General features: G+C 68.1%; 94 protein-coding genes and 2 tRNA genes. 49 read left to right on the top strand and 47 right to left on the bottom strand.

From position 1 onward, the window contains the following. The 4 genes from G7B71_RS03505 to G7B71_RS03520 form a co-directional block, all read right to left on the bottom strand. Positions 1 to 829: AAA family ATPase (locus G7B71_RS03505; protein ID WP_166037936.1), on the bottom strand; the 829-nt coding region annotated here is incomplete at its 3' end. 83 nt (positions 830 to 912) lie between these two features. After that, complete coding sequence (locus G7B71_RS03510) at positions 913 to 1,632, bottom strand: thioredoxin domain-containing protein (RefSeq protein WP_166037937.1); 720 nt, start codon at positions 1,630 to 1,632, stop codon at positions 913 to 915. A gap of 1 nt (position 1,633) precedes the next feature. Then, positions 1,634 to 2,407, bottom strand: coding sequence for a thioredoxin domain-containing protein (locus G7B71_RS03515; RefSeq protein ID WP_166037938.1), 774 nt, complete (start codon positions 2,405 to 2,407; stop codon positions 1,634 to 1,636). Continuing rightward, positions 2,404 to 2,964 (bottom strand): DciA family protein, encoded by a 561-nt coding sequence (locus G7B71_RS03520; RefSeq protein ID WP_166037939.1) that lies wholly within the window; start codon positions 2,962 to 2,964, stop codon positions 2,404 to 2,406. Before G7B71_RS03520 ends, G7B71_RS03515 begins: the two co-directional genes overlap by 4 nt. A gap of 53 nt (positions 2,965 to 3,017) precedes the next feature. Between G7B71_RS03520 and mutY the strand changes: the two genes are divergently transcribed. Together mutY and nudC are read left to right on the top strand one after the other, a co-directional pair. Further along, entirely contained in the window at positions 3,018 to 4,001 is a 984-nt protein-coding gene (mutY, locus tag G7B71_RS03525; protein ID WP_166037940.1) for an A/G-specific adenine glycosylase, read from the top strand. Next, positions 3,968 to 4,867: an NAD(+) diphosphatase gene (gene nudC / locus G7B71_RS03530; protein WP_243406081.1), complete on the top strand. Its 900-nt coding sequence runs from the start codon at positions 3,968 to 3,970 to the stop codon at positions 4,865 to 4,867. The genes mutY and nudC overlap by 34 nt, the downstream gene beginning before the upstream one ends. On the opposite strand, the gene G7B71_RS03535 is transcribed toward nudC, so the two are convergent. The 4 genes from G7B71_RS03535 to G7B71_RS03550 form a co-directional block, all read right to left on the bottom strand. Next, positions 4,864 to 5,295, bottom strand: coding sequence for a cupredoxin domain-containing protein (locus tag G7B71_RS03535; protein ID WP_166037941.1), 432 nt, complete (start codon positions 5,293 to 5,295; stop codon positions 4,864 to 4,866). The two genes, nudC and G7B71_RS03535, sit on opposite strands and share 4 nt — an antisense overlap. A gap of 89 nt (positions 5,296 to 5,384) precedes the next feature. Continuing rightward, entirely contained in the window at positions 5,385 to 6,962 is a 1,578-nt protein-coding gene (gene serA, locus G7B71_RS03540) for a phosphoglycerate dehydrogenase (protein ID WP_166037942.1), read from the bottom strand. Beyond that, positions 6,962 to 7,375, bottom strand: a complete 414-nt coding sequence (locus G7B71_RS03545; RefSeq protein WP_166037943.1) for a DUF559 domain-containing protein — start codon at positions 7,373 to 7,375, stop codon at positions 6,962 to 6,964. The genes serA and G7B71_RS03545 overlap by 1 nt, the downstream gene beginning before the upstream one ends. A 63-nt stretch (positions 7,376 to 7,438) precedes the next feature. Beyond that, positions 7,439 to 8,629: a phosphoserine transaminase gene (locus G7B71_RS03550; protein ID WP_166037944.1), complete on the bottom strand. Its 1,191-nt coding sequence runs from the start codon at positions 8,627 to 8,629 to the stop codon at positions 7,439 to 7,441. A gap of 114 nt (positions 8,630 to 8,743) precedes the next feature. On the opposite strand from G7B71_RS03550, the gene G7B71_RS03555 reads away from it, so the two are divergent. Beyond that, complete coding sequence (locus G7B71_RS03555; protein ID WP_243406082.1) at positions 8,744 to 9,418, top strand: extensin family protein; 675 nt, start codon at positions 8,744 to 8,746, stop codon at positions 9,416 to 9,418. Between the two features lie 10 nt (positions 9,419 to 9,428). Further along, a complete protein-coding gene (locus G7B71_RS03560; RefSeq protein WP_166037945.1) occupies positions 9,429 to 10,307 on the top strand; it encodes an LOG family protein in 879 nt (292 codons plus the stop codon). Positions 10,308 to 10,349: 42 nt separating this feature from the next. Here the strand turns inward: G7B71_RS03560 and G7B71_RS03565 are convergent, their stop codons facing one another. Further along, complete coding sequence (locus tag G7B71_RS03565; protein ID WP_166037946.1) at positions 10,350 to 11,027, bottom strand: cytochrome c family protein; 678 nt, start codon at positions 11,025 to 11,027, stop codon at positions 10,350 to 10,352. A 1,614-nt stretch (positions 11,028 to 12,641) separates the two neighbouring features. Here G7B71_RS03565 and G7B71_RS03570 point away from each other — a divergent pair. The 5 genes from G7B71_RS03570 (at position 12,642) to G7B71_RS03590 (ending at position 17,297) form a co-directional block, all read left to right on the top strand. Then, a complete protein-coding gene (locus G7B71_RS03570) occupies positions 12,642 to 13,130 on the top strand; it encodes a polymer-forming cytoskeletal protein (RefSeq protein WP_166037947.1) in 489 nt (162 codons plus the stop codon). Positions 13,131 to 13,137: 7 nt separating this feature from the next. Continuing rightward, complete coding sequence (locus tag G7B71_RS03575; protein ID WP_166037948.1) at positions 13,138 to 13,608, top strand: OsmC family protein; 471 nt, start codon at positions 13,138 to 13,140, stop codon at positions 13,606 to 13,608. Positions 13,609 to 13,646: 38 nt separating this feature from the next. Continuing rightward, positions 13,647 to 14,462, top strand: a complete 816-nt coding sequence (locus G7B71_RS03580) for a hypothetical protein (RefSeq protein ID WP_166037949.1) — start codon at positions 13,647 to 13,649, stop codon at positions 14,460 to 14,462. A gap of 102 nt (positions 14,463 to 14,564) precedes the next feature. Continuing rightward, a complete protein-coding gene (locus G7B71_RS03585; protein ID WP_166037950.1) occupies positions 14,565 to 15,974 on the top strand; it encodes a peptide MFS transporter in 1,410 nt (469 codons plus the stop codon). Positions 15,975 to 16,052: 78 nt separating this feature from the next. Continuing rightward, positions 16,053 to 17,297 carry a putative DNA modification/repair radical SAM protein gene (locus G7B71_RS03590; protein ID WP_166037952.1) on the top strand — a complete coding sequence of 415 codons (1,245 nt, stop codon included), beginning with the start codon at positions 16,053 to 16,055 and terminating at the stop codon, positions 17,295 to 17,297. Positions 17,298 to 17,303: 6 nt separating this feature from the next. Here G7B71_RS03590 and G7B71_RS03595 read toward each other — a convergent pair whose 3' ends face one another. Then, on the bottom strand, positions 17,304 to 17,996 hold the full coding sequence (locus tag G7B71_RS03595; RefSeq protein ID WP_166037954.1) for a glutathione S-transferase family protein: 693 nt from the start codon (positions 17,994 to 17,996) through the stop codon (positions 17,304 to 17,306). Positions 17,997 to 18,074: 78 nt separating this feature from the next. Here G7B71_RS03595 and G7B71_RS03600 point away from each other — a divergent pair, with 78 nt between their 5' ends. Beyond that, entirely contained in the window at positions 18,075 to 19,553 is a 1,479-nt protein-coding gene (locus tag G7B71_RS03600; RefSeq protein WP_166037956.1) for a UdgX family uracil-DNA binding protein, read from the top strand. Between the two features lie 3 nt (positions 19,554 to 19,556). Here G7B71_RS03600 and G7B71_RS03605 read toward each other — a convergent pair whose 3' ends face one another. The 3 genes from G7B71_RS03605 to G7B71_RS03615 form a co-directional block, all read right to left on the bottom strand. Further along, complete coding sequence (locus tag G7B71_RS03605; RefSeq protein WP_166037958.1) at positions 19,557 to 20,180, bottom strand: NAD(P)H-dependent oxidoreductase; 624 nt, start codon at positions 20,178 to 20,180, stop codon at positions 19,557 to 19,559. A 60-nt stretch (positions 20,181 to 20,240) separates the two neighbouring features. Further along, entirely contained in the window at positions 20,241 to 21,245 is a 1,005-nt protein-coding gene (locus G7B71_RS03610; protein ID WP_166037960.1) for an NADP-dependent oxidoreductase, read from the bottom strand. Positions 21,246 to 21,384: 139 nt separating this feature from the next. Then, on the bottom strand, positions 21,385 to 22,434 hold the full coding sequence (locus G7B71_RS03615) for a DUF2171 domain-containing protein (protein WP_166037962.1): 1,050 nt from the start codon (positions 22,432 to 22,434) through the stop codon (positions 21,385 to 21,387). Between the two features lie 288 nt (positions 22,435 to 22,722). On the opposite strand from G7B71_RS03615, the gene G7B71_RS03620 reads away from it, so the two are divergent. Next, a tRNA-Ala gene (locus G7B71_RS03620) sits at positions 22,723 to 22,798 on the top strand. Between the two features lie 633 nt (positions 22,799 to 23,431). Further along, positions 23,432 to 23,671, top strand: a complete 240-nt coding sequence (locus tag G7B71_RS03625; RefSeq protein WP_166037965.1) for a hypothetical protein — start codon at positions 23,432 to 23,434, stop codon at positions 23,669 to 23,671. Here the strand turns inward: G7B71_RS03625 and G7B71_RS03630 are convergent. Further along, entirely contained in the window at positions 23,668 to 24,108 is a 441-nt protein-coding gene (locus G7B71_RS03630) for a hypothetical protein (protein WP_166037967.1), read from the bottom strand. The genes G7B71_RS03625 and G7B71_RS03630 overlap by 4 nt on opposite strands. Positions 24,109 to 24,320: 212 nt before the next feature. Here G7B71_RS03630 and G7B71_RS03635 point away from each other — a divergent pair, with 212 nt between their 5' ends. Continuing rightward, the gene (locus G7B71_RS03635) at positions 24,321 to 24,716 is read left to right on the top strand and encodes a hypothetical protein (RefSeq protein ID WP_166037969.1); all 396 of its coding nucleotides are present in this window, start codon (positions 24,321 to 24,323) and stop codon (positions 24,714 to 24,716) included. Between the two features lie 215 nt (positions 24,717 to 24,931). Here G7B71_RS03635 and G7B71_RS03640 read toward each other — a convergent pair whose 3' ends face one another. The 5 genes from G7B71_RS03640 to G7B71_RS03665 form a co-directional block, all read right to left on the bottom strand. Next, on the bottom strand, positions 24,932 to 25,387 hold the full coding sequence (locus tag G7B71_RS03640) for a DUF1622 domain-containing protein (protein WP_347708439.1): 456 nt from the start codon (positions 25,385 to 25,387) through the stop codon (positions 24,932 to 24,934). Between the two features lie 50 nt (positions 25,388 to 25,437). Beyond that, a complete protein-coding gene (locus G7B71_RS03645) occupies positions 25,438 to 27,456 on the bottom strand; it encodes an outer membrane beta-barrel family protein (RefSeq protein WP_166037971.1) in 2,019 nt (672 codons plus the stop codon). A 767-nt stretch (positions 27,457 to 28,223) separates the two neighbouring features. Then, positions 28,224 to 30,413: a copper-translocating P-type ATPase gene (locus tag G7B71_RS03655; RefSeq protein ID WP_166038097.1), complete on the bottom strand. Its 2,190-nt coding sequence runs from the start codon at positions 30,411 to 30,413 to the stop codon at positions 28,224 to 28,226. Beyond that, entirely contained in the window at positions 30,410 to 31,732 is a 1,323-nt protein-coding gene (locus G7B71_RS03660) for a divalent metal cation transporter (protein WP_166037975.1), read from the bottom strand. The genes G7B71_RS03655 and G7B71_RS03660 overlap by 4 nt, the downstream gene beginning before the upstream one ends. 92 nt (positions 31,733 to 31,824) lie before the next feature. After that, positions 31,825 to 32,310 carry an Hsp20/alpha crystallin family protein gene (locus G7B71_RS03665; RefSeq protein ID WP_166037977.1) on the bottom strand — a complete coding sequence of 162 codons (486 nt, stop codon included), beginning with the start codon at positions 32,308 to 32,310 and terminating at the stop codon, positions 31,825 to 31,827. 225 nt (positions 32,311 to 32,535) lie between these two features. On the opposite strand from G7B71_RS03665, the gene G7B71_RS03670 reads away from it, so the two are divergent. Both G7B71_RS03670 and G7B71_RS03675 read left to right on the top strand, forming a co-directional pair. Then, complete coding sequence (locus G7B71_RS03670; protein ID WP_279338390.1) at positions 32,536 to 34,059, top strand: thymidine phosphorylase family protein; 1,524 nt, start codon at positions 32,536 to 32,538, stop codon at positions 34,057 to 34,059. Beyond that, positions 34,056 to 34,988 carry a ribose-phosphate pyrophosphokinase gene (locus G7B71_RS03675; RefSeq protein WP_243406083.1) on the top strand — a complete coding sequence of 311 codons (933 nt, stop codon included), beginning with the start codon at positions 34,056 to 34,058 and terminating at the stop codon, positions 34,986 to 34,988. The genes G7B71_RS03670 and G7B71_RS03675 overlap by 4 nt, the downstream gene beginning before the upstream one ends. Positions 34,989 to 35,045: 57 nt before the next feature. On the opposite strand, the gene G7B71_RS03680 is transcribed toward G7B71_RS03675, so the two are convergent. Next, entirely contained in the window at positions 35,046 to 35,483 is a 438-nt protein-coding gene (locus tag G7B71_RS03680; protein WP_166037979.1) for a redoxin domain-containing protein, read from the bottom strand. 426 nt (positions 35,484 to 35,909) lie between these two features. On the opposite strand from G7B71_RS03680, the gene G7B71_RS03685 reads away from it, so the two are divergent. Further along, complete coding sequence (locus G7B71_RS03685; protein WP_243406084.1) at positions 35,910 to 36,296, top strand: cytochrome c; 387 nt, start codon at positions 35,910 to 35,912, stop codon at positions 36,294 to 36,296. Positions 36,297 to 36,335: 39 nt separating this feature from the next. On the opposite strand, the gene G7B71_RS03690 is transcribed toward G7B71_RS03685, so the two are convergent. Continuing rightward, entirely contained in the window at positions 36,336 to 37,100 is a 765-nt protein-coding gene (locus tag G7B71_RS03690; protein ID WP_166037981.1) for a VIT1/CCC1 transporter family protein, read from the bottom strand. Continuing rightward, on the bottom strand, positions 37,097 to 37,543 hold the full coding sequence (locus G7B71_RS03695; protein WP_166037983.1) for a universal stress protein: 447 nt from the start codon (positions 37,541 to 37,543) through the stop codon (positions 37,097 to 37,099). The genes G7B71_RS03690 and G7B71_RS03695 overlap by 4 nt, the downstream gene beginning before the upstream one ends. A 138-nt stretch (positions 37,544 to 37,681) precedes the next feature. Between G7B71_RS03695 and G7B71_RS03700 the strand changes: the two genes are divergently transcribed. Next, a complete protein-coding gene (locus G7B71_RS03700) occupies positions 37,682 to 38,047 on the top strand; it encodes a hypothetical protein (RefSeq protein ID WP_166037985.1) in 366 nt (121 codons plus the stop codon). Here G7B71_RS03700 and G7B71_RS03705 read toward each other — a convergent pair. Then, entirely contained in the window at positions 38,022 to 40,631 is a 2,610-nt protein-coding gene (locus G7B71_RS03705; RefSeq protein WP_166037987.1) for an HAD-IC family P-type ATPase, read from the bottom strand. The two genes, G7B71_RS03700 and G7B71_RS03705, sit on opposite strands and share 26 nt — an antisense overlap. 157 nt (positions 40,632 to 40,788) lie before the next feature. On the opposite strand from G7B71_RS03705, the gene G7B71_RS03710 reads away from it, so the two are divergent. Continuing rightward, positions 40,789 to 41,865, top strand: coding sequence for an NAD(P)-dependent alcohol dehydrogenase (locus G7B71_RS03710; protein ID WP_166037989.1), 1,077 nt, complete (start codon positions 40,789 to 40,791; stop codon positions 41,863 to 41,865). Between the two features lie 32 nt (positions 41,866 to 41,897). Here G7B71_RS03710 and G7B71_RS03715 read toward each other — a convergent pair whose 3' ends face one another. Further along, complete coding sequence (locus G7B71_RS03715; RefSeq protein WP_166037991.1) at positions 41,898 to 42,323, bottom strand: ion channel; 426 nt, start codon at positions 42,321 to 42,323, stop codon at positions 41,898 to 41,900. A 438-nt stretch (positions 42,324 to 42,761) separates the two neighbouring features. Here G7B71_RS03715 and G7B71_RS03725 point away from each other — a divergent pair, with 438 nt between their 5' ends. Genes G7B71_RS03725 through G7B71_RS03770 form a run of 10 tightly spaced genes read left to right on the top strand, consistent with a single transcriptional unit; the run spans position 42,762 to position 51,047 of the window. Then, positions 42,762 to 43,088, top strand: coding sequence for a YerC/YecD family TrpR-related protein (locus tag G7B71_RS03725; RefSeq protein WP_166037994.1), 327 nt, complete (start codon positions 42,762 to 42,764; stop codon positions 43,086 to 43,088). Then, a complete protein-coding gene (hisG, locus tag G7B71_RS03730) occupies positions 43,078 to 43,968 on the top strand; it encodes an ATP phosphoribosyltransferase (RefSeq protein WP_166037997.1) in 891 nt (296 codons plus the stop codon). The genes G7B71_RS03725 and hisG overlap by 11 nt, the downstream gene beginning before the upstream one ends. Then, complete coding sequence (gene hisD / locus G7B71_RS03735; RefSeq protein WP_166037999.1) at positions 43,965 to 45,263, top strand: histidinol dehydrogenase; 1,299 nt, start codon at positions 43,965 to 43,967, stop codon at positions 45,261 to 45,263. Before hisG ends, hisD begins: the two co-directional genes overlap by 4 nt. Continuing rightward, the gene (gene hisC, locus G7B71_RS03740; RefSeq protein ID WP_166038001.1) at positions 45,260 to 46,915 is read left to right on the top strand and encodes a histidinol-phosphate transaminase; all 1,656 of its coding nucleotides are present in this window, start codon (positions 45,260 to 45,262) and stop codon (positions 46,913 to 46,915) included. The genes hisD and hisC overlap by 4 nt, the downstream gene beginning before the upstream one ends. Then, entirely contained in the window at positions 46,912 to 47,493 is a 582-nt protein-coding gene (hisH, locus tag G7B71_RS03745; RefSeq protein ID WP_166038003.1) for an imidazole glycerol phosphate synthase subunit HisH, read from the top strand. The genes hisC and hisH overlap by 4 nt, the downstream gene beginning before the upstream one ends. Continuing rightward, positions 47,490 to 48,206: a 1-(5-phosphoribosyl)-5-[(5-phosphoribosylamino)methylideneamino] imidazole-4-carboxamide isomerase gene (locus G7B71_RS03750; protein WP_166038005.1), complete on the top strand. Its 717-nt coding sequence runs from the start codon at positions 47,490 to 47,492 to the stop codon at positions 48,204 to 48,206. The genes hisH and G7B71_RS03750 overlap by 4 nt, the downstream gene beginning before the upstream one ends. After that, complete coding sequence (hisF, locus tag G7B71_RS03755) at positions 48,193 to 48,960, top strand: imidazole glycerol phosphate synthase subunit HisF (protein WP_166038007.1); 768 nt, start codon at positions 48,193 to 48,195, stop codon at positions 48,958 to 48,960. The genes G7B71_RS03750 and hisF overlap by 14 nt, the downstream gene beginning before the upstream one ends. Continuing rightward, positions 48,936 to 49,589 carry a bifunctional phosphoribosyl-AMP cyclohydrolase/phosphoribosyl-ATP diphosphatase HisIE gene (gene hisIE, locus G7B71_RS03760; protein ID WP_166038010.1) on the top strand — a complete coding sequence of 218 codons (654 nt, stop codon included), beginning with the start codon at positions 48,936 to 48,938 and terminating at the stop codon, positions 49,587 to 49,589. The genes hisF and hisIE overlap by 25 nt, the downstream gene beginning before the upstream one ends. Further along, entirely contained in the window at positions 49,582 to 50,373 is a 792-nt protein-coding gene (locus tag G7B71_RS03765) for an inositol monophosphatase family protein (RefSeq protein WP_207774703.1), read from the top strand. Before hisIE ends, G7B71_RS03765 begins: the two co-directional genes overlap by 8 nt. Positions 50,374 to 50,420: 47 nt before the next feature. Then, positions 50,421 to 51,047, top strand: coding sequence for a PAS domain-containing protein (locus G7B71_RS03770; protein WP_207774704.1), 627 nt, complete (start codon positions 50,421 to 50,423; stop codon positions 51,045 to 51,047). On the opposite strand, the gene G7B71_RS03775 is transcribed toward G7B71_RS03770, so the two are convergent. The 3 genes from G7B71_RS03775 to G7B71_RS03785 all read right to left on the bottom strand — a co-directional run bounded on the left by G7B71_RS03775 (position 51,031) and on the right by G7B71_RS03785 (position 53,407). Then, positions 51,031 to 51,933 carry a farnesyl diphosphate synthase gene (locus G7B71_RS03775; protein WP_166038012.1) on the bottom strand — a complete coding sequence of 301 codons (903 nt, stop codon included), beginning with the start codon at positions 51,931 to 51,933 and terminating at the stop codon, positions 51,031 to 51,033. The genes G7B71_RS03770 and G7B71_RS03775 overlap by 17 nt on opposite strands. Then, the gene (gene ispH, locus G7B71_RS03780; RefSeq protein WP_166038014.1) at positions 51,930 to 52,916 is read right to left on the bottom strand and encodes a 4-hydroxy-3-methylbut-2-enyl diphosphate reductase; all 987 of its coding nucleotides are present in this window, start codon (positions 52,914 to 52,916) and stop codon (positions 51,930 to 51,932) included. Before ispH ends, G7B71_RS03775 begins: the two co-directional genes overlap by 4 nt. Before the next feature lie 65 nt (positions 52,917 to 52,981). After that, entirely contained in the window at positions 52,982 to 53,407 is a 426-nt protein-coding gene (locus G7B71_RS03785) for a DUF2141 domain-containing protein (RefSeq protein ID WP_166038016.1), read from the bottom strand. 62 nt (positions 53,408 to 53,469) lie between these two features. On the opposite strand from G7B71_RS03785, the gene crtY reads away from it, so the two are divergent. The 3 genes from crtY to G7B71_RS03800 are packed head-to-tail and all read left to right on the top strand — an operon-like array spanning position 53,470 to position 57,067. Then, on the top strand, positions 53,470 to 54,615 hold the full coding sequence (gene crtY / locus G7B71_RS03790) for a lycopene beta-cyclase CrtY (RefSeq protein ID WP_166038018.1): 1,146 nt from the start codon (positions 53,470 to 53,472) through the stop codon (positions 54,613 to 54,615). Next, positions 54,612 to 56,090: a phytoene desaturase gene (locus G7B71_RS03795; protein WP_166038020.1), complete on the top strand. Its 1,479-nt coding sequence runs from the start codon at positions 54,612 to 54,614 to the stop codon at positions 56,088 to 56,090. Before crtY ends, G7B71_RS03795 begins: the two co-directional genes overlap by 4 nt. Continuing rightward, the gene (locus G7B71_RS03800; protein ID WP_166038022.1) at positions 56,090 to 57,067 is read left to right on the top strand and encodes a phytoene/squalene synthase family protein; all 978 of its coding nucleotides are present in this window, start codon (positions 56,090 to 56,092) and stop codon (positions 57,065 to 57,067) included. Before G7B71_RS03795 ends, G7B71_RS03800 begins: the two co-directional genes overlap by 1 nt. Here G7B71_RS03800 and G7B71_RS03805 read toward each other — a convergent pair. From G7B71_RS03805 to G7B71_RS03825, 5 genes are all read right to left on the bottom strand, one after another. Continuing rightward, on the bottom strand, positions 56,998 to 57,726 hold the full coding sequence (locus G7B71_RS03805; protein ID WP_166038024.1) for a fatty acid desaturase: 729 nt from the start codon (positions 57,724 to 57,726) through the stop codon (positions 56,998 to 57,000). The two genes, G7B71_RS03800 and G7B71_RS03805, sit on opposite strands and share 70 nt — an antisense overlap. Next, positions 57,723 to 58,199 (bottom strand): sterol desaturase family protein, encoded by a 477-nt coding sequence (locus tag G7B71_RS03810; protein ID WP_166038026.1) that lies wholly within the window; start codon positions 58,197 to 58,199, stop codon positions 57,723 to 57,725. The genes G7B71_RS03805 and G7B71_RS03810 overlap by 4 nt, the downstream gene beginning before the upstream one ends. Positions 58,200 to 58,248: 49 nt before the next feature. Beyond that, positions 58,249 to 59,331, bottom strand: coding sequence for a sulfotransferase (locus tag G7B71_RS03815; protein ID WP_166038028.1), 1,083 nt, complete (start codon positions 59,329 to 59,331; stop codon positions 58,249 to 58,251). 644 nt (positions 59,332 to 59,975) lie between these two features. Beyond that, a complete protein-coding gene (locus tag G7B71_RS03820; RefSeq protein WP_243406089.1) occupies positions 59,976 to 61,313 on the bottom strand; it encodes a DUF4010 domain-containing protein in 1,338 nt (445 codons plus the stop codon). Then, complete coding sequence (locus G7B71_RS03825; RefSeq protein ID WP_166038030.1) at positions 61,271 to 62,197, bottom strand: L,D-transpeptidase family protein; 927 nt, start codon at positions 62,195 to 62,197, stop codon at positions 61,271 to 61,273. The genes G7B71_RS03820 and G7B71_RS03825 overlap by 43 nt, the downstream gene beginning before the upstream one ends. 246 nt (positions 62,198 to 62,443) lie before the next feature. On the opposite strand from G7B71_RS03825, the gene G7B71_RS03830 reads away from it, so the two are divergent. From G7B71_RS03830 to G7B71_RS03845, 4 genes are read left to right on the top strand one after another with little or no spacing between them, the layout of a single operon-like run. After that, complete coding sequence (locus G7B71_RS03830) at positions 62,444 to 63,973, top strand: NAD(P)/FAD-dependent oxidoreductase (RefSeq protein WP_166038033.1); 1,530 nt, start codon at positions 62,444 to 62,446, stop codon at positions 63,971 to 63,973. 9 nt (positions 63,974 to 63,982) lie between these two features. Beyond that, positions 63,983 to 64,732 carry an ABC transporter ATP-binding protein gene (locus G7B71_RS03835; RefSeq protein ID WP_166038035.1) on the top strand — a complete coding sequence of 250 codons (750 nt, stop codon included), beginning with the start codon at positions 63,983 to 63,985 and terminating at the stop codon, positions 64,730 to 64,732. Then, positions 64,729 to 67,107 (top strand): FtsX-like permease family protein, encoded by a 2,379-nt coding sequence (locus G7B71_RS03840; RefSeq protein WP_166038037.1) that lies wholly within the window; start codon positions 64,729 to 64,731, stop codon positions 67,105 to 67,107. The genes G7B71_RS03835 and G7B71_RS03840 overlap by 4 nt, the downstream gene beginning before the upstream one ends. Beyond that, positions 67,107 to 68,318 (top strand): efflux RND transporter periplasmic adaptor subunit, encoded by a 1,212-nt coding sequence (locus G7B71_RS03845; RefSeq protein ID WP_166038039.1) that lies wholly within the window; start codon positions 67,107 to 67,109, stop codon positions 68,316 to 68,318. Before G7B71_RS03840 ends, G7B71_RS03845 begins: the two co-directional genes overlap by 1 nt. Positions 68,319 to 68,321: 3 nt before the next feature. Here G7B71_RS03845 and G7B71_RS03850 read toward each other — a convergent pair whose 3' ends face one another. Then, on the bottom strand, positions 68,322 to 68,903 hold the full coding sequence (locus G7B71_RS03850; RefSeq protein WP_166038041.1) for a GNAT family N-acetyltransferase: 582 nt from the start codon (positions 68,901 to 68,903) through the stop codon (positions 68,322 to 68,324). Between G7B71_RS03850 and G7B71_RS03855 the strand changes: the two genes are divergently transcribed. Then, positions 68,883 to 70,769, top strand: coding sequence for a PAS domain S-box protein (locus tag G7B71_RS03855; protein ID WP_243406087.1), 1,887 nt, complete (start codon positions 68,883 to 68,885; stop codon positions 70,767 to 70,769). The genes G7B71_RS03850 and G7B71_RS03855 overlap by 21 nt on opposite strands. After that, positions 70,756 to 71,382 carry a response regulator gene (locus G7B71_RS03860; protein ID WP_166038043.1) on the top strand — a complete coding sequence of 209 codons (627 nt, stop codon included), beginning with the start codon at positions 70,756 to 70,758 and terminating at the stop codon, positions 71,380 to 71,382. Before G7B71_RS03855 ends, G7B71_RS03860 begins: the two co-directional genes overlap by 14 nt. Here G7B71_RS03860 and G7B71_RS03865 read toward each other — a convergent pair. Then, complete coding sequence (locus tag G7B71_RS03865) at positions 71,379 to 71,759, bottom strand: hypothetical protein (RefSeq protein WP_166038045.1); 381 nt, start codon at positions 71,757 to 71,759, stop codon at positions 71,379 to 71,381. The two genes, G7B71_RS03860 and G7B71_RS03865, sit on opposite strands and share 4 nt — an antisense overlap. A 133-nt stretch (positions 71,760 to 71,892) precedes the next feature. On the opposite strand from G7B71_RS03865, the gene G7B71_RS03870 reads away from it, so the two are divergent. Then, on the top strand, positions 71,893 to 72,705 hold the full coding sequence (locus G7B71_RS03870) for a universal stress protein (RefSeq protein WP_166038047.1): 813 nt from the start codon (positions 71,893 to 71,895) through the stop codon (positions 72,703 to 72,705). Here the strand turns inward: G7B71_RS03870 and G7B71_RS03875 are convergent. Beyond that, positions 72,662 to 74,296, bottom strand: coding sequence for an MBL fold metallo-hydrolase (locus G7B71_RS03875; protein ID WP_166038048.1), 1,635 nt, complete (start codon positions 74,294 to 74,296; stop codon positions 72,662 to 72,664). The genes G7B71_RS03870 and G7B71_RS03875 overlap by 44 nt on opposite strands. Continuing rightward, positions 74,293 to 75,147 carry a universal stress protein gene (locus G7B71_RS03880; RefSeq protein ID WP_166038050.1) on the bottom strand — a complete coding sequence of 285 codons (855 nt, stop codon included), beginning with the start codon at positions 75,145 to 75,147 and terminating at the stop codon, positions 74,293 to 74,295. Before G7B71_RS03880 ends, G7B71_RS03875 begins: the two co-directional genes overlap by 4 nt. Before the next feature lie 168 nt (positions 75,148 to 75,315). On the opposite strand from G7B71_RS03880, the gene G7B71_RS03885 reads away from it, so the two are divergent. After that, complete coding sequence (locus G7B71_RS03885; RefSeq protein WP_166038053.1) at positions 75,316 to 76,206, top strand: universal stress protein; 891 nt, start codon at positions 75,316 to 75,318, stop codon at positions 76,204 to 76,206. Between the two features lie 106 nt (positions 76,207 to 76,312). Then, positions 76,313 to 76,750 carry a CBS domain-containing protein gene (locus tag G7B71_RS03890; protein WP_166038055.1) on the top strand — a complete coding sequence of 146 codons (438 nt, stop codon included), beginning with the start codon at positions 76,313 to 76,315 and terminating at the stop codon, positions 76,748 to 76,750. 18 nt (positions 76,751 to 76,768) lie between these two features. On the opposite strand, the gene G7B71_RS03895 is transcribed toward G7B71_RS03890, so the two are convergent. Further along, complete coding sequence (locus G7B71_RS03895) at positions 76,769 to 77,353, bottom strand: hypothetical protein (protein WP_166038057.1); 585 nt, start codon at positions 77,351 to 77,353, stop codon at positions 76,769 to 76,771. Between the two features lie 193 nt (positions 77,354 to 77,546). Between G7B71_RS03895 and G7B71_RS03900 the strand changes: the two genes are divergently transcribed. Beyond that, positions 77,547 to 78,548, top strand: a complete 1,002-nt coding sequence (locus G7B71_RS03900; protein ID WP_166038059.1) for an alpha/beta hydrolase — start codon at positions 77,547 to 77,549, stop codon at positions 78,546 to 78,548. Between the two features lie 42 nt (positions 78,549 to 78,590). On the opposite strand, the gene G7B71_RS03905 is transcribed toward G7B71_RS03900, so the two are convergent. The 3 genes from G7B71_RS03905 to G7B71_RS03915 all read right to left on the bottom strand — a co-directional run bounded on the left by G7B71_RS03905 (position 78,591) and on the right by G7B71_RS03915 (position 81,519). Beyond that, on the bottom strand, positions 78,591 to 78,815 hold the full coding sequence (locus G7B71_RS03905; RefSeq protein ID WP_166038061.1) for a hypothetical protein: 225 nt from the start codon (positions 78,813 to 78,815) through the stop codon (positions 78,591 to 78,593). Then, complete coding sequence (gene ftsZ, locus G7B71_RS03910) at positions 78,812 to 80,092, bottom strand: cell division protein FtsZ (RefSeq protein ID WP_166038063.1); 1,281 nt, start codon at positions 80,090 to 80,092, stop codon at positions 78,812 to 78,814. The genes G7B71_RS03905 and ftsZ overlap by 4 nt, the downstream gene beginning before the upstream one ends. A gap of 101 nt (positions 80,093 to 80,193) precedes the next feature. Next, the gene (locus tag G7B71_RS03915) at positions 80,194 to 81,519 is read right to left on the bottom strand and encodes an FAD/NAD(P)-binding protein (RefSeq protein WP_166038065.1); all 1,326 of its coding nucleotides are present in this window, start codon (positions 81,517 to 81,519) and stop codon (positions 80,194 to 80,196) included. 101 nt (positions 81,520 to 81,620) lie between these two features. On the opposite strand from G7B71_RS03915, the gene G7B71_RS03920 reads away from it, so the two are divergent. The 4 genes from G7B71_RS03920 (at position 81,621) to G7B71_RS03935 (ending at position 84,700) form a co-directional block, all read left to right on the top strand. Further along, positions 81,621 to 81,878 carry a DUF6356 family protein gene (locus G7B71_RS03920; RefSeq protein WP_279338391.1) on the top strand — a complete coding sequence of 86 codons (258 nt, stop codon included), beginning with the start codon at positions 81,621 to 81,623 and terminating at the stop codon, positions 81,876 to 81,878. 99 nt (positions 81,879 to 81,977) lie between these two features. Beyond that, positions 81,978 to 82,718, top strand: coding sequence for an NUDIX domain-containing protein (locus G7B71_RS03925; RefSeq protein ID WP_166038068.1), 741 nt, complete (start codon positions 81,978 to 81,980; stop codon positions 82,716 to 82,718). 84 nt (positions 82,719 to 82,802) lie between these two features. Beyond that, a complete protein-coding gene (recJ, locus tag G7B71_RS03930; RefSeq protein WP_166038113.1) occupies positions 82,803 to 84,572 on the top strand; it encodes a single-stranded-DNA-specific exonuclease RecJ in 1,770 nt (589 codons plus the stop codon). 53 nt (positions 84,573 to 84,625) lie between these two features. Next, positions 84,626 to 84,700, top strand: a tRNA-Glu gene (locus G7B71_RS03935). A 52-nt stretch (positions 84,701 to 84,752) separates the two neighbouring features. Here G7B71_RS03935 and G7B71_RS03940 read toward each other — a convergent pair. Continuing rightward, positions 84,753 to 85,187 (bottom strand): hypothetical protein, encoded by a 435-nt coding sequence (locus G7B71_RS03940; RefSeq protein WP_166038070.1) that lies wholly within the window; start codon positions 85,185 to 85,187, stop codon positions 84,753 to 84,755. A 227-nt stretch (positions 85,188 to 85,414) separates the two neighbouring features. On the opposite strand from G7B71_RS03940, the gene G7B71_RS03945 reads away from it, so the two are divergent. Beyond that, positions 85,415 to 86,350, top strand: coding sequence for an isopenicillin N synthase family oxygenase (locus G7B71_RS03945; RefSeq protein ID WP_166038072.1), 936 nt, complete (start codon positions 85,415 to 85,417; stop codon positions 86,348 to 86,350). A gap of 174 nt (positions 86,351 to 86,524) precedes the next feature. Here G7B71_RS03945 and G7B71_RS03950 read toward each other — a convergent pair whose 3' ends face one another. Beyond that, on the bottom strand, positions 86,525 to 86,974 hold the full coding sequence (locus G7B71_RS03950) for a cytidine deaminase (protein ID WP_166038074.1): 450 nt from the start codon (positions 86,972 to 86,974) through the stop codon (positions 86,525 to 86,527). Continuing rightward, positions 86,971 to 89,514, bottom strand: coding sequence for a PAS domain S-box protein (locus tag G7B71_RS03955; RefSeq protein WP_166038076.1), 2,544 nt, complete (start codon positions 89,512 to 89,514; stop codon positions 86,971 to 86,973). The genes G7B71_RS03950 and G7B71_RS03955 overlap by 4 nt, the downstream gene beginning before the upstream one ends. 228 nt (positions 89,515 to 89,742) lie before the next feature. Between G7B71_RS03955 and G7B71_RS03960 the strand changes: the two genes are divergently transcribed. Next, a complete protein-coding gene (locus tag G7B71_RS03960; RefSeq protein WP_207774705.1) occupies positions 89,743 to 90,717 on the top strand; it encodes a hypothetical protein in 975 nt (324 codons plus the stop codon). A gap of 104 nt (positions 90,718 to 90,821) precedes the next feature. Here G7B71_RS03960 and G7B71_RS03965 read toward each other — a convergent pair whose 3' ends face one another. The 3 genes from G7B71_RS03965 to guaA all read right to left on the bottom strand — a co-directional run bounded on the left by G7B71_RS03965 (position 90,822) and on the right by guaA (position 93,169). Continuing rightward, a complete protein-coding gene (locus G7B71_RS03965; RefSeq protein WP_166038079.1) occupies positions 90,822 to 91,169 on the bottom strand; it encodes an ArsC family reductase in 348 nt (115 codons plus the stop codon). Then, positions 91,166 to 91,438, bottom strand: a complete 273-nt coding sequence (locus G7B71_RS15545; protein WP_207774706.1) for a VOC family protein — start codon at positions 91,436 to 91,438, stop codon at positions 91,166 to 91,168. The genes G7B71_RS03965 and G7B71_RS15545 overlap by 4 nt, the downstream gene beginning before the upstream one ends. Before the next feature lie 159 nt (positions 91,439 to 91,597). After that, a complete protein-coding gene (gene guaA / locus G7B71_RS03975) occupies positions 91,598 to 93,169 on the bottom strand; it encodes a glutamine-hydrolyzing GMP synthase (RefSeq protein ID WP_166038081.1) in 1,572 nt (523 codons plus the stop codon). Between the two features lie 115 nt (positions 93,170 to 93,284). Here guaA and G7B71_RS03980 point away from each other — a divergent pair, with 115 nt between their 5' ends. Both G7B71_RS03980 and G7B71_RS03985 read left to right on the top strand, forming a co-directional pair. Next, entirely contained in the window at positions 93,285 to 93,632 is a 348-nt protein-coding gene (locus G7B71_RS03980; protein WP_166038083.1) for a metalloregulator ArsR/SmtB family transcription factor, read from the top strand. Then, on the top strand, positions 93,625 to 94,113 hold the full coding sequence (locus G7B71_RS03985; RefSeq protein ID WP_166038085.1) for an SRPBCC family protein: 489 nt from the start codon (positions 93,625 to 93,627) through the stop codon (positions 94,111 to 94,113). Before G7B71_RS03980 ends, G7B71_RS03985 begins: the two co-directional genes overlap by 8 nt. Here the strand turns inward: G7B71_RS03985 and G7B71_RS03990 are convergent. Next, on the bottom strand, positions 94,110 to 95,341 hold a 1,232-nt coding region (locus tag G7B71_RS03990; protein ID WP_166038088.1), incomplete at its 5' end, for an FAD-dependent oxidoreductase. The genes G7B71_RS03985 and G7B71_RS03990 overlap by 4 nt on opposite strands.

The raw sequence follows: 95,341 nt of genomic DNA on the forward strand, positions 1-95,341 counted from the left end.
GCTGGGCGGCGGCGGCCTCGCCATGGGCCTGGCCGGCGGCGTCGACCGCGGCGACGGCGATCTCGGCTTCCTTGCGCGCGGCCGCGGCGGCGTCGGCCGCTTCCTTCCAGCGCGAGAAGACCAGGCGCGCCTCGGCGACGCGAATTTCGTCGCTCAATTTGCGGTAGCGCTCGGCGGCGCGGGCCTGGCGCTTCAGCGCGGCGGCGCGCTGCTCCATGTCGCCGAGCAGATCGTCGAGGCGCGCGAGATTGGTCTCGGCCGCGCGCAGCTTCTGCTCGGCGTCGCGGCGGCGGACGTGGAGGCCGGCGATTCCCGCCGCTTCCTCCAGCATCAGCCGGCGCTCGGCGGGCTTGGCGGCGATGATCGCGCTGATCCTCCCCTGGCTGACCAAGGCGGGGGAGTGGGCGCCGGTGGCGGCGTCGGCGAACAGCAGGCCGACGTCGCGGGCGCGCACGTCGCGGCCGTTGATCCGGTAGGCGGAGCCGGCGCCGCGCTCGATGCGCCGGGTGACCTCGACGTCTCCGGACGCGAGCAGGCGGACGCCCTCCGGGTCGCCGATGTCGTCGGGATGGCGCTCGATCGACAAAGTGACTTCGGCGAAGTCGCGCGACGGGCGGGTCGCGGTGCCGGCGAAGATCACGTCGTCCATGCCGTGGCCGCGCATCGACTTGGCCGAGCTTTCGCCCATCACCCAGCGGATCGCCTCGAGGACGTTGGACTTGCCGCAGCCATTGGGGCCGACGATTCCGGTGAGGCCCGGCTCGATGCGCAGGTCGGCGGGCTCGACGAAGCTCTTGAAGCCGGACAGGCGCAGCCGCTTTATCTGCACGGGCGCATCGCCTTGGCGGACTCGCGGCTAGCGTGGCAGGGTGAGGGATCCGCTCGGCAAGGACGCAAACCCCTCATGCCCGGTCACCTGCCCCTTTCGCCCGCCCCCGCAGCGGGGGTTTGCGCGAGCAGCGGCTGGATCATCGCCCAATTGGCCCCGCCGATCATCCGCCCGTTGAGCATGAAGGTCGGCGTGCCGTCGACTCCGAGCCGGTCGGCGGCGTCGCGCATCGCCATCACCTGGTTCAGCCCGTCGGCGCTGGCGAGGCAGCGAGTCGCCTGCGCCGGCGTGATGCCATGGTCGGCGGCGATCTGCTTGAGCCCGATCAGCTCGGCGGTGCGCGCCACCGACTGCGGGGTCGGCCGCACCTCGATCTCGGCGCGCTGCGCCGGCGTCAGCGCGTCGGCGCGTCCTGCCCACACGTCCTGCCGCGCGAACAGATGGGTGGTCATCGCGAAATATTCGTTCGGCGCGGCGCAGCGGCTGAGCACCGCGGCGGCGAGGTCGTAATGATTGAGGACGTAGTTGCGATATTCGACGCTGACCCGGCCCGAACGGATGTGCTCGAGCAATTCCGGCATCGCCTCGGCCGAGAAGGTCGCGCAGTGCGAGCAGGTCAGCGACAGGAACTCGACCAGCTTCAGCGGCGCGTCGGGATTGCCGAGCCGGAAGCCGCCCTCCGGAGTCGCCGCCGCCTGGCGCGTCCAGTCGACCGGGATCGCGGACATGTCGGGCGCCTGCGCCGCGGCCGGAGCCGCGGCGAGGAGCCCGATGGCGACGAAGGCGGACGCGAGCCGCTTCATGTTACGACCCGATCGCCGCCCGCAGGCGGTTCTCGAGCGACAGGCCGGGGGTCTGCGGGTGGTTCCAATAACCGACATTCTCCTGGACCTGGCCGTTGATGAAGAAGGTCGGCGTGCCGGTGACTCCATCCTCCTGCACCTTGCGCTGGGTCTCGGCGAGGCTGTTCAGATTCTCCGGATTGTTCAGGCACTGATCGACCTGCGCCTGCGGCATGCCGCGCTGGCGGAAGAACTGGTCCATGCCGAGCGCTCGGGCGAGCGCCGGCGCCTGCTGCTGCGGCGGCATCGCCTGGAGCGCCGCGAGCTGCGATTCCGGGATCGTGCCGGTGCGGGCCGACCATTCCGAATGGGTCGCGTAAAGCTGCTCGGTCAGCGCGAAGAAGGATTGCGGGCCCTGGCAGCGCAGCAGCATCGTGATGCCCGGATCGGTCGGGAACAGCAGCACCGGCCGATATTCCCAGCTCACCTGGCCGCTGCGGACATAGGTGTTCTTCAGCTCTTCCGACGCTTCCTGGGAGAATTGGGCGCAGTGGCCGCAGCTGATCGAGGCATATTCGAGGAGCTTCACCGGCGCGTCCGGATTGCCCATGCGGAAGCCGCCTTCGGGCGTGGCTTGGACCGTCTGGGTCCAGTCGCCGTTATTGGGCGCGGCGATCTGCGGCAGCGCCGCGTTGAGGTCGATGGTGGCGGCGGCCTGGTTGAGGTCGCCCTCGCCGCCGCATCCGGCCACGGCCAGAGCCAAAGCCGAAGCAATGCCGACAAAAACTGGCTTCATCTTTTCCTGTCTCCAATGGTGCCGATCACGGGGATCGCCGTCACGATGGGCGCTCCTTCGCTTGCGGCGAGCCCCTGCGCAAGGGATTCGAGGACGGCGCGAAGCTCCGGATCGGCGACTTCGCGCAGCGATTCGCCGAGCTCGGCGGGGACGGGCTGCGGCGGCGCGGCCGGCACGGGGCGCTTGCGCGCGACCGCGACCCGGCCCTGACGGAACGACACGCGCTCGATCGCGGGATAGCCGAAGAAGCGGTTGACCCGCTCGACGATCACCGGCGCGACATGCTGAAGCATCGGCGCATGCGCGCCTTCGACGACCAGGGTGAGGACTCCGCCGCTCTTGCGGCCCGGCGGGAAGCGGATCGATTCGGGCGAGGACACATTGGCGTAGCGCTCGCCGACGATCTCGGACCAACGCGTGACGATGCTGTGCTGGATGAATCCGAAGCGGCGGAAGGCTGCGGCGCCGACTCCGCCGATCAGGTCCGACACCGATCGCACGCCGTTGACCCGACGTGCCGGCTCCTTCGATTTCGTCGTCCCGCCCACTTTGCCCATCGCAAAGATAGTGGCACAGCCCGCCGGTGCCCGTCGATGCGACAAATGCCCTGATGCGCTGGTATGCTGTGGATAAGCGACGGCTGCCGTGGCGCGCGGAAGCGGGCGAGACCGCCGACCCTTATCGGGTGTGGCTGTCGGAGATCATGCTCCAGCAGACCACGGTCGCGGCGGTGAAACCCTATTTCGAGACTTTCACGGCACGCTGGCCGAACGTGGCGGCATTGGCGGCCGCGGACGAGACCGAAGTGATGCGCGCCTGGGCGGGCCTCGGCTATTATGCGCGGGCGCGAAATCTCATCGCCTGCGCGCGCGAAATTGCAGCGCGGGGCGGCGCGTTTCCGGATGACGAGACGGCCTTGCTCAAGCTGCCCGGCATCGGCGGCTATACCGCCGCGGCGGTGGCCGCGATTGCCTTCGGCAAGCGCGCGGTCGTGGTCGACGGCAATGTCGAGCGCGTGGTGTCGCGCCTGTTCGCGCTGTCCGAGCCGCTTCCGGGCGCGAAGTCGCGTCTGCGGCAGCTTGCCGACAGCCTGACACCCGACCAGGGCGCTGGCGATTTCGCGCAGGCGATGATGGACCTGGGCGCGACCATCTGCACGCCGCGCTCGCCCGATTGCGGCCGCTGTCCGGTCGCCGAATGGTGCGCAGCGCGGGTGGAGGGGCGTCCGGAGGCCTATCCGGTCAAGGCAAAGAAGGCCGCCAAGCCGCGGCGGGAATGGACGGCCTATTGGCTCGAGCGCGACGGCGAGGTGCTGCTGGTTCGGCGGCCGGCGCGCGGGCTGCTCGGCGGCATGCTGGCGATGCCCGTCGAGGCTCCGGCGGAGACCGTCTGGGAGGAGGCCGGGGCGGTCGAGCATGTCTTCACCCATTTCGCGCTGACCATGTCGGTGGTCTGCGGCGAGGGCGCCTCGCAGGTCGAAGGCGAATGGTGGCCGGTGGCGCGGATCGAGCAAGCCGGCTTGCCGACCGTTTTCGCCAAGGCGGCGCGGCGGGCGCTGGCATGGCGGAAGCCGCCGCGGGCGGAAGCGGCATGATCCCGCCCGGCTTTACCGGCGCAGGGCTCGACCGCGCCGACCAGCTGCGTGTCGACGCCGCGCGGCTCGCCGAGGCGCTCGCGCATGCCGAGGCGGGGGTGCTGGCGATGCAGGGGCTGGAGCCCGAGCTGGACTCGGCGGGACGGCTGGTCTGGTCGTCGGTCACCGGCCACTCGGTCGAGCGCCTGATCCTCCTCGGCTTCGACGGTGAGGCGCCGCGCTTCGCCCCGCTCGGCGACGTCGCGCCGCACGGCCAGGCGGCGATGCACCTGTTCAAGCTGATCAGCGAGCTCGACGCCCGCGAGGCGGCGATCTGGGGCGCCGCGCGCAGCCTCAACGAATGGCATGCGCGCCACCGCTTCTGCGGAACTTGCGCCGCGCCGACCGAGCCGTTCCGCGCGGGCTGGGGCCGCCGCTGCGACGGCTGCGGCGCCGAAGCCTTTCCGCGCGTCGATCCGGTGGTGATCATGCTCGCCGAGCATGACGGGCGGGTGCTGGTCGGGCGCCAGCACCGCTATCCGCCAGGCCGCTATTCGGCGCTCGCCGGCTTCGTCGAGCCCGGCGAGTCGATCGAGGAGGCGGTGGCGCGCGAGCTGTTCGAGGAAGCGGGGCTTCGCGTCGAAGCGGTGCGCTACGTCACCAGCCAGCCCTGGCCCTTCCCCTATTCGCTGATGATGGCCTGCGTCGCGCACGCGGAGGACGGCGCGCTGACCCTCGACGAAACGGAGATCGAGGACGCCATCTGGGTCGATCGCGCCGGAGTGCGGGCGGCGCTCGACGCGGACCCCGACGCCCCGTTCCAGGCGCCGCCGCCCTACGCGATCGCGCACAGCCTGCTGCGCTGGTGGGTCGGACAGGGCGGCTAGCGCGAGGTGAGCTGTCCCTCGGTCTGGCCCTGCGGCTCGACCAGGATCAGCGCGCTCATTCCGACGAGGCGGCGCACCCAGCTGCGGCTGCGCATGCGGTAGCGGCCGACGGCCGGCACCAGATTGATCGCGCGGGTCTCGCCCGGGGCGAGAGTCATCCCGCCATTGGCGACGAGATCGGCATCACCCGCGCGGACCCGGGCGCGGGCGAAGAAGCTGCCGGCCTGAAGGCTGAGCGGCGATCGGCTGCTGTTGTAGAAGACGAGACGCACCGGTTCGCCAGCTGGCAGCCTGATCACCTCGGGCTCGAACGCATTCACCCGCAGCAGCACGGGATGCTCGATGCCCTGGCGCCATTCCGGCTCCCGCGGCTGCGCGGACGCCGCCGTCGCGGCGAGCAGAAGCACGGGCAGAAGCAGGCGACGCATAGGAACCTCCCGCTACAACAATGGCTTGCGGGTATAGCAGTTCCGTCGCGATCCACCCAGCCCGCTCGCTCAGCCCGAACGGTGTGGCTTTAGAATCGCAGCGGCATCACCGTCTTCACGCTCGGCAGCTCGGACAGCTTGGCGATCAGCCGGCCGCCGACCTGGCCGTCGACCGCGATCAAGGCGATCGCCTCGCCGCCCGCGGCGCGGCGGCCGAGATGGAAGGTCGCGATGTTGACTCCAGCGTCGCCCAGCGCCGAGCCGACTCGGCCGATGAAGCCCGGTTTGTCCTCGTTGACGAAGTAGATCATGTCGCCGTCGAGCTCGGCCTCGACCGCAACCCCGAACAGGTCGACGAGGCGCGGCGCGGAATTGCCGAACAGGGTGCCGGCGACGCTCTTCTCGCCGTCCTGGGTCATCACCGAGACGCGCAGGAGCGTGTGATAGTCGCCTTCGCGGTCGTGGCGGATCTCGCGCACGTCGATGCCGCGCTCCTTGGCGAGGAACGGCGCGTTGACCATGTTCACCGTGTCGGAATGGACTCGCATGAACCCGGCGAGAACCGCGCTCGAGATCGGCTTCTGGTTCAATTCGGCGGCGGCGCCCTCGGTCTCGATGCTGATCTGGCTGAGGCCGCCATGGGCGAGCTGGCCGACGAGGCTGCCGAGACGCTCGGCGAGCGCCATGTAGGGCCTGAGGCGCGGTGCTTCCTCGGCGCTGAGGCTCGGCATGTTGAGCGCGTTGGTGACCCCGCCGCGGACCAGGAAGTCGCTCATCTGCTCGGCGACCTGGATGGCGACGTTGACCTGCGCCTCGTTGGTCGACGCGCCGAGATGCGGCGTCGCGACGAGGCCGGGCGTGCCGAACAGGGGATTGGCCTGCGCCGGCTCCTCGACGAACACGTCCAGGGCGGCGCCGCCGATATGGCCGCTCTCGAGGCCCTCCTTGAGCGCCGCCTCGTCGATCAGGCCGCCGCGGGCGCAGTTGATGATGCGCACGCCCTTCTTGGTTTTCGCCAAATTGGCGGCGGACAGGATGTTGCGGGTCTGGTCGGTGAGCGGCGTGTGGAGGGTGATGAAGTCGGCGCGGCGCAGAAGCTCGTCGAGCTCGACCTTCTCGACGCCCAGCTCGAGCGCCCGTTCGGGGGTCAGGAACGGGTCGAAGGCGATGACGCGCATCCTGAGGCCGAGCGCGCGGTCGGCGACGATCGAACCGATATTGCCGCAGCCGATCAGGCCCAAGGTCTTGGCGGTCAGCTCGACCCCCATGAAGCGGTTCTTCTCCCACTTGCCGGCCTGGGTGGAGGCGTCGGCCTGGGGCAGCTCGCGGGCGAGCGCGAACATCAGTGCGATGGCGTGCTCGGCGGTGGTGATCGAGTTGCCGAACGGGGTGTTCATGACGACGATCCCGCGCGCGGTCGCGGCGGGGATGTCGACATTGTCGACGCCGATCCCGGCGCGGCCGATCACCTTGAGGTTGGGCGCGGCCTCCAGAAGGTCGGCGGTGACCTTGGTCGCGGAGCGGATGGCGAGGCCGTCATAGTCGCCGATGATTGCCTTCAATTCGTCCTTGGTCAGGCCGGGCTTCTCGTCGACCTCGACTCCGCTGGCGCGGAAGATCTGTGCGGCGTTCGGGTCCATTTTGTCGGAGATGAGGACGCGGGGCATTATGATCCTTTCTGTCCCCTCTCCCCTTCAGGGGAGAGGGTGGTTGAGCGGAGCGAAACCGGGAGAGGGGGAGAGGCGAGGGCCTCTGCGATGCTGGTGACGACGCCGCCGAGGTTGGTCATCATCTCGGCATTGGTGAAGCGAAGGACGCGGTAGCCGCGGGCCTCAAGCTCTTTGGTGCGCCCCGCATCGTATTCCTGCTGGAAATCGTGAGAGTCGCCGTCGATCTCGATGATCAGCTTGGTCGGGATGCGGCAGGCGAAGTCGACGACGTAGCTTCCGATTACGACCTGGCGGCGAAACTTGGCCGGGTCGAGGCGGCGGGCACGAAGGGCGCTCCAGAGCAGTCTCTCCGGTTCGGTGGGCTGGCGCCGCATCTGTTTTGCGCGCTGGATGAGCAGCTGATCCCGCATCACTCCCCCTCTCCCGCCGCCTTCGGCGGCACCCTCTCCCCTGAAGGGGAGAGGGTGCCAAGTTCAGGCGGATCGCGCCATGTGAAAGGCCCAGGCGAGCCAGGGGGTGAGGCGCTCGACGTCCTCGGTGTCGACGGTGGCGCCGCACCAGATGCGGATGTGGGGCGGGGCGTCGCGGTGGCCGGCGATGTCGAAGGCGGCGCCTTCCAGGTCGAGAAGGGCCTCGATCTGCTTGACCAAAGCGCGCTGGCCGTCGGAGTCGAGACCCGGAACCGCGGCGTCGGCGAGCTTGAGGCAGACGCTGGTGTTCGAGCGGGTGGCCGGGTCGACGGCGAGATGTTCGATCCAGGGCGTTTTCTCGACCCAGGCGTCGAGCGTCGCGGCATTGGCCTCGGCGCGGTTCATCAGGGCGGGGAGGCCGCCCTGAAGCTCGGCCCATTCCAGAGCGTAGATGTAATCCTCGACCGCGAGCATCGACGGCGTGTTGATGGTCTCGCCCTTGAAGATGCCCTCGATGAGCTTGCCGCTCTTGGTCAGGCGGAAGATCTTGGGCAGCGGCCAGGGCGGCGTGTAGCTCTCCAGCCGCTCGACCGCGCGCGGGGACAGGATGAGGATGCCGTGGGCGCCCTCGCCGCCGAGCACCTTCTGCCAGGAGAAGGTGACGACATCGAGCTTGTCGAAGGGCAGCGCCTGAGCGAACGCCGCCGAGGTCGCGTCGCAGATGGTGAGGCCGTCGCGGTCGTCTCTGATCCAGTCGCCGTCCGGCACGCGCACGCCCGAGGTCGTGCCGTTCCAGGTGAACACCACGTCGCTTGCCGGGTCGACCGCGGCGAGGTCGGGAAGCGCGCCATAGGGCGCGGTTAGTATGGTCGCGTCGAGCTTGAGCTGCTTGGCGACGTCGGTGACCCAGCCCTGCCCGAAGCTCTCCCAGGCGAGCATCGTCACCGGGCGGGCGCCGAGCAGGCTCCACAACGCCATCTCGACCGCGCCGGTGTCGGAGGCGGGGACGATTCCGATGCGGTGGCTTGCCGGCACGCGCAGGACGTGGCGGGTCAGCTCGATGGCGTGCTGCAGGCGCGCCTTGCCGATCTTCGAGCGATGCGAGCGGCCGAGCGAGCCGAGCGCGAGCTTCTCGGGGCTCCAGCCGGGCGGCTTGGCGCAGGGGCCGGACGAGAAATGGGGGCGCCGCGGCTTGTCCGCCGGCTTGTCGATAGGCGCAGTCGTACCGGCAACCGCCGGCGAAAGGTCAGTCATGCAAACTCTCCTCGCAGAGAGCACGCGCCGCGTTGGGACGGCGTGGCCCGCCGACGGGAGTAAGGCCGCGTTGATCCAAGTCAAGCGGGGGCGGCGCGTGACGGCTTGACGCCTGTGGACGAGTTGGCGCGTTGTGCGGCGATGCGGCTGGCGCTCCTTCTCCTGGTTTCCCTCGTCGTCGCGGGCTGCGTCCCGCGCGGCGCCATACCGGGGCGCGATGGCCAGCCTGCCGCGCAGGCGCTCGACGCCGATCATCCGATGACCCTGCAGTGCCGCGCCGAGCTTGCCGGTGATCGGGTCGCGTTCCGCACCGTCCCCGACCGCCTCAACGAAAATGGCTGCTCGGTGCTCGGCGCGGTGCAGCTCGCCGACATCGGCACGCCCAGCGCCGGGCTCGGCGCGATGAAATGCTCGCTGGCGCGGCAATATGCGCGCTGGGTGCGCGACATCGTCCAGCCCGCCGCGCGCCAGCTGCTCGGCAGCCCGGTCGCGCGAATCGAGACGTTCGGCACCTATGCCTGCCGGCCGGTCAACGGGCGCGAGGGCGCGCGATTGAGCGAGCACGGCCTCGCCAATGCCGTCGACGTCGCCGGTTTCACGCTCGCCGACGGACGGCGCGTCTCGGTGCTGGAGGGGTGGAACGGCGCCGACGAGCGCGTCCGCACCTTCCTGCGCACCGCGCATCGCGGCGGCTGCACGCTGTTCCGCGTCGGCATGGGGCCGGAGTCGAACGCCCTCCACCGCGACCATCTGCATTTCGACTTGGGGCAGGGGCGCTATTGCCGCTAATGCGGGTCAAATGACCGATCCGATCCCGCCGCAGCGCGTCTTCTCTCCCGCCCGTGAAGAGGCGGAAACCGCCGCCAAGCAGACCTCCTCGCCGCAGACGGAGGATCCCGCATATCGCCTCGCCTTCCAGGACATGGACTTCCTGCTGCGCGAGGATCTCCGGCCGGTGCGCTTCCAGCTCGAGCTGCTGAAGCCGGAGCTTCTGCTCGACGAGGCCAAGATCGCCTCGACCTTCGTCATGTACGGGTCGGCGCGAATCCCCGAGCCGGAGAAGGCGGATTCGCTGATCGCGGCGGCTGCGACCGATCATCAGCGGCTGATCGCCGAGCGGCTCAAGGCCAAATCCCATTATTATGACGAGGCGCGCAAGCTCGCGCGGATCGCGAGCAAGACCGCGCCCGACCCCGACGGCTGGCGCCACTTCGTCGTCTGCTCGGGTGGCGGGCCGTCGATCATGGAGGCGGCGAATCGCGGCGCCATCGAAACTGGCGCCGAGACGATCGGGCTCAACATCGTGCTCCCGCACGAGCAGCTGCCCAACCCCTATCTGACCCCGCATTTGTCGTTCCAGTTCCACTATTTCGCGCTTCGCAAGATGCACTTCCTGCTGCGCGCCCGGGCGGTGGCGGTGTTCCCGGGCGGCTTCGGCACCTTCGACGAGGCGTTCGAGCTCCTCACCCTGATCCAGACCGGCAAGGTGGCGCCGCTGCCGATCGTGTTCTTCGGGCGGGAGTTTTGGGACCGAGTGGTGAATTTCCAGGCGCTGGTCGACGAAGGCGTCGTGTCGGCGGCCGACCTCGACCTCTTCTCCTTCGTCGAGACGGCGGAGGAAGCCTGGGACATCGTCTGCCGCCACTATGAGGAGCGGGACGGCAAGCCGGTCTGCTGAATCAAGAAGGGCCACCCCTAGGGGCGGCCCTTCTTCTTTAGCTTAGTGGTCGCGGCCGGCGGCCGGGGCTGCCTCGCCGCCGGTGCGGCCTTCCTGGACCGGGGCGACCTGCGCCTCGTTGAGCACCGGCTGGTCGGCCGCGGCGCCGTTGACCGCAGGGTCGGAGCTGTTGCCGGCCGGCGCGGCCTCGCCGGCGGCCGGGGCCGGCGGCAGCGCCAGGCTGGAGCCCTGCGCATTCATGTAGACCATGAGGTCGGCGCGGTCCTGCGGGTCGGACAGGCCGGCGAAGGTCATCTTGGTGCCGGGGGCGAAGGCGCGCGGGCTCGCCAGCCAGGCACTCATCGTCTCCCAGTCCCAGGTGCCGCCATGACCGCGAAGGGCCTCGGAATAGTTGAAGCCAGCGACGTGAGCCACGGCCTGGCCCATCGAGCCATAGAGATTCGGGCCGACGCCGTTGGGGCCGCCCTGGTTGATCGTGTGGCAGGCGGCGCACTTGCGGAACACGGCCTCGCCGCGGGCGGCGTCGGCGGTCTGCAGGAAGTGGGCGATCGGCTGCTCGGCCTCGCCGCCTTCGCCCTCTTCCTGGACTCCGGCGATCGGGTAGCCCATCGGATCGGGACGCTCGGACTTGAACATCTCGCCGGCCACCAGGGTGCCGCCGAGCAGCACGATGCCGCCTCCCAGCACCCAACCAGCAATCGTGTTGAACCGATCGTTCATCGCGGCGAAGACCCCTGTCAGGATGCGCGGCGCCAGGAGGGCTGCCGCGGCAAGTTCTCGAATTGGCGCCCCCTTTATGCGGGGGGCGCGCGCGCCGCAAGCACCAGACGCCCATCGCCGGCGCCTCGGCGGGGGACCTTCCGGCTTTCGCCGCGGATCCTTGCGCGAAAGAAAAGCAGAGGCCCAAAGCAGGGTCGGCCGATCCACGCAATCGCCTGGAGAAAGCGGCGTCGATTCTACCCCCGTTATCCTCGTTATCCACAGGCAGATTCGGCTTTGACGACTCGGTTTCCCATGACAGGTTCCAGTTGTGGCCGGGTCGATCGCCCCTCGGGACGAGTGACCAGGCTGCGGCCGGAAACGGCTTCGGATCGGACCGCAAGCGAAGATTCGAAACGTCACGGCGAGGGCGGCTGACGAAGCCGCCGCCATGCGGACGCAACGGGCTTGCCCCTTAGCTTTTGCAAGGATCGGCAAGCTTCGTCGAGCAGCCCGGCGGAACCAGAAGCTTCGGCTTCACGGGACCGCCAAAGGAAAACCGGAAGAGCTTCGGCTCCGACGGGGATCCAAAACCGGAGAAACGGATCGGCTTCGGCCGGCACCGCGCTTCGGAGGCGAGCCGCCAGGGCTTCGGCTTTGACGGGGAGCCAACCGGGAAGGGTGCCAGCTTCGGCTGACATTCTTGTCGGCCGGAAAAGACCGATCGGCTTCGGCCGACACGGAGTTTCCGGACAGGTGAACCGCCAAGGCCTCGGCCGGACGCGGGGAACCGAACGGTGAACGGCAAGGGCTTCGGCCTAAGCCCGGATCCGGGAGAGCCGCCAGAGCTTCGGCTCGAACGGCTCTCCTGGAGACCTGGACCGGCCTCGGCCGGGAAAGGCTCTCCAAAGGAGAAATGAGGCGGCTTTGGCCAAGCCATTTTTCCTCAGGAGAACTGAATGGACTTCGGTCCGGACAGGGATCCACGGGAAATCGGACAGGCTTCGGCCTGGAAGAGGACCCACCGGAGAACTGCTGAGGCTTCGGCCAAGGCAGGGATCCACCGGAGAACTGCGGCGGCTTCGGCCAAGGCAGGGACCCAACGGAGAACTGCGGCGGCTTCGGCCAATGCAGGGACCCAAGGTGAACCGCCACGGAGCTTCGGCTCCAGGCGGGGATCCGGGTGAAGTGTCGCGAAGCTTCGGCTTCGAGGCGCCGATCCTAGGTGAACCGCGAAGGGCTTCGGCCTTTCGTGGAGAGCCGAACGGGATGGAAGCGTCAGGTCCTGCCTCTCGCCTCTCTTCCCGGACAATGGGTGGAACGCCTGGTCGTTCGTGCCATTGTCGAACATCGCCGAGACGGACGCCAAGCCCTCACCGGCGCGGCTTTCCCCGGCTCGACGCAGTGAGGGCTGGCGGAAACGTCAGCCCTCATGTGCATTTGGGGGAGCGAGCATTCGGCGCGGCGCATTTGAGGCGCGGCGCAGGCCGCCCTTCGCGACGCGCTGTCCCGCGCCTACTCTCCTGATAAATAACGTGTTGCGCCTCCGCCTGTGGCTGACCGCAGGCGCGTCCCGCCGCCTTGATCTCACCCCTCAAAAGCGCGACTGTCCGGGTGGGCAAAAGGGGCGAATCGATGTTTTCGAGCGGCAAGAGCAAGGGGCCGGCAGCGGCCAAGCAGGGCGGCAGGAGCGGGGCCGGGGGGCTCTCCTTCATCAGCCCCGACGTGGTGGTGAACGGAGACCTCACGACCGAATCGCAGATCCATATCGACGGGCGCATCGAGGGCAACGTGACTTGCGCCACCCTCATCCAGGGCAAGGGCGGCACGATCGCCGGCAACATCGTCGCCGAATCGGCGTGCATCGCCGGTCTCGTCGACGGCACCGTCAATGCGCGGCTGGTGACTCTCGAGCCGAGCGCTCGGGTCACCGGCGACGTCACCTACGAGACGTTGAGCATCGCCGCGGGCGCGGCGATCGACGGCCGCCTCGCCCGGCGCGAGGGCGCCGGCGCCGGGGCCGTCATGGCGACGCTGAAAGCGCTGCCCGACAAGGCCAGGCCCCGCGGCGACCAGCCGAGTCTGCTGCCGCCGGGCGAGCCGCTGATCCAGGCGGCGGAGTAGGCCACCGGTGAGCCGCCACGGCGCGGAGATCGCCTGGACCTCGGACGGCGACTTCTCGAGCGGGAGGTACAGCCGGACCCATGAGTGGCGCTTCGACGGCGGCCAGACGGTGCGCGGCTCGTCATCGCCGGACGTGGTGCGGGCGCCGATGTCGGATCCGTTTGGCGTCGACCCTGAAGAGGCGCTGGTCGCGGCGGCGTCGTCCTGCCACATGCTGTGGTTCCTCGACTTCGCCCGCCGCGCCGGCTTCGACGTCGCCTCCTACCGCGACTCGGCCGAGGGTGAGATGGGCATGGGCGCGAACGGTCGGGTGATGATTACACGCATCGTCCTTCGTCCCGCGATCGCCTTCGCCGGCCGCCAGCCGGACGACACTGAGCTGGCCGACCTGCATCACCGCGCCCACGACGCCTGCTTCATCGCTAATTCGCTCAGCACCGACATCGTCGTGGAGGCGCCCGCGGCGGTCGAGAGGTAAAGTCGCCGGCGGGGGCCGGCAGCGAAAGGGGGGACGCAATGCCTTACCGCCACGCCCATTATTACCTGCTCGCCCTGTTCCCGCTCACCCTGTTTGCGTTCTGGCCCGGCTATTTCTCGGACCTCCGGGGCGCGGCCTATTCCGCCCATGTCCACGGCGTGACGGCGTCGCTGTGGATCGCCCTGCTGGCGATGCAGAGCTGGTCGATCCACCGCCGCCAGAACGCGCTCCACCGCACGCTCGGCTATTCCAGCTTCGTGCTGTTTCCCTTGTTCACCGTCGGGGGCCTGCTGGTCATTCAGACGATGGCGATGAAGTTCACCGCCGGCGTGTCGCCCTTCTACAACGTCTTCGCGCCGGGTCTCGCGCTGCTCGACGGCCTGTCGACCCTCGCGGTGCCCTGCCTGTTCTTCATGGCGCTGAAGAGCCGCCGCAAGGTCCACCGCCACGGCGCCTACATGCTCTCCACCGTATTCTTCCTGCTCGCGCCGATCACCACGCGAATCCTGTCCGATTATCCGCCGTTCGCGGTGACCGGGCCCGAGACCTTCCACCGGTTCGGCTGGGCGCTCCACTTCTCCAACCTGATGGTGGTGCTTCTCCTTCTCGAGCTCCATCGCCGCCATCCCAAGTCGGGCCGTGCGTTCCTGGTCACCGCCGGGCTAGTCGCCGTTCAGAGCCTCCTGTTCGCCTTCGTCGCGCCGCTGCCTCTATGGCGCGGCCTGTTCGCCTCGATCGCGACGGTGCCGCTGCCCGTGCTCGTCAGCCTCGGCTTCGCGGTCAGCGGCGCGGTGGCGTGGGCGGGGTGGAGCAGCGTTCCGCTGCGGCGAAGGACCGCAGCAACTTCGTCGTGAGCCCGATGGGGTTCGTCGAAGGATAGTGACGGCCCCGGCGGCCGCGCTTCAGGCTCCCGCTCGGGAGCGCGTCCGCGCTCGGCAGGGGCAGGAGACAGAATTTTGGCGACGGTTTCGGTTGACGGCACGGGTGCGGGCGCGGCGGCGGCCCGCCACCCGAAGGGTCTTTATTATCTGGCCTTCACCGAGGCGTGGGAGCGTTTCTCTTATTACGGCATGAGCGCGCTGCTCGTGCTCTACATGGTCAACGAGCTGCTGATGCCGGGCCATGTCGAAAATGTCGCCGGCTTCGGAGGCTTCCGCGCCTTTATCGAGGGAGCGTACGGGCCGCTGTCGACCCAGGCGCTCGCCTCGGCGATCTTCGGGCTCTACGCCGGCTTCGTCTATTTCACGCCGGTGCTCGGCGGTCTCATCGCCGACCGTTGGATCGGTCAGCGCAACGCGGTGGTGCTTGGCGCCTTGTCGATGGCCGGCGGCCATGTCGCGATGGCGTTCGACGAGAGTTTCCTGCTCGCGCTTCTGCTCCTGGTGATCGGATCGGGCCTGCTCAAGGGCAACATTTCCGCGCAGGTCGGCGCGCTTTACCCGCGCGACGACGAGGCGCGGCGCACCCGCGGCTTCGCCATCTTCAGCGTGGCGATCAATGTCGGCGCGGTGTTCGGCCCGATTTTGTGCGGCTGGCTGGCGAACGAATATGGCTGGCACTGGGGTTTCGGCGCCGCGGCGATCTTCATGCTCTGCGGCCTCGTCACCTATCTCGCCGGCTACAAGCATCTACCGGCGCGGGTCGAACGGCGCGCCGACGAGGAGGCGAAGCTGACTTCGCACGACTGGACGATCATCGCGGCGCTGATCGCGGTGATGTTCATCACCATGTTCCACTCGATCGCTTATTATCAGCTCGCCAACACCTTCCCGGTGTGGGTGCAGGACCATGTCGACCTGAGCCTCGGCGCATTCGAGATTCCGGTGCCGTGGTACCAGTCCGTCGATCCCCTCTTCAGCATCATCGGCGTTCCGGTGCTCTTCGCCTTGTGGGGATGGCAGGCGCGTCGGCGCGGCGAACCCGGCGACCTCGCCAAGATCGGCATCGGCGCGGCACTGGCGGCGTGCGCAAACCTGATCCTGGTCGCGGCGATCCTGGTCAGCGGCGGCGACAACATCCACCCGCTGTGGCCGTTTCTCTATGCCGGTACGCTCGGCGTCGCCTTCCTCTATTATTGGCCGACCCTGCTCGCCTTGGTGTCGCGCGCCGCGCCGGCGAGCGTCAACGCGACGATGATGGGCGTGTGCTTCCTCACCCTGTTCGTCGGCAACAACGTCATCGGCTGGCTCGGCGGTTTCTACGAGCCGCTCGGGCCGCTGCGCTTCTGGCTGCTCCATGCCGGCATCGGCGCGGCCGGCGCAGTGCTGGTGCTGCTGTTCGGCGGGGCGTTGCGCCGGGCGCTGGAAAGCTCGGTTCGAGATGAGCCGCTGCGCCCGGGCGCCGAGACCGTCGAGGTTGAACGATAACCGCACGGAATATTGGAGGTTTTCCTACAGCCTTTGGGCCATATCGACAATCGGTCCGGCGGAACGTAACTGGAACGAATGGCTCAGCTGGGTACGCGCGAGAAGCTGGCGATTCTCGCCGATGCGGCGAAATATGACGCGAGTTGCGCTTCGTCGGGAACGTCGAAGCGCAACAGCATCGGCGGCAAGGGGATCGGCTCGACCGAGGGCATGGGCATTTGCCACGCCTACGCGCCGGACGGCCGCTGCATCAGCCTCTTGAAGATCCTGCTGACCAACAGCTGCATCTTCGACTGCCATTATTGCATCAACCGCAAGAGCTCGAACGTCCGCCGCGCTCGGTTCACGGCGGAAGAGGTCGTCCAGCTCACCCTGGCCTTCTACAAGCGCAACTATATTGAGGGGCTGTTCCTCTCCTCCGGGATCATCCGCTCGCCCGACTACACGATGGAGCAGATCGTCCGGGTCGCGCGCAGCCTGCGCGAGGAGCATGATTTCCACGGCTACATCCACTTGAAGACCATCCCCGACGCCGACCCGGAGCTGGTCCACCAGGCCGGCCTCCATGCCGACCGCGTATCGATCAATGTCGAGTTGCCGACCGTCGCCGGCCTGACGAGGCTCGCGCCGGAGAAGGATGCCGGGCGCATCGAAGGCGCGATGAAGGACATGAAGGCGGCGATCGTCGACACGCGGGATGCGAAGAGGCGGTTCCGCTCGGCGCCGAATTTCGCCCCCGCCGGCCAGTCGACCCAGATGATCGTCGGAGCGGACGGCGCCGACGACCGCGCCATCATCGGCCGGGCGAGCGGGCTCTATGACCGCTTCCGCCTGCGCCGCGTCTATTATTCCGCGTTCAGCCCGATCCCCGACGCGAGCGCGGTGCTGCCGTTGAAGCGGCCGCCGCTGATGCGCGAGCACCGGCTCTACCAGTCCGACTGGCTGATGCGCTTCTACGGCTTCGAGCCGGGCGAGGTCGGCCAGGTCACCGACGCGGCGGGCATGCTGCCGCTCGACATCGACCCCAAGCTCGCCTGGGCGCTCAAGTTCCGCGAGCGCTTCCCGGTCGACGTCAACCGCGCCGACCGCGAGGCCTTGCTGCGCGTGCCCGGCCTCGGCGTGAAGGCGGTCGACAAGATCGTCGCCAGCCGGCGCCTGCGAAGCCTGCGGCTGGACGACGTGGCCCGGCTCACGGTGTCGATCGCCAAGGTGCGGCCGTTTATCACCACCGCGGACTGGCGGCCGACCCTGCTCACCGACCGCGCCGATCTCGGCGCGCGCCTCAGGCCCGCGTCGCAGCAGCTGGAGCTGTTCGCCGCTTGAGCCCGGTCAGAAGGCGGCGCGGCCCGAGCTTTCCGGCCAGTCGCCGTCGCCGTCCGCGGAGGGGAAGAATTCGCGGAAAGAGCGGGCTTCCTCGACGCAGCGGGCGAAGCTCGGACGGTCGAGCATTCGCTCGAGATAGGCGCCGAGCTTGGGGTAACGATCCGCGAACGGAGCCACCTTCTGCGCATAGAACAGCGCTGGCGCCGCGGCGCAGTCGGCGAGGGTGACGTCGGGCCCCGACAGATAGGTCTGGATGATTCGCTCCTCCAGGAAGCGGTAGCTCGTGTCGAGCAGAGCGCGGGCTTCCTCGACGCCGAACGGGTCGCGCTTGCCCTCGGGCCGGAGGCGGTCGCCGACGATCTTCTGCATCGGCGTCTGGATGTAATTGTCGATCACTCGGTCGAGCAGGTGGACCGCGCGTAGATGCCCCGGATCGATCGGAGTCATGCGCTTGCCGGAGGCGGACAGCGTGTCGAGATACTCGATGATCACGGTGCTTTCCGGCAGGGTCGCACCGGCATGGTCGTCGTTCAGCACCGGAAACTTGGCGTAGGGCCACACCGCCGCGAACTCGGCCTTGGAGCGCGGATCGCCGAGATCGACGACATGGCGCTCATAGGGGAGGTCGCGCTCGTGGAGGGCGATCATCACCTTCTGACAATAAGACGAGAAGGGGTGGTAATAGAGGTGCAGGGTCATTCCGCCCTCCTAACGTCATTCATGCGAAAGCGGTAATCCCGCTTCTGCCTTTTTCTCGCTTTGGCTAGGCTGCGCCTCATGCACGCCGTCCTGCTTGCCGACGAGGATGATTTCGAGGGCTGGCGGGATGCCGCGCGGGGGCTGGCGGTCGCCGGCGTGCCGCCGCGCGAGGTGACGTGGCAGGTCGGCCAGGGCGGAGGCGACCTGTTCGGCGACGAGGCGCCGCCGCCGGCCGCGGACGGGCCGGCCTTCGCGGTGCCGCGGGCGTTCCTGACCCTGGCGCAATCGGTGATCTGCCATTCCGATCCCGAGCGCTTCGCCTTGCTCTACACCCTGCTGTGCCGGATCCGATCGAACCCGCAGGCGATGGAGGACGGCGCCGACCCGCTCGTCCAGAGGCTGGAACGGATGGCCAAGGAAGTGCGGCGCGACATGCACAAGATGCACGCCTTCCTGCGCTTCCGCGAAGTGCCCGAGCCGGACGGCGGAGAAACTGGCGGCCCGGACGGCGCCGAGCGCTTCGTGGCCTGGTTCGAGCCGGACCATCATATCGTCCGCGCCACCGCCGGCTTCTTCGTCCGCCGCTTCGCCGGCATGCGCTGGTCGATCCTCACGCCGGAGCTGTCGATCCATTGGGACGGCGAGCGGCTCACCGAGAGCCCCGGCGCGGCGCGCACGGACGCGCCGTCGGGCGACCCGGTCGAGGAGACGTGGAAGACCTATTATTCCAGCATCTTCAATCCCGCGCGGCTCAAGGTCGGCGCGATGCTCAAGGAGATGCCGAAGAAATATTGGAAAAACATGCCGGAGACCGCGTTGGTCGCTCCGTTGATCGCGGGTGCTCAAGGACGCGAGGCGGCGATGGTCGAGGCATCGAAGCGCAAGCTGAGCGAGGCGGAGGTCGAGGGCTTGGCGACCGCCGACAAGGCCGAGCGTCGGCTTCAGCCCGGCGGCAATGCGCTTGCGGCGTGGGAAGCGATTCTCGCCGACGCCAAGGCGTGCACGCGCTGTCATCTCTACAAGCACGCGACCCAGACCGTGTTCGGCGAGGGGCCGCTCGACGCCCGCATCATGTTCGTCGGCGAGCAGCCGGGCGACCAGGAGGATCTGGCGGGACGGCCGTTCGTCGGGCCGGCGGGGCAGCTGTTCGACCGGGCGCTCGGCGAGGCAGGGGTCGACCGCGCCCAGACCTACGTCACCAATGCGGTCAAGCATTTCAAGTTCGAGCGGCGCGGCAAGCGCCGGATCCACAGCAAGCCCGAGGCGCCGGAGATCGAGGCGTGCCGCTGGTGGATCGAGCAGGAGCGCACCCTGATCCGCCCGCCGGTCACCGTCGCGCTCGGCGCCACCGCGGCGCGAAGCCTGTTCGGCCGGGTGATGACAATCAGTCGAGTCCGCGGCCAGGCTCTGGAGCTCCCCGACGGCGGCGAGGCCTGGGTGACCGTCCACCCCAGCTTCCTGCTGCGCCTCCCGGACCCCGACAAGAAGCGGGAGGAATATGCCCGCTTTGTCGAGGATCTGGCGCGCATCGGCGAACGGGCGAAGGCGCTCGCTTGACGGTTATTCGTCCGACGCCACGCCCGGATATTGCCGCTCCTTGAGCATCCCGGCGAGATGTGCCGTGTTCGACGCGACCATGGCGGCGGTGCTGCTCACCTTCTCCGGAATCTGCGGCAGGTCCTGGAAGTCGGTCTTGCCCATCGCTTCGCCGACCCAGTAGCAGACCGCGCCCGCGGGCAGCGTCCAGCCCATGTCGTTCAGGGCCTGGAACAGCTCGGCGCTGACATGGTGGGCGCCGTCCTCGTTGCCGACCACCGCCACGACCGCGACCTTGCCGTAGCTCGGCATCCGGCCCTTCTCGTCGGTCTCGGAAAGGAAAGCGTCCATCCGCTCGGTGACGCGCTTGGCGATGCTCGACGGCTGGCCGAGCCAGATCGGGGTGCCGAAGATGAGGATGTCCGCGGCGAGGATCCGGCGGCGAAGCTCCGGCCAGTCGTCGCCCTCGCCCTCGTCCGACGTGACGCCTGGCTTCACGTTGTAGTCGGCGACGCGGATCGTGCCGGCGAAGTCCACGTCCTTTTTCTTCAGCTCGGAGACGAGAAGGCCGATCATCTTGTCGGTCGACGAGCTTTCGCCGTCCGACGCCTTGAGGGTGCAATTGAGGGCGATCGCCGTCAGCGCCACGTCCCGCTCCTTTGCTTGGGTGGATGCAGGTAAAGGCGCGGGCGAGCGCGGAAGTTCCGCCTAGAGCCGGACCAGCATCTTGCCCGTGTTGCTGCCGGTGAACAGGCCGATGAAGGCGTCGGGCATGGCGTCGAGGCCGTCATGCACGGTCTCGCGCGAAGCGATCGTCCCGCTCGCGACCCACGGACCCATCTCGGCGTAGAACTCGCCCATCCGGCCGAGATAGTCCGGAAACAGGAAGCCGCGGATGGTGATCCGGGCGGCGATGATCCGGGCGATGTAGCGCAGGCACATCGGCTCGGTGCTGTTGTAGCCCTCGATCAGGCCGCAAATGGCGAATCGGGCGCGGCTTCGCGCGGTTGCAAGAGCGGCGTCGAGATGGTCGCCGCCGACATTGTCGAAATAGACGTCGATGCCGCTCTGGCCGATCTCCTTGAGGGCGGCGGCAAGGCCCTTGAGCACCGGGCCGGCCTTGTAGTCGATCACCGCGTCGGCGCCGAGCTCCTTCACCCAGGCGCATTTGTCCGGGCCGCCGGCCGAGCCGATCACGATCATGCCCTTGGCCTTGGCGATCTGGACCACGGCGGAGCCCACCGCGCCCGCGGCGGCGGAGACGAACACGGTCTCGCCCTCTTTCGCCTCGGCGGCGTCGAGCAGGCCCCAATAAGCGGTTCCGCCGGTGAGGCCGAGATTGCCGAGCCATTGATGGTCGTCGACTCCGAGCGCGGGCAGCTTGTTGAACGCTGCCGCCGGCGCGGACGACACGTCGCGCCAGCCGAGCATGTGCTGGACGAGGTCGCCTTCCTTGAAGGCGTCGGAACGGCTTTCGACGACTCGGCCGACCGCTCCGCCTTCCATCGGCTCGCCGAGCTGGAAGGGCGGAACGTAGCTCTTCACGTCGTTCATCCGCCCGCGCATGTAGGGATCGACGCTGAGCCACGCGTTGCGCACGCGCACCTCGCCGTCCTGGAGCGGGGCCAGTTGCTGCTCCCTCAGCTCGAAATCGGCGTGGGTCGGCATGCCCTGCGGGCGCTGCTTCAGGGTCCAGGCGCGGGCGGTCGTCATGGTGGCTCCCCTCTCGGTGTCGGCAAGCGCCTTACTCGAACCGCCGCCCGCGCACAAAAGAAAGGCCCGGCGCCTGATCGGGTGCCGGGCCAGTTCTCATGCGCTCAAGGGGAGGGGAGCGCGTGACATATCGTCCAGACTATTTCTCGTCGCGATAGGTTCCCGAGAAGCTCCGCCCGAGGACATCCGGACCCTCGCTGCCGCCGTCCTCGCGCTCGAACAGGGCGCGGTTCGCCTCCTCGTCGCGCCACGCCTGCATGGCCTCCTCGGAGCTCCTGTTCAGAACCACCTTGTCGTCGACCGAGTCGAGCCAGCCGCACGGGATCGAGTGATGGTGCCCGCCGGCCGACGGATCGCTCTTGGTCAGGACGATCCGCCCGTCGCGGACCTTGTCGACGGTGCCGACATGCTGGCCGTCGGAGCCGACCACCTCCATGTGCTCGGTCACCCGGCCCATATGCTGGCGCTGCTGGCCGCGCCGCTCGCGCCACGCGCCGAACTCGCTTTCGAAGCGCGAGGCATTTTCCTGACGATATTCGTCATAGTCGCGGTCGAGGCTCTCGATCTGGCGGTTGCGCCATTCGTGGTAATGCGGGTCGAACTCCGATTGGCCGCGCTGCTGGCCATAGCGGCCCTGCTCGCGCTCATGCTGGTCGAGGATGGCTCGGGCGCGCGACGAGCTCCCGGTGCCAGGGCCGCCCGTCAGCGTCTGCTGCGCCATGCCGTAGGGCGAAGCGACCGGATGGGCGCCGTGGGTGCCGACATGGCCGGGGTCCTGGCGGTCGAAGCGCGGTCCGCCGAATTCGGGGTCGAAGCCCGGGCCGGCCATGCCGCTGGCGCCGAAAGTTCCTTCATAGCCGCCGCTGCCGCCGCCTTCGCCATAATAGCCGATGCCCTGGTCGACGCCGCCATAGCCGCGGTCGGGATCGGCAAAGCGGTTGTCGCTGTGGCTCCGTGCCTGGCCCTGATCGGAATAGCGGGCGGTCCGGCGATAGTCGCCGCGCGATTCGAAGCCGCCGCCCCAGCGCTGCTGGCCGCGGTCGCCGCCGCGATAATAATCGACATGGGAGCCGGGCGAGCGGTCATGGGGATCGCGGCCGAAGCCGCGGTCGCGCTCGCGCTCGCTTCGCCATGGCGAGCCGGCGGCGCGGTCCCGGTCGTCGCCGCCGTAGCGATCGTCATTGCCCATGGCTTCTCTCCTTGCTGCGATGTGCCGGGGCGCCGGTGAAGCGCGTCGCAGGAGAAACGACTCCAGGGGGGTGCCGTTCCGCCGCGGCGGGCGGAACGTGGCGGCGCGGCGCCGGCCCGAATTCGCGCCGGGCCTCGGGTCTTTCGCGGGCGGGACCGGGCTGTTCCGGCAGGGGCGGGCCAGGCGCGAAAACAAGCTCAGGACAGGCATTGCAAGGCGGCCAAGCCGTCGCTATCTGGGGCGCCTTCGCGCGGCGGGCAGCCCATGCCCCGCCGGATGAAAAGGCGCGGGGCTGTAGCTCAGATGGGAGAGCGCTGCAATCGCACTGCAGAGGTCAGGGGTTCGATTCCCCTCAGCTCCACCAGCCTTTCTCAAAATGTAATCAACCACTTGATCGACGCGTTGCGCCCGCGAAGGCTCTTCCTCAGGCTTGCTGGTATCGCTCTGGTATCGCAATTCCGTTCCGGATCGGCACTTGAGCCGTGAGAGTGACAGCCGAAGGCGAGAAAACGACAGTCATTTTCGGGTCGAGTCTGACGGATTGCGGACAGGCGGCGGGCGAGCAGGACATCTTTGATGCGCGCATCACCCGCTCGCCTTGCGCCCTGAGCCTGTGCGGCTAGCGCTTCTGATCGATTGCGAGGTGATCACAAAACTAGGTTAGGCCGCCCCGTTCACCTCCCGGCGGTCGGGGAACCGGCGGGGAATGGAGAGCGCCGATCATACAGGACGCCAGTGCTTGTCGGGGCGGCCGAGCGCTGGCCGTATTCGCGCCGGTTGCGACGGCAAGATCGAGATCTACGCTCTGAGCGCGGTTCTGGTCGGAGCCAACGCATTCGACTCTCAGGGGCCCATTACCCGGTTCGGCGAACACAAACACGAGGTTGGGATTACGCGTAAGCCGGGCTGCGGTGGCGTAGCAGGTTGCGCGAATCACTACGCCGACTTGAGCGCAATTGGAGGCGTCCGGCGCCTCCCCCGGGGGAGCAGCGTCAAAATGACCGCCGCGTGCCATGTCGGCGATGAGGTCGCGGATTTTCTCGGCGGTGGCGGAATCTTCGGCGACCACCACCGGAGCAACCGGGACCGGAGGCGGGACCGCCCCGGCGGCGCCTGCGTCCACCAGCATCATCGCGGCGAAAAGCACTTTACCTGGCATCCATTCGATCCTGTTCGCTTGTCTTCTTTGATCGATTTAAGCGCAATGGCATGGCAAGCCGGATCGGCTCGTTCCTAAAATTCGAAGCCGCGCAACGGCTTCCGACGGCAACGCCCGGTCCCTGAATAGCCGGATGGCATGTCCGGAAGGTCGATCACTCGCATCTCAAGCGACGGCAAGGCGACGTCGAAACCGATGCCCGAACCGTCGGCGAGAAATCGGTAGCGCGTGACGACCCGCTCGGCACTGAACGGTCCGGCCTGCGCGACGCTTGGGAAGCTGCCGAAGCGCCGCCCTGGAGTGCAATAGGGACGCGCGTGCGCGCCGGGCCGGCTGAGCGAATCGTAGAGCCTTGCGACGTCGACGGCGCCACCGGCATTGCCGGCAGGCAGGTCATCGATGATGCACGTCGTCAGTGCCGGCGTTTCGACGATGAACAGCACGTTATGACGGTCCGTACCGCTGACCCCGCCGGCTTGCAGTGTCAGGTCGAAGGTGCAGTGGTAGGCATCCACCGCGGCCTCGACAGGCGACGCTAGGCTCACGGTCGCTGAGGCCAGCGCTATTGAAAGTCTCTTCGCCGCTTTCGTCCTCATATTTGCCCCTCACCCTGTTCGACCGCGACTACGGATACCTTATTCTCACGCGACCAATTCGTCTGCGCACACGGCGTTCACCCGCCTTCATCGAGGCTAGCACGCTCGTAGAACTTGTGAGAAGAGGTTAAATGATGCGCTATAACATCGCCCTTGCATTGGTCCTCGTTGTGCTCGCGTACCCGTCCGATGCGACCGGCTGCCCGTCTCCCGCCGGAGTTGTGGCCATCATCCATGACGCGGCGCCCTCGCGTGTCCCCGAAGAGACTTTGGTTCTCGATGTCGTGTTCGAAGACGGCCCCGCGGTCCCGCGGGGGCTTGTCGAAGCCCGTATCAGGCGCGTCGTGCACGGCACGTTTTCGGGTCGGTCAGTGCTGGTCCGCGCTGATCGACCGACCAGCTGTCATTATCCATTCTCAAATGGACGCTCCGGCCTGATCGTCGGTCATCTGCGTGAGATGGACAGCACACAGGTGCTGCACCCGATCTATGTTCCTCGCCGGACGGGATTTCGGCTGCTCAGATAAGGCGCTCGCCCACCTTCAGTACTAGCGAACTAGCCCCAGTGGTCCCATCGTGTCTCAGCAGGCGATGGGTCGCTGAGTTTACGCGCCCATAGCAGTGTTGAAGCTCGCGCGGGGTCCGGCTGCTCAAGGGGTCCTCGCGCACGTATTGGCAAGCGTCCGCCTTTCCGCTCCCGCGCCAGCAGAGCAAATCGCGTCGGCCTCGCGCCTTGCCTTGGCTACCGCTCGACGCGTGGGCTCGCACCTTCTCGAGCTCGTACCGCATGCCGCTGCCAAGGCCAGCAACCTTCAATTTCCGTCTCGAGCGAAAAGCTCAGGAGCGTGCGTATCACTACAATGATTCCGAGAAGACCCACGCTCTCCAACGTTAGCGGGGCCGTGATAGTCCCAATGATGTCGGCGCCAACGAGCAGTTCCAAGCCCAACAATATCCCGCGACCAAGGTTTGCACGATAGCGCTCGTAGGCATTCCGCCAATCCGAGCTGCGCCCCTCGCGCACGAACCAAAGAGTGGCGAGAATTACACCCTTTCGCCGACGTCGCCGCCAAGAGCGGACCGTCGGCTCCCGGCCAAAAGCGGACTTGCCGCGGGCCAGCTGAGTTGGCGTGTCACGAGCGGGGCAGTGAGATCTTCCACCTCTGAGTGCCCACTTTTGTCGTCTGTGGGGCATCATTTTCCGGGTCGAAGCACCGCCGGCGACGCCGAAAAACCAGCCTGACGCCCTTACTGCCCCGAGAACGGGATCGGCGGGACGGCCGGCGCTTGCGGCTGCGGCAGCGGCTGCTGTCCTCTGCGGCCGAAACTGTAGGTCAGCGCAAACTTGACGCGTGGCCCATCCGAGAAATTTCGGTTCCGCGCGAGCACCGAGTTGGACAAGGTGATCGTCTCAAACTCGGTTCCGAAAATGTCGTCGACGGTCAGAACCGACGTCAGCCGGTCGGTGATCGCGTGCGACCAGCTGGCCGAGGCCCGGAAGAAGGCGGCGCGCTCGACCAGGCCGTCGTCATAGGGCCCCGAGAAGGTGGTGCTCAGGGTGACCCGGTCGGCGCCGCGCTGGCTGTCGGTGCCGTCGCGATAGTCGATCACCGCCGTGGCCGAATAGGTGCTGCTTTCCACCGTGCCGACGAAACCGAAACCGTCCCGATCGATACGCCTGTCGATGAGGTTCGCGTTGAAATTGTAGCTCCAGCCGCGGAGCGGGGTGCCCTGAACCGCCAGCGAGACGCCGGTGTCCTGGCGCTCGCCGACATTGATCGGCTGGGTCAGCAGGACGCCGTCGGGGGTGAGCGTCGCGAAGGTGGAGAACAGGTCGTCGGTGCGCCGGTGGAACAGGGTCAGCGATACGGTTTGACGCGCCACCTCGCCGCGCAGCCTGGCTTCGAACGCATCGGTCAGCTCGGGCCGCAGATCGGGGTTGCCGACGAACGCGCTGGTCGCGTCCTGGAAGCGACGCACCGGGCTCAGCTGGGGAATCTGCGGCCAGGCGATGCGGCGGGAATAGCTGAGATTGGCCGTCAGCCACTCCGCGACCCGGCGCTCGTAACTGGCGCTGGGGAAGAGGTGGAACTCGCTCCTCTCCGTGCCGAGAACAGGGTCGATCAGCTCATAGTCGCGATTCTCGCCCCTGAGGCCCGCCAGGACAGTCCCGCCGAACAGAGGAAATTGAAGGCTGCCATAAGCGGCCGTTTCGAAGATCGACCCTTCGATGACCGCGATCGTCGGCGGCAGCGTTCCGCCGAAGGGCAGCTCCCCGCTCTGCTCGGTCCGGCTGAAGTCGTAGCCGTGGTTCAGCGATCCGCCGGTCAGAAGCCGCCAACCCGTCCCGAGCGGCCGGACATAATCGATCTTGAAGTTACGGATCCGTGCGTCGGTATCGACGCTCGACTGGAAAATTCGCCCGTTGAAGTCGGACGCCGACCGGCTGTTCGGGCTGAAGCTGAACTGCTGGATCGAGGCGGTCAGCAATTCCGCCGGACGCCGGCCCTCCGCTCGATATTCGAGCGCGATATTGTTGCCGTTATAATCGAAGCGATTGGTGGTCAGCTGGCTGATCGGAGTGGCGGGGCCTGGGGTGATCAGCAGTTCCGAATCGATGTCGTTGCGCGCCTCGGCCGTGATCAGGCCGCCGGACAGGGTGACCGTCTTCTTGTCGCTCAGCCGGTAGGTGATCTGCGTGTTCGCATTGGCAAAGCGGAAGCGGCCTTCCACCTCCTGCGACTCCAGCGTGTCGGGGATCGAGCTGGCCGGATTGAGGTTGATCCGCTCCCGGATCGCCTCGGTCTCGGTGCCGTTGCGGGTCACGCCCAGATTGGCGGTGATCGTCCAGTTGCCGCTGCTCCACGTCGGCGCGACGCGCGCTTCGTAGCTTCCGTACCGCCCGACGCTGGCGGTCGCCGAGCCGCGCAGGCCGCCGCGGGCGTCGCGGCGCGTGATGATGTTGATGATGCCGCCGGTGCCCGAGGCCGAGAATTGGGCGCTGGGATTGGTCACCACCTCGATTCGGGCGATCTCGGAGCCTTGGAGGTCCCGCAACACGTTGGGATTGGGTGACGGCCGCCCATCGACCAGGACGGTCACGCCGGTTGTTCCGAGCAGGGAGACCGAATTGTCGGGCTGCACCGTCACGGCTGGAATGCGGCCAAGGATATCGAGCGCGTTCGAAGTCCGCGCCTGGGCATTGTCCCGGACGAGGTAGGTTTCGCGGTCGATGGAGGTGCGCTGTTCCGATTGGGCGCGGACCACGATCTCATTCTCCGGCTCCGCCGTTTGACCAGGCGCGGCCTCCTGCGGCTGGACGGCCGGCGTTTCGGGAGCAGGGGCGGGACGGGCGGGTTGCGGCTGCCCTGAGGACGGGGCGGCTGGTGACGGCTGGGCGGACGCGGCCGACACCGGAATGACTGCCGCGGCGGACAACAACAGCAAGTTACGCAAATCAGTTCCTCCCCGATGTTCCGGCGCCAGCCGTCAGTCCCGCCGGGCCAGTGCCCTGCGAGCCGATAGGGCTGGCAGCTTTTTGCAAACGCACCCCCTCGGGCCGGCTGGCCCGTGTATCACTCAGCTAACACAGCGACGCCCGGTGGTCAAAGCCCGTCGTGAAGCCGGCTCCCTCATGCCGCCGGCGACAGCGCAAAGCATGAGCAACAGATGAGCTTTTGATGAAAAGCGACCCATTTGGAGGCGACCAGCCAGGCACCGAAGAGCCGACCGTCTGCTTCCGGCCCATTGCGGACGGACCGCTAGGCGCCCGTTGCGAACGCTCAGGGCGGAAACGGGATTACCCGTAAGTGGACATTCCGCGTCAGCATCTAGCTGATCTCCTCGATCGCGAAGCCGAGGTCGGGCGCGGGAGGAGGAACCGCATTGTGCAGACATTTTTGTCGTCATAATCCCGGTAGCCCCAGTCCCGCCCGGCGGCCTTCGGTACCAACCCGATGTTCTTATAGTGGTGGATCACCCGCACGCTCACATCGGACGCTGTCGAGGCCCATCCAATCTCCATCGGCCTCTTCCTACAGCCGGACGGCGCGCAAGCGCAGGGAATTGCTGATCACCGCGACCGAGCTGAACGCCATCGCTGCGCCGGCGATGACCGGGCTGAGCAGCAATCCGAACGAGGGGTAGAGCACACCGGCCGCGATCGGCACGCCGGCGGCGTTGAACACGAACGAGAAGAACAGGTTCTCGCGAATGTTGCGCATCACGGCGTGACTGAGGCGGCGGGCGCGCACGATGCCGCCCAGATCGCCCCGCACCAGCGTGACTGCCGCGCTTTCCATCGCCACGTCGGTTCCGGTTCCCATCGCAATGCCGACATCGGCCGCGGCGAGCGCCGGTGCATCGTTGATGCCGTCCCCAGCCATGGCGACGCGACGGCCTTGCTTGCGCAGGCGTTCGACGACGGACTGCTTCTGGTCGGGCAGCACGTCCGCCATGACTTCGCCGATGCCCCCGATCTTCCGCGCCACGGCTTCGGCCGTGCGGCGGTTGTCGCCGGTGAGCATGACCAGGTGAACGCCCTCGCGGCGAAGAGCCGCAACCGCCGCGGCGGCGCTTTCCTTCACCGGATCGGCAACCGCGATGACTCCGCCCAGTTTGCCGTCGACGGCAACAAACATCACTCCCTGGCCCTCCGAGCGCCGTTCGTCCGCAGCGGGCGCAAGCAGGGAGGCACCGATGCCGAGATCGGCAAGAAGCGCCGTGTTGCCCAGCGCGACCCGGCGCCCGGCCACGGTTCCGGATACGCCTTTCCCGGTGTGCGACTGGAAGTCCTGCGCCGCCTCGATCTCCACCCCGCGCTCGTGGGCACCTTCGATGATCGCGGCCGCGAGCGGATGTTCGCTGCCGCGCTCGAGCGCCGCTGAGAGTCCGAGCAGTTCGTTCTCCTCGAGACCCGCCGCTGGGATGACAGCGACGAGCCTCGGCTTTCCGAGCGTGAGAGTGCCGGTCTTGTCGACAACCAGAGTGTCGATCTTCTCCATGAGCTCGAGGGCCTCGGCGTTCTTCACCAGCACGCCAGCGGTGGCGCCGCGACCGGTTCCGACCATGATCGACATCGGCGTGGCGAGGCCCAGGGCGCAGGGACAGGCAATGATCAGGACCGCGACCGCGTTGACCAGCGCGTGGCTCATCGCGGGCTCGGGGCCGACCAGAGCCCAGACTATGAAGGCCAGGACGGCTATCGCCACGACGGCCGGAACGAACCAGGCGGAGACCTTGTCGGCAAGCGCCTGGATCGGGGCGCGGGATCTTTGCGCCTCGGCGACCATCCGCACGATCTGGGAAAGCATCGTGTCCTGACCGACCCGCTCCGCCCGCATGAGCAGGCTTCCGGTCCCGTTGATGGTGGCGCCGGTGACTTGCTCCCCCGGGACCTTCTCGACGGGGACCGGCTCGCCGCTGATCATCGACTCGTCGACGGACGAATGGCCCTCGACCACGACACCGTCCACCGGGACTTTCTCCCCGGGACGCACGCGCAGAAGGTTGCCCAGGCGGACGTGTTCGAGCGGGATATCTTCCTCTCTGCCGTCCTCGTGAACCAGCCGGGCCGTCTTCGGCGCGAGCCCGAGCAAGGCTCGAATGGCTCGGCCGGTCGCCGAACGGGCGCGGAGCTCGAGAACCTGGCCGAGCAGGACGAGCGTCGTGATGACGGCGGCGGCTTCGAAATAGACCGGAACCAGACCGCCCATCGTTCGGAACGACGGCGGAAACAGATCGGGCGCCACCGTCGCGATGACGCTGTAAAGATATGCCACGCCGACGCCGAGGCTGATCAGCGTGAACATGTTGAGGCTGCGGTTTCTGATCGACGCCGCGCCGCGCTGGAAGAAGGGCCAGCCGCCCCACAGCACCACCGGAGTAGCTAGACCGAGCTGGACCCACACCGATGTCGTCATCGGCAGCGGGTGCCAATTGAGCAGGTCAGCGCCAAAGGTGAGCACCACGAGGGGTATCGAGAGGACGGCGCTGAGCCAGAACCGCCGGGTCATGTCGATCAGCTCGGGGTTGGGCCCTTCCTCCAGCGTCGGCTCGAGCGGCTCGAGCGCCATGCCGCAGATGGGGCAGGTGCCTGGCCGACCGCGACGGATTTGCGGATGCATGGGACAAGTCCAGATCGTCCCTTGGGGCGGCTCGGCCGGAGCGCCCTGAGCAGGGGTGGCCGTAGCTGGTTCGCTCGACGGAGGCTGCTTCCTCTTCATCCGAGGAACGGCGAAAGGCTCATGACCAGCATGGCGACTGCGGCTGCGGTCATGGTTGCGGTGGCGATCCACCCCAGCGACCTTAGCCCACCGCTCGCTATGAACGGTCCCATGATCTTCCTGCGCGACACGATAAGCATCATGGCGATCATCAGGGGGACGGACACCAGGCCGTTGAGGACCGCGCTCCAGAACAGTGCGCGGATAGGATCGAGCGAAGAATAGTCGACGGCGAGACCCACGCAGACCGCCGCGGCGATGATCGAGTAGAAGCCCCTGGCGTGGCGAACGTCATATTCCAACCCCCACTTCCATCCCAACGCCTCGGAGACGGCATAAGCCGCCGAGCCGGCGAGGACCGGTACCGCGAGAAGACCGGTTCCGACGATTCCGAGGCTGAACAACGCGAAGGCGAATTCACCGGCAATCGGGCGTAGCGCCTCGGCCGCCTCGGCCGAAGTGCGCAGCTCGACTCCGCCCGCGTCGTGGATGGTGACCGCCGTCGAGAGGATGATGAAGAATGCGGTCAGGTTGGCGAAGCCCATTCCCACGAGGGTGTCCCAGCGGATTCGTGCAAGCTGGCGGGGCGCCTCACTGTGATGCCTGATCAGCGGGCCAGTAGACGGGTCGCCTCGGTCATCCTCGACTTCCTGGGACGCCTGCCAGAACAGGAGATAGGGGCTGATCGTCGTTCCGAAGACCGCGACGACGGTCGTCGCGGCATCCCGAGTCACCGCGAGATGCGGCGCGATGGTCCGAAGCGCCACCTCGCCCCAGTCGATCCGCACCGTCAGCACCACCCCGACATAGGCGAAGAGCGCGAGCGTGAGGAACTTAAGGAAATGCACGTAGCGGTGGTAAGGGACGAGCAACTGCAGGGCGATCGAAGCCCCTGCGAAGAACAGCGTGAACGGATGTTCGTTGAGCCCCGTGACGAGCGCTGCCGACGCCCCCATTGCGGCGAGATCCGCGCCGATGTTGATGATGTTGGCAATGAGCAGCAGACTAACGAGGATCGCGACCGCCCATTGAGGGAATGCGCGCTTCATGTTCGCCGCTAGACCCTTGCCGGTGACCCGGCCGATCCTGGCGCTGAGCATCTGCATCGTCGACATCAGCGGATAGAGGACGGGCATCGTCCAGAGCATGTCGAGCCCGAACCCGGCTCCCGCCTGCGAATAGGCCGCGATGCCGCTGGGGTCGTCGTCGGCCGCCCCGGTGATCAATCCGGGGCCCAGCCGCTCGAAGCGCACGGCGGGGCGGGCGCTTCGCCGAAGCCTCGCCTTGCGTCGGGCGCCTTGTGCGACCGGGCTATCCATTCAGACTAGGCGCGCGGCAGCCGGGTCTTGCCGCCTTGCCCGCCGTCTCGGGTTTGGCAAACGCTGGCTCCCGCGCCGCGACCAATTCGTCGTCAAGCTGATTGGATCTCGATGCGCTGCCGCTTCGTCTCGGCGTCGGCCTTCCTGGGAACGAGGATTTCAAGAACGCCGTGGCGAATCTTGGCCTTTACGCCCTTTTCGTCGCTGCCCGGGGGCAGCTCGATGCGCCGCTCGAACGAGCCATATGACCGCTCGGAATAGGAATAGCCCTTTTCCTCCTCCTCCCGACGTTCCTTCTTCTCGCCGGATAGGAATATCGAGCCGTCATGGACGTGCATTTCGATGTCGGTCGCATCCATGCCGGGCACCTCGATCGACACTTTGAAGGCCTTTTTCGTCTCGGTCATCTCGACCGCCGGGACCAGCATGCCCGCGGGCAGGTCGAGCCTGACCGACGGCCAGCGGGTCGGGAATTCATCGAAGAGCCGTTCAACCTCGCCCCGCAAACGGGCCAGCGGTTCGATGAAGGTCTCGGTGAAGCTCGGGATATTCCGGCGTGCCAAAGGCCGGTCGAGCATTTCATCTTGTCGCGTCATTCGACCCTCCACTTTCTTCGGAGGCCTTCAGAATGCGCAGGCGGGCCAGGGATCGCTATAAGTGTTAGCGCGTAGGTCGCCCGACCTTGGCGCGTCGAAAGAGCAGGGCCACGGTTCCGGCGAACTACGTATCTCGGGGTGCGCGTTGGGCTGAGTATCTTCGGGCGCAGCAGCCGTCGCGGCTGCGGTCACGAAGGAGCGATCCGGGTGCGTTCAATCGACCAGCGAACGTCACTCCACCCGCTCCGTGCGAAGCGGCTGGGCCTGGAGACGCAGCATGAGGCGATCGTCTTCATGCACGCGCGATGTCCGGTCGCTCGCTCCGAAGGCTTCACTGCCCGAGCGCAGGTCGAACTGACCGCCGGCAGCCGCTCGGCTCTGGCGACGCTCTACGAGGTGACCGACGACGTCATAGCGGTCGACGAGGTCGGCCTTTCCGAGACTGTCTGGCACCGGCTCGGCGCGACGGAAGGCGCCGAGATCAAGGTGAAGCATCCCCAGCCACTGGTTTCCATGAGCGACGTACGCGCCAAGGTGTACGGACATCGGCTGGACGCACCGCGGCTGCGGCGGATCATCCAGGATATCGTCGCCGAGCGATATTCCGACGTGCAGCTTGCCGCGTTCGTCACCGCCTTCTCGAGCCAGCCGACGAATCTCACCGAAGTGGCCGGTCTGACAGGTGCGATGGTGGACGCCGGCGACAGGTTGGCCTGGTCGGGAAAGCCCATCGTGGACAAGCACTGCGTGGGTGGGCTGCCCGCCAATCGCACGACACCGATCATCGTCGCCATTGTCGCCGCGGCGGGGCTGATCATCCCCAAGACGTCGTCCCGCGCCATCACGTCACCGGCTGGCACGGCAGATGTGATGGAGACGATGACGGGGGTGGCTCTGGATATTCCGGAAATGCGTCGGGTCGTCGAGAGGGAAGGGGGCTGCCTGGTCTGGGGCGGGAGCGTCCGTCTAAGTCCTGCCGACGATATCCTGATCCGGGTCGAGCGAGCCCTCGATCTCGACAGCACGGCGCAGTTGGTCGCCTCGGTCCTGTCGAAGAAGATCGCGGCCGGGTCGACGCACGTTCTGATCGACCTGCCGGTCGGGCCAACCGCGAAGGTCAGGACGCACAAGGACGCGACCGAACTTGGCAGCTATCTCACTGCGGTCGGCGCCGAGTTCGGGCTGGACGTCCGGGCGGTGCTGACAGACGGCCGTCAGCCGGTTGGTATCGGTCTCGGGCCGGCACTGGAGGCGCGCGACGTGCTGGCAGTGCTGAGGGGCGATCGGGCCGCTCCGACGGATCTGTCGGAGCGTGCGCTCCAGCTCGCCGGTGCGACGCTCGAACTCGGCGGTGCGTCGCCGCCGGGCGCGGGCATCAGGGACGCGGCGGCGATCCTCAACGATGGGCGCGCGCTGACCAAGTTCATGGCCATATGCGAGGCACAGGGGGGATTTCGGGAGCCTCCGGCCGCGCCGCTTCAGCACGTCATAAGATCGGATATCGCCGGCAAGGTTGCCCGCATCGACAACAGGCTGCTTGCCCGGATCGCGAAGCTGGCAGGGGCGCCGCAATCGCCCTCGGCCGGCCTGGAGCTGCACGTGAAACTCGGGTCTGTCGTCGAGAAGGGGCAGGAGCTGATGACCCTGCATGGTGAGAGCCGGGGTGAGCTGGAATATGCGCTCGATTATGCCGGCTCCAATCCCTGCGTGATCCACACGAGCGCCTCGTGAGACGAGTTCTCTTCGCGCTGAACGCCGCCGAAGGGCTCGCGGGCCGCCTTGCATCCCTGCTCGACTGCGAACTCGGGACGGTCGAACGCCGCCAGTTTCCGGATGGCGAGAGCTACATCCGATTATCGACCCCGGTCGCGAACCGTCACGTCCTCGTGCTCTGCTCCCTCGACTGTCCCGACACCAAGGCGCTTCCTCTACTCTTCGTGGCTGACGCGGCGCGTCAGCAGGGTGCCGAAAGCGTCGGGCTCATCGCACCCTATCTCGCGTACATGCGGCAGGACAAAGCGTTCTCGCCGGGCGAGGCGGTCACTTCGCGGACCTTCGCGGGCCTGATCGATAGCCAGTTCGATTGGCTGGTCACCGTGGATCCGCACCTTCATCGCTATCCAAACCTTGGCGCGCTCTATTCGCGCCCGGCGCTCGCAACGAGTGCGGCCGAGCCGGTCGCCGATTGGATCCGGACAAATGTTGAGCGGCCCGTAGTGATCGGGCCGGATGAGGAGAGCGCGCAGTGGGTCGAGCGCATCGCAACCTTGATCGATGTTCCTTGGAGGGTGTTCCGCAAGGAAAGGCGCGGTGACTTCGACGTCAGCCTCAGCGCCGCAGTCGTTGATCTCGCCGAGGAAGCGACTCCAGTGCTTGTCGACGACATCGCATCCAGCGCGCGGACGATGATCGAAGCGGTGCGGACCCTCAGGAACGCCGGGCGGCGCGCACCCTATTGCGTCGTGGTGCACGCCATTTTCGCCGGAGACGCCTTCGAACAACTCCAACTCATGGAGCCGGCGGGTGTCGCCAGCACCAATGCCGTCGCGCACGAAACGAATCTGATCGACATCTCAGGGCCTCTTGCCGCTGCCGTAAAGGAGATGCTCGCTGGGTGGCGGGCAACAGTCGATCTAAGCGCGGAGCGGAAGCGCGAATGACCGGGTCTTGCTAAGGCAAACCCAAGCTGTTCTGCGTCAATCCGGGGTCAGGCTTGATCAGGCTCGAAGCGCCGCCAAAGCGTCGCCGGCGTGCCCACCGCCCGGCCAGGCCTGAGACAAAGACCCGCCGCGCCGGAAGAGGAACGTCGCGCCATCGGTCTCCGCGCTTCTCTCCTTTGCTGGAAGGAGGGCTTCGAACCGCGTCCATGCCTCCCCCTCCGCATCGCGCAGGAGGGTGACCTGCGCGCTGCCAATGCTGTGCACGAGCCCTTCCGTTTGGCTCGGCACGATGCCGAGCAGCCACGCCCCGCACGCTTCGAATTCGGAGGCCCGCTTCAAGTAACTCTCGATCTCCGTGGAGGCACCCCTTCTGTCAGCGGGGCAGAAGAAGACGACCAGTTCGTGGCCGACGAAGTCGGCGGGGTTGATCTCGCCCCCATCCACGCCAGGCAGGAGGACGTTGGGAATGCCGAAACAGACGGTGCTCGGAGTCATTCTGAGTCTCCTGCACTGGCGGCCCGCGGGTTGCTGAACGCTCATCAACCTAGATGAGCGGTCACGGGGGTCATTAGGTGATTTACCTGATGGCTAGCGGCGCGGCCTGCCGCCGGGCGTGACTGCCGGCGCTTCCGTCCCCAGGAGCAGCAACTGGAAGAGGGCAAATCCACTCTCGTCCGTGACGGTCAGGCACCATTCCGCACGATCCCAGAAGGCGTCCGCCTCGTTGCACAACGCCTCGCCCGTGAAGCGCACGGCCTCGCACTTGGCGATATTCAGGTGCGGGAGATCCAGGGAGAATGAGGGGTTTGAAGGAAACTCGGTTTCGCCCGGCCGATCTCATCTAAGGGAAATCACGCATGGCTTCGCGCCGACGGAGACTGCAACCGTCCTCCAGCAAAGTGCTCGTTCGGGGGGTGTCCGATGTTGCGCAACTATGAAGCGGTGCTCGACCGGTTCCAAGTGGCGGTAATTTTCTGCCTTTCGCTGATTGTCACGGCATGTGAGACCCCCTCGCCACGCCCATCGGCGCAACACCGCTCCACTGAAGGGTTCAACTACGCACAGGCCTCCTGCGGGAGCTGCCACGGCGTGGGTCGTTCAGCGAGGTGGCCGAATTCGAACGCCCCACCGTTCGAGGTCATCGTCAACCGGGAAGGCCTGACAGCGGAGACGCTGTCATTCTGGTTACGCGGCGCTCACAACTATCCCCGGGAGATGGACTTCTATCTCGGCGACCGCGAGGTCGAGGCGCTGGTCGTTTACATGCTCACCCTGAGGGACCCGAACTATCGGCGCCCTCCAGATTAAACGTGTCGTGATCGAAGCGTCTTTGGCCCCGCCAAGCCGTCACGTCACGAGGCCGAACGCATCCCGGAGTAGCGCTCCGACGGCAAAGGCCAGCATTGCAGCGGCACTGCCCACAGCGAGCGTCTGGACACCCGAAACGAGCCGCGAGCCGCCGACGACGGCGCCTTTGAATAGGCCCAAAATGAAGAAGGTCGCGCCTGCCAGGACAGTGCTTCGTGTGAACAGCAGCTCGGACGGGCCGCCCAGAATGAACGGGAGGAGCGGTATGAACCCGCACAGGCTGAAGGCGACGAACGTCACGACGCCCGCCCGTAGCGGCTTCGCGCTGATCTCGCTGAGCCGCAATTCCTCCTGCATCATCGTGTCGACCCAGACGCGCCGGTCCGAGGAAATCACCGCGACGATGCGGTCGAGTTCCGGCGGCTCGAAACCTTTGCGAGAGAAGATTTCCCGAATTTCGGCCCGCTCGCCCTCAGGACAGGCATGTGTCTGCCAATCCTCGTCAGCGCGGGCGCGCCTCACTTCCTGCTGACGGCTGCGCGTTCCAAGATAGTTGCTGACCGCCATGCTGAAGCCGTCGGCGGCCAGGTTTGCCAGGCCGAGAACGATGACGGTCATGATCGGGAGCCTTGCGCCTGCGCTGCCCGCGACGACTGCGAAGGTCGTGACGACGCCGTCCACGCCCCCAAGCACGAAATCCCCGATCGCTCCCTCGCCTTTAGGTCGGGAAATGCGCTCGCGGATTCGCGCGGGGCGATGCTCTTCCTCGAGATCGCGACATTCCGTGGCGGCCGGGGAAATCATTCCCGCACCACGAGAACGGAGCAGGCGGCGTGCCGCACCACGCTCGCGGCATTCGCGCCAATCAGATAATCGCGCATTGCCGGCCGGTGCGAGGCAAGCACGATGAGATCGGCATCCGTTTCCTCGGCGAGATCGATGATGCCTCGATAGATGCTGCCTTCCGCGACCTTCTTCTCGATTTCCAGGCCGGGCGCGATCTCATCAGCCAGCAGCATCAGCCGCGCCCGTGCGCGCTCGATGAGTTCGCGCAGCTGGATCGCGGTCCATTCCGCCTGCATTGCCGTCACGGTCCAGGGAACCACGGTCGCGATCGTCAGCCGGGCATCAAAGCACTTGGCGAGAGCCAGCGCCACCGGCGCTGCCTTGGCCCAGGAGCTCGGCTCGTCGAGGTCGACCGGAAGCAGGATGTGACGGTAGATGTTCGATGGAATTGCAGTGGCCATGGCGCCCTTCTGAACTGCGTGATCGCGCCTGCCTCTCCGTAATTTCCCGGATCGCCCGCTGTCCCCGGAGCATTACGTAGTGCGCCCCACAGGATCCTGTCGGAAAGCCACGGCCGTTCCTGAGGAGGTCGTACTCGGATGCGGCACGCGCTGATCATCTCGGCCGATGCGGACCTGGCGAGCGTCATCGAGGATCGTCTGCTGGCGCTTGGTTTCCGCGCGTTCGAGCGTAGCTGGACTGAAGACGATGCGGTCGATGCGGCGCGGCAGCGGCCCCCCGACCTGATCGTCGTCGGCGATTGCATTGAGGTCGGATCGCCCCTTCAGGCGGCTGGGCGCATCAATGGAGAGCAGCCTGACATTCCCGTCCTGCTCGCCACGACGTGCCTTCCGAAAGTCTTGGGAGAACTGCCCCAGGGCGCGAGTTTGAGCGGGCCTTATTCGCCCGATCAGGCGGCGGTGGCAGTGAAACGGAGCCTCATTCGCCTCGTCGCGGGCGGCTGAGCGAGCTCCGCAAAGCGTGGCGCGAGGCCGCCACCGACGCCTTCGTGACCTCCGCCACGATCACGATCAAAAACGCAGCGCCGAGGCATGAGGCCAGCACACCCTGGTCGATCGGCCCGGTGCCGAGGACGGACTGGAGCGGGGGCAATGTCATCGCGCCGATCTGAAGCGCAATGGCCGCGCCGACGCCGAGGAGAAGCCACGGATTGCTCGTGAGCGGCTCGCGCCAGAACGGCCTCCGCTCGCTGCGCATGACGAGGACATAGACATTCTGGAACAGCACCGTGAGAAACAGGACGCCGTTGCGTGCCTCGTCGATCGTGTGCCCTCGCCCGATCAGCTCGTCCATGAGAAGCAGCGCGACTACGGTCATGGTCAGGGCGGGCGGCAACAACAGCGCGATGGCCGATCGGTCGACGATCGGTTCGCGCGGCGAACGCGGCGGGCGTTGCAGTTCATCGCCTTCGCCGCGGCCGAAGCCGAGCATCACATCCTGCGCCCCGTTGGTTACCAGGTTGGACCAAAGTAACTGCACCGGTGTCAGCGGCATTGGCAGCCCGACCGCCAAAGCGCCGAGGAACATGAAGATTTCCGCGACTCCAGTGGCGAGCAGGAAGATCACGATCTTGCGAATGTTGGCGTAGGTGATCCGCCCTTCCTCGACGCCCGCCACGATGGACGCGAAGTTGTCGTCCGCCAGGATCAGGTCCGACGCGCCGCGTGCGACGTCGGTGCCTCCCTTGCCCATGGCGACGCCGACAGCGGCCGCCTGAAGGGCCGGTGCGTCATTCACCCCGTCACCCGTGACCGCGACCAGCTCGCCAGCGGCGCCCAGAGTGGTGACGATCGCCAGCTTCTGGACCGGATCGATCCGCGCAAAGATTTGGCCGTCCCGGATCCTGGAGGCGCGCTCCTCCGGGAGGTCGGCGAGCGCATCCAGCATCGCTCCTGTGACCACAGTCTCGGCGCCGGCCGACAGTCCGATCTGGTTGGCGATATTAAGGGCTGTGGCCGGGTGGTCGCCTGTTATCATGCGAACCGAGATGCCGGCCTCGGCGCATGAAGCGACGGCCGCGGGCACTTCCGGCCGCACCGGATCGACCAGCGCCACGAACCCGAGAAGCTCAAGGCCGTGAAGCGCACGCTCGGCAGGCTCGCCATCGCCTAGCCTGCGGCTGGCGAGCGCAATCATTCGATAGCCGGAGGCTGCGAGGGCGTCCGCATGGGCGAGCGCAGTCCCGTCCTCGCCCTTGCACATTGGCAGGACGGTTTCCGGGGCGCCTTTGACGATCAGCGCGACCGCATCGCCCTCCGTTCGTGCAACCGCCGCGAAACGCCGAACCGGCTCGTACGGCAGCTGCCAGGCCCGCGGCTCGCGAAGTGCGCAGCGAAGCTCGATGCCGAGCTCACTCGCGAAGTGGAGCAGTGCGGTATCGACGCTGTCCCCGCTCAGGCCACCCTCGGGCGTGACCTGGGCCTCGTTGCACGAAACGGCGGCATTGCCGATCGCTGCGAGCTGGTCCGAACGCGCCTCTATCGCCCACTCATGGCGCGGGATCAGCTTTCCGTCCGGCAGCAGCACCGTCTCGACCGACAAGCGGTTCTGGGTCAGCGTGCCGGTCTTGTCGGTCGCGATGAGGGTGCAGGCACCGAGCCCCTCCACGGCCGGCAACGAGCGCACGATCACATTGCGGAACGCCATTCGCCGCGTCGCGGCAGCGAGAGCGACGGTCACGGCGATCGGAAGGCCTTCCGGGATCGCTGAAACGGCGAGTGCGACGCTGAGCAGCAGGATCTGCTCGACCCTCTCTCCCTGCAGCGTGAGCAAGGCCGCGAGGATGGCGATCAACAGCATGACGCCCAACGCGATCTGCCGTGCCAGCCTGTCGAGGCGAGTGATCAGTGGCGGTGGCGCGGAGGGCGCTGCGCGCAACGACGCATCGATCCGTCCGAGTTCGGTCTTGCTCCCGGTCGCGACGACAAGGCCACTGCCCCTGCCTTGAGCGACCATGGTTCCCGCGTGGAGCATGGTCTGACGGTCGCCGACCCCGGCATTCTCCGGCACTCGGGCGAGGCTGCTCTTGGCGACGGGCAGGGACTCGCCCGTTAGGGATGCCTCGCTGACCATCAGGCCGCTGTCGCTCATCAGGCGCAGGTCGGCAGGAACGGCCATTCCGCTTTCGAGCTCGACGACGTCGCCGAACACCAGCTCCGCGGCGTCGATCACGGCGACCTGTCCGCCTCGCCTTACCCGAGCTTCGTGCCGGATGAGCTCTTGCAGCGCAGCCATGCTCGTTTCGGCGCGCCGCTCCTGAGCGGTACCGATCGCTGCGTTGAGGAGCAGGACGATGCCGATGAACAGCGCGTCGGTGCGATCGCCGATCAGCAACGAAACGATCGTCGCGGCGAGCAGCAGGTAGATGAGCGGGCTGCGGAACTGGCGCAGGAACAGGTGCACGAGGCTTGGCCGCCGAGCTTCAGGAAGCGTGTTGGGGCCGAGTTCGGCCAGCCGCCGCGCCGACTCCTCAGGTGCCAGTCCCTCCGGCGAGGAGTTGGCAACGCCCAGGCACTGCTCGGCGCTCATCGCATGCCACGCGGCTGTCCTAGCGTCGGAGCCCTGTTTCCACCGCTGCATCGGCCCTGCCTGTGCCGCCGCCGGATCCCGAACCATAAGTAAGGTCACCTAGCGACGGCGGGGTTTTCGCGGGGGCATGTTTTCCGTTGGAACGACGGAGAGACCAATGCCTGAGAAGATGAAGGCTGCAATCTTCCTGGAGCCCGGCCGCATCGTCCTCGGCGAGAAGCCGATCCCCGACGTGGGCCCGCTCGACGCGCTGATCCGCGTCACCACGACCACGATCTGCGGCACCGACGTGCACATCCTGAAAGGGGAATATCCGGTCGCTTCCGGCCTCACCGTCGGTCACGAGCCCGTCGGCATTATCGAGAAGCTCGGCTCTGCGGTCAGGGGCTATGAGGAGGGTCAGCGCGTCATCGCCGGGGCGATCACTCCGTCAGGCTGGTCGAATGCGTCGCTCGCCGGGTGTCACGCCCAGTGCGGGGCGGGCACGAGGCACGGCTGGAAGGCGATCGGCGGCTGGCGGTTCGGCAACACGATCGACGGAGCCCAGGCCGAATATCTGCTCGTCCCTGATGCCATGGCCAATCTCGCGCCGGTGCCGGAGGGTCTCACCGACGAACAGGTGCTCATGTGCCCCGACATCATGTCGACCGGTTTCGGCGGCGCGGAGGCCGGTCGAATCCGCATTGGCGACACCGTGGCGATATTCGCGCAAGGCCCGATCGGTCTCTGCGCGACCGCGGGCGCCCGGCTGATGGGCGCCTCGACCATCATCGGCGTCGAGGCCGTGCCGGAACGCGCCGAGATCGCCCGGCGCATGGGTGCTGACCATGTGATCGATTTTACAAAGTCCGATCCGGTGGACGAAATCATGCGGATCACCGATGGTCGAGGCGTCGACGTCGCGATCGAGGCGCTCGGCCGCCAGGAGACCTTCGAGGCCGCGCTGAGCGTCCTTCGGCCGGCCGGGACATTGTCCTCGCTCGGTGTCTATTCAGCCGACCTCAAGATCCCGCTCGAGGCGTTCGCGGCGGGGCTGGGCGATCACAAGATCGTGACCACGCTCTGCCCGGGCGGGAAGGAACGGATGCGCCGGCTGATGGCTGTGGTCGCATCGGGCCGGATCGATACCGCGCCCCTCGTCACCCACCGGTTCTCGCTCGACGACATCGAAACGGCCTACGACCTGTTCGCGCATCAAAGGGACGGTGTGCTGAAAGTGGCGATCCACCCATAGCTCACGGGTTGCTTTCGCCCTGGCATGCCGGATCACACTCGTCGGAGTAGCCCGACGACCCGGATGAGGAAGGCCGTCGACCAGCCGATCATGATGATGCCGTTTATCCCCTCGATGGCGGAGACGAGCCGCCACTCCTGGGCCATCACCTCGTCATCGTAGCCGATCGCGCCGTAGGTGATGGTCGAGAAATAGACCGCGTCGCGAAGCTCCCCGATGGCGCCGATCACGAGGTAGAGAAAGCCGTAGATCCAGATCTCCACCCCGTGGAGCCCGATGAGGGCGAGGATCGCGAACAGTAGAAGTCCGAGTCCCCAAAGCGAGTCGGGGTGCATGTGGCCGGCTCCTTCCTGCCGCGTCTCGAGACGCAGCAGCCGCGCGAGCAGGATCAGTCCGGCGCCGTGGATGAGCACGGTCACCGTCACCATCAAGGTTGCCAGGGCGAGCTCGCGGATCATGGGGGACAGTCATCGCGCGCCGGCGCGTGAGTTCATTACGTAGCTGTCCGTATGGCCCCGCCTGGGCCCGACGTAGCCTTGATGGACCAGGGAAGGAGGCGAGGATGAAGGTAGTTTTCCCAGGGATCGCGTGATCGATATGTCCTAATCGATCTTCTCTAAAGGCTGCACCAAGCCCCGGATTCAATCGTCCGCGGTCCCGGCCGCCGGCGAGCCGTTGCCGCATTCCACCGACGCAGAGGCATGGCACGTCCGAATTCTACCGCGCGCGAGCCGCCATCACGCGCCCGCTGATCGAGCGCCACGATTTCAACCTGGTCGTGGTGGAGGCCGACTGGCCCGAACGCTCCCTACGGAAAAGCCTCGAAGCGGGGGTTGAACAATCACAGCCTAGGCCTTAGCTGCGCGTTCCACTGTATTAGCACGTTGGAACAAGCTATGCCCGACTCACCTTCGCTGACGCCGACGAAAGACCTGGATCGGCTGACAGACGACCTGTGCGCGGCGCTGTTGACTCCGGGAAGCGTGGACGAGATGCGGCGCCTGCTGGTCGACCTGTGCACGCCCGCGGAGATCCGAACTCTCGCCGAGCGGTGGCAAGTGGCCCGCCTGCTCGACGGGGACGAACTTTCCTACCGAGAAATCCAGGAGGCGACGGGAGTCAGCACGACGACTGTCGTGCGAGTGGCGCGCTTTCTGAAGCAGGAGCCGCATCGGGGGTACCGGCGAGCGCTGGATGCGCTGGAGGCCGGCGATGCTCGCTGATTCCGCGCGCCTGCACATCGCCATTCAGAAGTCGGGCAGGCTGTCCGAGCTTAGCCGCGCCTTGCTGCGCGACGCCGGTCTCAGAATCCAAAACGGCAAGAACGAGCTTGCGGCACGAGTGGAGAATTATCCGGCCGACCTGATGTTCGTCCGCGACGACGACATCCCGACGTTCGTCGCGGACGGCGTGTGCGAGCTTGGCGTCGTGGGCGGCAATGTGCTTCGCGAGTTCGAGCTAGGAGAAGCCGATCCTCGCTGTGAAATTGTCGCAGAGCTCGGCTTTGGCCGCTGCACGCTGAAGCTCGCCGCTCCCGAGAACACCCCTTGGGAAGGCGTCGCATCTCTCGAGGGCGCACGGATTGCGACCTCCTACCCGCGGATTCTCCAGCGGTTCCTGGAGGAGGGACAAATCAAGGCGACCGTGGTCAAGATGAACGGCGCCGTGGAGCTCGCGCCGCGGCTCCAAATCGCGCCCTTCATCTGCGACCTCGTATCCACGGGAGCAACCCTCGAGGCGAACGGCCTGCGTCCGGTGGAGACGGTGTTCGAGAGCGAAGCCGTGCTCGTGCGTAGCCGCAAGCCGGTCTCCCAGGCGAGAGAGGAGCAGGTGGCCGGGCTTCTCAGCCGCATCGACGGCGTGCTCGCCACGAAGGAGGCCAAGTACATCATGTTGAACGCGCCTGAGGAGGCGCTGTCGGCGATCAGCGCGCTTCTGCCGGGCGCCGAGGCGCCGACGATCCTGCCGCTCCACCAGCGGCCGGGCCATTTCGCCGTCCACGCGGTCTGCCAGGAGTCCGTTTTCTGGGAGACCCTCCAGAAGCTGAAGGCCACCGGCGCGTCGGCGATCCTCGTCCTCCCCATCGAAAAGATGATGCTGTGAAGATTCTCGACTGGAACAGGCTCGACGCGATCGGGCGAAGGGAGGCGCTTTCCCGGCCGGCGCAGCGCGGCGACCCCGCCCTGCAGCAGGCGGTGCGCGCCATCGTCGAGCGGGTGCGCGGCGGCGGCTGGGACGCCCTCGTTGCCGAGGCCCAGCGGCTGGACGGCGCTCCGCCGCGGCTCGAGCCGGTCGCTCCGGCGGCGGCCGAGGCGCGCAGGCTGCTGGAGCGGGAGCAGGTGGAGGCGATCCAACTTGCCGCGCGCAACATCGCCCTGTTCCACGAGCGCAGCCGCCCCGCCGACATCGCGGTCGAGACGCTTCCGGGCCTCACGGTCCGCAAGGTGTGGCGGGCGATCGACCGTGTCGGCCTCTATGTGCCCGGCGGAAAGACGCCGCTCTTCTCGTCGCTGCTGATGCTGGCCCTGCCGGCGCGTGCGGCAGGAGTCGGCGATCTTGTCACGGTGACCCCGCCGCGGCGGCAGGGCGGGCTCGACCCGGCGGTGGCGGTGGCGGCGGAGCTTTGCGGGATCGAGACGATCTGGACCGTCGGAGGCGCCCAGGCGATCGCAGCGCTGGCCTTCGGCGCCGGCGCGATTCCTGCGGTCGCCAAGATCTGCGGACCCGGCAACGCCTGGGTTGCCGAGGCCAAGAGTTACATCGCATCGCTGCCCGGCGGCCCGGCCATCGATCTTCCCGCCGGCCCCAGCGAGTTGTTCGTGATCGCCGACCGCAGCGCCGACCCGGCGACGGTCGCCGCCGACCTGCTCAGCCAGGCCGAGCACGACGCCGCGGCCCAGGTCCTGCTCGCGACGGATTCCGAGGAGATGGCGGACGAGGTTCTGGCCGAGGTCCGCGCGCAGGCGGCGTTGCTGCCGAGGCGCGAGGCCGTGAACGGCGCGCTCGCCAATGCCCGGATCATCCTTACTGCAGGCATCGGCCATGCCGTGGAGATCGCCAACAGCTACGCGCCCGAGCATCTGTCGCTTGCCGTGGACAATGCCGACGCCCTCGTTGCGCGCATCCACAACGCCGGCGCGGTCTTTGCCGGGCGCAGCGCGGCGGAGACGATCGGCGACTATCTCGCCGGCTCGAGCCATGTGCTCCCGACCGACGGAGCGGCGCGGGCGTGGAGCGGCGTATCCGTCCACACATTCCTCAGGTCGATGACCGTTCAGACGCTGACCGCTAAGGCCGCGGATCGCGTGGCGGGGCCGGCGGCGCTGCTGGCTCGGCTCGAGGGCCTCGAGGCGCACGCCCGAGCCGCCGAGGCGCGCCGGGAAAGGACGGCCGCATGAGCGCGCTCGCCCTGCGCCTCGCGCGCCCCGAAGTGCTCGCTCTGCCGCCGTTCGACATCGGTGTTCGTGCCGTCGCGGGCCTGGCGGACGTCATCAGCCTCGACGCCAACGAGAACCCGTTCCAGCCGCTCGGCTCGTCGGGGCTCGACGTGGGCATCAACCGCTATCCCGAGCCGCAGCCGTCGCGCCTCCTTCAGGTCATGGCTGGCCTCTACGGGGTGGCTCCGGGCGAGCTGGTCGTGACCCGCGGGGCCGACGACGCGATCGACCTGCTCGTCCGCGCCTTCTGCCGTGCCGGCGAGGATTGCGTGCTGGTCGCGACCCCGACCTTCTCGGCCTACGCCCACTTCGCCCGGCTCCAGGGCGCCCGCGTCGCCGAGACGAAGCTCACACCGGACTTCGATCTCGATCCCGCCGCCTTCATCGCTGCTGCGCGGGCGGAGGCTGGGCTGAAGCTCGCCTTCATCTGCTCGCCGAACAACCCGACCGGGAACCCGGTGCCGACGCGCCAAGTGCTGGAGATCGCCGACGCCCTGTCCGACACGATCGTCGTTCTCGACGAGGCCTATATCGAGTTCTCGGAGCTGGAGAGCCTCGCCGCCGAGGCGGCGAAGCGGCCGAACCTGGTGGTGCTCCGCACGCTCTCCAAGGCGTACGGCCTCGCCGGCGCCCGGATCGGCTCGGCCATCGCCAATGCCGGGCTGATCGGGGTGCTTCGGCGGGCGCTTCCGCCTTACCCGTTGCCGACCTTGTCGATCGAAGCCGCGCTCACGGCGCTGGCGCCGGCGCGGCGCACGGTTCACGAGGAGCGGATCGAGCGGATCAAGGCGGAGCGGTCGCGCGTCGCCGAGCGCATCGCGGCGTCGCCGCTGGTGCGCAAGGTGCGCAGCGGCGGCGGCAATTTCCTATTCCTCGAGGTGGAGGATGCGCCGGCTCTGGCGCGGCGGCTCGATCAGCGCGGGATCCGCGTCCGCTTCCGCGAGAATGCCGCGCGTGGCGGCGTCCGCGTCACCATCGGCACAAGCGAGGAGAATGACGCGGCGCTGTCGGCGTTTGGACTCGACATAGAGGCTCGTCCGTCCCGCCGTGCGGAAATCGCCCGCGACACCAGCGAGACGCGCATCGCGGTCGCCCTTGACCTCGACCGGCCAGGTCCGCGGCGGATCGGCACCGGCATCGCCTTTTACGACCACATGCTCGACCAGGTCGCCGCCCATGGCGGCTTCTCGCTGATCCTGTCGTGCGACGGCGACGTCGAGGTCGACGGCCACCACAGCATCGAGGATTGCGCCATCGCTTTCGGCACGGCCTTGGCGCGCGCGCTCGGCGAGCGCCGCGGCATCGGCCGGTTCGGCTTCGCTCTGCCGATGGACGAGGCCGAGGCCCAGGTGCTGGTCGATCTCTCCGGCCGGCCGTCCAGCGTCTTCGAAGGGTCGTTCGCGGCCAGCCATATCGGCGCCTATCCGACCGAGATGACCGCCCACGTCTTCCGTTCGCTGGCCGACAGCCTCGGCGCGTCGATCCATGTCCGGGTCTCGGGCGAGAACGACCACCACAAGACCGAGGCGTGCTTCAAGGCCTTGGGCCGATCGCTGCGCCAGGCGATCCGGCTCGAAGGCGATTCCGTGCCCAGCACGAAGGGCATGTTGTGACGCTCACGATCGTCGATCTGGGGTGCGGAAATCTGGGGTCGGTCGCAATCGCGCTTGAGCGGTTCGGCGTGGCGCCCCTGATCACCGCCGACGCGGAGCGGATCGCCGCCGCCGAGCGCGTCGTTCTGCCCGGCGTCGGAGCGGCGGGCTTCGCGATGGAGAGGATCGAGGCGCTCAGCCTCAGCGAGACTCTGCGATCGCTGCGCCAGCCGGTGCTCGGAATCTGCCTCGGCATGCAATTGCTGTTCGAGGAGAGCGAGGAAGCGGCCGGCCCCTGCCTCGGCATCATCCCCGGCCGCGTGCGCAGGCTCGATCCCGCTCCGGAGCGGCCGGTGCCGCACATGGGCTGGAGCCGGCTCGCCGTCTCCGACCCTCGGATCGGCCTCAGCGACGGCGACTATGTCTATTTCGCCCACAGCTTCGCCTGCGACACGGGCACGGCAACCCGAGCCTTCGCCGATTACGGCCGCGAGATACCCGCCATCGTCGTTCAGGAGAATGTCTGGGGGGCGCAATTCCACCCGGAGCGCTCGGGCGAAGCCGGCGCGCGGTTCCTCCAGGCCTGGCTGGACTCATGATCCTCTATCCCGCCATGGATCTGATGGGCGGCCGCGTCGTGCGCCTTCGGCAGGGTCGGTTCGACGATGCGACGGCCTATGCCGCCGATCCCGCCGAAGCCTTGGCCGAGTTCGCGGCGGCCGGTGCCGAATGGGCGCATGTCGTCGACCTCGACGGCGCGCGGGCCGGGGAACCGGTCCAGCACGATTTGATCGCCCGCCTGGCCGGCACCGCGAAGCTGAAGCTTCAGGTCGGCGGGGGCTTCCGCACCCGCGATCAGGTCGCGCGCATGCTCGACTTCGGGGTTGCGCGCGTGGTGATCGGCAGCCTCACGGTGAAGCAGCCCAACCTGGTCCGCGCCTTCTTCGAGGAGTTTGGGGCGGAACGGATCACCTTGTCGCTCGACGTCCGGATCGAGGGCGGCATGCCTCTGGTCGTAGCTTCGGGCTGGACCGAGAAATCGGCGCTCTCCTTGTGGGAGGCGGCTGCGCTCTACCCCGAGGCGCGCCACATCCTTCTCACTGACGTCGGCCGCGACGGCATGCTCGCCGGGCCCAATTTCGCCTTGCTCGAGGAAGCGGTGAAGCGCCTGCCGGCCGCGCAGATCCAGGCCTCGGGCGGGGTCTCCTCGCTGGACGATCTGCGCAGGCTCGGCACGGCCGGTACGATCGTCGGCAAGGCGATCTGGGACGGCCGCTTCACCCTCGCGGAGGCGCTCGATGCCTGCGCGTAGGATCATCCCCTGTCTCGACGTGAAGGATGGGCGTGTCGTCAAAGGTGTGCAGTTCCGCGACCACCGCGACGCCGGCGACATCATCGAGCAGGCGCTGCGCTACCGCGACGAAGGCGCGGACGAGCTCGTCTTCTACGATATCGGCGCAAGCCCGGAGGGGCGCAGCCTCGATCTCGGCTGGGTCCGGCGCATCGCCCGCGTGATCGACATTCCCTTCACCGTCGCCGGCGGAATCCGCAGCCGCGACCGCGCCGCCGCCTGCCTTGATGCCGGCGCCGACAAGATCTCGATCAACTCGCCGGCGCTGGAACGGCCCGCTCTGATCGGGGAGATCGCCCGCGATTTCGGCAGCCAGTGCGTGGTGGTCGGCGTCGACAGCCTCGCCGTCGAAGGCGATTATGTGGTCAAGCAATATACCGGCTCGCCCGAGGCGACGCGCGATGCCGGCCGCCGCACCCTCGACTGGGTCCGCGAAGCGACCGAGCGCGGGGCCGGGGAGATCGTCCTCAACTGCATGCGGCAGGACGGCGTCCGCACCGGCTACGACCTCGCCCACACGCGCGACGTCGTCGACGCGGTCGACGTGCCCGTCATCGCCTCGGGCGGAGCGGGGTCGCCCGAGCATTTCCGCGATGCCTTTGCCGAGGCCGGCGTTAGCGGCGCGCTCGCCGCCAGCGTGTTCCACGACCGGCTCATCGCCATTCCCGACCTCAAGGAGTTCCTCGCGACATGCGGGATCGAGATGCGCCGCTGACGGCCCAAGACATCGACACTTTGGCCTGGGACAAGATGGACAATCTCATCCCGGCGACGATCCAGGACCGCGTCTCCGGCCGGGTGCTGATGCTCGGTTACATGAACCGCGAAGCGCTCACGGCGACCTTGGCTACCGGTCTAGGCACCTTCTGGAGCCGATCGAAGCAGCGTCTGTGGATCAAGGGCGAGACGAGCGGCAACGTCCTGCGCGTCGCCGCCGTCCATGCCGATTGCGACGGCGACGCTATCCTCGTCCTTGCGGACCCGGCGGGGCCGACCTGCCATCTCGGCACGATGGCCTGCTTCGGCGATGCCGCAAGTTCAGGGCCCGGCTGGCTGGCCGAGCTCTCGCGCATCGTCGCCGACCGTGCCTCCACCGGCAGCGGAGACAGCTACACCCGCCGGCTTCTCGCCCAGGGACCGCCGCGGATCGCTCAGAAGATCGGCGAGGAGGGGGTCGAAGTCGCGCTGGCCGGCGCTGGCTCCACAACCGAACATTGCGCGGAGGAAGTCGCCGATCTCCTGTACCATGTGGCGGTGTTGATGGAGGCGCGAGGCTTCGGCTGGAGCGAGGTGATTGCGGTCCTTCGATCACGGCATGCTGTGGCAGGAGAGAAGGTTGACTGAGCTTTCGGTCTTCACGGCCTTTGCGGAAGAGCTTGCTGATGCCGCCCGCGCCGAAGCCTTGCGCTGGAGCGAGGCCGACTGGGCGGTCGAGAACAAGGGCGGCGGGGGGGCGTTCGATCCTGTCACCAATGCCGATCGGGCCGTCGAGCGGGTCGTCCGTGATCTCATCGAGGAGCGATGGCCAGATCACGGCATCGAGGGCGAGGAGCTCGACGCGAAGGACGGCTCCTCTCGCTATCGATGGAGCCTTGATCCGATCGACGGCACCCGCTCGTTCATCTGCGGGCTTCCGAGCTGGACCGTGCTGATCGCTCTGCTCGACGAAGGGCGGCCCGTCGTCGGCGTGATCGACGCGCCTCGCCTCGGCGAAAGATTCGTCGGACATGGGGACGTCGCGGAGTTCGTCGCGGCATCGGGGCGCAGCGGCTTGCTCACCAGTCAATGCAGAGCATTGGACGAGGCGCGACTCTCAACGACCGATCCATATCTCTTCTCGCCGGAAGATCGGATTGGATTCGAGCGGGTCAGGGAGCGGGCGCGACTGACGCGTTATGGCCTTGATGGTTACGCCTATGGCCGGCTTGCAGCGGGCGACCTAGACTTGGTCGTCGAGAGCGGGCTTGCGCCCCATGACATGAATGCGCTGCTGCCCGTGGTGACGGCGGCCGGCGGAAAGGTGAGCAATTGGCTCGGCGGAACCGATTTTTCGCAGGGGAAATTGGTTGCGGCGGCCTCCGCGGAGCTGCTGGACCAGGCGGTGAGCCTTCTGAGCCTCTCGCGCTGAGCCTTTGCCAAGACTAGAAGAGGACCGTGCGTGTGGGGGATTTGAGCGTGGGCGATAATGACGCGTTCGAGACGCTTCTGGCATCGATCCATCACACTCCGATCGCGACCGTGGTCACCGACCCGCGCAGGCCGGACAACCCTATCGTCGCAGTCAATGACGCCTTTTCTCGCCTGACCGGCTATTCGGAGGCGGAGATCGTCGGGCGCAATTGTCGCTTCCTCGCGGGGCCGGACACTGATCCCCGAGCACGAGGCGAGCTGGCGCAAGCCGTTGCCGCGGGGCTGCCCGCGCTGGTCGAGCTTACCAATTACCGCAAGGGCGGCGTGCCATTTCGCAATGCGGTGATGATCGCGCCGGTGCGCGACCAGGCCGGGGCGCTCGCCTATTTCATCGGATCCCAGATGGATGTCGGCGCTGGAGCCGATCTGGCGAGCAATCGTGCGAGGGAAGCGAGGGCGTTGGTATCCTCGCTCACCTCGCGTCAGCGCGAAGTGCTGGAGTTTCTCGTCAGCGGGCTGCGCAACAAGCAGATCGCCGGACTGCTCGGAATCGACGAGAAGACGGTGAAGATGCACCGCGCCCGGCTTCTCGACAGGTTGAACGCGCCGACGTCTGCCGACGCGATCCGGATCGGGGTCGAGGCAGGCCTTCAGCTCAACGATCCCGAGTGACGGCGTAGCGGGCGATCGTCTCCAGCTGAGCCGCGCGCCGGTCAAAGGCGTGAAGGTGCGCGATCGCCTGCTCAACCAACAGATCGGCCTGCTGCCGCGCGCGCTCTTCTCCAAGCAGCGTCACGAAGGTCGCCTTGCCGCGCGCCTCATCCTTGCCAACCCGCTTGCCAACGACCGCTTCGTCTCCCCGATGGTCGAGAAGGTCGTCGGCAATCTGAAAGGCCAGCCCCAGGCACTGGCCATAGCCGCGGAGGCTCAGGCGGTGGTCGGAGGGGGCTTCGCCGAGAATGGCGCCGGCGTCGACGCACCAGTTGATGAGCGCGCCGGTCTTGAGGCGCTGGAGGCGGGTGATTCCGTCGAGGTCGAGCTCGATGCCCTCGGCGACGAGGTCGATCATCTGGCCGCCGGCCATGCCGGATGCGCCGGACGCGCGGGCGAGCTCGACCGTCAGGTGCGCCCTGACCTCAGCGGACGGATGAGTGGCCGGATCGGCGAGGATTTCGAAGGCGAGAGCGAGCAGAGCGTCGCCGGCAAGCACCGCCGTCGCCTCGTCGAACGCGCAGTGGACGGTCGGCCGGCCGCGGCGCAGATCGTCGTCGTCCATGCAGGGAAGGTCGTCATGGATCAGCGAGTGGACATGGACGCACTCGACCGCCAGCCCCGCCCACAGCGAGTAGCTCTCCGGAACGCCGAACAGGTTTGCCGAGGCGATCGTGAGCAGTGGACGCAGGCGCTTCCCGCCGAGCGCGGCATAGCGCATCGCCTCGAACAGCCGCGCGCTCTGGTCCTCGGGCTCGGACAGAAGCGCGGTGAACATCGCGTCGATATCGGCGCGGATGCGATCGGTCGACGCGGGCAGACTCGGTGCCGGACCGCGGCTGCTCATCCGATGGCGACCCGCTTGAACTCGGCCGTCTCCTCGACTGTTCCGACATCCTGGACGCGCAGCCGGTAGCGGCCGGCGAGCGCCTCGATGACTCCGGTGACGCTGGATTCCGGGGTCGACGCGGCGGCGGTGACGCCAACCGCGCCGGCCCGCGGCAGCCGGGACCAGTCGAGCAGGGATGCGTCTGGGACCAGCTGAACGGATTCGCACCTCAGCGCCGCGACCTCTGCGAGGCGGCGGGCATTGGAGGAGAAGGTCTCGCCGACGACGATTACGGCCGCGGCGCGACCGGCGATGAGCCGTACCGCGTGCTGGCGGTTGGTCGTCGCGTAGCAGATGTCGCTGGTCGGCGGCTCAACCAGGTCGGTGAAGCGCGCGCGAAGGACGTCGACGATCTCTTCCGCCTCCTCCACGGAATAGGTGGTCTGGACCGCCACCGCAGCCGGGGACGCAGAGTCGAGGGTCAGTGCCGCCGCCTCGCTGGCCGATTTCACCACGAGGGTGCTGCCGGGAGGGAGGCGCCCCGTCGTGCCTTCGACTTCCGGGTGGCCTTCGTGGCCGACGAGAATGATGTGGCGACCGTCACGATGGAAACGCTCGACCTGGCGATGCACCTTGGCGACCAGCGGGCATACCGCGTCATAGGCGCGAAGGCCGCGGAACCTGGCTTCGTCATGAATCGCCTGCGCAACGCCGTGTGCCGACAGGACGACCACGGCTCCGGACGGCACTTGCGCCAGCTCCTCGACGAAGATCGCGCCCTCGGCCTCGAGCTCCCGCACCACCGCGAGGTTGTGAACGATCGGGCGGCGGACGTAGACCGGCGGTCCGTGCGCGGCCAGCGCATCGCGAACGGCGTCGATCGCACGGCGCACTCCAGCGCAAAAGCCGCGCGGATTGGCGAGCAACAGCTCGATCTCCGGGCGGAAGTCGTCAGCGCCCGCTGCGCTGGCTGAGGCCATGGTGGACGAGAGATCGGACATCGTAACCCTGCATCGCACCCCCGGCTTCCGGTGGTACGCGCTAGGGTTGGCCGAATCCACATGGCCTAAAGCATGTATTGCATACGGACCGACAAGCGGGTGAAGCCCGGTGCGATGCCGATCCGCACATCCCGAAAGCGCGGCGCTCCAAAGCGTATGCGCGGATTTCGAGAGAAACCGAAGCCCTCGCGCGGGATCCGGAGCATGGTGTCGAGCTCCCGGTTCCGGTTCTCGTCGTGGAAGACCGACAGGGCATATTCCCCGGGCGCGGCATTCATGGTCACGCGCGTCGTCGACGCCGGCACCGTTCGCTTGATCGCCGCCGGATCGTCACGGCAGTTCGGGAAATGACGCGGGTGGCGGGTCAGGCAGAGATGAACGTCGCCGCGCCCGTTTCGAAGGCCCTCGATCGCGACCTCGACCTGGCTCATGCCCTGAGCGCCGGTCAGAAGCAGAAGCGGCGTCGCCGCGGCGATCTTGAAAAGGTTCATGGCGCGGGACCGTACGCGCGTCGCCGCGCCGTCGCCATACGTGCTTTCGGCGAGGTGGGCGGATGAGCCAGACGCTGGTCATCGTCGGCGGCGGTCTGGCGGGCTCGCTCCTGGCCCTCGCCTTTGCCGATCGCCGGACCGACGTGGACATCCTCCTCGTCGAGCAGGGCGAGACGCTCGGCGGCAATCACGTCTGGTCGTTCTTCGACAGCGATCTCGACCCGGCCGGCCAAACGCTGGTCCATCCGCTCGTCACGCAGCGTTGGCTCGATCACGAGATCGCGTTCCCGATGCGGCAGCGCCGTCTCCCGGTCGGCTACAACAGCATTCGCTCGGAGCAGCTCGACCGCGTGGTGCGCGCGACCCTTCCTCCGGATCGCATCCGCCGAAGCCAGGTGATCGAGCTCGCGTCGAATTACATTCGGCTGGAGAGCGGCGAGAGGGTCGTCGCCGACGGAATCATCGACGCGCGAGGCGCCTCCGCCTTTCCCGGACTGGACCTTGCCTGGCAGAAATTTGTCGGCCGGACGTTCAGGACGTCGCGCCCGCACGGCCGCTCCACGCCCGTCATCATGGACGCGACGGTGCCCCAGGAGGACGGTTATCGGTTCGTCTACACCCTGCCGTTCGGCGAGACCGAGCTGATGGTCGAGGACACTTATTACTCGGACAGCCCGGTCCTAGACGCGCCCACGATCCGGCAGAGGGTCGACGCCTACCTGGAAAGCGTCACCGGTTCTCCAGCCGAGGTCGTCGGCGAGGAATCGGGGGTTCTGCCGGTCGTGCTCGGCGGCTCCGCGCAATCGCTGTGGCCCGATGGCGAGCCGCTGCCGCGCCTGGGGGTTCGCGGCGGCTTCTTCCACCCGACCACCGGCTATTCGCTTCCCGACGCCGTGGCCAACGCGCTGTTGCTGACGAAGCAGCGGGATCTGTCGACGCCCGCCCTTCACGACCTGTTGCGGCGGCGGGCCATCGCACTTTGGGAGGAGCGAGGCTTCTTCAGGCTCTTGAACCGGATGCTGTTCCGCGCCGCTTCAGGGCCGGAGCGCTACCGCGTTCTCGAGCATTTCTACAGGCTTCCGGACCCGATCGTCGGCCGCTTCTACGCATCCGCCTTGTCGAGGCTGGACAAGATCCGGATCCTGTCGGGGCGCCCGCCGGTTTCGATCCCGCGCGCGATCGGCGCGATGCGAAGCGGCGCGGCATGAGCCGCAGCGCCGCCGTCATCGGGGCCGGGTTCGGCGGCCTTGCCCTCGCCATCCGGCTTCAGTCGGCGGGGGTCGAGACGACGATCATCGAGGCACGGGACAAGCCCGGCGGGAGGGCCTATTTCTGGGAAAAGGACGGCCACGTCTTCGACGCGGGGCCGACCGTGATCACGGACCCGGCCTGCCTTCGCGACCTGTGGGCGCTGACCGGCGCCGACATGGCTGCGGACGTCGAGCTGATCCCGGTCTCGCCCTTCTACCGCCTGTCATGGCCCGACGGGACGCAGTTCGACTATCTCGACGACGACGCCCTGCTCGACGAGCAGATCGCCGCCCTCGATCCCGCCGATGTCGAGGGCTACCGCAAGTTTCTGCGCTATTCGGCCGGGGTCTATGTCGAGGGCTACGAGAAGCTCGGCGCCGTGCCGTTCCTCGACTTCTCGTCGATGCTTCGAGCCGCGCCTCAGCTTGCGCGCCACCAGGCGTGGCGTTCCGTCTATTCGATCGTGTCGAGCTTCGTTCGAAACGAGAAGCTGAGGCAGGCGCTGTCCTTCCACAGCCTGCTCGTCGGCGGAAACCCGATGACCACGAGCGCGATCTACGCGCTGATCCACAAGCTGGAGCGCGACGGCGGCGTGTGGTTCGCCAGGGGCGGCACCAATGCCCTGGTCGCCGGAATGGTCCGCCATTTCGAGCGTCTCGGCGGCACCGTCCGGCTCGGCGATCCCGTCGCCAAGATCGGCACGAGCGGCCGGCGCCTCACGCAGGTGCGCACGAAGAGCGGATGGTCGAAGCAGTTCGATGCCGTTGCGTCCAACGCCGACGTGGTGCGCACCTACGACATGGTCGACGGCGGGCGGGGCGAGCGCGCCGCGCGCAAGCTTCGCCGCAAGAGCTTCTCGCCATCGCTGTTCGTCGTCCATTTCGGAACGACCGGCGCCTGGCCCGACGTGCCGCATCACACGATCCTGTTCGGTCCCCGCTACCAGGGCCTTCTCAGCGACATCTATCGCGGCAGCGAGCTCGCGGACGACCCGTCGCTCTACATCCATCACCCGACGGCGTCGGACAGCGGCATGGCCCCGGACGGACATTCGACCTTCTACGCGCTCGCGCCCGTTCCCCATCTCGGCAAGGCGCCGCTCGACTGGGACGTCGAAGGGCCGCGCTACCGCGATCGAATCCTGCAGATCGTCGAAGAGCGCCTGCTTCCGGGGCTCCGCGGCCGGCTGGGTCCCGTCTTCCACTATACGCCGAGCGACTTCGAGACCGACCTCAACTCGCATCTGGGGTCCGCTTTCAGCCTCGAGCCGCGCCTCACCCAGAGCGCGTGGTTCCGGGTCCACAACCGCGACGACGAGATCGAGAACCTCTACTTCGTCGGCGCGGGGACGCACCCCGGCGCGGGCATTCCCGGGGTCGTGGGAAGCGCCAAGGCGACGGCGGGGCTGATGCTGGCCGATCTCGCCGCCTGATGGTCAGCGCCGCCCCGCCGCCGGATCGCGCCGAGCTGGTCGCCACCGCCAGCCGAACCATCCGTGACGGGTCGCGCTCCTTCCACGCCGCCAGCCAGCTGTTCGACCGGACGACCCGCGAGCGCGCTTGGCTCCTCTACAGCTGGTGCCGCCATTGCGACGACGTGTGCGACGGGCAGGATCTCGGTCATCGCGCGGAGCAGCGTCCGCAGGCGCTGGAGGATATCGAGGCGCTGACCCGCGACACCCTGGCCGGCGCGCCGCCCGACATATTCTTCTACCAGGCGCTCGCGGCCGTGCTCGACGAATGCGCCATCCCGCACCGCTTCCTCACCGATCACTTGGCCGGGTTCGCGCTCGACACCGAGGGCTGGCGTCCGCAGGACGAGCGCGACCTCGTCACCTATTGCTACCATGTCGCGGGCGCGGTCGGATGCATGATGGCGGTGGTGATGGGGGTCGACCCGCGCGACGAGGACACGCTGGAAAGCGCTTCGGCGCTCGGCATCTCCTTCCAGCTTTCCAACATCGCCCGCGACCTCAAGGAGGATCGGGCGGCGGGGCGCTGCTACGTGCCCGCATCGTGGCTTCGGGAATATAGCGTCGATCCCGCCGCCGGGCTTCCGGCCGACGATCCGGACATGCTGGCTGTCATCGCGGCGAGGCTCGTCCGGTTGGCCGACCAGCACGAACTGAAGGCCCGAAAGGGGGTGCCGATGCTTCCGTTCCGGTCGCGCTGGGCGGTGCTCGCGGCGGCGCGGATCTATGGCGAGATCGGGCGGCGGGTGGCCGCGCTCGGCCCGGCGGCATGGGACAAGCGCGTCGTGATCCGGCGGCGGGTCAAGCTGCGCTTCCTGCTGTCGAGCTTCGTCGAGACCTTGCGCACCGGCGGCGGCGAAGGCCGATCCTATCCGGTGCGCGCCGAGCCGGTCCGCTCGGCCGGAAGCCGCCACCAGGGAGTCGCCGGCGAGCGGTGATGCTCGTGATGATAGCCGAAGTGGAAGCAGGTCAACAGTGACAGGGCCTTGCCGTAGGAGCTGCTGCGCGCGCGGTGGCGATCGGCGAAGGGATCAGGGCCGGCGCGGTGCGGCAGGTAGGTCCCGAACAGGAAGAGCTGAAGCGACGACAGGATCGCGGGCACCGCCCAGAACAGCAGCAGGTTGGCCAGGCTCGCCCCGAGCAGGAGGAGATAGACGGCCACGCCCGCCGCGATCACGCAGAGCTCGCGGAGCCCGAGATACTGGCGGATGAAGCGCCGGTACCAAGGCCAGAACCGGTCCGGATGATCCGCGTCGAAATCGGGGTCGGTGCCCGTCCCGGCATGGCGGTGGTGGTCGAAATGCTTGGGTGACAGCCGGTCGAAGGAGAAGCCGGCGTAGAGCAGCAGCGCAAGCCTCCCGGCCGCCCGGTTCAGCGCCGGCCGGCCCGGCGCGAGCGCGCCGTGCATGCAGTCATGGGCGACGATGAACAGGCCGACGCTAAGCCAGCATTGCAGAAGGACGATCGCCGGAGCGGCGAGAAGGCCGGGGCCTGACAGCTCGACGAGGAAGACGGCGGCGATGTGCGCAGTGAGCCACGACGCGATGATCGCCGCTGCGAGGAGGAGGCCGATCGCGGTCTGGCGGGCGCGGCTCAAGGAGTCGCGCTCCGCCCCTTCAGCTGCTGCTTCAGGCGCGGGAGCGGAGGCGCATAGAGGAAGCCGAAGGACACCGCGCCGTCGCGCTCGCGGACCGCATGGTGAAGCCGGTGCGCCTGGACGAGATGCTTGAGATAGCCGCTTCGCGGCACCGGCAGGAGCGGGATGCGGCGGTGGACCAGGCCGTCGTGGAAGATCGCGTAGATGACCCCGTAGCCGGCCATTCCGACGCCGACCCACCAGAGCAGGGGCCAGGCTTCGCCAAGCGCGAACAGGGTGATGCTCAGGACGGCGAACACGACCGCATAGAGGTCGTTCCGCTCGAAGGCTCCGTCGCGAGGCTCATGGTGGGAACGGTGCCACCCCCAGCCGAAGCCGTGCATGAGGTAGCGGTGGACGAGATAGGCCACCGCCTCCATCGCCGCGACCGTCGCGACGGCGATCGCCACTCCGAGGGCCCAGGACTCGCTCATGGTCTCGCACTAGGATGCCGGGAATAGGCCGTCCACCTTCGCGAGGCGGCTACCGCACAAAGCGGGTAGGGGCGATCGCGGCCTCGACCTCCGCTTGCGTCAGCCCGAACTGGCCGAGCGAATAATGATGGTCCGCGAGCCGGCGGTGGCGCTTGCGGGCGAGGTAGCGCGCCATTCGCTGCTCGACTTCGGGCAGGAGGGGGAGGTCGAGGATCCGGTAGACCTTGCGCATGGCGGCCCGCCAGTCGGCGCCGATCTCGTCGAATGAGACGTCGATTTGAGGGCCGCCGAAGCCGGCCCGGGCATCGTCGGTGCGGCGTCGGCGAAGGGCGACCTTGCGCAGCCACTCGCGGCCGATCCAGTGCGGGTCGACCGCGTTCGACTGGACCTGCATCTGGTTGAGGACGAGCGAGGCCGACGAGGCGACGAGGGCCGGTGCAGGGCGATCGAGGCAGACCAGCCGAGCGTCGGGGAAGATGGCGAGGACCGAGGCGAGGTCCTGCGTCATCTGGGGGAGCTTGAGGATCCACGGCCGCCCGCCGGACTCGCCGCGGAGCCAGGCGATGGTCTGGAGGAGGCGCCTGAACTCGCCATAGACGGGCCGCGTGTCCATCGTCTCGCAGGCGGCGGCGAAGCCCGGCACGCGCCACTGTGCCTCGTAGGCCGAGCCGAAGACGGCAATGTTGTGGAAGCCGATCTCCTCGTCGGGCTCGGCGGTGCGGGTCGGGTGGATGACGTCGAACTGTGGGTTGAGCCAGCGCGCCGCTCGAAGGGCGAGCCAGCCGCGCAGGCGGCGGTCGTCGAGGGCGCGCAGGCGCTTCCCGGCCGGCACCGGGTTCCAGCTTTCGAAAAAGCGCGTGTGGGCGAGGCGCGGGTCGCAGGCGAGAAGGCGCTGCATCCGGGTGGTCCCCGAGCGCATCTGGCCGAGGACGATGACCGGGGCGCGGATCTGCTGGTCGAGGATCTCCGGGTGGCGCTGCCACAGCTCGTGCATTCGGGCGCGATTGGCGAGCGCAGCGACGAGCTGGCCATAGGCGATGACCATTCCGAGCGGGGTGAGCTCGGCCTCGCCGTGCAGGTCGCGAGTGAGGATGTCGAGCCGGTCGCGCCAGTCACCGTCATCTTCCGGCACTTCACGTCCCGCGCGAGACTGGGCGGCGGCGATCAGGGCGTCGGGCTCCAAGACGGGCCGAGGCAGCCATTTGCGGCGCCAAGCGGCGTCCAGCATCGCGTTGAGGCGGGCGTGTGAGCGGCTGAAAGGTTGGTCGGAATCTGGTGGGACCCGCCGGGTGTCTTTCCGCAGCAGCTCCATAGATTTCGCCTCGGGGCTCATGGGCGGGTCAACACCCCTCGCGCAGGATCGTGCCCCGAGCGCCGGTAGCCGTTTCTCGTCGATGTCCGTGATTCGGCGGCCAAGACGAACAGGCATCGCCACGCAACGGGGGAAGAGACGCCGGGGCCTAAACGGCAGCTTCTGTGTTCGAGGTGACGAAAGCAGTCGGTCAGTTCTCGGCCAATTGCGGCCGGTCGGTCCGGTGTTGCGCTTGGTATCGCACTGGTATCGCAAATGGCTCGGGTCAGTGCCGCCGAGGCCCAAACCGCTCAACGAAAATGGCGGTTTTCCGTGATTTCTGCAGATTTTCGTGCAATCGCACTGCAGAGGTCGGGGGTTCGATTCCCCTAAGCTCCACCAGCCTCTTTCTTGTAAGAACAAGTGGTTGGCGCTTGCGTCGCGTCGATTGACGGGTTGTCTGCGCTACCGGCGAGTGGCGGGCCCTAGATCAGCGTGACTATGCCGGCAGCCGCCAGGGCGAGGCCGCTCGCGACCAGCGTCGCGATGCCGAGCCTGCCTTTCGTCCAGCCCGCCGTGCCGAAGACCACGAACGCCTTGAACAAGGTGTTCAGCAGGACGGGAATGGCGATCACCAGTCCCGCCGTTTCGGGGTCGAGGGTGCCCGGTCGGAGCGATCCGACGGTCACGATCGCCGCATCCACGTCGAAACTGCCCGATATGGCGATGAGCGTCGCGACCCCCGCATCCCCGAAGCGCTGCTCTGCCCAGCGCGCGGCCACCGCCATGACGGCGACGAGGAGCGCGAAGCCCAGGGCCGGCAGCAGGTCGAAGGGGTTGCGGGTTTCGGCGGCGACGGTCTCGGCCATAGCCTCATCGCGCGAGCGCCGAACAAGCCACAAGGTCGCGAGCGCCGATACGAGGGCGGCCGGCACGACGGGGATGGCGAGGCTTGGCATCGCGGATGGCGCGAGGACAGCTGTGAGCGCAAGGACTCGGCAGAACATCAAAGTGGAGGCGACGGCGATGCCGGCGGAGAGGAGGAAGTCGCCGCCGCTGCCGCTCCTCAGCCGCGCCGACAACGCGGCCGTCACCGCGGTTGACGAGTACAGGCCGCCGATCGCGGCAGTGGCCAGAGTTCCGCGGCTTCGCCCGAAGGCGCGGTCCGCGACATAGCCTGCGAACGAGAAGCCGCTGACCAGGACGACGACCAGCCAGATCTGGCGTGGGTTCCAGGCGTCGTAGGGCCCGTAGCGGCCGTCGGGCAGCAAAGGCAGGATCACCGCGGCGATGATGACGAAGCGGATCGTCGCCCGGAGGTCGGCCTCGCTCAGGCGGTCGAGCAGCCCGTGCAACTGCTTCTTGGTCGCGAGGATGAGCGCGACCGTGGCTGCAATGGCGGCGGCCATCACCGTCTGCCCAGTCGTCGCGAGATAGCCGATCCCAAGGGTGACGAGGCCGGCGATCAACGAGGTTGCGCCGACCCAGTCGCCGTCCCTGATCTCGCGGGCATAGCCGATCACCAGCGTGGCCACCGCTCCCGAGACGAGCAGCGCCGGCACGATCGGGCCGGTGGCGGTGACCATCACCCCGGCAATGCCGCCGAGAAGCCCGAGCAGTCCGAAGGTGCGAAGGCCGGCGACCCGGCTGCCTTCCGGCTGGTCGCGCGCGCTCCAGCCCCGCTCGAGCCCGATCAGAAGACCGAGACCGAGCGAGACGAGCAGGCTCCATGCGAGCGACCAGGTGCCGATCGGTGTTCCCCCGGGAAAGTCGTCGTGACTCAGCTTGTATGCAACGAATCCGGCACGAGGACGAATGTCGATCCGGGCGGGAGGCCGGCCTCGACGGCGGCGCGGAAGGCCGGGTCGGCCGAGACGAGGTCGAACGGGTTGCGCGTTGGAGCCGCGCCGTCCGCCTGTCCGGTGAGCGGGACCCGAGTCCATTGCGGCTCGCTGCTCCGCGGCCCGAGCCTGAACGCGGTCAGGGTCTGTACCGCCGGAGCCGACATCGGCGCCGACGCGACGATCTCTCCCCCGCGAAGCAGGAGAATGCGGCCGTCGGCGATGCTCGCCACGATGGTGGCTGGACCCGCCAGCGAGATTGCGGCCGTCCGAATCGCCGGCCCGTCGGCCAAATGCCGGTCCAGCATGCGTTCCGTCGCGCCGAGATCCTCCGACAGGCCGAGGCGGGGCATCGCGGTCCGATCCGTGATCACGACCGGCGTGCCGAGGCGGGTGACGCCGTAGAGCAGCCGCGCGAAGTCGTGTGGGAGCCTGATGCAGCCGTGGGAGGCCGGGAAGCCGGGCAGGGCGCCGCCGTGAAGCGCGATGCCGCCCCAGGTGAGGCGCTGCATGAAGGGCATCGGCGCGTTGTTGTAGAGGCTGGAATAATGCTCCACGCGGCGCTGGAGCACGCGATAGGTGCCGGTCGGCGTCGTGAACCCCCGGCGGCCGGTCGAGACGGTGGTGATTCCGATCGGGATGCCGTTGCGGTAGGCGATGAGGCGCTGGGTATGCCGGTTGATGACGACCAGCACCGGCCCCTCCGAAGCGAGCTCGGGCGCCCAGATGAAGTCGCCCGGGTGGAATCGCTCGACTTCCGCCAGCACGGTGCCGCGTCCCAGCGACGGCGGGTCGGCGGCGGCCGGGACGGCGAGCACGAGAAGCACCAGCGCGAGCAGCGCCGCGGCGATCACGGTTCTGGTCATTCCTGCACCATGAGGTTGAGCCGCGCGGTCCAATATCAGGGATAGTCCGTAGGATCGGCGTGGCTTGCCGGGCATCCGATCGGGGTGCGGTCGTGGGCCGGCAAGCCACGGCCCCTGATGCAGCCTTCGCCTGCAAGAGGGCATAGGGAATAATCCCTACCGGCCGCACAGCGCGCGGCACCTAAGGAGGATTGCTTAGCGACGAGGGCCCAATGCCGAGGCAGGCTGCCCGAAAGGGAGAAGGCGATGGCTCAGCGCTCCATGATCATCGTCGGCGCCGGCGTCGGAGGGCTGGCGGCCGGATGCTATGCCCGAATGAACGGCTATGACGCCCATATCCTCGAAATGGGCGAGCGCCTCGGCGGCTGCTGCACGTCGTGGCGGCGCGGCGACTATGTCTTCGACGGCTGCCTCCACAATCTGGGCGGCACCGACTTCGGAAGCGCGCTCAACAGGATGTGGCGCGAGCTCGGCGTCGTGCCCCAGCTCCGCATGGGCGCTTTCACCGAGCAGGTGGCGGTCGAGCGAGACCAGGGCGAGCCGCTCATCCTCTACGCCGATCTCGACCGGCTCTCGGCCCGTCTGAAGACGCTGGCGCCGGCGGATGCCGACCGGATCGACCGGCTGATCGCGGGCGCCCGCTTCTTCGCCGGCTTCGACATGATGGGTCTCGCTCTCGCCGGTCCGGCCAAGCGCTACGCCGCCTTGCTGCGCATGCTTCCCCTTGCCCTGCGCTGGCGCTCGATGACGCTCGGCGACCTGGCGAAGCGTTTCAGCCATCCTTTCCTGCGCGCGGCCGTTCCCCGCCTCATCTATGACTGGCCGGAGCAGAGCGTGCTGATGCTGCTCTATTTCCTGGGCCGGCTGTCGGTCGGCGACCTGGGCTGGGTCGAGGGCGGGTCCGCTGCTCTCTCCGCGGCGATCGGCAAGCGTTTCGCCCAGCTTGGCGGCACGATCCGCTACGGCGCCCGCGTTCGGTCGATCATCGTCGAGGGCGACCGCGCTGTCGGGGTGCGCCTCGCCGACGGCGACGAGGAGCGTGCAGACGTCATCGTCTCCGACGCCGACGGCCGCACGACGATCTTCGACATGCTCGGCGGCCGCTATGCCAGCCACAAGCAGCGCCTCTTCTACAGCCGACCCGAAGACCGAGTGGAGATGGGCGTCCACCTGTCCTTCGGCGTGGATGCCGCGTTCACGAGCGAGCCCCATGCGATCGTCATTCCGCTCGATCCGCCGACGGAGATCGATCGCGAGGTACGCGACCGGCTGTTCGTCCAGATCTTCAACCATGACCGGTCCTACGCGCCTCCCGGCAAGACGGTGATCAAGGTGCTGTTCGGCACCAGCTTCAACCGGTGGGAGCGGCTGGCGGCCGATGCCGCGGCCTATCAGGCGGCGAAGGACCGCATCTTGGGAGCCGTCGGCGCGGCGTTGGAGCGGCGCTTCCCGGGCTTCCTCGATGCGGTCGAGGTCGCCGACGTGGCCACCCCGATCACCAGCCTGCGCTTCACCGGGGCCGGCCATGGCTATGAGGACAGCATGAGTGGCGTCATGTCGTCGCTGTTCCTCGGGCGCCGCCGCGGCCGTTCGTTGCCCGGGCTCGCCGATTTCTACCAGGTCGGCCAGTGGGCGGGCGTGCCGGGGGTGCCGTTCGTCGCCGCCGACGGACGCAACCTCGTCAAGGCCTTGTGCCGGAAAGAGGGACGGCCCTTCGTCGCGCGGTGGCCGAGCGATGCGGAATCGCCCCATCCCGCCTTCGCCGCGCTCGCCTGAGGCCGCCATATGGCGACGATTGCCGAACCGGACGGGGGCCCGGCCACGACGGGCGGCGGCTCGGTCTATCGCACGCGCGGGCTGACCAAGGTCTATGGCAGCGGCGCGGGCGCGGTGCATGCCCTGCGCGGCGTCGACCTCGATGCGCGCGAGGGGGAGATGATCGTCCTGCTCGGGCCTTCGGGGTCGGGCAAGTCGACCCTTCTCAACATCCTCGGCGGGCTCGACCGCGCCAGCGGCGGCCATGCCTGGTTCCACGACCGCGACCTGGTCGGCTGCGACGACGACGCGCTCACCGAATATCGGCGCCGAAGCGTCGGCTTCGTGTTCCAGTTCTACAACCTGATCGCCTCGCTGACCGCGCGCGAGAACGTCTCGCTGATCACCGAAATCGCCGAGAAGCCGCTCGACCCGGCGGAGGCCCTGGCGCTGGTCGGGCTTGAGAAGCGGCTCGATCATTTCCCGTCGCAGCTGTCGGGGGGCGAGCAGCAACGGGTCGCGATCGCTCGGGCGATCGCCAAGCAGCCAGCCGTCCTGCTCTGCGACGAACCCACCGGCGCGCTCGACAGCCAGACCGGGCGGATGGTCCTTGCCGCCATCGATGAGGTCAACCGCCGCCTGGGCACCACGACCTTCGTGATCACCCACAACGCCGTGATCGCCGACATGGCGGACGAGGTGCTGCTGTTCGGCGACGGCCAGATCGTCGGCACGCGCCGCAATGCCGTGCGCAAGGCCCCGGCGGAGCTCAGCTGGTGACGATTCTCCGCGTCAAGCTGTTGCGCGACCTGTGGCGGCTGCGCGCCCAGGCGCTAGCCATCGCCCTCGTCATCGCCGCCGGCGTCGGCATGGTCGTGATGTCGTTCGGAATGATCCGCTCGCTCGAGGCGACTCGCGAGGCTTATTACGACCTCTACCGCTTCGCCGACGTCTTCGCCCCGCTCCGCCGGGCTCCGGAGCCGCTGATGGCTTCCGTGCGCATGCTGCCGGGCGTGGCGATGGCGGAGAGCCGGATCAGCACCGGCGCGATCCTCGACGTGCCTGGCGTGATGGAGCCGGTCTCCGCCCGAATCCACTCGCTTCCGCCGGACGGGCAGCCGGCGCTGAACCGGTTGGTGGTGCGCAGCGGGCGCCTTCCCGATCCGCGCCGTTCGCAAGAGGTCGTCGCCAACGAAGCCTTCGCGAACGCGGCGCGCCTGCGGGTGGGGGATCGCATCGCCGCCACGCTCTACGGCAACCGCGTCGAGCTGAGGCTCGTCGGCACCGTGCTCTCGCCGGAATATGTCTACACCGTCGCGCCGGGGCAGATCTTCCCCGACAACCGGCGGTTCGGAACGCTGTGGATGGGGCGGGAGCCGCTCGCCGCCGCGCTCGACCTGACCGACTCGTTCAACGAGGTCACCCTGCGCCTCGCCCCGGATGCGGACCAAGGCGAGGTGATCCGCCGCCTCGACCTGCTGCTCGCCCCTTATGGCGGCAACGGCTCATTCCCGCGCGACCAGCAGATTTCCGACCGTTTCGTCACCAACGAGATCAGCCAACTGCGCGTCACGATCGAGCTGCTCCCGCCGATCTTCCTCGCCGTCGCGGCCTTCCTGTTGAACATCGTGCTCGCGCGTCTCGTCGACACCGAGCGGGAGGTCATCGGGCTCTTGAAGGCGTTCGGCTATCGCGGGCGCACGATCATGCAGCATTATGCGGAGCTTGCGCTGCTGCTGTCGGTCGGGGGGCTGGTCCTCGGAGTCGCGGTCGGCACATGGCTCGGGAGGGCGCTGGCCCGGCTCTACCAGGCCTATTTCGTCTTCCCCTTCCTCGAGTTTCGAGCGGGCGCCGACGTCTATCTCATCGCCATCGCCGTGACGCTCGCCGCGGTCATCGCCGGCGCCTTTGCCGCCGTCCGCCGCGCCGCAGGTCTCAACCCCGCCGAGGCCATGCGCCCGCAGGTGCCGCCCGATTTTTCCGGACGTCTCGCCAATCTCGTGACGTCGCTTGGCCCCGACGAGCCGACAAGGATGATCCTTCGCGGCCTCATCCGGAGGCCGCTTCGGACCAGCCTTGCCGTCACCGGGATCGCCGCCGCTCTCGGACTCTACATCGCCTCGGCGAGCGCGACCGACAATGTCGAGCGGATGATCGACCTGGTCTTCGGCCAAGGCCAGCGCGGCGACCTTATCGTAGCATTCAGCGAGCCGCGCGACGCGCGCGCGCTGCACGAGCTGCAGCGGCTTCCCGGCGTGCTTCGGGTCGAGCCGTTCCGGGCGGCGGGAGCGCGGCTGCGGGCAGGGCCGCGGGTGGAGCGCGAGGGCCTGTCCAGCGTCGACAGCGGCGCCGACCTCCGGCGCTTGATCGACCTCGAAGGCCGCCTGGTCGATCCGCCGCCGGCCGGCGCGATCGTCTCGACATCGCTCGCGTCGCAACTCGGCGTCGCCACCGGCGACCGCATCACGGCCGAAATCACCGAGGGCGACCGGCCGACGCTCAGCATCCCGGTGGCGCGGATCGTCGACACCCCGATCGGCGCGTCGGTGACGATGGACCGGCGAGCGATCAACCGGCTGCTGCGGGAAGGGGAGACGATCTCCGGCGCCTATCTGTCGGTCGACGATGCCCGGCTTCCGCGGCTGTACGCCGAGCTCAAGGTCACGCCGGGCATCGCGAACGTGACGATCTTTTCGGCTATGCTGCAGTCGCTTCGACAGACGATCGGGGAGAATATGGGGATCGTCACGATGTTCAACACCGGCTTCGCGGCCCTTATCGTGCTGGGGGTCGTCTACAACAGCGCCCGGATCAGCCTGTCGGAACGCGCCCGCGACCTCGCGTCTTTACGGGTGCTCGGGTTCCGCCGCGGCGAGGTCGGCTTCGTGCTGCTGGGCGAGCTGGCCTTGCTCGTGCTCCTCGCCATTCCGATCGGCGCCCTGCTCGGAATCGGCCTTTCCTGGCTTCTGACCGAAGCCTACAGCGCCTCGGCCGACAGCCACGCCAGCCTCTATACCATCCCGTTCGCCATCAACCCGGCGACGGTCGCGGAGGGCGTTCTGGTCGTCTCGGGCGCGGCCGCCGTCACCGCCCTGCTGATCCGGGACCGCACGGATCGGCTCGACCTCATCCGCGCGTTGAAGACGAGAGAATGATGGCGTCCGGCAAGTGGGTCAGCGGCCCGAGGCTGATCGGCGCACTGGTGCTGCTGGTGCTGGCAATTGCGATCTACTTCGCCTTGCGCACGCCTCCACTCGAAGTGGAGCTCGGCAGCGTCAGCCGCGGCCCCATGACCGTCACCGTCGACGATCTCGGCGAGACCCGCGTGACCGACATGTACGTCGTCTCGGCGCCGGTGAGCGGACAGCTGCTGCGGGTGCCGCTCAAGCCGGGAGACCAGGTGACACCCGCGCGAACCCTGCTCGCGCGCATCCAGCCCGCCGAGCCGGGGCCGCTGGACTCGCGCACGCTGGCGCAGACCGAAGCGAATGTGCGGGCGCTCCAGGCGCAGCTGTCCGGGGCGGAGGCGCGGGTGGCGGAGATGCAGGCGGAGCGGGAGCTTGCGGAACGCGAACTTGCCCGGACAACCGAGCTTGCGCAGCGAGGCTTCGTCTCGCGCGCCCAGCTCGATCGCGCCCGCGCCACTCGCGACCGCACGCGGGCGACTGCCACGCAGGCGGGCGAAGCGGTTCAGCGGGCTCGACAGGACCTGTCGGCAGCCCGCGCCACCCTCATCACCGCGAGCAGCGGTCGGAGCGGTCGCGGCGCCGTGGCCGTGACGGCGCCGGTCGGTGGCTATGTCATGCGGGTGCCGCAGGAGAGCGAGCGGGTGGTCGTCGCCGGCACGCCGCTGGTCGAGATCGGCGATCCGGCGCGACTGGAGATGGTCACCGACCTTCTTTCGAGCGACGCCGTGCGGGTCCGAGAGGGCGCTCCGGTCCGGATCGAGGAATGGGGCGGCGAACGGCCGCTCCAGGGGCGAGTCCGGCGGGTCGAGCCCTACGGCTTTCTCAAGATCTCAGCGCTGGGCGTCGAAGAGCAGAGGGTCAACGTGATCATCGACTTCGCCGAGCCCTACCAGGCCTGGCAGCGGCTGGGCCACGGCTATCGCGGGCGGGTGCGGATATCGACCTGGCAGGCGCCGAACGTGCTGCGGGTGCCGATCAGCGCGCTGTTCCGAAGCGGCCAGGACTGGGCGGTGTTCGCGGTCGGGGAGGACGGCGTGGCGCGGCTCAACCGCGTGCGCATCGGCCATATGAACGACGAAGTCGCCGAGCTTCTCGACGGTCTCCGCGAAGGCGCGAGCGTGATCCTCCACCCAAGCGACCGGGTGGAGGAAGGCGTGGAGGTTCGCGGCCGCGATTGAAGATCACCGCAGCTGCTTCTCGGCGATCATGAGCGTCGCGTCGTCGGGGCAGACGCGCACGGTGAAGCCCATTTCGCGCTCGAGCTTCAACGCCTTGTCGTCGTCCGACGTCTCGAGCGAGGTGACCCGGCCGATCCCCGCCGCTTCGGCATAGCGGACCGTGTGGTCGAGCAGCGCCCAGCTCACGCCATGGGCCTTGCGGTCCGGGCGGGTGGCCACTGCGAATTCCGCGGACGAATAGTCGCTTTTGGCGACGAGTTGAGCGGCGGCGATCAACTCGCCGGTGAATCGCTCGAAGGCGAGGAAGCTGACCGCGTGCGGGTTGTCGTTCCGCACCATCGCTTTCAGCACGCCCTCGCTGACGTTGCGCACGGCGGTCAGGAAGCGATGGCGAAGGTCGTCGGGGCCCAGCTTCGCGAAGAGCTCGGCCAGGGCGTCCTCGTCGCCGGGCCGGGCGGGGCGGATGTGGATCGCAAAACTGGTGTTGGTGTCGACGTCGCGGGTCCAATCGACCTCGACCGCCTGCGCGTAGAGCGGCGTGGCGAATTCCTGTGTCAGTTCGTGATGGCTCGTATCGTCGGGCATGCTCTTTCCTCTCGCGCTTGCTCGGAGCGCCCGGCCGGCCTCCCCAGGTCGGCCGGGCGCCCCGCCGGCAGCCACGCCATCGAACGTGACGTTTCTGGCGCCGGGTGGCCGACGCAGATTGTCCTGCTTGCCGGGACCATGACCTGGGGGATCCGGATCGGCGATACGCAAATGCCCCTATCCGGAAGGGTCGTGGCCCACGGCGTCGACGTCACCCACCGGCAACACCCCGCTCCGCGCCGGAATTTGGAGTGTCGCCTGCGGTGGCCCCGTGATAGCCTGCCCCCCGGGTCGGCGATGGCAGCGGAACGGGATCTCGGTTCAGCGATCGGAGGAGCGGCGGAGCCGTTCGGACCGCCGGCGTGGCGCGCATCGGTGGTGCGGATCGCCGCCGCTGTCGGGACTGTTGCTGTCACCGTCGCATTCCAGGCCGTGGCCGAACCCTGGCTCGGCGAGCGGGCGCCGCTCCTGCTGTTCACGCTGCCGGTTCTCGGATGCGCGCTCTATTGCGGCCGCGCGGCGGCGATGGTGGCGGCGAGCCTCGCGCTCCTGTTCGGCGCGCTGCATTTCTCGGACGATGGCTTGTTCAGCCGAGCCGACGTGGCGCACCTGATCGCCTTCGCGGTGGTGTCGGGCGGCATCGTCCTGCTCGCCGATCGCCTGGTGCGGACGAGGCTGAGCGAAAGCAGTCGGCGCGAGAGCGCCGAGGAGGCAAGCAGGAACTTCGAGATTGCCACCCGCGAGCTGGAGCGCCGCGAGCGGCATCTCCGCTCGATCCTCGAGACTGTCCCGGACGCGATGATCGTGATCGACGAACGAGGGCGGATCCGGTCATTCAGCGCCGCCGCGGAGGACATGTTCGGATATTCCGAGGACGAGCTGCTGGGTGAGAACATCAGCGCGCTGATGCCATCGCCCGATCGCGAACGGCACGACGGCTATCTTGCGCGCTACGCCCGGACGGGAGAACGACGAATCATCGGCGTGGGGCGGGTGACCACCGCTAGGCGCCGTGACGGATCGACCTTCCCGATCGACCTTCATGTCGGCGAGACGAAGGTGGGCGACGAGCGGTTATTCACTGGCTTCATCCAGGACTTGACCGAGCGGCAGCAGGCGGAGCTGAGGCTCCACAACCTGCAATCGGAACTGGCCCATGTCTCGCGCGTGACCGCCATGGGCACGCTTGCGACGTCGCTGGCGCATGAGCTCAACCAGCCGCTGACCGCCATCGCCAATTATGTCGAGACGTCGCGGGACCTGCTCGACAACGGGCCGGATGCGGAGGCGGTCGAGACCGTTCGGGAAGCCCTGGCCGAGTGCGCGGCCCAGTCCCTTCGGGCCGGCCAGATTGTCCGGCGCCTGCGCGACTTCATATCGCGCGGAGAGAGCGACAAGCGGGTCGAGAGCCTCAGCAGGCTGATCAGCGAAGCCAGTGCGCTGGCACTTGTCGGTGCCGGCGACCGCGGCATCGAGGTGGACGTCAAGCTTGGCCGCGGGGTCGACGACGTGCTGGTCGATCGAATCCAGGTCCAGCAGGTCCTGCTCAACCTCATCCGCAACGCGGTTCAGGCGATGAATGGATGCCCGACTCGCCGCCTGGAGATCAGTTCGCGCCGCGCCGACGTGGGAATGATCGAGGTCGTCATCGCTGACAGCGGCCCAGGCCTTCCGCCCGAGGTCGGCGAGCACCTGTTCCAGCCGTTCGTCAGCACCAAGTCGGAAGGCATGGGGCTGGGCCTGTCGATTTCCCATGCGATCGTGACGGGACATGGCGGGCGAATCTGGGCGGAACCGTCGCGACTTGGCGGAACCGCCTTTCACTTCACGCTGATGGACGCAGGAGACAAAGATGACGAGCGCTGACGGGCGTATCGTGTACCTGGTCGACGACGACGAGGCGATCCGCCGTTCCGCGGGCTTCATGCTGAAGACCTCGGGATTCACCGTTAAGAGCTTCGCGACCGGGCTGGAGTTCCTCAAGGAGCGCGAGCTCGCTCCCGGCTGCGTCCTCCTCGACGTCCGGATGCCCGGCATGGACGGGCTCGAGGTACAGAAGGCGCTGTGCGAGCGGGGCGACGATCACCCGATCATCGTCATGACCGGTCATGGTGACGTCAGCGTGGCCGTGAAGGCGATGAAGGAGGGCGCCGTCGACTTCATCGAGAAGCCATTCGAAAAGGCGGCCCTGCTTGAGGCGATCGACGACGGCTTTGCGCGTCTGGAGCGTTCGGACCGCGGCCGTTTGCGGGGGGACGAGGCGCGCGTCCGGCTCAACTCCCTTACCCCGCGCGAGATGGACGTGCTCCAGGGGCTCGTCCGCGGCCACCCGAACAAGACGATTGCCTACGATCTCGACATCAGCCCGCGAACGGTCGAGATCCATCGCGCAAATTTGATGAGCAAGCTCGGCGTGCCGAGCCTCTCGGACGCATTGCGAATCGCGTTTCAGGCGGGCCTCGGGAATGGCGAGGACTAGCGCGTCGCGGCGCCGTTCAGGCGGGTCACCGCGGCGACCTTGAACGGCAGCCGCTCTCCGTCTGGCTCGGTGAGCGTGATGTACTCGCCGGCCCGCAGCGGGTGCGTCTCGAGGTGGTAGATCGTCTCGTCGTCGTCCTCGCCGATACGGTAGGAGAAAGCCCAGCCGAGACGGGTCGGAATGAGATGTCCCACCAGATCGGCCTCGTTCGGCCAGAACCGCCGGACGGTGTTGCGTCCGGGATCCTCGTCGAGCGCCGCCTCGTCGATGAGCCCGGCGTCGTCGAGCGGTAACCTCAGCAGGTAGTAGCGGCTAGGGGACCCGAGCGGGAATTCCGGCGTGCGGGCGAGTTCGAGGCGGATTGAATACCAGGTCATGCGCGATCAATGCGCGCCGCCGCCCGAGCCGGCCATACGTGTCTCTACGGATCGGCGGCCGGTCCGGAAAACTGCGTAATGCCCGCCCGGGACCGCCGGCGTAGCCCATGCTCATGCACATGGGAGCAGCACGATGAAATCGATCCTCCTCTACGCGAACGAAGATGGCGGGCTGGAAGCCCGGCTCCAGGCGGCGCTCGACCTTGCCCGGGCCGACCAGGGCCACATCACCTGCATCCAGGTGACTCCCTATCAGAGCTACGTCCTCGGCGACCCGTTTGGCGGCGTCTACGCGATTCCGGCAGTCATGAACGAACTCAACGAGAAGCGCGCGGCGAACCGGGCGCGGCTCGAGGCGCAGCTGGCGGCGGAGGACGCGTGCTGGTCCTGGGTGGAGGCGGATGGCGACACCGCGAAGAGCATCGTCGACTGTTCGCACCTCGCGGACGTCGTCGTGCTCAGCCTTGCGGGCACAAACGGCGCGGCCCGGGATGGCGCGATGTCGATCATCGGAGAAACCCTCGTCCATACTCCTACGCCGATCCTCGCGGTCCCGAGCGAACCGCGCTCGTTCAACTGCTTCGGTCCGGCCGTGGTGGCGTGGAACGGGTCGGCCGAGTCCTCCCATGCCCTTCGCGCCGCGCTGCCGCTGCTCAAGTCCGCTTCGGCGGTCCACGTTCTCACCGTGGAGGAGGAAGGTGACGCGTTCCCGGCCACTCAGGCCTGCGAATATCTCGGCTGGCATGGCATCTCCGCCGAGCTGATCGAGATGCGGCCGGGCAACCGCTCGGTGTGGGAGACGATCGCCGATACCGCCGCGGACCTCGGCGCCTCGTTCGTCGCGATGGGCGGCTACGGACATTCGCGCTTCCGCGAGGCGGTCCTCGGCGGCGTCACGCGCGCTATGCTGAAGCAGGACGCCCTGCCGCTGCTGGTCGGGCACTAGGCGCGGCGCGCGCCGCCTTGCGCGCGTCCCGGTGTGCCGAGAAGCGCTCCAGGACGCCGCGCAGCTGTGCGATCGCCTCGCGCCGTTCCGCCGGCTCGACGTGCTCGAGCCGCTGCTTCAGGTTCACCGCGAAGTCGGCATAGTCGTTCTGCCAGTCGCGGCCGACCGCCTCGCGCAGGTCCATGCGACCTGTGGTCAGGCGGCGCGCGACTGCGCCTGCGGGAAGCTCGTAACGCTCCCCGATCTCCGGGAGGATCACTGAGGCGAAGTCCTGTTCGACGGCCGAGCGCAGCCCCTCGAGCCCCTGCGGCTCGCCATGGGTGAGGAAGACGCTGCCGCGAACCGGCCTTCGCGCCTTCATCCACGCGACGAGCTCCTCGCGGTCGGCGTGGGCGGAATAGACGTCGAGCTTGTTGATCCGCGCCCGAACCGCGACGTCGCGGCCCGACAGCCGCACGCGCTTCGCGCCTTCGAGGATCGTCCGGCCGAGGCTGCCCTGCGCCTGGAATCCGACGAACAGGATGGTAGAGTCCCCCCGCGGCAGATTGTGGCGGAGGTGATGGCGGATGCGGCCGGCTTCGCACATGCCCGATGCGGCGATGATAATCGCGCCGGAGACATGATTAAGCCGCATCGATGCATCGACGGAGTCGATGAAGTGGAAGGCGGGGTGGCCGAACATGTCGCCCGAGCCGAGATCTTCGAGGCTCGCCTGATGCCTGGCGAAAACCTCGGTCGCGCGGCTGGCGAGCGGTGAATCGATGAAGATGGGAGTGCTTCGCAGACGGCCGCTGTCGATGAGGACGGAAAGATCGAGCAGCAGCTCCTGAGTCCGTTCGAGCGCGAAGGCGGGAATGACCAGATTACCGCCCTGTCGAAGCGCTTCCTTGACCTCCGTCTCGAGCAGGGCCCGGCGCTTGTCCGGGCTGGCGTCGTCGCGATCGCGATCGCCATAGGTGCTCTCGCAAAACAGATGATCGACGCCATGAGGTCCGACCGGATCCGCGTGAAACGCCTTGTGCTGGGGGCCGAGGTCGCCCGAGAAGAGCAAGCGCGAGCCCCCTGCGAAGACCTCTGCAGAGGCCGAGCCGAGGATATGGCCCGCGTTCCAGAACCGCCCTTGGAAGCCGGGCGCCGGCTCGAACTGCTCTTCGTAGGACGCTGTGCGGATCAGCGCGACCGCCCGCTCCGCGTCCTCGCTGGTGTAGAGCGGACGCACCGGCGGCAGATCGGCCCGGTCCGCCCGGCGGTTGCGCCGCCGTGCCTCCTGCTCCTGGATGTGCGCGGCGTCCGCGAGCATCACCTCGAGCAGGTCCGCGGTTGCCCCGGTGCACCAGATCGTGCCGGCGAAGCCCTCGGCCGCGAGGCGGGGAAGAAGCCCGCTATGATCGAGGTGGGCATGGGTGAGAACCACCGCATCCAGCCGGCCCGCAGCGAAGGCGAAAGGCTCGCGATTCAGCCGCTCCAGCGTCCGGGAGCCCTGAAACAAGCCGCAATCGACGAGCAGGTTGCGCTTCCCCAGCGCGAGTTCGAAGCACGAGCCGGTGACGGTCTGTGCAGCGCCGTGGATCGTGACGGTGGGCGCGATCATGCTGGTGCAGCTGTGCGCCCGCCGCTGCGCAGGATAAGGATGTCGGATCGGTAGCCGAACAGGACGTGCTCGGCGTAGCTGCCGAGGAAGAGGCGAGCGATCCCTCCACGTCCATGGGTTCCCATTACGAGTAGGTCCGGCTCGGCCTCGCGCCAGGCGCTTCCGATCACGTCCATCACATCGCCTTCCCGGACGACGTTGTGGAGCCGGACCGACGAAGCGGGGACGCCGGCGGCGGCGAGACTCCTGCGCACGCGCAGGAGCTGCACCTCCTGCTCGGTGCGGACGTCCTCCATGACGTCGCCGGTGCCGAACAGGCTCTCGAACGCCGAACCATAGGCGTGGACGATGTGGACGTCCTTCGGCGTGGAGATGGTGAACGCCATCTGCAGGAGGCGATCATCCTCGTCCCCGCCTATTGCGGCGAGAATTTGCTCATAGGGCCGGCCGTCATCATCCTGGACCACCAGCACCGGGCAGTTGGAATGTCGCATCACGTGCGAGCCGACGGTGCCGAAGATCGCATCGCTGAGCTTCGGCTCGCCATGTGTCCCGAGCACCACCAGGTCGGCTGCGAAATCCCCGGCTTCATCGAGAATGCTCTCAGCAGGGTTTCCGTCGACGACCGTGATCGCAAGGTCGAGCTCCACTCCTTGCGGGGCTGCCGAATGGTTCTCGACCTGATCATGGAGCGCCAGCCGTGCTGCCTCCCTTTCGCGCTCGGTTGCGGGCGCATGGAGGACGTGCAGGAAGCGCAGCTCGGCGCTCTGCGCATTCGCGATCCGGCAGGCCCGGCCCACGGCAGCCGCCGATCCCGCGGTCAGGTCGGCGGCGACGAGGATCCTCTTCATGAACATGCTCCCAAACCCGCCACCGGAGATTAGGCCGGGCGCCCGGCGGCCGGGATACGCAATCACCCGTAGACGGAGGAGCGCGAGACTAGGGAGGTTTACGGAGAGCACGAGTCGGTCGCGGCGCTCATGCTGACCGCCGCAATCACCAGCGCAAGGAGCCGGGCCATGTCGGTCGAACAGCGTAATGCCGCCGGACTCGAGCCGGCCTTGACCCTGTCGAGCGCAGACCGGGGTGCAGGGCTGCGGTCCATTCTCCTCCACGTCGACGGCGAAGAGGGGCAGGAAGCTCGTGTCGAGGCGGCGCTGGACCTGGCCCGCGCGTTTGAAGGTCACATCACCTGCGTGCAGATCAATCCGTTCAGGAGCGGCTATGTCGGCGTCAACGCGCTCGGCGGTGCGGTGGCCATTCCGGAGTTCATCGAGGAAATCGAGCAGGCCAAGGCCGAACGCCGCCAGCGGCTGGAGGACAGATTGCGCGCGGAGCAAGTGCTCTGGGCCTGGCAGGAAGTGACCGGCGATGTCGCCCAGTCGCTGATCGACCTGTCCCGCCTGACCGACGTGGTCGTCCTGAATGGGCCGGGCGAGGACCCGTGGTCCGCGGTCGATGCGCTCAGCCTCTCCGGCGAGGTCATCGTCCACGCAAGGCCGCCGGTCCTCGTCATGCCGGCGCGGAGGCGCAGCCTCGACTGCTTCGGGCGCGCCCTCGTCGCGTGGAACGGATCGCCGGAATCCTGCAACGCCCTTAAGGCCTCCCTGCCGATGCTGAGAGGGGCGTCGGGCGTCCACATCGCCATCGCGACACGCGAGGAGACGGCCTTCCCCGCCACCCTGGCGTCCGAATATCTCGGCTGGCACGGGATCAAGTCCGACCTGCGCGAGATCGAGCTCGGCACGCGCGAGCTATGGGAGGCCCTTCTCCACGAGGCCTCCCAGGTCGGCGCCGCCTACATCGTCATGGGCGGCTACGGTCATTCGCGGTTCCGCGAGGCCGTCCTCGGCGGGACGACGCGCGCGATGTTGAAGCTGGCCGACCTCCCGCTGCTGATCGGCCACTAGGCGCCCGCAGGCGAGCTCGGTCCCACCGCCTAAGGACCTCTCCTTATGGCGGTGGAGCGCGCCGCGCCGGTAGGGTGCGTGGACCGCAAGAGGATGGAGGCGAACGGTGAAGATCAGGGAAGTGATGAGCAGCCCGGTTCACTCGATGAGGCCCGACGACAGCATCTTCGAGGCAGCGCGGTTCATGGCGGCTGGGGACATCGGCGTCCTCCCGATCGTCGATGACGACGAGGTGGTGGGAATGCTCACCGACCGCGACATCGTCGTCCGCGCGGTCGCCAGCGGTCGCGATCTCGATGACGAGATCGCGACGGTCATGTCGCATGAGGTCGTGACCTGCCGGGTCGACGAGGAACTGGACGACGTGCTGCAGCGGATGGCCGATCTCCAGGTCCGCCGCCTCCCCGTGTGCGACGAGGCGGGCGCGCCGGTCGGGATCGTGACGGTTGGTGACATCGCACGCATGGACCAGGACGGCGACGAGGTTGCCGAGGCACTCAGCGAGATCTGCGAACCCTCCGTTCAGCACGTCCGGATCAGTTAGCGCGCGGGCAGAGCGGCCTCAGGAGCCGTCGCGCGGCCGCTCGATGCTGGGCCCGAGATCCTGCATGACGCGGCGCGCATCGAACGCGCGATCCTCGCCGGCCGCGATCGGGCCTCGCCGCATCACGATGTCGGCATCCGCCTCGAACCGCTCAACGGTTCGGATGTCGAGCCGGTCCGTCCAGAAGGGGCCGCCCACCTCGGGATGCCACCGCGTCCAGCCATGTCCCTGGCGATAGTAGCGCCAGTGCGGGCGCCAATAGCCGTAGCGGCTGCCGTACCAGGGCCGATAGAAGGGATCCGGCACGGCATAGGTCTCGACCTCATGCTCGGTGTGGCGGTCGACGATCACGAACCAGTCGTAGCCATTCTGGACCGTCAGCTCGGCGGCCCGATACAGCATGTAGCCTTCGACGCGGTCGCGCGAAGCCATGCTGTTGCCGTGAAAGTGAACCCGATAGCGATCCGGACCGAGCCGCTGCTCGGAATAGCCGCCAGACACCCGCTGACCGGCGGCCTCCGGCTGGTATGGCGTCGCCGTCATGCAGCCGGCGAGCAGCGCCGCGAGCAGCGCGGCCGTGGTGATTCTGGGCTTCAACAGCATGACGGCTCTCCCTCCACCGCCGACGCATAAACCCAGGGGGCGGGTGCCGCGGATACGCAGTGTCCCGTATCCGGGCCGGTAGGTAGGATTACCCACTTCGTTCCTTAGGGGTTTCACCTATGGCCGCGGCGGCGCGTCCGGCGCAGCTTCCGCGATGACTCAAAGTGGGACGAAGCAAATGGGCGCTCGCTCGATGATCGTTGGCGCAACCTTGGCGGGAGTCGCGATCGGAGTCCTGTCATTCGCCTCCTATCGCCGGGACATCGCTGCCGCCCGTGCCAGGCTCGCCGAGAAGAGCAGGATGGCTCCGACAGCCGCCGGCCCGATCGAATATGGGGAGGAGGGAGCCGGCGAGCCGCTGCTGCTCATCCACGGCGCGGGAGGCGGCTTCGATCAGGGGCTGATCATCGGCCGCGATTTCGGCGACGGCCACCGGGTGATCGCGCCGTCGCGGTTCGGATATCTGAAGACGCCGGTGCCCGAGGATGCATCGCCCGCGGCTCAGGCCGACGCGCACGCGGCGCTGCTCGACTATCTCGGTGTCGCCCGCACGGTCGTGATTGCAGCCTCGGCAGGCGGCCCCAGCGCCGTCGAGCTCGCGCTGCGTCACCCGGACCGGGTGGCCGCGCTCGTGCTGCTGGTACCGCGCACCTACGATCCGACCCAGTCCGTCGGTCCGGACGAGAGCTTCGAGAGCCAATTGGTCCTCCGGCTGATCGAAGGATCCGCCGACTTTCTCTATTGGGCCATGACCAAGGTCGCCCGCCGCTCCATCGTCCGGTTCCTCGGCGTTCCGCCCGAGGTCGAAGCCGGCGCAGCCGAAGCCGAGCGCGCCAAGGTCACGGACATCATGAGGAGCGTCTTGCCCCTCTCCGATCGGATGGCGGGCCTCGCGGTCGACGGCGCGGCGGTTCTGTCACCCTGGCCGCTCAACCGGCTGAAGATGCCGGTCCTCATCGTCTCCGCTGAGGACGATCTGTTCGGGACCCTGCCCGGCTCGCGCTTCACTGCCGAGCAGATTCCCCAAGCCGAGTTCCACATCCTCGGTTCCGGCGGGCATCTGATGGTGGGGCAGGGTGATCAGGTGAACCGATGGGTGGCCGATTTCCTCGGCCGAGCCAAGATGCGGGAGTGCTCGCTCACGGCTGTCGAGATCGTCGATGCAGGACAGCCGAGCGAACCGGTTCTGGCCTGATGCTACCCTTCACCCGAGAGCACTGGCCGCGCCGGCTTGGCCTTAGCGGACGCGCGCCGGCGCCATCGACCAGGACGCGCCGGTGCGCACCATGGCCGCCCCGCATCCGCGGCATCGGCTGAGAAAATGCGCGCCTTGGAAGGCTCCGTCGGGCTCGGCCTCGTGGCAGCCCAGCCGGCACAGCAGGCCGATCCGCCGCGGCCGCGCCTCGCCGCTGCCCGCCCCGCGCGGCGCGTTGTTCGAGCCGAGTCGGGCGGTGCGTCTCATGCCGCCTGCCGCTGTCCGGCCGGAGACATCATGCGTTCGAACAGGGTCGGCTTGCGAAAGCCGACGTCGCGGACCGGCATGGGTTCCGGCACCGGCGCACGGGAGACGGTAACCGGGCGCTGGATGAGCCGCATCAGCTCGTCCTCCGTCGGCTCGGGCGCGGGAAGGATCGCCGGAGTGCGCGCGGGCTCACGATTCTCGACAGAGCACGCGGCAGTCGCGGCCGGCCGCTCGGCTGCCGGCTGGACCAGGTCGGCAAGCGAGGGCGATTGCGGCCTGGCGGCCTCGGAGACCTGCTTGCGGCCGACTCCGGCGGCCACCACCGAGACCCGGATCTGGCCGGCAAGGTCGGGATCGTGGGTCGTGCCCCAGATGATGTCGGCGTCCGGCATCGCCATGTCGGCGATCGTCGAGGCGACCTCGTCGACCTCGGTCAGGAGCATGTCGTTGCCGCCCGAGATGGAGATGAGAAGGCCGCGCGCCTCGCCCATGTCGTCGTCGAGAAGCGGGTCGGTCATCGCGCGCTGGGCCGCGGTCGCGGCGCGCTCGGCGCCGCTCGCCTCGCCGACTCCGACACGCGCACGGCCGGTGTTGGACAGGACCGAGCGCACGTCGGCGAGGTCGAGATTGACCAGGCCCGGCGAGGTGATGAGGTCCGAGACGCTGCGGATCGTCCGGTAGAGGACCTCGTCCGAATGGACGAAGGCGTCCTTCAGGGTCATCGCCGCGTCGGCGACCCGGAACAGATTCTGGTTGGGCACGACGATGAGGCTGTCGACCTGCTCGGCGAGGCGCTCCAGGCCCGCGCTTGCCGCGCGCATTCGGCGGCGGCCTTCGAAGGCGAAGGGCTTGGTGACGACGGCGACGGTGAGGATGTTGAGCCGGCGCGCGACCTCCGCGACGACCGGCGCGGCCCCGGTGCCGGTGCCGCCGCCGAGGCCCGCGGCGATGAAGCACATATGGGCGCCCGCCAGCGCCCGTTCGATGTCGGCGATCGATTCCTCCGCCGCGGCACGGCCGACCTCGGCTGCCGATCCGGCGCCGAGCCCACGGTTGGAGCGGCCGATCTGGACGAGCTCTTCGCAGGAACTGGCGCGCAGGGCCTGGGCGTCGGTGTTGAGCGCGACGAAGCGGACGCCCAGCAGCTCCTTGCGGTTCATCGCCTCGACGGCGTTGTTGCCCGCCCCGCCGACGCCGATGACGACGATCTCCGGCTCCAGCGACTCGACCTGCGGCTCGCCCCAGCGCTCGCCGAAAGAAAAAATACTATCGTTCACAACAAGATACCCCGCCCACGACTCGGCTGACAGAATGGGCGGGGAATGGTTAACGGCCAATCTCGGGAATCTACTGTCGGCCGCCGTATCGGTTGCGGGGCCTAGTCTTCGGCCAGTCTTGCGGCGACTCCGGCGACCTGAGAGCGGATGTCCGGGACCGCGACGATTTCCCAGAAGGAGCCGCGGGTGATCGGGCCGACCGCGAAGAGATTGTCCCGGGGCCGGCCGTCGGCGGCGATCACGCGCGACTCGCCGTCGACGTCGACTCCGATGCCGAGCGGGTCGGGGCGAATCGTGCCGCGCTCGAGCAGGGTGCGCAGCAGCGGATCGGCGGTGCCGCGCAGGTCCGCCTCCGGCCCGGTGCAGTTGATGATGCGCGCGACGTTGATCCGGTCTGTCCCGTTCGCGCCGCGCGGCCGCCATTCGACCTCGACGCCGTCCCGGCGGCTCTCGGCGCCGACCAGCTTGCCGGCGGCGACGCGCAATTGCCCCTTGTCGGCCATCGCCTGGAGCCGGGCGTGGATTTCGGGCGCGATTCGGTGGCGATGGACGTCCCACCAGGGCCTCAAGTGGCGGAGGAAGCGGCCGCGGGCGTCCGGAGTCGTGCTTTGCCACAAGCGCTGGGTGACCGGTCGCAGGGCGTCCACCGCCTGCCGCCAGCCGTTCGCCTCGCCCTGCTCGCGAACCTCGCGAAGCAGTCGGGAGGCGGCGCCGGTCGGCACCGCGCTGCGCGGCTGCGGCGGCGGCCCGGCGGCGTGGGCGCGCGGAAGTAGGCCGCGCCGCGAGACGGCCAGGATCGGCCCCTCGAACCCGCGCTGCTCGAGCAGCAGGACGAGATCGACCATGGTGAGGCCGGTGCCGATCACCAGCACGGAATCGTCGCGGGCCAGCCCGTCGGCAGCGCCGGGCAGCCAGGGATCGGCGAAGAAGCGCTCCGCCGGCAGATCCGCCTCGGCCAGCATCCGCGGCGGCTTGGGCGGCGAGTTGCCGATCGCCAGGACCGCGGCATCCGCCTCGATCCCAGCGCCGTTGGCGAGGGTGACCGCAACTCCTCGCGAAGCCGTGTCGACGCCGGTCGCGTCATCCTCGACCAGGTCGAGCCGGCCGGGCGCGGCCGCCATCGCCTCGCGCAGCTGTTCCCGCACATATTCGGCATAGACCAGCCGCGGCGCGAAGGCGGCGGCGTCGCCGTCCCCCCGGGCCTCCAGCCAGCGCGCGAAATGGCCGGGATCGTCGGGATAGGCGCTCATCCCGCCGGCGCGGACGTTGAGCAGGTGGGTGGGATGGGCGGCGCCATAAGCGAGGCCGCGGCCCGGGGCGCCGGCACGCTCGATCAGGGTAACTCGGCCGACGCCGCGGCGAAGCAGCTGCACCGCCTGCATGGCGCCGGAAAAGCCGCCGCCGATGATCGCCACATGCCTGTTCACTCGCCGTCCCCCGTCCGCTCTGTCATCCCGCCGCTCCTTGCGTTATGGGGGCGGCCAAGGGGCCGAGCCTGTCGCCGGCCGTTCTAGACATGAGGTCGGGGATGTCGGGCAAGGGTCTTTTTGGGGCCGGTAGCGGCCATTTGGCGGAAGCCGGGATGGGTTATGGCGCCCATTTCAAGCGCGCGACTCGAGTCGGCACGCGCATGCTGGCGGCGGGTGGCGCCTGTCTCGTCCACGGCATCTTCCCCGGAATCTTCACCACCACCGCGACCAACACCATCGTCCGCCTCAACGACGAGCTGAAGAAGGGCCACAAGCCCGGCGCGCAGGAGCCCCCCCTGCTCGAGTTCGAGATCTAGGAGCGGTTGCGAGGCGAGCCATCGCTTGCCGGACCGGCAAACGCGATCGCCAAGAATCGGCCTTTTGACTTCTCGTCCCGGCCCCCTAGCTAGGCGGCCATGGACGAATTGCCGCCCCCCGTTCCCGCCGCGACCTTGGTGCTGATGCGGGACGTGGCGCACGGCCCGCCCGAATTGCTGATGATGGAGCGGCCCGGCCACATGGCCTTCGCGGCCGGCGCCCTGGTCTTCCCCGGCGGGCGGATCGACGCCCAGGACCATGCGGCGGCCGAGCGGCTCGGTGGCGATGCCGCGAGGATCGCGGCGGTGCGCGAGACGATCGAGGAGACCGGGATCGTGCCGGTCTCCGGGCTGGTCTCCGGCCAGGTCGAGACGCTTCGGACCGGCCTGTTCGCCGGCCGCGACTTCGCGGACCTTCTCGCCGAAGCCGGTACGGCGCTGGACCTCGCCGGCCTCGTTCCGTTCGCGCGCTGGTGCCCGAATTTCCGCGAGACCCGCCGCTTCGACGCGACCTTCTTCCTCGCCGCGGCGCCGGATGGGGTGGGGGAGCCGTCGCCGCAGCCGGGCGAGGTGACCCGCGCCTTCTGGGCGAGCGCGAAGGACGTGCTGGCCGAGCTGGAATCGGACCGCGCCCACGCCATCTTCCCGACCCGACGCAATCTCGAGCGGCTGGCGCGCTACGGCTCGTTCGCCGAGGCGCGCGCCGATGCCGAGCGCCGCGAGGTGCGGATGATCACGCCCTGGGTTGAGCAGCGCGACGGCGTGCCCTGGGTCTGCATCCCCGACGATCTCGGCTATCCGGTCACCGCCGAGCTGCTCGAGACCGCGCGCCGCCGCTGAGCGCTTATCCACAATCAAAGCGGTCTTTACCCTCGCGCGGGATTCACCTCCAACTCGCAGTGGGTTAGGTTGCACGCCATGTTGATGGCCTCCTCCCTCGTGTGCGGCGTCGAGCGTTCGCTCGGCGGCCAGGCCTGGCGCTGGCGCCACAGCGCCGCCGACGCGACCGACGACGGCTTCAAGCCCGACGACCTCATCGACCAGATATTGATGGCCCGCGGAGTCGCCCGCGACGATTTGCCGCGCCACCGCACCCCGACGATCCGCGGCTTCATGCCGGATCCCGCCATTTTCCGTGACATGGAGGCCGCCGCTTCGCGCCTTGCCGACGCGGTCGAGGCGCGCGAGCCGGTCACCATCTTCGGCGACTATGACGTCGACGGCGCGACCTCGGCGGCGCTGCTGATCCGGCTTCTGCGCGAGCTCGGCCTCAAGCCGGCGGCCTACATCCCCGACCGGCTGATGGAGGGCTACGGCCCGTCCGGCGCGGCGCTGGTGCGTATCGTCGAGGGCGGCACCAGGCTGATCGTCACCGTCGATTGCGGCGCCCAGGCCTTCGACGCGCTCGCCGAGGCCAAGGCGGCCGGCGCCGAGGTCATCGTCGTCGACCATCACCAATGCGCCGCGCGGCTCCCCGAGGCCTTCGCTCTGGTCAACCCGAACCGGCTCGACGAGGCCGACGAAGCGGCGGCGCACGGCCATCTCGCCGCGGTCGGAGTCGCCTTTCTGCTCGGCGCTGCGCTGCTGCGCACGCTCCGCGCCCGCGGCCATTTCGGAGCCCGGCCCGAGCCCAAGCTGATCGAGCTTCTCGATCTCGTTGCGCTCGGCACGGTCGCCGACGTCGCCCAGCTCAAGGGCCTCAACCGCGCCTTCGTCGCGCAGGGCCTCAAGGTGATGGCGCAGCGCCGCAACATCGGCATGGCGGCGCTGATCGATGCCTCGCGGCTGACCCGCGCGCCGGCCTGTTCCGATCTCGGCTTCGCGCTCGGCCCCCGCATCAATGCGGCGGGCCGGGTCGGAACATCCGACCTCGGCGTCCGCCTGCTCACCACCGACGACCCGCTCGAGGCGGCTGCGATCGCGGTCGAGCTCGACCATCACAATGAAGAGCGCCGGGCGATCGAGATGCTGGTGACCGAGGCGGCGCAGGCCGCGGCGGCGCACCAGGACAATCGCGCGGTGGTGATCACGGCGGGCGCCGGCTGGCACCCTGGAGTGATCGGCATCGTCGCTGGTCGCCTGAAGGAGAAGACCCGCCGCCCGGCCATCGTCATCGCGCTCGACGGCGCCGGAATCGGCAAGGGCTCGGGGCGCTCCATCTCCGGCGTCGACCTCGGCGCCGCCGTGCTCGCCGCGAAGGACAGCGGCCTGCTCGTCGCCGGCGGCGGCCACGCCATGGCGGCGGGACTGACCGTCGCCGCCGACAAGGTCGAGGCGCTGTCGGACTTCCTCGAGGAGCGGCTGGCGGGCGACGTGGCCCGCGCCCGCGAGGACCGCAGCCTGCTGATCGACGCGGCGCTCGCCTGCGGCGGCATCTGCCCGGACCTGTGCGACGCGCTGGAGGCGGGCGGCCCCTACGGCGCCGGCTGGCCGGCGCCGCGCGTCGTCGCGGGCCCGGCAAAGGTGATCAAGGCGGACGTGGTCGGCAGCGGCCATGTCCGGCTGCTGGTCAGCGGCGAGGACGGCCGGCGCGTGAAGGCGGTCGGCTTCCGCATGGCCGACCAGCCGCTCGGCCAGGCGCTGCTCGCCGCCGGCACGCGCAAGCTGTGGTTGGCGGGGCGGATGAAGCGCGACGACTGGAATGGCCGCGCCTCCGCCGAGCTCCATCTCGACGACGCCGCCTTCGCCGACTGACGGCGGCTTGACCCCCTCCGCCTCACGCCCTAAGTGCGCCGCTCCGGCTCGACGGCCCCTTCGTCTAGCGGTTAGGACGCGGCCCTTTCACGGCTGAAACACGGGTTCGATTCCCGTAGGGGTCACCATCTTCGCCGCGGCGCCTCGCCAGTCCGATGAGCGCCGGCCTGGCTATTCCAGCTAAAGGCAGTCCCCCCATTCCGGCGGGCCAGGCCGGGCGACAAGCGCCTCCGTCTCCGATCGCAGGCTAGCGGTGCCGCGCCTCGCCAGGTTCCGGTACATCCCGATCACTTCGGACCGACAGACGGCAGCCGAGGGCTCGCCAACATTGGCCTGTTCTTGCTTGAATCGCTCCAGGTCGGCTGGAGTCGCAGCGGAATTGCGCAGAACGTACTGATCGATTTGATCGACGGCTCGACCGAGCTCGGCCTGGAATTCCGGATCCTGTCCGGGGAAGCAGCGCCTGCCGACTTCCGCCACCGCGTTGAAGATCGCCATGATGCAAATGACGCCCGTGCCGGCGGGGATGGTCGCCGATGGTTCGGCCGGTTGACGGATGCCGTAGGCCAGTGCCGCGCCGGTCGTGGTCGACATTGCCAGGCAGGTCGCCAGCATGAACGGATATCGTCTCGTCATAGAGCCAGTTAGGCCGGCAGGCGCGGCAGGAGAAGTAGGCATGCGGTCGCCGCCACCACCCGAGCGTCAGGAAAGGGCGGGGATGGTTGGTCATCCGGCCGTCATTGCGAGGAGCGCAGCGACGAAGCAATCCATGGGCACGCGCGGCGAGCCCTCCGGGTTTCACCGGAGTCGCATTGGCGCCCGCGCTCGGCTAGGGAAGCGCCATGGCTACCACGCTCGATTCAATCGCTTCCGTCTCCCTCACCGAGTCCGATCGGGACCCCGAGGGCTTTGCCGCCGCCATCGGCGGCTCGTTCGAACGCTACGGCTTCGCGGTCGTCGCGGATCACGGCATCCCGGCCGATCTCATCGCCCGCGCCGAGGAGAAGGCCAAGGCCTTCTTCGCTCTGCCCGAGGAGGTGAAGCGCGCCTACCACATCGCCGGCGGCGGCGGCGCGCGCGGCTACACGCCGTTCGGGATCGAGACCGCCAAGGGCGCGACCGCCTTCGACCTCAAGGAATTCTGGCATGTCGGCCGCGAGCTTCCGGAGGGCCATCCCTACGAGCCGATGATGCCGCGCAACGTCTGGCCGGAAGAGGTCGAGAGCTTCAAGGCGACCTTCCTCGAGCTGTTCGCGGCGTTCGACAAGGCCGGGGCGCGAATCCTCGAGGCGATCGCCCGCTATCTCGGCCTCGCGCCCGATTTCTTCGTCGACACGGTGCGCGACGGCAATTCGGTGCTTCGCCTGCTCCATTACCCGCCGGTTCCCGGCGACGGCCCCAACGTGCGCGCCGGCGCTCATGAGGACATCAACACCATCACCCTTCTGCTCGGCGCCGAGGAAGCGGGCCTCCAGCTGCTCGACCGCGACGGCCAGTGGCTGCCGGTCACCCCGCGTGAGGGCGAGCTCGTCGTCAATGTCGGCGACATGCTCCAGCGCCTGACCAACTATGTGCTGAAGTCGACCTCGCACCGGGTCGTCAACCCGCCGCCCGAGCGCCGCGGCGTGTCGCGCTACTCGATGCCCTTCTTCCTGCACTTCCGGCCGGATTACCTGATCGATCCGCTGCCCGGCTGCAACGAGGAGCGGGCGCCGGATCCGGCGATCACCGCGCACGACTTCCTCCAGCAGCGCCTGCGCGAGATCAAGCTGACGTAATCTTGGCCCCTCTCCCCTTGCGGGAGAGGGATGGGAGGGTGAGGGCACGCACGTATTGCCCTCACCCGGCCTCGCTTCGCTCAGCCACCAGCATCAGGTGAACAGCGCCCCGCGCTGTTCAGGTCGTGCCGGGGGCACGACCGACCTGATGTTCCCGCAAGGGGAGAGGGGTTTTTAGCTCGCCGCGTCCTTCAGATTGTCCGGCCCGAACCCGAGCGGCAGCAGGTCGGAGATCCGCCTCACGTCCACCTTGGCCCCGTCGCCGCTGCCCGAGATCATCTCGACGTCGTTGCCGCTGAGCTGGGCCGCCTCAAGGATCGACTGGCGGCAGCCGCCGCACGACGTCACCACCATCTCGCCGGCGAGCGCGCCATTCTCGACCCGGCCGCCGACGACGGCGATGCGCGCCACCCGGTCGAGCCCGAACGCCTGCTGCGCCGCAGTCAGCGCCGACACCTCGGCGCACACGCCGAGCCGGAAGCAGGCATTCTCCATGTTCGCCCCGACCGCCACCTGGCCGTCGACCGATTCCACGGCGCAGCCGACGCTGAAGCCGGAATAGGGGGCATAGGCCTTGAGCGCCGCCTGGCGGGCGCGGGCGATGAGATCGTTCCTGTGGGTCATGCGCCGCCGTCAAGCATATCGCGCACCCGCGCGGCAAGCTCGGCATAGGCGAAGGGCTTGGTGATCAGCTCGACTCCGGGGTCGAGCCGGCCCTGGTGCATCATCGCGTTGCGCGCATAGCCGGTGGTGAACAGGACCTTGAGATCGGGCCGCATCGCGCGCGCCTGCTGCGCCAGCACTTCGCCGTTCATTCCGCTCGGAAGCACGATGTCGGTGAACAACAGGTCGATCTCGCCGTCGCGCTGCTCGAGCCGGCGCAGCGCCGCCGGGCCGTCGACCGCTTCGAGGACTCGGTAGCCGAGCTCGCGCAGCACCTCGACCGTGTAGGCGCGAACGTCCTCGTCGTCCTCGCACACCAGGATGGTCTCGCGGCCGTCGCCCCCCGGCACCGGCGCGGCGTCCTTCTCCTCGTCCTCCCGAACGTCGCCGGCGAGGCGCGGCAGGTAGATCTTCACGCACGTGCCTTCGCCGGGCTCGGAATAGATCTTCACATGGCCGCCCGACTGCTTGACGAAGCCGTAGACCATCGAGAGGCCGAGGCCGGTGCCCTTGCCGACTTCCTTGGTGGTGAAGAAGGGCTCGTAGGCGCGGGCGATCGTCTCCTCGTCCATGCCGGTGCCGGTGTCGGTCACGCAGATCGCGACATATTGGCCCGGCAGCACCTCGCTATTCTCGGCGACATAGGCGCGGTCGAGATGGGTGTTGGCGGTCTCGATGGTGAGCTTGCCGCCATCGGGCATCGCGTCGCGCGCGTTCACGGCCAAGTTGAGGATGGCGTTCTCGAGCTGGTTGGGGTCGATCTCGATCCGCCACACGCCGGCGCCGAGCACCGTTTCGACCGCGATGGTCTCGCCCAGCGAGCGGTGCAAGAGGTCGGACATGCCGGTGACCAGCTTGTTGGGGTCGATCGGCTTGGGCGCGAGCGGCTGGCGGCGCGAGAAAGCGAGCAGGCGCTGGGTCAGAACCGCCGCGCGTTCCGAGCCGGTCAGGGCATTGGCGATGTTGCGCTCCAGCCGGGCGTTGCCGGACCCGGCGAGCTGGCGCTGGGCGAGCTCGAGATTGCCGGTGATCACGGTCAGCAGATTGTTGAAGTCGTGGGCGATGCCGCCGGTGAGCTGGCCGACCGCCTCCATCTTCTGCGATTGCCGCAGCGCTTCCTGCATCCGCTCGCGCTCGGCGATGGCGTCGGCGATGCGCTGCTCCAGCGAGGCATTGAGGTCGGCCAGCGCCTCCTGGGTGCGGCGCCGCTCGACGATCTCGCGGGCGAGCGCCGCCTCGGCGGCCTTGCGCGCGCTGATGTCGATGACGGTGCCGATGAAGCGCACCGCCTCGCCATTTTCGAAGACGGCGCGGCCACGCGCGGTGATCCAGCGCTCGACGCCGTCTTCCACGCCGATCGTCCGATATTCGACGTCATAGCCGCCGGGCCCGTCCGGATCGAGCGCGCGCTTCACCGCCGCGTCGGTGGCGGCGCGGTCGTCCGGGTGGATGGCGGCGACGAAGCGGTCGTAATCGACCGGTGCGTCGGGCGAGAGGCCGAAGGCGGCCCGCGTGCCGGCGTCCCAGCTCAACTCGCCGGACCGCGGGTTGAAGTCCCATACGCCGACCGAGGCGGCCTCGGTGGCGAGGCGGAGCCGCGCCTCGCTGGCCTGCAGCGCGTCCTCGGCGGCGCGCCGTTCCTCGATGTCGATCACCGACCCGACGAAGCCGGCGAACTCGCCCTTCGCGCCGAAGCGGGGCGCCCCTGAATCGATCGCCCAGCGATAAACGCCGTCCGCCCGCCGAAGCCGGTACTCAAGGCGGAACGGCTCGCGCCTCGCGGTGGCGTCGGACAGGGTCTCGCCGGTCGAAGCGCGGTCGTCGGGATGGATGGCGTCGAGCCAGCCCGCGCCCAGCGCTTCCGCTTCGCTCTGGCCGGTGAAGTCGAACCAGTAGCGGTTGAGATAGACGCACTGGCCGTCCTTGTCGGTGACCCAGACCATCACCGGCAGATTGTCGGCCATGTTGCGCAGCCGGGCCTCGCTGGCGCGGACCCTCTGCTCGCTCAGCACCTTCTGGGTGGTCTCCTTGACCAGGCACAGGACCCCGCCAATCCGCCCCGTTTCGTCGCGCACCGGCGAGTAGGAGATGTCGAAATAGACCGTCTCCGGCGCGCCGTGCCGCTCGATGTAGAAGGGGCGGTCCTCGGCGGACACGGTCTCGCCCTCATCGCGGACCCTGGCGAGCAGCGGCTCGAGGTCGTCCCACAGCTCCGCCCAATTCTCGCGCGCCGGACGCCCGAGAGCGCGGGGATGCTTGTCGCCGATCGTCGGCGCGTAGCTGTCGTTGTAGAGGGCGACGAACTCCGGCCCCCAGAACAGCACGATCTGCGCCGCCGCGGGCAGCATCAGCGCCACCGTCGACTTGAGAATGGCGGGCCAGTCGGCCGGCGGCCCCAGCGGCGAATCGGACCAGTCGCGTGTCCGGATCAGCGCGCCCATCGCTCCGCCGCCCGACAGGAAGTCGGCCCCGTTCTCGACAGGGGTCGCCTCACTCGCCACCTGGCCGTCCTCTCCCTTGCTTGTTCACCCTTCCCTTAGCCGCATCTTCCGCACTTTCAATGACTTGTGGAGATGGCAGGCGACGTGCGGGCCGCTGTCAGACAGGCGAAAGTAAGAAGCGGACGCTGCTCAGTTTCCTGGCGGTCCGTTGTTGACCAGGAGGATTGGTTACTTCGGCTAATATTTGATCCGTGCTATGTTGAGTCGCAGCAACTGGGGGACTCAACTATGCTGAAGACCTGCTTCCGCATGGCGGCCGCGGCCGTCCTTGCTCTTGCCGTCGTCACGCCTGCCTACGGCCAAGCGACCCGCACCTGGGTGTCGGGCGTCGGCGATGACGTCAATCCGTGCAGCCGCACCGCCCCGTGCAAGACCTTCGCCGGGGCGATCTCGAAGACCGCCGCGGGCGGCGAGATCAACTGCCTCGATCCGGGCGGCTTCGGCGCCGTCACCATCACCAAGTCGATCACCATCGACTGTACCGGCACGTTCGGCAGTGTGCTCAATTCCGGCGGCGTCAACGGCATCGTCATCAACGACAGCGCCACCGCCACGCCGGGGACGATCAACGTCATCCTGCGCGGCCTGTCGATCAACGGCGCCGGCACCACGGCCGGGCTCAACGGCGTGCGCTTCATCTCGGGCGCGTCGCTGACGCTCGAGGACGTGTTCATCCAGAACCAGCGCAACGGCGCCACGTCTCACGGCGTCTCGATCCAGCCGACCACCGCGATGCGCTTCCACGCGGAGAACGTCACCATCGTCAACGGCACCGGCGGAATACTGCTCAACCCGACGGTCGCCGGCGGCTCGATCAGCGCAGCGATCGAGAATGTGCGGGTATTGAACAATACCGGCAACGGCATCCGGGTCGAGAATCTGCTCTCTACGGTCGGCGTGACGCTGGTTGTCGAGCGCAGCCTGATCTCGCGCAACGCAAGCGGCTTCTCGGTCAACACCGCGAACTCCACCACGCCGGTCAACATCATGATTGCCAACTCGTCGGTGACCCTCAATCCGAGCAACGGGATCATCGCCAGCAATGCCGGCTCGCGGATCCGCATCGGCGATACCACCGTCACCGGCAACGGCTTCGGCGTTCAGATATCGGGGGGAGCGATCCTCAATTCCTACGGTACCAACCGGTTCAACGGGAATGTGCCCGAGCTCGCGATCGGCGGAACTCCGATCACCGAGCAGTAGGGCGTGATCGGCGGGCCTGGCGCGCCCGCAGCAGGCGCGGCGCCTTTACGCCGCTGCGATCGGGCAGCCGTTCCCCGCGACGGCTGCCCGATTTGCGCGTGTCGTCAGCCGATCGCCGCTTCGTAGATTTCCGCCTTGAAGCCGGCGATTCGGCGGTCGTCGAGGTCTAGCATCGGCCGCTTGATCATCGACGGCTGCGCCAGCATCAGCGCCACCGCCTTGTCCGCGTCGAGCCCCTGCCGGTCCGCCTCGGGCAGCTTGCGGAAGGTCGTGCCGGCGCGGTTGAGAACCGTCTCCCAGCCAAGCTCGCCGACCCAGGAGCGAAGCCGCGCCTCGTCGATTCCCGCTTTCTTGTAATCGTGGAAATCATAGGCGATTCCGCGCGCGTCGAGCCAGACGCGCGCCTTCTTCACCGTGTCGCAGTTCGGAATGCCGTAGAGGGTCGCTGTCATTTGTCGTCCGGTAGGTTGGCGGGGTTCCAGACGACCTCCCACAGATGGCCGTCGGGATCGGTGAAATAGCCGGCATAGCCGCCGTAGAAGGTGTCCTGCGCCGGCTTGACGATCTCCGCGCCGGCGCCTCGGGCCTGCGCCATCACGCCGTCCACCTCGTCGCGGCTCGCGACATTGTGGCCGATCGAGAAGGAGGTGGAGCTGCCCGGCGCCGCGGGAAGGCCGCTGTCATGGGCGAGGTCGGCCTGCGCCCACACCGCCAGCTTCACCCCGCCGGCAAGGTCGAAGAAGGCGACCGCGCCATGCTCGAACTCGCGGCGACAATGCCCTCGGTCGGTAGTTTGAGCCCATCCCGGTAGAAAGCCACCGACCGCTCCAGGTCGGACACCGCCAGCGTCAGAACGGACAGGCGCGGCTTCACCGGCGCCTCACTCCCACTCGATCGTGCCGGGCGGCTTCGACGTATAGTCGTAGACGACGCGGTTGATGCCCTTGACCTCGTTGACGATCCGCGTCGCCACGCGGCTCAGGAAGGCGCCGTCAAACGGATAGACGTCGGCGGTCATGCCGTCGGTGCTGGTCACCGCGCGAAGCCCGCAGACGCTGTCATAGGTGCGATAGTCGCCCATCACGCCGACCGTCTTGACCGGCAGGAGCACCGCGAACGCCTGCCAGATCGCGTCGTAGAGGCCGGCGTTGCGGATCTCCTCGAGATAGATCGCGTCGGCCTTCCTGAGGATGTCGCAGCGCTCCTTGGTGACCTCGCCGGGGATCCGGATGGCGAGGCCTGGGCCGGGGAAGGGGTGGCGGCCGACAAAGGCCTGCGGAAGGCCGAGCTCGCGGCCGAGCGCCCGGACCTCGTCCTTGAACAATTCGCGAAGCGGCTCGACCAGCTTCATGTTCATCCGCTCGGGGAGGCCGCCGACATTGTGGTGGCTCTTGATCGTCACGCTGGGGCCGCCGGTGAAGCTGACGCTCTCGATCACGTCCGGATAGAGGGTGCCTTGGGCGAGGAAATCGGCGCCGCCGATCTTGCGCGCCTCCTCCTCGAACAGGTCGATGAAGGCGCCGCCGATGAACTTCCGCTTGGCCTCCGGGTCGGTGAGCCCGGCGAGGCCGCCGAGGAACATCTCCTCCGCGTCCACATGGACGAGCGGGATGTTGTAGCTGTTGCGGAACAGGCTCACCACCTGCTCGGCCTCGCCCGACCGCATCAGACCGTGGTCGACGAACACGCAGGTCAGCTGCTCGCCGATCGCCTCGTGGATCAGCACCGCGGCGACCGCGCTGTCGACTCCGCCGGACAGGCCGCAGATCACCCGGCCCTTGCCGACCTGGGCGCGGATCTCCTCGATCTTGGTCTTGCGGAACTCCGCCATCGTCCAGTCGCCGGCGCAGCCGCAGACGTGGCGGACGAAATTGGCGATCAGCTTGCCGCCGTCGGGCGTGTGCACGACCTCGGGGTGGAACTGGGTGCCGTAATAGCGCCGCTCGTCGTCGGCGATCACCGCGAACGGGGCGCCGTCGCTGGTCGCGACGATTCGGAAGCCGGGGGCGAAGCGGGTGACCTTGTCGCCATGGCTCATCCACACCTGGTGGCGCTCGCCGACCTGCCACAGGCCGTCGAACAGCTTGCACTCCTCGGTCACGGTCAGGAACGCGCGGCCGAACTCGCCGCCCTCGCCGGTCTCATGCCCGGGCCGCACCTCGCCGCCGAGCTGGTGGGTCATGACCTGCTGGCCGTAGCAGATTCCGAGGATCGGCAGGCCGCTGTCGAAGAGCACCTGAGGCGCCCGCGGGCTGCCCTCCTCGGGCACTCCGGCCGGCGATCCCGACAGGATGATGCCCTTGGGCTTCATCCGCTTGAACGCCTCCTCGGCCATCGTGAAGGGCGCGATCTCGCTATAGACGCCGGCCTCGCGGACGCGGCGCGCGATCAGCTGCGTCACCTGGCTGCCGAAGTCGACGATGAGGATGGATTCGGAAGGCTGGACCGTCATGGCCGGGCGATAGGAACCACGCCGCGAGCTGTAAAGGCGCGGGCACATCCGGACCGATAGTTAGGCAATCGCTAAACTGTCTTGCGCCGGCCCTTTCCTCGCGATACTAAAGCATGTGCTTAACCAATCACCCAGCCTCGATCGCTCTTTCCAGGCGCTCGCCGATCCGACCCGACGGGGAATCGTAGCTCGCCTCACCCGTGGGCCCGCCTCGGTCAGCGAGATCGCCCGGCCGCTGGAGATGAGCCTGCCCGCTGTCCTCCAGCATCTGAAGCTGCTCGAGGACAGCGGCCTCGTGCGTTCCGAAAAGCAGGGCCGGGTGCGCACGGTGCGGATCGAGGGCGAGGCGCTCGCCGCCACCGAACGCTGGCTCGCCGAGCTCCGCCACGAATGGGAAAGTCGCCTCGATCGCTTCGCGGCCCATGTCGCAGAGATGAAGAGCAAGGGAGAGAAGAATGGCTGACCACGACCTCGTCCTCGAACGCACTTTGGACGCGCCGCGCGACCTCGTCTGGCGGGCCTGGACCGATCCCGAGCAGGTCAGGAAATGGTGGGCGCCGCGGCCGTACCAGACGCCCGAGGTCGACATGGACCTTCGCCCGGGCGGCCGCTTCTACACCCGGATGACCGGCCCCGACGGCTTCGACAATGAAGGCGAGGGCTGCTTCCTCGAGGTCGTCGAGGGCGAGAAGGTGGTGTGGACCTCGGCGCTTCGCGGCGGCTACCGGCCGGTCGAGGCGATCGAGGATTGCGGCGGCTTCCCGTTCACCGCGATCGTCACCTTCGAGGACGCCGGCGACGGCAAGACCCGCTACCGCGCCGTCGCCCTGCACCGCAATTCGGCCGATGCCGACACCCACGCCAAGATGGGCTTCCACGACGGCTGGGGCACCTGCGCCGACCAGCTCGGCGAAGTCGCGAAAGGACTCGGCGCCACGGCCTAGTGTACGAGGCGCTCGCCGCTCTCGGCCTTGCTCGCGAGCGAGAAGCGCGGCTCGATCGCGAGCGGGGCGCCGGTGGCCAAGGCGGCGGCATAGGCGCCGACCGCCGGCCCCATCTTGAAGCCGTGGCCTGATCCGGCGCCGACCAGCACGGTATTGTGCCAGCGCGGGTGGCGGTCGATCAGGAAGTCGCCATTGGCGCTGTTCTCATATTGGCAGACCCGGCTCTCGTTGAGCGGCGCGTCGGCAAGCGCCGGGAAGCGCCGCGCCATGAACGCGTGCGCCCGTGCCAGCGCCTCGGCGGAATGGACTCGGTCGCCAAGGTCCGGGTCCATCACCGGCCCATGCGTGTCGCGCGCGATCTTGAAGCCACGCGCCTCGAGGTCGGGCATGCCGTAGAACAGGTCGCCGCCGTTGAAATCGGCCCAGCCCGGCAATTGGCCCGGGCCGAAGCGCGGGTCGCCGGCCGGCGGGCGAAAGAAGAACACTTCCTGCCGCGTCGGCCTGATCCGCCGCGCGAGCAGGTCGGGGAACAGCCGCGGCAGCCACGGCCCGGTCGCGAAGACGAAGCGGTCGGCATTGATCGTCTGGCCGTCGACGGTGCGCAGCTGGGTGAGGCGTCCAGCGGCCGCGTCCGGCGGCAGCACCTGAGCGGCGAGATAGGAGCCGCCGGCCTCGACGAACCGCGCCACCAGGGTCTGCACCGCCCGCCGCGCCATCAGCACGCCGAATTGCGGCTCGTACAGGCCAAGCGCGACGCCTTCGAAATCGATCGCGGGGAATCGCCGTGCCATCTCCGCCCGCTCGAGGACCTGGGTCGGCAGGCCGAAGCGGCGGTGCACCTCGATCGTCGCCAGCGCATAGGGGTCGCGGTCGGGGAAGAAGAACAGCACGCCGGTCTCGGCGAACAGCGGCAGCCCCGCGGTCCGCGACAGCGCCCGCCACTCCTCGAGCGAGGACAGCGCCATGCGCGTATAGATCTCGTCCGCGCCATAGGCGCCGCGGATCATTCGCGACTCCCCGCCGGACGAGGCGCGGGCATGGGCCGGCCCCCACGGGTCGACCAGAAGAACCCGAAATCCGGCGTCCCGAAGCTTGGCCGCGGTCCACGCGCCGAACACGCCGGCGCCGACCACCGCCACGTCCAGCGGCGACGCCGGGACCGCGACCGGGGCCGGGCGCCCGCCGACCTGAGCCGCGGCCGGGCGGGCCGCCGCGAGCGAGGTCGGAG

Origin of the sequence: Sphingosinicella sp. YJ22 (assembly GCF_011320075.1) — a bacterium.
GTDB lineage: Bacteria > Pseudomonadota > Alphaproteobacteria > Sphingomonadales > Sphingomonadaceae > Allosphingosinicella.

Coding starts and splice junctions, on each gene's coding strand:
- G7B71_RS03510 (WP_166037937.1), bottom strand. CDS start 1,632: ATGAAGCGGCTCGCGTCCGCCTTCGTCGCCATCGGGCTCCTCGCCGCG.
- G7B71_RS03515 (WP_166037938.1), bottom strand. CDS start 2,407: ATGAAGCCAGTTTTTGTCGGCATTGCTTCGGCTTTGGCTCTGGCCGTG.
- G7B71_RS03520 (WP_166037939.1), bottom strand. CDS start 2,964: ATGGGCAAAGTGGGCGGGACGACGAAATCGAAGGAGCCGGCACGTCGG.
- mutY (WP_166037940.1), top strand. CDS start 3,018: ATGCGCTGGTATGCTGTGGATAAGCGACGGCTGCCGTGGCGCGCGGAA.
- nudC (WP_243406081.1), top strand. CDS start 3,968: ATGGCGGAAGCCGCCGCGGGCGGAAGCGGCATGATCCCGCCCGGCTTT.
- G7B71_RS03535 (WP_166037941.1), bottom strand. CDS start 5,295: ATGCGTCGCCTGCTTCTGCCCGTGCTTCTGCTCGCCGCGACGGCGGCG.
- serA (WP_166037942.1), bottom strand. CDS start 6,962: ATGCCCCGCGTCCTCATCTCCGACAAAATGGACCCGAACGCCGCACAG.
- G7B71_RS03545 (WP_166037943.1), bottom strand. CDS start 7,375: ATGCGGGATCAGCTGCTCATCCAGCGCGCAAAACAGATGCGGCGCCAG.
- G7B71_RS03550 (WP_166037944.1), bottom strand. CDS start 8,629: ATGACTGACCTTTCGCCGGCGGTTGCCGGTACGACTGCGCCTATCGAC.
- G7B71_RS03560 (WP_166037945.1), top strand. CDS start 9,429: ATGACCGATCCGATCCCGCCGCAGCGCGTCTTCTCTCCCGCCCGTGAA.
- G7B71_RS03565 (WP_166037946.1), bottom strand. CDS start 11,027: ATGAACGATCGGTTCAACACGATTGCTGGTTGGGTGCTGGGAGGCGGC.
- G7B71_RS03570 (WP_166037947.1), top strand. CDS start 12,642: ATGTTTTCGAGCGGCAAGAGCAAGGGGCCGGCAGCGGCCAAGCAGGGC.
- G7B71_RS03580 (WP_166037949.1), top strand. CDS start 13,647: ATGCCTTACCGCCACGCCCATTATTACCTGCTCGCCCTGTTCCCGCTC.
- G7B71_RS03590 (WP_166037952.1), top strand. CDS start 16,053: ATGGCTCAGCTGGGTACGCGCGAGAAGCTGGCGATTCTCGCCGATGCG.
- G7B71_RS03595 (WP_166037954.1), bottom strand. CDS start 17,996: ATGACCCTGCACCTCTATTACCACCCCTTCTCGTCTTATTGTCAGAAG.
- G7B71_RS03600 (WP_166037956.1), top strand. CDS start 18,075: ATGCACGCCGTCCTGCTTGCCGACGAGGATGATTTCGAGGGCTGGCGG.
- G7B71_RS03610 (WP_166037960.1), bottom strand. CDS start 21,245: ATGACGACCGCCCGCGCCTGGACCCTGAAGCAGCGCCCGCAGGGCATG.
- G7B71_RS03615 (WP_166037962.1), bottom strand. CDS start 22,434: ATGGGCAATGACGATCGCTACGGCGGCGACGACCGGGACCGCGCCGCC.
- G7B71_RS03625 (WP_166037965.1), top strand. CDS start 23,432: ATGACCGCCGCGTGCCATGTCGGCGATGAGGTCGCGGATTTTCTCGGC.
- G7B71_RS03635 (WP_166037969.1), top strand. CDS start 24,321: ATGATGCGCTATAACATCGCCCTTGCATTGGTCCTCGTTGTGCTCGCG.
- G7B71_RS03640 (WP_347708439.1), bottom strand. CDS start 25,387: ATGATGCCCCACAGACGACAAAAGTGGGCACTCAGAGGTGGAAGATCT.
- G7B71_RS03655 (WP_166038097.1), bottom strand. CDS start 30,413: ATGAAGAGGAAGCAGCCTCCGTCGAGCGAACCAGCTACGGCCACCCCT.
- G7B71_RS03660 (WP_166037975.1), bottom strand. CDS start 31,732: ATGGATAGCCCGGTCGCACAAGGCGCCCGACGCAAGGCGAGGCTTCGG.
- G7B71_RS03665 (WP_166037977.1), bottom strand. CDS start 32,310: ATGCTCGACCGGCCTTTGGCACGCCGGAATATCCCGAGCTTCACCGAG.
- G7B71_RS03680 (WP_166037979.1), bottom strand. CDS start 35,483: ATGACTCCGAGCACCGTCTGTTTCGGCATTCCCAACGTCCTCCTGCCT.
- G7B71_RS03685 (WP_243406084.1), top strand. CDS start 35,910: ATGTTGCGCAACTATGAAGCGGTGCTCGACCGGTTCCAAGTGGCGGTA.
- G7B71_RS03690 (WP_166037981.1), bottom strand. CDS start 37,100: ATGATTTCCCCGGCCGCCACGGAATGTCGCGATCTCGAGGAAGAGCAT.
- G7B71_RS03695 (WP_166037983.1), bottom strand. CDS start 37,543: ATGGCCACTGCAATTCCATCGAACATCTACCGTCACATCCTGCTTCCG.
- G7B71_RS03700 (WP_166037985.1), top strand. CDS start 37,682: ATGCGGCACGCGCTGATCATCTCGGCCGATGCGGACCTGGCGAGCGTC.
- G7B71_RS03705 (WP_166037987.1), bottom strand. CDS start 40,631: ATGAGCGCCGAGCAGTGCCTGGGCGTTGCCAACTCCTCGCCGGAGGGA.
- G7B71_RS03710 (WP_166037989.1), top strand. CDS start 40,789: ATGCCTGAGAAGATGAAGGCTGCAATCTTCCTGGAGCCCGGCCGCATC.
- G7B71_RS03715 (WP_166037991.1), bottom strand. CDS start 42,323: ATGATCCGCGAGCTCGCCCTGGCAACCTTGATGGTGACGGTGACCGTG.
- G7B71_RS03725 (WP_166037994.1), top strand. CDS start 42,762: ATGCCCGACTCACCTTCGCTGACGCCGACGAAAGACCTGGATCGGCTG.
- hisG (WP_166037997.1), top strand. CDS start 43,078: ATGCTCGCTGATTCCGCGCGCCTGCACATCGCCATTCAGAAGTCGGGC.
- hisC (WP_166038001.1), top strand. CDS start 45,260: ATGAGCGCGCTCGCCCTGCGCCTCGCGCGCCCCGAAGTGCTCGCTCTG.
- G7B71_RS03750 (WP_166038005.1), top strand. CDS start 47,490: ATGATCCTCTATCCCGCCATGGATCTGATGGGCGGCCGCGTCGTGCGC.
- hisF (WP_166038007.1), top strand. CDS start 48,193: ATGCCTGCGCGTAGGATCATCCCCTGTCTCGACGTGAAGGATGGGCGT.
- hisIE (WP_166038010.1), top strand. CDS start 48,936: ATGCGGGATCGAGATGCGCCGCTGACGGCCCAAGACATCGACACTTTG.
- G7B71_RS03775 (WP_166038012.1), bottom strand. CDS start 51,933: ATGAGCAGCCGCGGTCCGGCACCGAGTCTGCCCGCGTCGACCGATCGC.
- ispH (WP_166038014.1), bottom strand. CDS start 52,916: ATGTCCGATCTCTCGTCCACCATGGCCTCAGCCAGCGCAGCGGGCGCT.
- G7B71_RS03785 (WP_166038016.1), bottom strand. CDS start 53,407: ATGAACCTTTTCAAGATCGCCGCGGCGACGCCGCTTCTGCTTCTGACC.
- crtY (WP_166038018.1), top strand. CDS start 53,470: ATGAGCCAGACGCTGGTCATCGTCGGCGGCGGTCTGGCGGGCTCGCTC.
- G7B71_RS03795 (WP_166038020.1), top strand. CDS start 54,612: ATGAGCCGCAGCGCCGCCGTCATCGGGGCCGGGTTCGGCGGCCTTGCC.
- G7B71_RS03800 (WP_166038022.1), top strand. CDS start 56,090: ATGGTCAGCGCCGCCCCGCCGCCGGATCGCGCCGAGCTGGTCGCCACC.
- G7B71_RS03810 (WP_166038026.1), bottom strand. CDS start 58,199: ATGAGCGAGTCCTGGGCCCTCGGAGTGGCGATCGCCGTCGCGACGGTC.
- G7B71_RS03825 (WP_166038030.1), bottom strand. CDS start 62,197: ATGACCAGAACCGTGATCGCCGCGGCGCTGCTCGCGCTGGTGCTTCTC.
- G7B71_RS03830 (WP_166038033.1), top strand. CDS start 62,444: ATGGCTCAGCGCTCCATGATCATCGTCGGCGCCGGCGTCGGAGGGCTG.
- G7B71_RS03835 (WP_166038035.1), top strand. CDS start 63,983: ATGGCGACGATTGCCGAACCGGACGGGGGCCCGGCCACGACGGGCGGC.
- G7B71_RS03845 (WP_166038039.1), top strand. CDS start 67,107: ATGGCGTCCGGCAAGTGGGTCAGCGGCCCGAGGCTGATCGGCGCACTG.
- G7B71_RS03855 (WP_243406087.1), top strand. CDS start 68,883: ATGGCTCGTATCGTCGGGCATGCTCTTTCCTCTCGCGCTTGCTCGGAG.
- G7B71_RS03850 (WP_166038041.1), bottom strand. CDS start 68,903: ATGCCCGACGATACGAGCCATCACGAACTGACACAGGAATTCGCCACG.
- G7B71_RS03860 (WP_166038043.1), top strand. CDS start 70,756: ATGACGAGCGCTGACGGGCGTATCGTGTACCTGGTCGACGACGACGAG.
- G7B71_RS03865 (WP_166038045.1), bottom strand. CDS start 71,759: ATGACCTGGTATTCAATCCGCCTCGAACTCGCCCGCACGCCGGAATTC.
- G7B71_RS03870 (WP_166038047.1), top strand. CDS start 71,893: ATGAAATCGATCCTCCTCTACGCGAACGAAGATGGCGGGCTGGAAGCC.
- G7B71_RS03875 (WP_166038048.1), bottom strand. CDS start 74,296: ATGATCGCGCCCACCGTCACGATCCACGGCGCTGCACAGACCGTCACC.
- G7B71_RS03880 (WP_166038050.1), bottom strand. CDS start 75,147: ATGAAGAGGATCCTCGTCGCCGCCGACCTGACCGCGGGATCGGCGGCT.
- G7B71_RS03885 (WP_166038053.1), top strand. CDS start 75,316: ATGTCGGTCGAACAGCGTAATGCCGCCGGACTCGAGCCGGCCTTGACC.
- G7B71_RS03895 (WP_166038057.1), bottom strand. CDS start 77,353: ATGCTGTTGAAGCCCAGAATCACCACGGCCGCGCTGCTCGCGGCGCTG.
- G7B71_RS03900 (WP_166038059.1), top strand. CDS start 77,547: ATGATCGTTGGCGCAACCTTGGCGGGAGTCGCGATCGGAGTCCTGTCA.
- G7B71_RS03905 (WP_166038061.1), bottom strand. CDS start 78,815: ATGAGACGCACCGCCCGACTCGGCTCGAACAACGCGCCGCGCGGGGCG.
- G7B71_RS03920 (WP_279338391.1), top strand. CDS start 81,621: ATGTCGGGCAAGGGTCTTTTTGGGGCCGGTAGCGGCCATTTGGCGGAA.
- G7B71_RS03925 (WP_166038068.1), top strand. CDS start 81,978: ATGGACGAATTGCCGCCCCCCGTTCCCGCCGCGACCTTGGTGCTGATG.
- recJ (WP_166038113.1), top strand. CDS start 82,803: ATGGCCTCCTCCCTCGTGTGCGGCGTCGAGCGTTCGCTCGGCGGCCAG.
- G7B71_RS03940 (WP_166038070.1), bottom strand. CDS start 85,187: ATGCTGGCGACCTGCCTGGCAATGTCGACCACGACCGGCGCGGCACTG.
- G7B71_RS03945 (WP_166038072.1), top strand. CDS start 85,415: ATGGCTACCACGCTCGATTCAATCGCTTCCGTCTCCCTCACCGAGTCC.
- G7B71_RS03950 (WP_166038074.1), bottom strand. CDS start 86,974: ATGACCCACAGGAACGATCTCATCGCCCGCGCCCGCCAGGCGGCGCTC.
- G7B71_RS03960 (WP_207774705.1), top strand. CDS start 89,743: ATGCTGAAGACCTGCTTCCGCATGGCGGCCGCGGCCGTCCTTGCTCTT.
- G7B71_RS03965 (WP_166038079.1), bottom strand. CDS start 91,169: ATGACAGCGACCCTCTACGGCATTCCGAACTGCGACACGGTGAAGAAG.
- guaA (WP_166038081.1), bottom strand. CDS start 93,169: ATGACGGTCCAGCCTTCCGAATCCATCCTCATCGTCGACTTCGGCAGC.
- G7B71_RS03985 (WP_166038085.1), top strand. CDS start 93,625: ATGGCTGACCACGACCTCGTCCTCGAACGCACTTTGGACGCGCCGCGC.